Source organism: Streptomyces sp. SID5464, assembly GCF_009862985.1.
Lineage (GTDB): Bacteria > Actinomycetota > Actinomycetes > Streptomycetales > Streptomycetaceae > Streptomyces > Streptomyces chartreusis_D.
Genome location: NZ_WWIQ01000010.1, coordinates 46961 through 150293, shown reverse-complemented (window position 1 = coordinate 150293; position 103333 = coordinate 46961). Strand labels below are relative to the sequence as shown.

The window sequence follows — 103333 nt, the reverse complement described above, 5'->3', positions numbered from 1 at the left end:
CACTTCCCTGCGACCTGATCCAAACGACAGGCCCTAGTCCGCCGACGTGCCGAAGGGGTTGTCGATCAGGTACCGCCACAGGCCGTCAGGTCCGCGTCGGGCCACGTCGGTGGCGGTTCCCTCAAGGCGGACCCGCTCGCCGTCCGGACGGTGGCCGTCGATGGTCCAGTCGACGATGAGCAGGGCGATGTCGTCGGCGACGTACGTGTGCCGTGGGCGGACACTGATGGGCAGCCCCAATGACTGGAACGCGGAGTTGGCGGCTGCGATCTCCTGCCCGGTGACGCATGTGCCGGGACGCGGCACGAAAAGAGCCCGTCGGTCGTAGACACGGGCGAGGGCCTCGGGGCTGCCGGAGTTGAACGCGGCAGCGAAGACCATGGGGTGTTGCGCGGCGTCGCAGGACAGGGCGACAGTGGAGTCATGGTCGTGCCTGGGATTCATGTCGATGCTCATGACGGCAGCCAAGCGTGTCGCGAAGCAGCTCACCAAACGGAAACCCACGACTGGGACACCGACCTCGTTCCGTCCCGGCCCGGGCGCACCTCGCGGCCGCAACCGGACTGCCCCGTCGAGATCGCCCTGGCGGCTGTCGCGGGCCGCTGGACCACCCTGGTCTTGCGGGAGCTGATGCACGCGCCGTATTCCTTCGGCACCCTGCGCGACAGGCTTCCGCTGATCAGCCCCAAGGTTCTGTCCGACCGGCTGCACACGCTCCGCGAACGCGGCCTGATCGCTCAGGAGCGGCTCCCTGGCTTCCCCGCCCGCACCCGCTACACGCTCACTCCGGCCGGACGAGCTCTGCGCCCGCTGCTCATCGAGCTGTACCGCACCGGGGAGCGGCTGTCGCATCTCTCCACCTCACGGCGCGACGCGAGGGATAGGTGATCCGCTGACCCGTCCGGTGACCGGAGCGACGGCGACCGGGTCGTCGAGGGTGTTGGTCTCCGTCGGCGACTTCCCGCGACAAGGAGGCCGCCCGGCTCGCCGGCATCCCGACCGGCCGCCGGATCACCTCGGCCTACGTCGCCCGTGCCCTGCTGGCGGGCGTGGTCGGGGTGCTGGTGATCGGCCGGATGAACGTGGCCGGCCCCTCGGTGGGCCCGGGTTGGGAGCTGACCGCGATCGCCGCGGCCGTGGTCGGCGGGCTGTCGCTCTCCGGCGGCGAGGGCCGGATGACCGGCATCGCGGCCGGCGCCATCCTCTCGACCGGCTCCGCGCCCGGTACTTCGGACGTCTCCGAAGCTGAGGGGCGCAAACTGCCCGCCGACGCCGCAATTTCACCCAACCCCGATAACATGTTCGAACTCGCGATGGTTGCCCCATCGCTTTTCATCCACCCAACCATTCGAACAAATCGGCCAAACAATTGATACCTAGAGCATCGCGGGTGATTTCGCGAATAAGCGGCACAACTTCCCTGGTTGCCTGGCGTCATCGACGTGCGATGCTGTGGATCGCGGCGGGTGCGGTGGCTCTCGGATTCCTCGTCGCACTGGAGATCGCCGCACGCCGCTACGGTCAGCCAGGGCCGATCGCCAACCAGGTGGAGGCCCTGATCTTCGCCCCGAAACCGGGACCGCTGTACAGCGGTATGGCGTTGATGATGGTGGTGCTCACCTGGCGGCAACGGTTCATCGCGGCCGGTGCCGCGATCGGTATCGACGCCGTCTTCCTGCTGGTGCGGTGGGCAGTCGACGCCAAGACGGCCGACGGCCATCTCTTCGGCAACGGCGCGCTGTGGGTGATGCTGGGCTGCGCGGTCATCGCTGTCACGCGCCGCACCGGCCGGGAACGCGTCCTGCTGCTGAAGGGCGTCGGGCTGGGCCTGTTGCTGGTGGCCGCCCGCAAGACCGGCGACACCTGGCTGTTCATCACAGCGAAGACCCGCCCGGGGGTGCTCGACCAGTACGTGGCAACCGCCGATCAGGCGCTGGGCAACCCGTCATGGCTGGCGGGCCGGATCGTCGAGGCCACCGGCCCGATCGGCACCCATGTCCTCGACCTGGTCTACGCCCAGCTCGCGGTGGCCGCGGTCGTCGTCGCGCTCTACCAGCTGCGCAACGTGGCGGTCGAGCGCCGCTTCCCGAGCCATCATCTGGTGCGCACCTTCCTGGTGATCGGCCTTCTCGGGCCGGGCATCTACATGCTCTTCCCGGTGGTCGGACCGGTCTTCGCCTACGGCCCGGGCGCCTCCGGCACCGGCGGCGTGCACTGGGCGGTGGCCAACCTGTGGCCGGACACACCGCCGCCGATCAGCACCCCGCACCCGTTCTCGTACGACGGGATCACCCCCCGCAACTGCATGCCCAGCCTGCACACGGCGTGGGCTGTCGCGATCTTCGTACACACCCGCACAGCGCCACGGATTCTGCGGTTCGCGGGCACGTTCTGGCTGATTGCCACGCTCTGCGCAACCCTGGGATTCGGCTACCACTACGGCGTGGATCTCATCGCCGGCGTGGTGTTCGCACTCACCATCGAGGCAGCGCTGCGCGCGCTCGACCGCGGCTGGGACCGACCGGGGATCCAACTGGTCACCTACGGCGCCACGGTCTTCGCCGCGCTCTTGGTGTCGTACCGCTACCTGCCGATGGAGATGGCCCGGCATCCAGCGGTGTTCGGGCCACTTCTCGTCCTGGCGATGAGCTCGGTGATCTACGGCTACGTGCGGACCACCAGACAATGGCAGCCGACGATCGCACCGACGCGCCCACCGGAACCGCAACCCGAGCCGGCTTGAGCAGCGTTGGTCACCGAGGCCGAGAGCGTGGTGCCGTCGACGAACACCCGCTGATCAGGACCCCGTTGACGGCGCTCCCACCCCGAGGACGTCGAGCATCGCCCGGGTGGCCGGGCTGGGGTTGAAGCGGCTCCACGCCAGGTACTCGATGCGATGCGGCCCGTCGACCACCGGGACCAGCGCCAGTTCGGAGTCGTCGGTGGCCCGCGGCCGGATGAACGCCGACGGCAGCAGCGCGATGCCGAGCCCGCGCGCGATCAGCCGGGTGATCAGCTCCACGACGCCGGCTTCGTACGCCACGTCGCGGACCAGGCCCGCGGCGGCGAACGCCTGATCGGACTGGGCGCGGGCGGGCGTCCCGCTCACGAAGTCCACGAACGTCTCTTCGGCGGTCTCCCGCAGCGTGACCTGGGAAACGCCCGCCAGCCGGTGCCCGGCCGGCACCACCAGCACGTGCTCGTCGTGAGCCAGAACAACGCTCTCCACACCGGAAGGCCGTTCGTTCTCCGGCATGCCGAGGAAGGCGATGTCCAGGTCGCCGTCGCGGACCGCCGCCGCCAGTTCATCGCTGCGCCCGGACCGGAGGGCGACGCGGACGTCCGGGTGCTGGGCACGGTACCGCTGCAGCAGTTCGGGTACGTCGACGGCTGCCGTCGTCACGATCACGCCGACGGCGAGCCGGCCGCGCACCACGCCGGTCGCGGCGGCGGCGTCGGCAGCCGCGCGGTCGGCGGCGGCCAGGCACTCGCGTGCGCCGGCGACGAACGCCGCTCCCGCCGGGGTCAGCTCGACCCGGCGGCTGGACCGGGCGAACAGCTTGACCCCGAGCTCCCGTTCCAGGCCGGCGATCCGGTGACTGAGCGACGACTGCACCACGAAGCAGCGCTCAGCGGCGCGGGTGAAGTTGCGGGTTTCGGCGACGGCGACGACGTAGCGCATCTGCTGGAGATCCACACAGTCATCGTTCTGGTTCATGGCTGCGATGGCAAGCATGTGTTGGACTCATGACCGGCCTGGATCTGAGACTTCATCACATGCATACGTCGACCGAGCGGGCACCGGGCCCGCCGCGGAGCTCGTCCCCACGGCAGGTGGCCACCGTCGCACTGACCGCACTCGCCCCCGCGACCTGGGGCACCACGTACGTCGTCACCACGGAACTGCTCCCAGCCGGGCATCCGCTGTTCGCCGGGATGCTCCGCGCCCTGCCGGGCGGGCTGCTCGCACTGGCGATCACCCGCGTGCTCCCGCGCGGGGACTGGTGGTGGAAGGCCGCCGTCCTCGGCGCGCTCAACATCGGCGCCTTGTACCCCCTCTTGTTCGTGGCGGCCGAACGACTCCCTGGCGGTGTCGCCGCCACCCTCGGTGCCACCCAACCGCTGCTGGTCGCGGGGTTGGCCGTCGCACTGCTCCACGACCGGCCCACGGCCTGGCGACTGACCTGGGGCGTGCTCGGCGTGGTCGGTGTCGGACTCGTCGTACTGGGGCCACAGGCCCGGCTGGACGCCGTCGGCGTCCTCGCCGGCATCGGCGGTACGGCCACCATGGCCGCCGGGATCGTCCTCACCAAGCGGTGGGGCCTTCCCACGGGCGTCGGGCTTCCCAAGGGCGTCGGGCCACTGACCCTGACCGGCTGGCAACTGACGGCGGGCGGCCTGCTCCTGCTCCCGCTCACCCTCGCGATCGAGGGGGCGCCGCCGCGCATCGACGCCCCCGCCGCCGGCGGATACCTGTGGCTCGGCAGCGTGGGCGGGCTGGTCGCGTCCACGCTGTGGTTCCGCGGTGTCGGAAAGCTGCCGGTCGGCGCGTCCGCACCGCTGGTGCTGCTGTCCCCGCTGGTCGCGGCCGTCATCGGCATCGCGCTGGGGGAGTCGCTGAGCCTGCTGCAGACCGTGGGCTTCGTCCTCGCCCTGGCCGCGTTGCTGGCGGCGCAACTCAAGGCCCCGAACCTGCCGGGCCGCGTGGCACGCGCCAGACCGACAGAAACCCGCACCCGAGAAAAGCCGAACACAAGGCGAACCCGAACAAAGGGGATTGATCCGATGAGGACGGGCATGAAGATAGCCGTACTGGGCGCCACCGGGATGGTCGGCAGCCGGGTGACCAATGAGGCAAGTGCACGCGGACACCAGGTGCTCGCCCTGTCCCGGAAACCCGCGAACGAGAACCCGGGGATCCGCAACGTGACGCCGATCGCGGTCGACGCGAACGACTCGCACGCCCTACGCGAGGCGCTCGCAGGCTCCGCCTCCCACGGCGCTGCGGACGCCAGATCGCGGTCGTCGGGGCTGCGCAGGGCGCCGGCGCCGCCGACCACGAGGACGCGGATCCCGAGCTGGTAGCCGACAACCCGGCGTACGTACCCGCCGAGATCAAGCCCGTCGCCGCCGCCGGAATCGCTCAGCTGCGAACCTGCCGGTCCCATGCCGATGCCGACTGCGTCTACCTGAGCCCACCGGCCCTGCTCGAACCCGGCGAACGAACCGGCCGCTATCGGCGCGGCACCGACACGTTGCTCATCAGCGCCGACGGCCGATCCTGGATCAGCGCCGAGGACCTGGCCGTCGCCGTGGTCGACGAACTCGAGACCCCCGGCCCCGACCACCTCGTCACGGTGGTCCACCGAGGCGAACGCCACCCGTCAGCGTGAGCCGGTCTCTCTGGCGCGAATTTACGGAGTGAGGACTCACTCATTGACGGAGTGAGTCCTCACTCCGTACTCTCTCGGTCATGACAGCATCTGAGGAGAAGCAGAGCACCCGCCGCCGCGCCCCCGCCATGTCGCCGGAGCAGCGCCGCGAAATGATCATCCAGACCGCGATCCCGCTGATCGCCGAGTACGGTGCCGCCGTGACGACCGCGAAGATCGCCCGCGCCGCGGGCATCGGCGAGGGCACGATCTTCCGCGTCTTCGCCGACAAGGACGAGCTGCTGCAGGCCTGCATGGCCGAGGCGCTCTCACCCGAGCACGCGGTCCGCGAGCTCGACGCGATCGACCTGTCCCAGCCGCTGCCCGACCGGCTCGCGGAGGCGGCCGAGGCGCTGCAGGCGCACATGTCCAGGATGGGTGCGGTCCTCGGCTCGCTCGGGCATCGCGGCGGCAAGCACCCCGGCACGGTACGCGGCGCGGGCCGCGACGAGTCGACGACCCGTATCCGCGCGGCCCTCGCCGAACTGCTGGAGCCCGAGAAGGCCGCCCTGCGCCGCCCGCCGGAGCAGATCGCGGCCCTCTTCTTCGGGCTGCTCTTCACCCAGCCGCGCACGGAGGACGAGCCCGACCTGACCCCGCAGGAGCTGGTGGAGGTGTTCTTGCACGGGGCGCTCTCGGGGGCCACCAAGTGAGCGCGCGCAGAAGGCGCCTGGGGGTTACGGCCCTGGCCGTCCTGGCCCCCGTCCTGGTGTGGCTGGTCGCGGACCCACTGCTGGGACACCGGCTGCGGATCACCGACGGCGAGCGGACGCTCGGCATCGGCGCCGCGCCCGCAGCGGTCGTCGCACTGCTCGCGTCGCTCTCCGGCTGGGGGCTGCTGGCCGCCCTGGAGCGATCAGGCGTGCGGCGCGCCCGCGCCATCTGGACGGGGCTGGCCGGCGCGGTACTGGCCGTGTCCTTCCTGCCGCTCCTCGGCGACGGCATGGACGGCGGCACCCGGCTCGCCCTCGCCCTGATGCACGTGGCGGTGGCGGCGGTGCTGATCCCGGGGCTGGGCGGCAGGTCACCCGGGGCGGGGACGGGTGCGGGTTTCTCCCCCTCATGCCCGCAGCCCGCCGAGCGCGCCGCCGGGCGCGGCCAGCCGCGTTCCTGGCCGAGGCCCTCGGTGGCGGGCCGGTCATCTCTGATCCGCGCTTCTCGCGGCTCTATGCGCTGGTGCCCGCCCGGATGTCTGCGACGCTGCACCAGGTCGCCGACACGGGCCCCGCCTTGATGATGGCCCCGACACGCTCGTTATCAGGCTGCGACAACAGCGTCCTGAGCTGACCTGCGCACAGCGATGATCCACGCGGTCACTCAGGTTTGGCCGTGATCACCGCTGTCTCTTCCGGCGCCGCGACGCTTACCGTGCCGTCGGCCGTGACGAAGGGCTCCTTACCGGGCTGCCGTGCGCCGATGCATGCGAGGGCGAGCGTGGCGGTCACGGCCAGGACGACAACGGCGGCTCCCGAGAGCAGGAAGGCGTTCTCGACTCCGGCGAGGGTGATGGCGGTCGAGGCCACAAAGGGGGAGATCGCCAGGGCTCCTGCCACCCCGGCCTCCCACAGGCCGAGCGCCTTCGCCAGATGATGGCTCGGTATGCGCTGCTGCACCAGTGCGATCAAGGGAATGTCCGTGAGGGCCGAGGCCAGCCCCGTGGCGGTCAGGAGAACCGCCGCCACAGCATGGGAGGTGACCGTTCCCAGCGGAGCCCGGAAGATCCCGAGCAGGGCCCACGCCAGCACCGCGGCCAGTGCGAGTCTGCGGATGCGCAGACCGGCCAGGAGCAGGGCGCCCACCACTTCGGCGACCCCGGCGACGCCGAGCAGCAGGCCGTACTGGCCGCCCTGTCCCACGACCGCGACCAGCCCGACGGTCAGGAAACCGTTGGTCAGGGCGAGGGCGAGCACGAAGGTCACGATGACCACGAGTACGTCGGGAGCGGCCCGCACGGCCCTGAGCCCGGCGCTGAGATCGGACCACAACCCCGTCTGACCCCCGGTCGGGGCGGGGCGGGTCACGCGGATGGCGGCCACGGCGGCCGCCGAGCCCAGGAAGGTCAGTCCGTTGACCGCCAGCGCCGACTGCGGCGAGCCGAAGGCCAGCAGCGGCGCGAGCATGAGCGGGCCGACGAAGAAGGCGGCCCGGAAGGCGACTTGCAGCAGTCCGTTGGCCTGCTGGAGGCGGTCGTCCGGCACGATCTGCGGGACGATGGCGTTGCGGGCCGGGGCGAACGGGGCGCCGATCAGTGCCAGGAGCGCCGTGGTCGCCACGAGCAGGGGCAGGTTCAGCAGGTCGAGGGAGAGCAGGACCGAAGCCACGGCCACCACGGCGACCCGGGCCAGGTCGGTGGCGATCATCAGCTTCCGGCGGTCGCGGCGGTCGGCGTACGAGGCGACGACGAAGGTGGCCACGAACGCGGGCGCGAACGCGGAGACGCTGACCACGGCGACGGCCGTGGGGTCCTTCGTCAGTGACCAGGCCAGCCAGGCGGTCGCGGCGGTGTACAGGCCGTCGCCGAAGCGTGAGATGCCCTGGCCGGCGAAGAGAAGCAGGAAGTTGCGGTCCTTCAGCAGTGACATGCGGCCACTGTCGGGTCCTGTCGGGGGCCTGATCCACTTATTAGGCAGATGGCTAATCAGTCGTGCTCAGTCACCTCGCCGTCGCCGTCGCCGTGCAGGAAGCTTTCCAGGCTCGGTGTCAGGCCCGCCACCTGTCCGGGCGCGAGCCGGTACAGGACGTAATAGCCCTCGCGGCGGCGCTCCAGCAGGCCCGCGTCCGCCAGCACCCGCAGGTGCTTGGACAGGGCGGCCTCGCTGACGCCGACGAGCGGGGCCAACTCCTGGGTGCTGCGCGGGCGTTCGGCGAGCAGCCGCAGGGCACGCAGCCGGGTGTCGTCGGCGAGCGCGCGGAGTGTGCCGACGAGCCTGGTCGGCGGAATCCTCGGGCGGGCTTCCCGGACGATCGAGGAGACGGGGAAGACGAGCCCGAGGGGCCACGGACCGTCGCAGTTGACGCGTACGTGCGGCCACACATAGGCGCTGGGGGCGAGCACGAGTGTGTCGTCCGGGCCGATGGCGACCTCGTGGTCGTGCGGCCGCTCCAGCCAGAAGCGTTCGGCCTGCGGATCGCTGCGCACCTCCGGCCACAGGCCGCGGAGCATCCCGTACAGGCCGCGCTGCTCGATCTGGTGTCCGGCCTCGCTGACGCCGGCGGCGAGTTCGGGTTCGAGCCGTGCCCATTCCTCCTGGAATGCCTCCCGCCAGTAGCGCTCCAGCATGCTCAGGAACCGTTCGAGCAGCGCGCGGGGGTCGTCGAGGAGCATCGCGGCCATCGCTTCGTCGCTTTCCCGTGCGACTCGCTCCCGCAACAGGCCGCGTACCTCCGGTTCGTCCAGCACCTGCGGATCCCTGCCCTCGCCGCCGCCCGGCCAGGGCGTGAGCAGGGGGACGGCGAACTCCAGGCGGACCAGTTCCGGATCCGCCCCGCGCAAGCCGGCCAGTTCGTCTTCGAAGGCCGCCAGTTGGCCGGTCGGCTGCGGAAAGAGGAACTCGGGGAAGTACGAGCGCACCGCGTAGGAGAACGCCTCGATCTCCCGCTTCAGCGCCGGGGACAGCTTGCGCATCGCACGCACCCAGCCGTGCTGGACGGGGTGATGCTTGGGCTCCACCAGCACATGGAGACTCAGCACGGCTTCCATCGTCGGCGAGTAGGCGAACCCCACCCGCTCCGCACCGTCGGCAGGGACCCGGAACACAATCGTCATGACCCGCCATCCTTGCCTCACGGCATCCGCGACGGGAGCCGCGCCGCGCCGCGTTCTCGGCCTTCGGCCTGCACCGGTGCCCGCCTCCGCGCAGGCGTCGTGACCCTCGAAGGGCGTGCAGGTGTCGACGTAGTGGGCTCCAGCAGCTTTGGCGCGCTGCTTCGGCATCGCGTCGAGCTGCTCCTCCTTCTCGTGCAGGTACGTCACGTCGCCGGGGGACGGGCAGTTCGCGGCCGCACTCGTCGACGTCGGAGGGCAGGATCGCGGGGTAGCCGGCGACGTAGACCTCCGCCTCGGGCGCGCGGCGCTCAACCTCCTTCAGCGCGGCGGAGAGCTTTTCGCCGGCCTGCTTGATCTTGTGCTGCATCTCGTCGGTGCCGCTGTAGCTGACGTACTGCCGCTCGCAGGGGGCGTCCTTGGGGATGCACTTGCTGCTGCCCAGGGCCTGATACGCCACTCCCATGACGCACGGTTTGATCAGCGAGGCGAAGCCGATGTCGTTGCCTCCGATGCCGGCGGTCACCAGCCGGGTCCCCGCGGACGGCGCGGCGAACCTCGGGCTGTTGGTGCCGTCGTCGGTGGACTGGGAGGAGGTGAGGCCAGGGACCTTGGCGCCGCTGCAGCTGAGGTCCTTGAAGACGGCGCCCGTCAGGCTCGGTTCGGCGGCGACCAGGGACTTCCGCGACGAGGTGGTCCTGGCCACCAAGTTCGGCAACGACCTGGCGATCGCCGGGCTGGTCGGCATCTCCCCGGACTACCTGTCGCAGATCGAGCGGGGCCTCAAGGTGCCGTCGCTGCCCATCCTGTGCGCCCTCGCACAGGAATTGGGGTTCCCACGGCCGCACTGCTGTCGGAGCAGCCACCGGTGGAGGAGGAGTCGGCGGACACCGCGGACGCTGCGGTCGGTCGGGCCCTCCTTGGCTACGGCCCAGCCCTCAGCACCGCGCCCGTGCCGGCGGACCAGCTGCAGGACCGGGTTGAAGCTGCATGGCAGAGCTGGCAGACGGCAGGAGACCGCTTCACCAAGGCGGCCGACACCCTGCCCGGGCTCGTCGCCGACGTCGAACACGCCTTACGCGCCGCTCGGACAGGGACGGACCCAACAGAGCGCCGCGCCGTACTCCGAGCGTCGGCGGACTTGTACTGCCTGCTCCGCTCGTATCTGCGCCGCACCGGCCGCGTGGACCTTGCCACTCTGGCTGCCGACCGAGCCATGCGAGCCGCCGAGGACGCCGACGATCCGCTCCGCATCGCCGCCGCTCAGTGGAACCTCGGTCACGTACTGCTTGCTGCGGGCCAGCCCGCCGAGGCGGAGGAACTCGCGCTCCGGGCGGCTGAGCAGATTGCCACCGCGCGGATGCCGGAGGTCGAGAGGGTCGCGATGGGTGGCGCCCTCCAGCTGGTCGCCGTGGTGGGGGCCGCGCGTCGGCGCCAATGGTGGGAAGCGAGGGAGCGGCTCACCCGGTATGCCGCGCCCGCGGCCCGCGTCGTCCCCGACGTGAGCAACATCGGCTGGACGGTGTTCGGGCCCACGAACATTGCGCTGCACGCCTTGAGCATCGAGATGGAAGCGGGAGAAACCGGCGAGGCCCTGCACACCGCGGACGCCATCGACACGAGCGGACTGCCCTCACTGGAGCGCGAGTTCACGTTCGGTCTGGAGGTGGCGGCCTGCCACAGCCAGCGCCGGGACGACGCCGCCGCGCTTCTCGCCCTCCTCGGCTTGGAGGTGACCGCCCCGGAGGACCTGGCCCGGACGCCGCTCGCGCGGCAGCTGGTGCTGACGGTGATGCGCCGAGGCCGGGCCATGCACGCGCGGCAAGCCGAGCAACTGGCGGTGCGCATCGGCCTCGTGTAGGCCGCCGAGCCCGTGGTTCACCCGAACTGTCAGCTCGGGTGGGCGTGACCACACATCCCTAGGGTCGCGCGTATGAGGCGGACCAACTGCGACCGGGGAGGCACGAGCATGACCAGCGACCACAGCCAACGGGCCTCAAGGCCCGTTGAGGCTGCACCCGGACTACTCGTGCACCCCACCACTGACCGCCGACTGGCTTCGGAACACTGGCTTTTGTCGACGCTGCCGGCCCTGCTCCGGCACCGGGCCCGGCTGGAATGGAAACAGCACCACGTGGCGATGATGCCGCTGGGCACGCTCTTCTCGGCCGTACGGATCCCCAGCCGCTTGGTAGTCGCTCTGGCGGGAAGCAGCGAGGCCGATTGCTTGGACGCGTTCCTTGCCGAGGCCCTCGGCGGAGGGCCGGTCATCTCTGATCCGCGCTTCTCGCGGCTCTATGCGCTGGTGCCTGCCCGGATGTCTGCGACGCTGCACCAGGTTGCCGACACGTGGCGGGCCCTGGAGGTGGAATGCCTCGGCCGCGGCAGCTACCTGGGAGTGCCGCGACTGGATGCCGTGCCCCGGGAGCACGCATTCGCCTGCTACTGGTCGGTGCCGATGGACTCAGCGGCGATGCTGTGCAGTCCACTCACGGTCGCCCGGCTGATCGCCGCCGGAAAGCACTGCTTGGCCATGGAGCCTGAGGCGTGACCGACAACGTCTACCCGTCATTCTTCGATGCCCCGTGGGTGGACGCGTTCGTGCACCTGGCAGACCACTGCATCACCTGCGCCACGTGCTCCGCCATGGACGAGGAGGGAACAAACCTCGGTCTCCTCTGCGCGGAAGGCGAACGACTGAACGAGGAGTTCCGGCAGGCTCGGCGCGCCTGACCGGCCCCAACGCTCCCGTCCGCGCCTCCCGCCGAGTCCGCGTCGATGTCAGAAGAACATGTCAAAGGCCCCGGACCATGATCGGTCCGGGGCCTTTTGGCTGGTGCCCCGGCAGGATTCGAACCTGCAACACCCGCTTTAGGAGTGGGATCGGATCCTTGCCAGGGGATGCCTGGCGCTGCCGCGCGGTGCTGTTTCCCCTGGTCAGGACCGCGCGGCGAGCCACTTGATCCGGCTCATGCCGCTCTGTATCGGGCAGTCCGCTCACGCATCGCTCACGCGCTGCCGGCTGCTGAGCAGCGCGTGGGTCAGACCTGGCCGAGGTCGATCTCCACTGGGAAGGGGGCCACTACCTTGAGGACGCCGGTGAACACGTCTCCGTCCCGGTAGGTCTTCGTCGCGGGGTCAAGAACGTAGGTGTACACGAGAGGAACCCCTGTCGCGGCCTGCTCGATCCGCCAGTAGAAGCCGATGCCTGCCTTGGCGTACTGGTCGACCTTCACGATCCGGTCGGTGGTCTCCGAGCCTGGTGACACCACCTCCGCGACCAGCAGTACATGCTCAGGGCGGGTGGGGGTGATGTCGATCGTGTCTGCGCGGTACACGACGACGTCCGGACGGCGATTGGTGAGCGGGACGTCCTGAAGCCGGACGTCGAAGCCAGTGTCGGCGTTCCACTCCGGGCCCGCGGCGGCATCCAGGGCGTTCGCCAGAACGCGGGCCAGCCGGTTGTGCCGCTTGGAGGCACTCGGAGTCACGACGACCATCCCGTCCACGATCTCGATGCCGGAACACTGCTCCTCGGACCAGGACTCGTACTCCTCCGCCGTGATCTGCTCATGCATCCACGCCGGGGCCACCATCTCGGCCGTCATGAAGCACCTCCCGGACACTGTGCTGCGGGTCCGATCCCGCTGAATGCAGCGTACTGTCTGCCGTCCGTCCGGCACGCTTGTCCCGCTCACGCACCCCCCGTCGGCCGCCATCCGACCAGCACGCCCACGGCAAGAGTGAGGAACCGGCACGGTGGCCTCGTCATCAGGGGACCGGAACAGGCCAGCGGCATCACTGACCCAGTGCGGCAGCCGCCGCGGTACCGCTGGCGCGGATACGGCGCGGCGGGGACCTTGCCCCGTTCGGTACGCGTCTGCTGCCCGAGGCGGATCGGGTGATCGCTGAGGCCGCCGCCAGGCTTGTACCGCACTGACGACGCCTCTCGGCGGTGACTATGTGCCCGGCTCGGAGTGCGTGCCGGATGGCGCCGATTCGTTGGGCGCCATTGGGGAGATCAACACCCCGCCTGGCTCATGCAAACCCTGGAGTAGGGGGGCCGAGGACGAATAGAGCGCCTCCCTGGGCAAGAAACCCCAGGTCGGTGACGTAACGCGTTGTCCCCCCAACAGGATTTGAAGCTGCGACACCCACTTTAGAGAAACCCCAGATTGCGTTGGTGGGCGCGGCGGGAGCGACTTGATCAGGCTCGATGGCAATGGGTGTTTCTACGGCGTCCATATGCTTTCTGACCTGCGTGGATGGCGTCCTGGTGAGTCCCAGACGGTTCCTCTCACGGAATCGTGAGCCCGGGCCCCACTGGCCCGCTGGTCAGCCCTGTCGGCCGAGCACATCGCTCAGCCTCGGCGGGGACGGGGCGGGGACGTAGTCCTTGGTGCGACGGAGGACCGGCACTCGGCCTTCGCGGCGGGGGTTCACTTCGCGAGTTGACCACCTGCGCCGATGGCTCCGCAAGCGGGGCATCCACCACCGGATCGCCCGCAAAGGCATCGAGTCCTCGCAGCGGCTGGGCCGCCACCGCTGGGTCGTCGAGAGGACGGTGTCCTGGCTCGCCGGCTGCCGACGGCTGCACCGCCGCTACGAGCGCAAGGCCGAACACTTCCTGGCCTTCGTCGGCATCGCCGCAGCCCTGATCAGCTACCGCAGACTCGCCAACTGAAACGACGTCCTACAGTCCCCAAGCGCGCCGACCGCATCCGCGTCGGCAGTGGTCCAGCCGCTGTCAGGACACGCTCGGCCCCGTCCGAGGCTCGAGGAGAGCGAGGGCGAACTCGAACGCCCGGTCGGCCCGTGCGCGGTCTCCCGAGACGAGAAGGTCGAGCTGAAGTCCCCGTATCTGAGCCAGGAGGAGGGTGGCCAGGGTTGACGCGTCCTCGGGCGCCCACCCGTCCTGCCGGAGCCACCCGGAGATGAAATCGACGAAGTCGTCCATCGACCGCGCGAGCTCTCCGCCGTCGCTGGACTGCCACCCCTTGGCGGCGACCATTTCGAACAGGAGCAGGAACTGCCGCTGCTCCTTCGGCTCGCACAGCCGTCGCCAAGTGACCCTCAGCAGTTGTGCCGTCGACCCGGCTTCCTGGAGTTCCCTGTCGGCGGTCACCTGAGCGAAGAGATCGGTGCGCATCTTCTCCACTACGCACTTGATCAGCTCGTCCTTCGACGAGAAGTGGCGCAGCAGCGTCGCGTGGGTCACCCCCAGCGCCTGGGCCACCGGACGCAGCGACAGGCCGGCGATGCCGTGATCGAGGACGTACTCGGTGGCCGCGGCCAGCAGCTCCGGCCGCCGGTGCTGAAACCGGAGGGTCCGCCCGTCGACGCGCTCGGAACTCATCAGCTGTCGTCCTCCTCCGCTTGCGTGGTCGATTAAGTGTACCAACTGGTTGTCCTAACCGAGTGGTACTGCTACTTTTTCATGCACCGAAGCCGGAAGCCTCCGCATCGGTCGGGACCCCCTGAGGGACGACGATGACTGATCCGGCACGCGCATCAATAGCCGGACCTTCCATCACGACAAGGACACTGATGACTGACACGACAAAGACACTGATGACTGACGACGAGACGGCAGTCCGCGCCGCGAGCACGGCCTTCGCCCAGGCGATGCAGGCGATGGACCCCGAGGCGATGAAGGATCTGTGGGACGACGGCTACGAGCACCTGGTCTACCAGCCGGAGGAGATCGAAGCCGCCCTCACGACGTGGGACGCGATCGTCGACTACTGGCGCCAGCTTCCGGGATTCGTCGACCGGATCGAAGGGCGTGAGTACAGCAGCCACGTCGCTGTGCTCGGCGATGTCGCGCTCGTCTACTGGCGGGGCCACACCAAGGTCGAGTTCAAGGACTCCAGCGAGCCACTCGCCGGCGACTCACGGCTCTCGGCCGCTCTGCGTCGGACTGACGACGGTTGGCGATTCATCCACTGGCACGAGTCGCGCCAGCTCGTCGTCGGGTGAGAGCACGACCATGAGTACGGGAGTTCCGCAGCTGCCACGCGGGGAAGCGGGTTTCGCTGAGCGCCTGCACCGGCTGGTGTTCAACAAGCTGCGGTTCGACCGCGCACCCGACCTCGTCGTCTCGCCACGGCCCGACGACGAGGTCAACGCCTCGGTCCTCGGTGCAGCGGCGTACGGCCGGAAGATCGCCGTCCATTCCTGCGACCACTGGGAGCACTGCTGACCCGGGCGACCGGCCGTCCCCTCAGCGAGTACATGCAGGAAAATCTGTGTGAGCCCCACCGGGCGAAGCGCCGGTACACCGTCGGCCAGGCCGGGCCGAACACCGGGGGCAACTGCCGCCATGTGCACCCCGAGGTGGCCACGAAGATGATCGCCGCCAGGCATTCGCGGTCTCCCGCCCGCCGTCTGCCTCCGCCCTGCAGACGCTTCATCTCCGTCGGCGGGACCACTCGGCGAAACAGCAGCCACAACTCGTCCGGTACCAACCGCTCGACCAGATCCGTCATGCGCGGCTCAACGAGCGATCACGCCAAAGGAAACGACGTCTAAGTCGTCGCGCTGCACGGCTGCCGCAACAACGCTCATCACGCAAGGAAACCCTACGAGGAGTCTGCCATGGTGCAATTCCCCCCTGTTCCCCCGGGTCGCGAATTTTACGCCCCCAACCGTTTCGAAATGAGTCTTGAGGATGTCGAGGTTGAGGGCGAGATCCCGCGGGAAATCAACGGGATCTTCTTTCAGGCCGGCGCCGACGAGCTCGTCCCCGCGGCTGTCGGAGGGGCGCTGTGATGCCATTCGACTATGCCGCCTACGAGGAGGCTTTCAACGCCGGGGACGACGATGCCCTGGTGGAGCGTTACTTCACCGAGGACGCCCGGTTCTCCGGGTCGAGCGTGGACCTGCGTGGCCGTGAGGAGATCCGGGCGTTCCTCCATCAGGCCCATGACGGCATCCGCGAGACGATGCGGCCGCAGGTGGTCACCCGCAGCGGCACGCACGTCGCCGCCGAGATCGACACGGATTTCCAGGCGACCGAGGACCGGCCGGACTTCGTGTTCGGGCCGCTCGCCCGCGGCGAGCTGACCACGGTCAAGTTCTTCGTCACCTACGAGCTCGACCCCGCGGGGGAGAAGATCGCCGCGCTGCGGGCCGCGACCTGGAAGGCCGGACAGGGTGTGAGCCCCGCACCGACCCGGATCACGCCGACCGCCGCCGGACGGCGTGCCTTCCTGGACTACCTCATCTCGCTCAGCACCGCGAACACCGAACGGTTCCCCCTCTTCTACGCCGACGACATCGAGCTGACGCTGCCCTCCGTGGGCGTGCTGCGCGGACCGGACGCCGTGGCCGCGTTCTACAGGAAGATGTTCCAGACCGTCCGAGAGAACGTCACCGCGCACGCGGTGATCATCGACAAGCACGGCATCGCGCTGGAGGCAACCACGCGCATCACGGCCGTAGTGGACGCGCCGGACTTCCCCGTCGGGCCCCTGAGGCAGGGCGAGAGTGTCGAGAACGACTACTTCATCCACTACGGCCTGCATGACGGGCGCATCAACCGCATCGACCTGGCACCCCGCGGCGAGTTGCGGGGACCTTTCGTCGCGGAGTCGGCATGACCGATTACCTGTTCCGCGCACCGCTGTCGACGCCGGAGTCGCGGGCCGGCCACCCGCCGCGACCGCGGGTCGAACGGCGCAAGGGCATGCTCATCGAGCGTGACATCGCCGTCGAGGTCTCACCGGGTCTACACGTCTACGTCGACGTGTACCGGCCGGACAACGAGGAACCCGCGGCCCCCCTGATCAGCTGATCGCCGTACGGCAAGCACAACCCGGCGCCGATCGGGGTCATGCCCGGTGATCGGCGACACCACGCGGCGCGCTCCCACGTTGCCTGTGGAGTCGTGATCAGCGGCGTCGTGCTTGCGGCGGTTGCGGGGCCGGAGCGGCGGCTGCGTGGTGGACCGGAGTGTTGGGGCGCTGTGCTGCGCTGTCGGCCCAAGCAGGGCTCTGGGCTTGTGCTGCGCGGGCTTGTGCACTGGGTGCAGGCTGTGCGCCGAGGCGTTGGATCCGCCAGGTCAGGACCCGTGCGGGGCGGCGGGCATCGTCCAGAGCGCGCTGGTCGGCCGCATGCTGAGGAGCTGCTCCGGGTCGTGGCCGACTGCCTCGGCTTCGGCGAGGACGGCGGTGAGAGCGCCGAAGGCGGAGTCCTCGATGACCTGCTCCGCATGGTCTGGCACCGCCCGGCGTATCTGGCGGATGTGCCGTTCCACGGTCAGCGGTCGGCGCTGTGCAAGGACGGCCAGGGGTGCGGCTGCGGCTTGGTCGTAGGCGGCCTGGAGGTGGAGCAGAGTCTGGTGGGCGGCGGCGACCTGCTGGTCGTGGTGGCGGAGCTGGTGCCAGCGGGCCGCGGCGGTGACGACGAGGATCGCAGCATCCAGGAACATCGCCAGGGCGGCGAACGCCGTCGCTGCTTCTCGGAGTTGGGAGCGCAGGGGCTGGGGTGCGAGGAGGGGGAGGGCGTCGAGGGCTTCGCCGAAGGCGGCGAGGTGGGCTTGGGAGGCTTCGTCGTCGGCTTGGTCGAGGTGATGGGGGATGCGCTCGGTCGTGGCGGTGGCCTGGTGCCATGAGTCGGGCCTGCGTCGGCCAGGCTGGTCGGCGGGCTGCGAGTCGATGTTTTCCAGGCGTTCTTGGATCTTGGGGAAGGACAGGTCCGGAGCGAGTTTGGAGCCGGAGTACCAGATCGGGCCGCCTGCGTCGTCTTCGACGGCGACCTTGTAGCCGCGTACGTCGCCGGAGGGGAAGTACACGATTTCGACGAGCACGCCGTCCAGGTGGTGGAGCAGGTCGACGAACTCCTCCATGCTGGAGGCGGCGGCCACGGCGGTGCGGACGGTGCTGCGCAGTCGTTCAGAGGCGGTCTTGTTCTGACCAGCGCGACGGGCCTTCTCCTGCTCGGCGCGGGTCGGCCGTTTGGCGGCGGTGCGGTCTCCGCGTACGACTTGGAACAGGCCGTATTCCTTCTCGATCGAGGCGAGTTCGCGGTCGGCGGTGAGGTAGTCGTGCCAGTGGCGGGCAGTACGCAGATCCGCCCGGACCTTGGTGGCGGCGATGTGGATGTGGTCGGGGGCGTGGCGGACGGCCACCCAGCGGCAGCCGTCCGGATCACCATCGGGCGAGATGCCGGTGGCGGCGACGACGCGGCGGGCGATGTCGGCCCACTCCTCGTCGCTGAGGTGGCGGTCGGTCTCGGCGGCGCGGATTGAGCAGTGCCACACGTGCTTCTCGGGAGCGCGGCCGAGCCGCCGGGCCTGCTTGACGTGCAGGTCGAGGTCCGCCACGAGGAGCCTCCTGGTGGCGTCAGCGTCCTCGGAGCGGCCGGGGTCGGGGGCGAAGCCGTCCCATGAGGCGACCAGGTGCGGGTCGGTGTGGTCCTTGGCCCTCTTCGTGTCGAACAGGTACCGGATCAAGCCCGCAGTCTCCTTGCCACTGCTGATCTTCGCGATCACCGCGCCACCTTCCTGGAGACAGCCTCGTTCGCGCCTGCCGCGATGTGGCGAACGGTGGCGCCGACTGCGATCAGGGTGGCCTCGGCCTGAGCCAGGAGGGCGGTGTCCACATGGTGTGGATGGCCGCCGGAGTTGAGCTTCTTGGCGATCTGGTTGATGTTGTGGCCGATCTTGGCGACCTCGCCACGGAGGGCGGTCAGCTCGTCGATGTAGTCGTCGAGCGGGGTTCGCTGGCCGGGCAGGGCGAGGTCTCCGTGGACGTGTGCCATGACGACGGCGCCGACGTAGTGGGCGCCGGCGATGTTCAGCGACCGCGCCATGCGGAGGATGTTGGTCTTCTCCTCGACGCTGTAGCGAGCGTCGACTCGCTCCTTGCGCTGGCCGTTCGGGTCGGGCTTGCGCCGACGGGCGACGCGGTGCAGGGCAGCGGCTTCGGCGGCACGCGGCAGCGGAGTCGACGGGCTGTTCCCCCTCCGGCGCCCCCTGGCGCCCGAGCGCCTCCGCCACCCCCGGGGCGGAGGCATCCCCGCTGAGGCCGTCCTTGGACGGTCCAGCGGCATACCTTGCCGGCGCGTGGGTGGCTGTGCTGGTCATTCCCTCTTGCGTAGTGGGGAGTTCACGGCGCGCGTCGTGCATGAGGCGGTTCTCCGTTGGGCGTTGCTGGTGCGGGGTGGTCTCGGTTCGACCAGCTGCGGGTCGGTCACTCGTCCCCACGCTGACCTGCGCGGGGACGAGTGATGGGTGGTCGAGTGGGGGGATCGGCTGTGGGGCTCAGAGGGAGCCAGCGCGGGCCGTGTCGGGTTCGGCCGACTGCGACGAGGCGGCCTCGTCGAGCTCGGTCTGCAGGATGTTCTTGAGCGTTTCCGCGTCGGCCTTGCTGATCGAGAGGCCCTGGCCACGGATTGCTGCTTCGACGTGGCGGCGTGAGGCGCGTCCTCCGCGTCCTGGTTGCGTGGTTCGTGCGATGGCTAGGAGTTCGTCGGACGCAGTGCGGGCCTGCTGATCTTCTGTCTTGGCGGAAGGGTGCGAGGACTCGGGCACATCGGCGGCAACCCGCGCCACGTCGCCTTGACCGGCTACCGCGTCTAGACCGGCTGGCTCCGGCAGACCGGAGTCGTCCTGGGCAAGAGTGGAGGGCTGGGCGCCGACACTGCCGCTGTGGCCGTGATCGGCACAGGAGTGGCCTTCGGGGGTGGGGTCAGCCACGAGCTGGTGGATCTGCCGCATCAGGACGCCGAAGGCCAGCAGGGCCGCAGTCGGGGGAACCGCGGCGACCACGTAGTCGAGGATGGGCACGGTGCTGGTGTTGCCCGTGCCGCTGACCCCGGACCGCAAGGAGTGGGGGAGCGCCTGGGTGGAGACGGGGCGCGTCTTCACCAAGGAGAACGGCGAGATGCTCCACTCCGCCAACGTCACACGGCGGTTCATCGAGCTGTACGAGGAGATCGGCCTCCCACCGGTCCGGCTCCACGACCTCCGCCACGGCGCCGCGACCCTCGACCACGCGGCCGGGGCCGACCTGAAGGACATCCAGGAGATGCTCGGCCACTCCTCGATCACCATCACGGCCGACACGTACACGAGCCTGCTCCCCGAAGCGGACCTGGCGATCGCCGAGGCCGCAGCCCGGCTCGTCCCGCGCGCCCGCGCCACCTCCGAGAACACCGCTCCCGAAGCGGAGCCCGAGCCCGACGACACGGAACATCCCGGCCCGGAGTCCGTGCCGGATGATGCTGATCCGTTGGGAGGAATTCCGGAGATCAACTCTCCGTCCGCTCACGCACCGCTCACGCAAACGGCCCCGGACGAGGAGTCCGAGGCCGAGTAGAAGCCCTCCCTGGGGGAGAATCCCCAGGTCAGAGCGGTAACACGTTGTGCCCCCGGCAGGATTCGAACCTGCGACACCCGCTTTAGGAGAGCGGTGCTCTATCCCCTGAGCTACGAAGGCAGTGGCATCGGACGCAAGCAGCGGCGTGCCTGTGGTCTGGGAGGACCACAGGCGTCAGCGTACCGGATACGGGTCGGGTGGGTGTGGGGGTCAGGTCAGGGGGACGTGGGTGAAGCGGCCGGCGGTGTGGAGGTCCGACTCGATGCGGGTGGCGGTTGAGATCAGTTCGGGGAGCAGGTCCGTCAGGCATGCGCGCAGGGTGTGGCGGCTCGCGTGCATCGCTGTGTTCAGGGCGGCCACGACTCTTCCGGAACGGTCGCGGATCGGGACCGCGAGGGAGCGGAGGCCCTCTTCCAGTTCCTCGTCCACGAGGGCGTAGCCCTGGGAGCGGATCGAGGGCAGGTCGAGTTGCTCGTGGTTCGCGCGGGTGTCTGCCAGTAGGACTCGTCCCAGTGCCGTCGCGTGCGCGGGCAGGCGCGTGCCCAGCGTGATGTTCACGCTCATCACCCGGCCCGTCGTCACCCTGGCCGTGTACTGGATCTCCTCGCCCGGGTCCGAGAGCACCGCCAGTGACGTCGACTCGTGGATGCGGGACGTCAGGTCGGACAGGTGGGGCTGGGCGATTTCGGGGAGGGACGTGCGGGACAGGGGTGGGAAGCCCAGGGAGAGGACCCGGGGGGTCAGGGCGAAGGTGCGCGGGCTCGGGGTGGTCACCAGGCCCAGGTGTTCGTAGGTGATCAGTGCTCGGCGGGCCGTCGCCCGGGCCAGGCCCGTCGCCTGGGCCACCTGCGTGAGGGTCAGCTCCGGCCTGCCCTCGCCGAAGGCCGTGAGGACCGTCAGGCCCCGTGCCAGGGATTCGATGAAGTCGCGGCCCAGCTGTTGCTTGGACGCGCCCGTCCAGAGGGCCAGGTCGGCCGGGGGCGGGCCGGGCTCCGGGGGTGGTGTGCGGTGCAGTACGCGTTCCATCTCCGTCACCGCCGACCGCAACCTCGGCAGCAGGGTGGTGCGTAGGTCGTGTGCGGTGTGCCGGCTCGTGTGGCTGACCACGCTCGCCACGCAGGCGATCTTCCGGCTGTCGCCTGCGTGCGGGGACCGGACCGGTACGGAGACCGCCACCAGGCCCGGTTCGATCAGTTGGTCGTCCAGGGCCCAGCCCTCCGCGGCCGCCTCTTCCGTACGGCCGGCGAAGGCCTCGTCGTCCCGTGCGTCCGCTCCGTACGTGCGCGGCGGTACGGCCGTGAAGGACAGGTCCCTCGGGTCCGCCGCCCTGCGGTCGCGCCAGTGTTGCCAGTCGGTTTCCGTCCACTCCGTCGCGAACAGCGGGCCCGGTGCGGTGCGTTCGGCTGGGAGCAGGTCGCCGATGCGGAAGCTGAGGGACATCGCGCGGCGGCGGGTCGCCTGGTGGATGAAGCGGATGCCGTCGCGGTCGGCGACCGCGAGGGACACCGACTCGTCGAGTTCGTCGGCCAGGGCGTCCGCTCGGGCGGAGAGGAGGGAGGGGAGGCGCAGTGCGGAGAGGTAGGCGTTGCCCAGTTCCATCAGGCGGGGGGCCAGGTGTACGTCCCGGCCGTCCACACGGACGTAGTCCATGCGGGCGAGTGTCGCCGTGATGCGGTCGACCGTGGAGCGGGCGAGGCCGGTGGCTCGTTCGAGGGCGCTGAGGCTCAGGGTGCCGTTCGACTCGGTCAGCTCCCGCAGGACCGCGATGCCGCGGATCAGCGGCGTGACCGCCTCAGTGGGCGGCGACCCCGTCTGCCCGCCGGCCCGTGGTGTCGCCCCGGTCCCGTCGACCGGTGGGACCGCCCCCTGGGCGTCATGCGTGGGCTTCGCTGGCATCGGCTCTCCGGTACGGCGGTCGCGGCACCCGCGGCAGTCGCGGCAGGCCTACCGTAATCCGGAACCGGTCCTGCTACCGCGCGCTGATCTGCCCGGTGCCAACGGCACCCCGTGCCGGCCGCTACCTCCCGCTGCCCGCCGCCACCGACTCCCGCGTCACCCGCACCCGGTGGTCCCCCGACGGTTCCGCCTCCACCACCCTGATCACGACCCCACGCTGCCGGTCCGAGAACGTCTCTCCCGGCACGAACGTCGCGTCGGACAGTTCCGAGTGGACGTTCGGCGCGCGTGTGCAGCCGCCGCTGTCGCGGCGGGAGTCCTGGACGGTGACCGGGCCCATGCCCGTGTCCACCGTGGCGTCGACCTTGTAGATCAGGACGCCCGGGCGGCACACCGCCTCGTCGTTGCCGGCGCGGGTGCGCAGTTCGACGGCGTAGCCGGTGCTGCTGTCCAGGGGTACGACGACCAGCTTGGAGCCGCCCGTGCGGGCCAGCGGCGTCAGGGTGAACTCCGTGGTGCCCGGAGTCGATACGCAGTGCACCTGCGCGGCGTCGAGCCAGCCCAGTTTCCACTTGTGCCAGCCGAGGAGGTCGTTGTTGGCGCCCCAGTCCTCGCTCATGATGTCCCAGTGGCCGACCGCGCCCCCGCCCTCCGCGGTGTACAGGTCGGGCAGGCCGAAGACGTGGCCGTTCTCGTGGGGGAGGACGCGGTAGCCGGTGCGGTCGTAGGAGCCGGAGCCGTCGTCCTGGCGGGAGTAGACGAAGGAGGCGTTGGCCACGGGTATGCCGTCCGCCGTCGGCGCCTCGGGGTTGCCGGCGAAGGTGACCGAGAGGACGGTGTCGAGGGCGGAAGGGCCGGCGTTCGGGGTGACCAGTACGTTCAGCAGGTCGTACGCGCGGAAGTCCACCTTCGGGTCGGCCACGGCCACGAGGTCCTGGACCAGCGCGCGGTAGCCGGGGTCGAAGGGGGCGCCGCGCTCTATGCCGTACTCGCGGAAGGACTTCGGCATCCGCAGCCACTCCGGGATCGGGGTCGCGGGGCGGTAGTCGAGGCGGCCGTAGGAGCTGGTGCGGAACCAGTGCCGGGTCTGCGGGAAGAACTCCCGGTAGCGGTCCAGGGCCTTGCCCTCGCCGGGGGCGTCGGAGAAGTCGATCATCAGGGTGAGGGCGCGGACGGTGCCGGTGGAACGGGCGTAGCCGCCGGTGGTGGGGATGCCCTCGGACATCTGGACCTCGCGGGCGCCGCGGATCAGGCAGGGACCGTGCGCGGAGCTGCGGGACAGGACGATCGGGCCGGCTCCGGCCGTGGTGGCGCCCGGGGCGAGGTGGCCCGTGCCGGCCGAGGTGCTGACCGTGAAGGTCAGGGCGGTCACGCAGGCGAGAGCGGCCAGACGCCGCCGGCGTATCCGGTGGCCGGGCGGCCCCGGGACATCCGACCGGGGGCGCCGGGGCTGCGAGGGCTGCGGCCGCGTGCGAGGGACCTGCATGGAACCTCCCGCGCCACGGCAGCCTCCGGTCTCCGGCTGCGCCCTTGCGATCACCCTGCGTCGCGGGGTGTGCGGACGCGCGTTGGAGGAGACCGATCGTGGGTTTCCCGTGAGTAGCGGCGTGTGGCAGCCGTGTCAGGAGCGGGCCAACCTTGTGAGCCAGGTCACAAACAAAAATCCCGAGCGCGGGAAATACCGGGGACCCGGTCCCCGTTTAGCCATGTGTCCGACTGAAACGGGGAGCCTCTCCCCGGATCGCATCACCGCACACCCAGACCACGGATCACCTAGATCACCCGGACCCACCCAGGAGCACACCGTGCAGACCGCCACCCCCGCACCGCGCAAGGCGCCCCGGCCCCGTGCCGACGCCCTGCGCAACCGGGAGCGGATCGTCACCGCCGCCCGGGAGATGTTCGTCGAGCACGGCCCCGAGGTGCCGCTCGACGAGATCGCCCGCCGGGCCGGCGTCGGCAACGCCACGGTGTACCGCAACTTCCCGGACCGCGACGCCCTCGTGCGCGAGGTCGTCTGCTCCGTGCTGGACCGCACGGGCGCGGCCGGCGAGCGCGCGCTCGCGGAGACCGGGGACGCCTTCGAGGCCCTGGAGCGCTTCGTGCACACCTCCGCCGACGAGCGGATCAGTGCGCTGTGCCCGATGGTCTCGAGCACGTTCGACGAGAACCACCCCGACCTGGAGGCGGCGCGCGAGCGCGTGGAGCGGATCCTCGAGACGGTCATGGACCGCGCCAAGGCGGCCGGCCAGCTCCGCCCCGACGTGGGCGTCGGTGACCTGATGGTCGCCGTGGCCCAGCTCAGCAGGCCCCCGGCCGGCACGGCGTGCTTCAGTGCCGACCGCTTCGTACACCGTCATCTTCAGCTGTTCCTGGACGGACTGCGGGCCCCGGCCCGTTCCGCCCTGCCGGGCGCGGCAGTGACCATGGAGGACCTCCGCCAATCCTGACCGATTAGATCCCGGCGCCACCCCAGTCACCCCACACAGATCTCCACAGATCTCCACCACACAGAACTCGCGGCCACGCCGGTCGTCGAGTCGTCCCTCGACGTCACCTTTTTCCGTCACCTTGTCCCGAAGTGGGTACCCCCATGTCTGAAACAGCCTCAAAGGCTCTCGGCGCTCCGGCGGCCTCGCCGGACGCCGGCCGCTGGAAAGCGCTCGTCTTCATCGCGCTGGCCCAGCTGATGGTCGTCCTGGACGCCACCATCGTGAACATCGCCCTGCCCTCCGCCCAGCAGGACCTGGGCATCTCCGACGGCAACCGGCAGTGGGTCGTCACGGCCTACGCGCTCGCCTTCGGCGGTCTGCTTCTGTTCGGCGGCCGGATAGCCGACCTGTGGGGCCGCAAGAGGGCGTTCGTCCTCGGGCTCGGCGGCTTCGCCGTCGCCTCCGCGCTCGGCGGCGCGGCGACCAACGAGGCGATGATGTTCGGCGCCCGCGCGCTCCAGGGCGTCTTCGGTGCCCTGCTCGCGCCCGCCGCGCTCTCCCTGCTCGCCGTGATGTTCACCGACGCCAAGGAGCGCGCCAAGGCGTTCGGCATCTACGGCGCGATCGCCGGTGGCGGCGGTGCCGTCGGTCTGATCCTGGGCGGCTTCCTCACCGAGTACCTGGACTGGCGCTGGACGTTCTTCGTGAACATCCCGTTCGCCATCGTCGCCGCGGCCGGTGCGTACTTCGTCATCCGTGAGCCGGAGGGCGGCCGCAACCGCTCCCCGCTCGACATCCCGGGCGTCGTCCTGTCCACCCTCGGCCTGGTCGCCCTCGTCTACGGCTTCACCCGCGCCGAGTCCGCGGGCTGGAGCGACTCCGTGACCATCGGCATGTTCGTGGCCTCCGTCGTCCTGCTCGCGACCTTCGTGGTCGTCGAGTCCAGGGTGAAGGCCCCGCTGCTGCCGCTGCGCGTGATCACGGAGCGCAACCGGGGTGGCATCTACCTCTCCCTCGGTCTCGCGATCATCGCGATGTTCGGCCTGTTCCTCTTCCTGACCTACTACCTCCAGATCGTGAAGGGGTACTCGCCGGTCAAGACCGGGTTCGCGTTCCTGCCGATGATCGCGGGCATGATCACGGGTTCCACCCAGATCGGCACCCGCCTGATGACCCGGGTCGCGCCGCGCCTGCTGATGGGCCCCGGCTTCCTGGTCGCAGCCCTCGGCATGCTGCTGCTGACCCGACTGGAGATCGGCTCCTCGTACGCGGCCCTGCTGCTGCCGGCGATGCTGCTGCTCGGCCTCGGCATGGGTACGGCGTTCATGCCGGCCATGTCCCTGGCCACCCAGGGTGTCGAGCCGCGGGACGCCGGTGTCGCCTCCGCGATGGTCAACACCTCGCAGCAGGTGGGCGGCGCGATCGGTACGGCCCTGCTGAACACGATCGCCGCCTCGGCCACCACGTCCTACATCGCGGACCACATCGCCGGGGCCGGCAGCCGGTCCCAGCAGCAGCTGGTCCAGCTGGAGGGCATGGTCGAGGGCTACACGAGCGCCATCTGGTTCGCCGTCGGCATCCTCGTCGTGGCCGCCGCGATCGCCCTGACCTTCGTCAACGCGGGCCGCCCCGGCAGCGCCGCGGTGACCGGCTCCCGTTCCGGCGAGGGCGTGGCGGACGAGGTGCAGGTCCCGGTCGTCGCCCACTGACGGCCGTACCGGGAAAACCCCTTCGGGCCCTCCGTAGGCACGAGGAAGGGGACGCCTCGTACCTACGGATTCCAGGACCTGCCCCGGCTCAGCGGAGCCAGGGCAGGTCCGCACCGGCTTCGGCCGGCTGAAGTCCCTCGGCGATGATCCGCATGATCTCGCCGAGGGACTTCTGCTGTTCCGGGGTGAGCCGGTCGAAGACCGCCTGCCGCACGGCCTCCACATGACCCGGCGCGGTCTGCCGCAGCACCTCGTAACCCTCGTTCGTCAGCACGGCGAACTGGCCCCGCTTGTCGTCGGGGCAGTCCTCGCGGCGCACCCAGCCGTTCTTCTCGAGGCGCGCGACGGCGTGCGAGAGGCGGGAGCGGGTGATCTTCGCCAGCATGGCGAGCTCCGTCATCCGCAGCCGGCGCCGCGGCGCCTCGGCGAGCTTGACCAGGAGGCCGTAGTAGACGTGCGGCATGCCCGCGTCGCGCTGGAGCTGACGGTCGAGGTGGTCGTCGAGGAGGGTGACGCCCTCCATGAACGATCGCCATACGCGCTGTTCCTCGTCGGTGAGCCAGCGCGGTTCCACGGGCTCTGCCACGGAGCCCGGTGCCGGTGCGGATGCGGGTGCCTTCATGTCTTCCACTCTACGTGGCCCCTCCTTGAACTTTAAACAAATGCCCTGTACAGTTTTGTTAGGGAACCATGTTTTGGAAGGAGCCGCAGCATGTCCGCCGCCACCCAGGAGCGCATGCCCGCTCTGTACCTGAGTCACGGTGCCCCGCCACTGGCGGACGACCCGGTCTGGCCCGGTGAACTGGCCGCCTGGTCGGCCGGCCTGCCGCGCCCCCGGGCGATCCTGATGGTCTCCGCCCACTGGGAGGAGGCCCCGCTCGCCATCGGCGCCACCGAGACCGTCCCGCTCGTCTACGACTTCTGGGGCTTCCCCGAGCACTACTACCGGGTGACCTACGAGGCCCCCGGCGCACCGGAGCTCGCCGAGTCGGTACGGAAGCTGCTGCGCGCCCCCGGTGTTCCCGTCCAGGACGTCCCCGACCGCGGCCTCGACCACGGCGCGTACGTCCCGCTGGTCGAGATGTACCCGGAGGCCGACATCCCGGTCCTCCAGGTCTCCATGCCGACGCTCGACCCGGTCCGGCTCATGGAGATCGGCCGCAGGCTCGCCCCGCTGCGGGACGAGGGCGTGCTCATCGTCGGCTCCGGCTTCTTCACCCACAACCTGGCCGCGCTCCGGCAGGGCGGCATCCCCGCCTGGTCGGCGGAGTTCGACGACTGGGGCCGGCGGGCGCTGGAGGCGCGGGACGTGGACGCCCTGCTCGACTTCACCCGCAAGTCCCCCGCGGGGCAGCTCGCCCACCCGCGCACCGAGCACTTCGCCCCGCTGTTCGTGACCCTGGGCGCGGCCGACGCGGCCGGCGAGCTGGACGCGCAGAAGTCGGTGATCGACGGCTTCTGGATGGGGCTGGCGAAACGGTCGGTGCAGTTCGGCTGACCGCCTTTACAGCGGTGTTCGGCTGACCGTCCCTCCAACGGTGTTCGGCTGACCGTCCCTACAGCGGCTTCTCGTACCAGGCCACGTCCCAGTAGCGGCCGAACTTGCGGCCGACCTCCCGGTACGTGCCGACGTACCGGAAGCCGAAGCGCTCGTGCAGCCGGGCCGACGCCTCGTTCGGCTGCGCGATGCCCGCGTAGGCACGGTGCAGGTCCTCCCCGGACAGGGCCTCGAAGAGGGCCTTGTAGAGGAGGGTGCCGATGCCGCGGCGGCCGGCGTCGGGGGCGACGTACACCGTCGTCTCCACGGAGGTCGCGTAGGCGGGCTTCGCCCGGAAGGGGCTGGACGTGGCGTAGCCCAGAATCCGCTGTGAGTCCGGGTTCAGGGCAACCCTCAGACGGTACGGGCCGTCTTCAGGGTGGGAGAGCAGCCAAGGGCGGCGCTCTTCAGGAGTGAAGATCGCGGTATCGAATGTGATCGCCGTCTCACGTACGTAGTGGTTGTAGAGGGCCGTGAGGGCTTCGAGGTCACCCTCGACTCCCGGCCTGACCTGCACCTCTGTAGGTTCCGACGGCACCGCGCCTCCTCGTGGGTCCGACAGGGTACTGCATGATCCGAAAAATTGGGGGACAGGTTGGGAATTCTGTCCTGATTCCAGTCGTTGTTTCCATCGGATGCAGGGCACCCGAGGAGAGTCCGGAGAGTCCCGGAGACGGAGTCCAGCGTCCGAAGGACCACCCGCTGACCTCACATCGCAAGGGAGCACGCATGGCAACCCGTGCCGTCGCCCGTCGTCAGTCCGCCACCGGCGAGACGGCCGACGCGGCAAGCAGTGTTCGCGCCCATGGCGGCGAGATCGCCGATCGCGACCTGGTCGGCATGTACCTCGACGAGATCGCGCGCACACCGCTGCTCGACGCCGCCAAGGAAGTCGAGCTGTCCCAGGTCATCGAAGCGGGTGTGTTCGCGCGGCAGGTCCTCGACGGGTACGAGGAGACCAAGGCGGACGCCACCCGTGAGGAGCTCGAAGCCCTGGTCGCCGACGCGGAGCGGGCCAAGGACGTCTTCATCCGCTCCAACCTCCGCCTGGTCGTCGCCGTCGCCCGCCGCTACCCCCGCAGCGGTCTGCCGCTGCTGGACCTGATCCAGGAGGGCAACGCCGGCCTGGTGCGCGCGGTCGAGAAGTTCGACTACCGCAAGGGCTTCAAGTTCTCCACGTACGCGACGTGGTGGATCCGCCAGGCCATCACCCGCTCCATAGCCGACCAGTCCCGTACGATCCGCCTGCCCGTCCACCTCGTGGAGGAGCTTGGCCGGATCCGGCGGGTGCAGCGCGAGTTCAACCGCGAGCACGGGCGCGACCCGGAGCCCGCGGAGATCGCCGCCGAACTCGGCTCGACGCCGGAGCGCGTCACCGACGTGCTCGACTGGGCCCGCGACCCGGTCTCGCTGAACATGTCGGTGGACGACGAGGGCGAGACCCAGTTCGGCGATCTCCTGGAGGACACCTCGGCGGTGTCGCCCGAGCAGTCGGTGCTCACGCTGCTGCGCAGCGAGGAGCTCGACGACCTCATCGGCCGCCTCGACCAGCGCACGGCCTCGATCATCAAGATGCGCTACGGCATCGAGGACGGCCGGGAGCGCACGCTGACCGAGGTCGGCAAGGAGCACGGCCTGACCCGCGAGCGCATCCGCCAGATCGAGAAGCACGCGCTGCTGGAGCTGAAGAAGCTGGCGCGCAGCACCGGGTTCGACGCGGCGGCGTGACGCCGGAGCCGGTGTTCGCCGGTGCCGGTGTCCGTCGGTGGGCGTCCGGGCGTGCGACCCGTCCCGCGGCCTGTGGGTGTCGCCCATGGGCTGTGGGTGACGCACGGTGTGCGCCCGGGGGCCGCCGCGTACGCCGGGTGGCGAAAGACCGCGCAAACATGGCGATGTAACGCCGCTTCAATCCGCGGGGACCGGGAACAAGACTTCCGGGCCCACCAGTTCGGGCCGGGGCCACGCCCCTGCCCCCCAGAGCCAAGTCCCGTCGCACTCCCCCCGGCGCCGGGACTCTCCCAAGGCCGGGCTTCGGCGTCCCTCCCCCCGGGCGCCGGGGCCCGGCTCTCTGCGTGAGCGGGGAAGTGGAAGGGCGGGGCACCCCGTACCTGAACCACGGGGTGGCCCGCCGGATGGCAGATTGTGTCACATGGGCATAGCCTGCCGGGCGTGAGCAGCACCACCCCGCCCCCTCCTCAGGCCTCGCTGACCGAGCGGCGGAAGGCCGAGACGCGCATGGAGATCGCCCGGGCCGCGGCCGGCCTCTTCGTACGGCACGGCCTGCGCGCCACCCGCGCGGAGGACATCGCCCAGGCCGCCGGCATCGCCCCGCGCACCTTCTACCGGTACTTCGCCACCAAGGAGGAGGCCGTCGCCCCGCTCTACGCGGCCGGCGCCCAGCGCTGGGTGGAGGCGGTACGCGCGGCACCCGCCGACGCGAGCGTGCTCCGGGCCCTGGAGCACGGGGTGCGGCACACCCTCACCCCGGGCGTAGGCGTCTCGGCGTCCTCCTGGGAGTGGGTCCGCACGCTCCTGCGCCTCGCCGAGGCGAACCCGTCCCTGCGCAGGGTGTGGGCGGAGGTGTGCCAGGCGTCCGAGCGGTCGCTGACGGAGGTACTGGCCGCGCGGCTGACGGCCGGTCCTGCGCGGGCTCCCTCGACAGCCGACCCCGATAACGTTGCCATGCCCTCGGACCTGCGCTTCGCCGCCGCCGTGGCGAGCGCGGCCGTACGTGCGGCGGTGGAGGGCTGGGCGGCGGCCGGGGACGTCCCGGCGGACGGGCCGGAGGGACCGGCGGAACTGGCGTTGCGGAACCTGGGGGTGCTGCGGGATTTCCCCTGGGAGAGCCGGCGACTCGACAATGGACGGTCACGCCGTTGAGAGGACCCTACGGTCACTCGGCCGACAGGGCCTTGTCGACGAATCCCGGGCAGTCGCCCGCTGACGTGACGGCTTTCGCGGCGTCGCGAAGAGACACGTCGAACACGGGTATCCCCGCGATGGACACCGCTTCGTCGGGTCCCGCTCTGGTGAGAGCGGCCTCGTACCCCTCGGAACTGGCCTGAGCCGGAGAGGTCCCCTGCTTGAGTTCGTCACCCATCACCTTGGTGAAGACGGTCAGGGCTTCCCGAGAGACGCCGGACGGCTCGAAGTGCGCGGCACACTGCCGGATGGCCCGCAGTTCGCCTTCGAGGTCCTGCTCGGACAGCTTCGGAGGCTTGACGACGGCGAACTTGGCACTGCCCTGCTCCGCACCCTCCTCGTACTTCACCCGAGTGACGTTCTCCTTCTTTCCGAAAGGCACCTGCGACGCCTTCACCACCGCACGGATGGTGATCGTGACCGTCTCCTCCGGCACGATCTCGGTGTCACCCTCCGCGGGGCAGGTCACCCCGGTGCTCCCCGCGGTGATGTCGCAGTCGTTCTCCTCACCTGAATCCCTCATCAGCTGCGCATGCAACACGGGGTGGATGACGCCTCCCTCGGCATCGCCCGAGGCCGAATCGAACTCGTCCTCCACCGTCACACCGGTGACGTCGTCAGCCCCGTGATTGGTGACCTTGACGGTGAAGGACTCGAACTCTCCCGGAGCGACCGTAGCGCTCAAGGGTTTGTTCCTGACCTCCAGCAGGGGCTTGTCCGAGTGCTTGTCGTTGCTCTCCTCGATCTTTGCGAGGAAGTCCTTTCCCGCATCCTTCGCCTTGTCCCGGTCTTCGCGGGATGCCGACCGGTCGTAGGACTTCAGGACAGCGGCGGTCAGCTGCTCCACGTTCTTCCTGAGCTCGGCCTGCTCCTTCGGCGGAAGGGCCCGGGCCCTGAGAATCTGCTGGCTCGTCCCCGACGCACTGATGGCCCTCACAGTCCACTCGCGATAACTCTGCGGCGTCCGCTGGCCTTGAGAGCGAGTCAGCGTTTTGACGTCCTGCTCGGTGTTGCTGCGGGCGAAGTTCCGAGAGGCCTCATCTGCTTCTTGATCCGTGACCAGCCCGAAGCGCTCGCTCATCTCTTCCATGCACTCGGTGAAGACGGCCCGCTCCTCGCGAGACGTCTTGGGATCCTGGATCGTCCCCAGCGTCCTGACTGTCCCGTCCACGAGGCTCGTGTAGGCGGCCCGGTCCTCGGGCGACGTGCCTGGATCCTGGATCACGCCCAGCGTTTCGGTCGCCCTTTCCACGATGTGCGTGTGGGCGACTCGCTGCTCGCGAGGCGTCTTGGGATCCTGGATCATCGCCAGCTCGTCGGTGAGCCGAGACACGATTCTCCTGTAGGCGGCCCGTTCGCCGGGCGGGATGTCCGGATCCCGGCTCATCTTCAGCAACCCGCTCAGCTCGTTCCCGACCTCCTCCTTCACTTCTTCCGGCACCTTCAGCGCTGCCGTGCGCTTCTCCATGAGCGTCGCTTGTTCCGAGGGGTCGGCCGGTGACGTGGGTTGCGACTGAGTGCCGGAGTCCGTCGGTTCGCCGGGGCCGGTCGGCTCGCTCGGCCCGGTCTGCGTGCCGGATCCCGTCGTCTCGGGCTCCGACGGAGTACTGGGCTCGGACGGCGTGCTGGGCTCCGGCGGAGTACTGGGCCCGGTCGGCGTGCTGGGCCCCGACGGAGTACTTGGCCCGGTCGGCGTGCCGGGTTCCGGAGTGTCGGAATCTGGCGTGTCGGGATCCGGCGGCGGTGGGGGAGTCTGGGCCGGGGTCACGGCCGCGGCCTGGCCGAAGGCCCCCGTCGTGGAGACGGCCGCGCCTCCTGTGAGGGAGAGCGCTGCAACCAAGCAGTACGTACAACCCCTGTAACGGCAGACTCGTCGCCGGGCGTTTCTGGCCATGGCGCATCCAAGTTGCACTGTGGAACATGCGGATTTGCCTGTACAAAACACAACAACCACTTACAACCACTTACAACTACTCTGGACCCAATGGGCTCCTCCTGCAACTGGGCGATCAGTCCGCTACACCGACGCCATCAATGCCGCGATGGATACCCTTGTGGAAATCGAGCGCGACTCCACGCCGTACCGATCCTCTTCCCGCGCGATTTCCTTTCTCAATTCTCTCAGGTCGGGAGATTTCTCGAAGTCGATTTTGTAGGACGAGATGGCGTACGAGTAATCAAACTCCTCCGGCGTGCCCTGCCAGAGTACGGTCACGTACCGGGGTTTGCGGGTAATGTTGATGATGTTGTTGTTGTGGCGCACTTTCCCTTCATGGATGATCATACCGCTGCATTCTGCGCAGTAGAATCGCCCCTCCTTCTTTTGCCAGGAGGGGTGTGCCTGCTGTAGTTGCCGGAGATTGATCTTTCCGCGGTCCATTCTCATCGCCACCACGGACAAGGTCGCTTCCAGGAGGTCGTATTCAACGCTCCTGGGGAGCTGTATCACTTTTTCCTTTATGTGGCCCTCTCCCGGATGGAGCCAGTACCCCGGTCCGGCGAATTGTCCGGCGCTTATCGTTTTGCTGCCTGATTCGGAGACATGAAGCTCTGCGTCGGACTCGGTTTCCAGGGCCTTCTTCCAGTCTCTCAGTCCCCCATCGTCCTTCGAGTATTCAGCCGAACGCCCGTAGACCAGATACTTATCGACAAGGATGTAAGCCGGAACCTTTCCGGTGTTTTCCACTTGGAGTGCAAGCGGCACATGGATGAATGGGCGGATGGGATCGGTGTGAGGGGTGCCGAACTTTGCCGTGAGAGTGACATAGAAAGGAGCTGACGTGGGCTGATAGACGGCGGAGTATGCGAAGTTCGTGGCGGCCAGAAGCCCGGACAGGGCAACCCCGGTCGCAAATCTCTTGGGGTGGGGTATGACTCTCCAGACCTGCTCATGGAACAGCCGCCAGAGGGCCCACAGCGACCATGCGAAGAGCAGCACGGATACCGGGAAGTAGAGCGTCGGTTCTCTTTCTTGCAGCCAGGTGAACAGGAAAACGCTCTCCGTGATCAAGGCGATCAGTGCCCCGACCAGTACCAGGGCTCCGGAATACTTGAACTGCCGCTTTCCCTCATGGTCGAGAGCCGCCAGCGCGGCGAGGCCCTGCACCGCGCCGGACAGGATGAAGAGGAATCCCGTGATGCGCTGGGCGAATGTCAGTGCCCCCATGGCGTCCGGTGTTCCCACGACGGTGAGCAGGGCCATGGACAGGATCAGTCCCGCCATCATGAGCGCTGTGGCCGTGCGTCTTCGCCACGTGCGATCGGGCCATATCTCGCTGCCCGCCTCGCGCCAGACGATGACTCTCCGGTCTTCCAGATCGATGCCCTCCGGGCAACCGAGTTGTCGGAGAAGCTTGCGCAGCCCGCTCGGGGACCAGGCGCTGCCCACCACTGTGCCACCCATGCTGACGGCGCGAAGGCCTCTGCTGTCCGGCGGCTCAACGATCACCCTGGGTGTCTTCTCCATGAGGGACAGCCTTGATGCTGAACGGACAACACGCAGCCGGGCTTGCTCCATCCGGCCATCCGGCCATCCGCCTCTTCGACAGTGCGGCCGCACCCGGCAACGGGCGCTTCAGGTCATGCTCCGCCCCCCTCGCCCGCCCTGCTGAGCCGCGCCCCCAACTCCCTCACGGCCGTCACGAGTTCCTCCGGTGTGTGCACCACGAAGTCGCACTCCAGCAGCGCCAGCCGGAACGCCACCCACTGCACCGCGTCCGCCGCGGATCCCCGCAGCCGGCAGCTGCCGTCGTCCAGCGGCTCGGGCGTGCCCAGCCATGCCGGCAGCCGGGCGGCGACGAACTCGGCCGGCGCGGCGAACGTGACCTCGAAGTCGTAGGACTCCTGCTGCCGCTGCATCGACTGCCGCAGGTACTCCGCCGCGTTCCCCGTAGGCAGCTCGCGCGGCACGAACCGCGCCCCCGTGGCGAACGGTTCGCTCACCCGGTCCACGCGGAACGTACGCCAGTCGTCCCGGTCGATGTCGTACGCCACCAGGTACCAGCGGCGGCCCGTGGACACCAACCGGTAGGGCTCCGTCAGGCGCCGCGACTCGGTGCCGTCCGCGGCCCGGTAGGCGAACCGCAGCCGCTCGTGCCCGGCCACCGTGGAGGCCATGACGGTCAGCGTCTCGGGCGCGATGCTCGGCCCGTCCCCGCTGGTCAGCGGTGTCGTCGCGGCCTGGAGCGTGGTCACGCGGTGCCGCAGCCGGCCCGGCAGCACCTGCTCCAGCTTGGCCAGCGCCCGCACCGACGCCTCGTCCAGGCCCTCCACCGCGTGCCCCGCCCCGGCGCGCAGGCCGACCGCGATGGCCACGGCCTCCTCGTCATCGAGCACGAGCGGCGGCATGGCCTTGCCGGCGACCAGCCGGTAGCCGCCGTCGGAGCCCTTGGTCGCCTGCACGGGATAACCCAGTTCGCGCAGCCGGTCGATGTCCCGCCGGACCGTGCGGCGGGAGACCCCGAGCCGGTCGGCGAGTTCGCCGCCGGGCCATTCGCGGGGGGTCTGGAGGAGGGAGAGGAGCGTCAGCAGCCGGGCCGGTGTGTCCGTCGTCATACCGACGAGGATGCCGCACCAGTAGGACACAATCTGACCTAGTGGCCCTCTAGGTTCTACGCATGACCTCCACCGACACCCCTGCCGGCACCGCGGGCGGCACCGACCGCCGCCGCTGGTTCGCCCTCGCGATCGTGATGACCGCGGCTTTCATGGACCTCGTCGACGTGACGATCGTCAACATCGCCATCCCGTCGATCCAGCGGGAATCGGGCGCCTCCTTCAGCCAGATCCAGTGGATCACCGCCGGATACGCCCTGGCCTTCGCCGCCGGGCTGATCACCGGCGGACGGCTCGGTGACATCCACGGCCGCAAGCGGATCTTCCTCGTCGGCATCGGCGGCTTCACCCTCGCCTCCGCGCTGTGCGGCCTCGCGGTGAACCCGGAGATGCTGGTCGCGTCCCGTTTCCTGCAGGGCGGCATGGCGGCCCTGATGGTGCCGCAGGTGCTGTCGATCGTGCACGCGACCTTCCCGGCGCACGAGCGGGGCAAGGTGTTCGGGCTGTTCGGCGCGGTCGTCGGGCTCGGGGCCGTGTCCGGTCCGCTGCTCGGCGCGCTGCTGACCGAGTGGAACCTGTTCGGGTGGGAGTGGCGCTCGATCTTCCTGATCAACCTGCCCGTGGGCGTCGCCGGCCTGGTCCTCGGCAGCCGCTTCATCACCGAGTCCAGGGCACCGCGGGCCCTGAAGCTGGACCTGGTGGGTGTCGCCCTCGTGACGCTGGGCCTGCTGATGCTGCTCTACCCGCTGATCCGCGGCCGGGAGCTGGGCTGGCCGGTGTGGGGGTACGTCTCGATGGCCGGCGCGCTCGTCGTCCTGGCGGCGCTGGTGGCGTACGAGCGGCGCAAGAGCGCACGGGACGGCTCACCGCTGGTCGAGCTGTCGCTGTTCCGGGTCAAGAGCTTCGCGGCCGGGATCGCCGTACAGACCGTCTTCGGGGTCGCGCTCGGCGTGTTCTTCCTGGTGTGGACGCTGTACATGCAGGTCGGTCTGGGCTGGAGCGCGCTGAAGGCCGGGCTGACCGGGGTGCCGTTCTCGATCGCCGTGTCCGTGGCCGCCGGGATGTCGGTGCAGCAGCTGGTCCCGCGTTTCGGACGCAAGGTGCTCCAGGCGGGCGCGCTGGTGATGGCGGCCGGAGTGCTGCTCTACCTCTGGGAGTCCGGGCACTACGGCCTCGGCATCGCGCCCTGGCAGATGGCGTTGCCGCTGGTCGTGATGGGCGTGGGCATGGGCCTGATCGTCGCCCCGCTGACCGACGCGATCCTCTCCGAGGTGCCGCGCGAGCACTCCGGCTCGGCGTCCGGCCTGCTCAACACCGTGCAGCAGATGGGCAACGCGCTGGGCCTGGGCCTGGTGTCGGTCGTCTTCTTCGGCACGATCGGCGACCGTCTGCGCCCGGACCAGGTGGGCCCGGCCTTCGCGGACGCCTTCCGGAACTCGCTGGGCTGGGTGGCCGCGGTGATGGGCCTCATCTTCCTGCTGATGTTCGCCCTGCCGAAGCGCCCGGCGCAGCACGTCGAGGGCGAGCAGGCGGCGCCGGAGAGGAAGGAACCGGTGCTGGTCTCCTGAACGCGCGTACGACAACGGGCTCGGCACCTGGTGCCGAGCCCGTTGTTATTTCCGCTCATGCCCGATTGGGTCCGAACCTGTTTACTTCGCAGAAATCTCGGCGTAGCCTCCCGCTGAAACCACACGTTCGGGCACGAGGCGGAGGCGAACTGACATGTACGCACCGGAGCGGCAGCAGGAGATCCTCCGGCTCGCCCGTGACGGCGGCCGAGTGGATGTCGTGTCGCTGGCCGAGGAGTTCCAGGTGACGGCGGAGACGATCCGCCGGGATCTGAAGGCCCTCGACCGGGCCGGCCTGGTCCGCCGGGTGCACGGCGGGGCCATCCCGGCCGGGCGCCTCGACTTCGAGCCGGACCTCGCCGAGCGCGAGACCACGGCCCCCGACGAGAAGGACCGCATCGCCAAGGCGGCCCTCGCGGAACTGCCGAGCGAGGGCACGATGATCCTCGACGCCGGTACGACCGTGGCCCGGATGGCAGCCGCCCTCCCGCTGGAGGCCGCCCTCACCGTCGTCACGCACAGCCTGCCCATCGCCGCCCGCCTAGCCGATCACCCCGGCATCCAGCTCCACCTCATCGGGGGGCGCGTACGGCACCGCACACGCGCCGCCGTGGACGCCTGGGCGCTGCGGGCGTACGGCGAGATCCGGGCCGACGTGCTGTTCGTGGCCGCCAACGGCTTCTCCGCCGAACACGGCCTGACCACCCCCGACCTCGCCGAGGCCGCCGTGAAGCGCGCGGCCGTGGCCGCCGCCCGCCGCGTGGTGCTGCTCGCCGACTCCTCCAAGCACGGCCAGGAGCACTTCGCCCGCTTCGGCGACCTGAGCGATGTGGACCTGCTGATCACCGACAGCGGGCTGAGCCCCGAAGACGCCGTCGCGATCGAGCGCGGCGGCACGGAAGTAGTGCGCGCATGATCCTCACCGTCACCCCCAACCCGTCCCTGGACCGCACCTACGAGGTGCCGTCCCTCGACCGCGGCGAGGTCATCCGCGCCACCGGCGAGCGGATGGACCCGGGCGGCAAGGGCGTGAACGTCTCGCGCGCGGTCGCGGCGGCCGGCCGGCGCACGGTGGCGGTCCTGCCCCTGGGCGGCGCGCCGGGCGCGCTCGTCGCCGACCTGCTCGACACGCAGGGCATCGAGGTCGCGCCGGTGCCGGTCGCCGGGGCCACCCGCTCCAACATCGCCCTCGCCGAAGCCGACGGCGTCCTGACGAAGATCAACGCGCCGGGCCCGGAACTCTCCGAGGCCGAGCGGGAACTGCTCCTGGAGACCGTGCGGCAGCAGTCCCGCGACGCCTCCTGGATCGCCTGCTGCGGCAGCCTCCCGCGCGGCCTCGCACCCTCCTGGTACGCCGAACTGGTCGCCCGCGCGCACGCCGCCGGTGCCCGGATCGCCCTGGACACCTCCGGGCCCGCGCTGCTCGCGGCCCTGCGCGAGCGGCCGGACGTGGTCAAGCCGAACGCCGAGGAGCTCTCGGAGGCCGTCGGCCGCCCCCTCGCCACCGTCGGCGACGCCGTGAAGGCGGCCGAGGAGCTGCGCGAGATGGGTGCCCGGGCCGTCCTCGCGAGCCTCGGCGCCGACGGGCAGCTGCTGGTCTCCGGCGAGGGCGCCTGGTTCGGCAGCGCCCGCGTGGACGCCGTACGCAGCAACGTGGGTGCCGGTGACTCCTCCCTCGCCGGTTTCCTGATCGCCGGCGGCAGCGGCCCCGACGCCCTCGCCTCCGCGGTCGCCCACGGCGCGGCGGCCGTCCAGCTGCCGGGCAGCGTCATGCCGAAGCCCGGCGACCTGGACCCGGCCTCGGTGACGGTCACGGCCCGGATCCCGGCGGACCGTGCGCTGAAGGAGCCGGTGTCATGACGTACGAAGAGCCGCGCGCACCGGACCGTGACCGGCGAGACGCCCCGTTAGCCGAGGCCCGTACGCCCCTCTGCGTCACCCCCCACCGCATCCCCGTCACCCCCCACCGCACCCCCCGTCCCCTCCCCGCCCACCCGACTGACCGGGCGATACGCGTGCTAAGGAGCCCGCGATGAGCGACATGATCACCGCGGACCTGGTCGATCTCGACCTGTCCGCCGACACCAAGGAAGCGGCGGCGCGTGCCCTCGCCGAGCGCATGGTGGCCCTGGGCCGGGTGACCGACCTGGACGGCTTCCTCGCCGACGTGGCCGCCCGCGAGGCCCAGATGCCGACCGGCCTCGACGGCGGCATCGGCATCCCGCACTGCCGCAGCGAGCACGTCACCGAGCCGACCCTCGCCTTCGGGCGCAGCTCCGACGGCATCGACTTCGGGGCGGCCGACGGCCCCGCCGACCTGATCTTCCTGATCGCCGCGCCGGCCGGCGCCGACGACGCCCATCTGACGATCCTGTCGTCGCTGGCCAGGCAGCTGATGAACACGGAGTTCACCGACGCCCTGCGCGCGGTGGGTGACCCGACGGCCGCCGCCGCGCTGATCCGCGGCGACGAGCCCGGCGAGCCCGCCGAGGCCGGCTCCGAAGACCCCGTGGCGTCGGCGGGAGCGGCCTCTCCCGCCGCCGCCACGGTCACCGACGACGCCCCGGCCGAAGAGCCGTCCGCGGAGCGCCCGTTCCGCATCGTCGCCGTCACCTCCTGCCCCACCGGCATCGCCCACACCTACATGGCGGCCGAGTCGCTGGAGAACGCCGGCCGTGAGGCGGGCGTCGAGGTCACCGTCGAGCCCCAGGGCTCGGCCGGCTTCACGCGGCTCGACCCGGCGGTCATCGCCGCGGCGGACGCCGTGATCTTCGCCCACGACGTGCCCGTACGGGAGAAGGAACGCTTCGCCGGCAAGCCGACCGTCGACGTCGGCGTGAAGGCGGGCATCAACCGCCCCGCGGAACTCATCGCCGAGGTCCGCGAGAAGGCCGCCCGCGGCGAGGTCACCTCCGGGTCCGCCCCGGCCACTCCGGTGGAGCGCTCCGGCGAAGCCGGCGAGGGCTACGGCACCAAGCTGCGCAAGTGGCTGATGTCCGGCGTCAGTTACATGGTGCCGTTCGTCGCGGCGGGCGGTCTGCTGATCGCCCTCGGCTTCGCGATCGGCGGCTACAAGGTCGACAAGGCCCCGTCGGTGATGGACCACTTCCTGTGGACGCAGGCCGACAGCTGGGCGGCCCTGCTCTTCCAGATCGGCGGCGTCGCCTTCGGCTTCCTCGTCCCCGTCCTGGCCGGCTACATCGCCTACGGCATGGCCGACCGGCCCGGTCTCGTCCCCGGCTTCGTCGGCGGCTCGATCGCCCTGACCATCAACGCCGGCTTCCTCGGCGGTCTCGCGGCCGGTCTGATCGCCGGTGGCGTGGTCATCGCGATCCAGAAGGTGAACATCCCGGCGGCGCTGCGCGGCATCATGCCGGTGGTGGTGATCCCGCTGATCTCCTCGGCGATCGTCGGGTTCCTGATGTTCGTCGTCATCGGCAAGCCCATCGCCGAGGCCCAGAAGGGCATGACCGACTGGCTGAACGGCCTGTCCGGCAGCAACGCCATCCTGCTCGGCGCCCTCCTCGGCCTGATGATGTGCTTCGACCTCGGCGGCCCGGTCAACAAGGTCGCCTACACCTTCGCCACGGCCGGTATCGCGGTGTCCAACCCCAGCGACTCCGCGATGAAGATCATGGCGGCGGTCATGGCGGCCGGCATGGTGCCTCCGCTGGCGATGGCCCTCGCCACGACCGTGCGCGGCAAGCTCTTCACGCACACCGAGCGCGAGAACGGCAAGGCCGCCTGGGTGCTCGGCGCCTCCTTCATCTCCGAGGGCGCGATCCCGTTCGCCGCGGCCGACCCGCTGCGCGTCATCCCGGCCTCGATGGCGGGCGGCGCGATCACCGGTGCCCTGTCGATGGCCTTCGGCGCCACGCTGCGCGCCCCGCACGGCGGCATCTTCGTGGTCCCGCTGATCGGCAACCCGCTGCTCTACCTGATCGCCATCGCCGCGGGCGTCTGCGTCACCACGGCCCTGGTGGTCGTCCTGAAGGGCCTGCGCAAGCCGGCCCCGGGCGCCACGGCGGCCTCCGGCGGGGCCGCGGCCCAGACGGCGGAGGCGAAGCAGCCGGTGGCGGCGTGAGGCCCGACGCCTGAGGGCAGGGCCCGGGGTTCGCCCCTTTCGGGGGGTGTGAACCGTTCACGGCACCTGCGAGATAGATCACGAAAATCACGGCCCGGGACCGAAGTCCCGGGCCGTGGTGTCTACTGGGGCGCATGCCCGAGCACGTCTCCCGATGGCCCGAAGGCCACCCTCTCCCCGCCCTCCCGCAGCAGCGGCAGACGGGCCCCCGGTCGGAGTCCGTGGAACTGACCCCCGAGGAGAGAGACGCCTTCGCCGAACTGGCGCGCCAACTCGGCGACAGAGCGGCCTAGCGGACACCCCCTAGGACAGCTGCGCCGCCCGCCGCTCCATCGCCTCGCGCGCCGCCTCCTCGCTGGCGTACACCTCGCACATGTGCCGTCCGTCCGGCGTGGCCGTGTGCTCCACCTCCCAGAGGGAGACCTCCGCGCCGTCGCGCAGCAGGAACGCGTGCTCGTAGAGCGAGAAGCACAGTCCCGCCCGGCCCGCGCGGCACGGGCGGCCGAAGGCCTGCGTGATCTGATGACCGGACGCCGTGGCCAGCAGGGTGGCCGTGTCCGCGCCCGGCCGGTCCGCGTTCTCCGCGCGGCGCAGTAAACGCCGCGCGTGGTCCGCCGAGTCGTCCCCGGCGTACGCGTGCCGGGGTGCGGGGACGGGGGAGAGCTGCACCGTCACCGGCAGCTCGAAGTCGGGCGTGTCCGGCGGCAGCGGCAGACGCGTGGTGGCGGCACGCAGCTCCTCCTCGTCGACGTACACCTCGTGCTGCGGCTCGCTGCCGGGCGCCGTGTTGTGGACGAGCTCCCAGAGCGTGAGCGCCGAGCCGTCGGCGAGCAGCCAGGTGTGCCGGTACGTCTCCCGGTGCAGGCCCGCGCTGTGGTGCGCGGAGTGCAGCGAACCGTCGTGCGCCAGCGCGCAGTCCAGCCGCCTTATCGTCTCGTCCGGCAGCTCGAAGGAGTTCAGGGCGCGGCCGAGGAGTCGCGCGAGGTGCTCCTCCGGAGACTCGGGCGAGTCGTGGGGTTCGTACGCTGCCGTCTCGTACGGAACGCTCAAGGTTTCTCCCGGCGTTGCTGCATGTCACCTTGTGGGTGCATACCGTAGCCCCTCGGTCGGACATCATGTCCGGGAACCGAGAAAACGTACGTCCAGGAAAACGCACGGGCCGCGCGAAAAGTTCCCGCGCGGCCCGGTCGGTCCGTCAAAAACCCCAGTTGGGATGATCGTTCAGCCGCTCACGCGGCGCTGCCCGCGACCCACTGGCTCCATGCCATGTTCCAGCCGTTGAGCCCGTTGTCCGGCGCCACCGTCTTGTCGGGCGAGTTCTTCACGACCACCACGTCCCCGATGAGCGAGTTGTCGTAGAACCACTTGGCGGGTGTGCTGCCGCCGGCGCCCTGGACGTCCGCGAGGCCGACGCAGCCGTGGCTGGTGCCCTGGCGACCGAAGGGCGGATTGCCCTTGTTGTACCAGTAGTTGCCGTGGATGAACGTGCCGGAGGTCGTCAGGCGCATCGCGTGCGGCACGTCCGGGATGTTGTACTCACCGCCGAGTCCGACCGTCCGGCTGTTCATCCGGGTCTGCACGAACTTCTCGGAGATCACCATCTGCCCGTTGTACGTGGTGTGCTGCGGGCTGCCCGCCGAGATCGGGATCGTCTTGACGGTCTTGCCGTCCCGCACGACCGTCATGGTCTGCGTGTTGACGTCGACCGTGGAGACCTGCGAGCGCCCGACGGTGAAGGTGACCGTCTTCTTCTGGACGCCGTAGACGCCGTTCGTGCCCTCGACCCCGTCCAGGTCGATCTTCATCGTGACCTTGGAGCCGGCCTTCCAGTACTCCTCGGGCCGGAAGTCGAGCCGCTGCGAGCCGAACCAGTGCCCGACCACCTGCTGCCCGCTGCTGGACGTGACCGTGATGTGCGACTGCACGTCCTTGCGGTTCGTGATGGCCTTGTCGAAGTTGAACGACACCGGCATGCCCACACCGACCGTGGTGCCGTCGTCCGGCGTGTACGTCCCGATGAAGCTGTTCGCCGAGGTGACCGTCGTGAAGATGGAGTTCGCGGCGGCCGTACGGCCCTTCGTGTCCTTCGCTGTCGCCGATATCTGGTACTTCGTGCCGCGCTCCAGCTGCTCCTTCGGCTTCCAGACCTTGCCGTCGGAGGAGATCGAGCCCGGTACGGCCTGACCGCTGCCCGCCACCGTCATCTTCACGTCGGTCAGCTTGCCGTCGCTGACCTTCACGCCGGTCGAGTTGATGGAGGCGCCGGTCGAACCGTCCTTCGCCGAGATGGCGATCTTCGCGACGGAGGTCTTCGCCGAATCGCTGCCACCCTTGGCGTCGTCCTTGGCGTTGGCGCTGCCACCGCAGGCGGTGAGCGTCAGGGCGCCGACCATCAGGGCGGCACATGCCCCCAGTTTGCGCCGCGCTGCAATGTCCGGCGTTGTCACGGGCTGCTCCCAGTTCGAGTGATGTGCGTGGTCCGCTCCAGTACGTGGGTGAAGAGGGGCCGGGCGGCCGGTCGGGTTCCGTCCGACCGCCATGAGCGACATCACCGTTACAGGCCCGGGACAATGTCCGGCGCCGCTGTGGAGCCGCTGTGCGGCGCCCATCCGCTCAGCGGCCCGCGTACAACTCCCGGTACGACGGCCACGCCCCGCCCGGACCGTCGACCGGCTCCGCGGCGCGCACGGCCCGCACGATCGCCCGGGTCACGACGTCCGCGCCCGCGGCGAGGATCTCGTTGAGGGCGAGCGGGTTCGCGGCGTCCAGGGCGCGGTCTCCGGTCGCCAGCGCGAACACCGTGTCCCCGTCGTTGAGGAGGTGCACCGGCCGCACCGCGCGGGCGATGCCGTCGTGTGCCGTGCCGGCCAGCTTCTGCGCCTGCGCCTTCGACAGGTCCGCGTCCGTGGCGACCACCGCCAGCGTCGTGTTGAGCGGCGGAGGCGCGCTCCTCGCGGCCGTCTCGGCGAGGCGCCGCCGCGCGGCCTCGTGCACCTCCGCCTCCGGGTACTCCACCCGCCCCTGGAACAACTCCCCGTACAGCACCCCCGTCTCCGGATCCAGCACCGACCCCGCCGCGTTGGCCACCACCAGCGCGGCCACCGTGATCCCCGAGCCGAGCACGGTGCTCGCGCCGCCGACGCCGCCCTTCACCACTCCGACCACCGCCCCCGTGCCGGCGCCCACACAGCCCTCGGGCACCGGCGCGCCGAACGCGCTCGCCGCGGCCGCCTCGACCGCCGCGCGGCCGGTGGCCGCGTCCGGCCGGGCCCGGAAGTCGCCACCGCGTCCCAGATCGAAGACACAGGCGGCGGGCACCACCGGCACGACATGCGCCGGGTCCGCCCCGACACGGATCCCGCGCCCCCGTTCCTCCAGCCAGGCCATCACCCCCGAAGCCGAGTCGAGCCCGTACGCGCTGCCGCCGGTCAGCACGATCGCCTCGACCTTCCGCACCACGTTGCGCGGGTCGAGCGCGTCCGTCTCCTTGGTGCCGGGACCCCCGCCCCGCACGTCCACGGCGGCCACGGCCCCGCCCTCCGGGGCCAGCACCACCGTGGTGCCGGTGAGCCAGCCGTCGCCGGCGCGTGTCGCGTGCCCCACCCGCAGGCCGGAGACATCCGTCAGAGCGTCCACCAGAGCGTCAACTGTCATGCCGCCCAGTCTCGTCCAGACCCCGGCCCTCACGGGCGCACCCAGCCGGCCGACGCCGCCGGCCTGCACGCGGGGCTTCGCGGGCGCTGTCGTGGGGCCGGTGTGGTCGGCCCGGAGGGGGGCGGGACTTCGCGGGCGCTTTCACTCGGTCGCCCGTCCGTGGCCGATGCGGCCGGCCGGCCCGGCTCCCGGGGACGCGGGACGAACTCGCGGGCCCCTCACCCGGCCGTCGGCGCTGCCTGCCCGCCGGCCCGGGCGGTCCTGCGCAGGGCCAGGGTCTCTCCCGCCACCACCGACAGCGCGCAGACCACGCCCGCCGCGAGCACCGCCCAGTCGTCGAGGAACGTGCAGCAGATCACCAGCAGTGCCGTCGTCGGCAGCACCAGCTGCTGGGCGATCCCCGACTTGAAGTGGCGCGAGTGCAGGGCCCACAAGGTCAGCAGATACAAGGCCGTCGGCAGGGTCACCGCGGCCGACGCCGCCAGCGTGGAGATGTGCGCCTTGCCGACCGTCTGCTCCACCGCCACCTCCAGCCCGGCCCCGACCGCGGCCGCCGAGGCGAAGACCAGGTAGTGGCCGTAGCCCCAGAGGAACGCCTGCCGGTTGGACCGCAGATGGTCGTGGATGGGGACCACGAAGTAGACCCACCACGCGGCGAAGATGATCAGCAGCCCGCCCGCCGCGATGGGGAGGAGCTCGCCCAGGGCGTCGTTCTCGTCGACGCCCGACTTCACGGCGACCGTGGCCGCGGCGATCGTCTCGCCGAGCACGATGATGGTGAACAGTCCGTACCGCTCGGCGATATGGCGCGGATGCCAGGACGTGGGACGGTCCTTCTCCGCCCACGGCGGCACACACATCTCCAGCAGCGCCATCACCAGGAACCACCAAGGCCGGGCCCCCTCGGGCAGGAACAGCAGCCCCAGCCAGCCGACCTGGCACGCCAGCACGCCACCGGCGTAGCGCAGGGCCGTCGTCCGCTCCGGGCCCTCGCTGGAGCGGGCCGCCCGCAGCCACTGCGCCGCCAGGGCGAGCCGCATGATCAGGTAGCCCAGCCAGACCACGAAGAACTCGTGCTCCTCGAACGCCCGGGAGACCCCCGCCGCGAGGACCAGCACCCCCGCGATCTGCACCAGCGTGACGACCCGGTAGAGCACGTCGTCGTTGTCGTACGCCGAGGCGAACCATGTGAAGTTCATCCACGCCCACCACAGGGCGAAGAACACCATCGCGTAGTCGAGGATCCCCTCGCCCGCATGTCCCTCGGCGACGGAGTGCACCAGCTGGATGCCCGCCTGGGCCACGGCCACGACGAAGCACAGGTCGAAGAAGAGCTCCAGCGGCGAGGCCGTCCGGTGCGCCTCGTCGCGTCCACGGGCCCTGAGGCTGCGCAGCGGCCCCCGGCTGCCGGGCACGCCGGAGGGGACGGGCGCACCGGAGGGGACGGGCGGGGGAGTGGGGCTGGACGTCATGGTTCCCAGCACAACAGAAGGCGCGGGGATTTTCTCCGCGAATTCCTCCGCTTCCTCCGCGACCGTACCCTGGACGCATGAGCACCGCCCCCGACCCCGAGCCGCGCGCGCCGAAGCCCGCGCTGGTCTTCGACGACCCGCTCGACCAGCAGTCCTCCGACGACACCGACCGCGGCTGGGGCGAGCGCTCCGACGCCGGTGGCGGCGCGGCCGACCTCAAGCGCTTCCTCGACGAGAAGCCGCCCCACCACCTCTGAGCCGGCCCTACCGCCGATCGTGCCCGGAGCCGCGCTGTGCGACCAGCGCGTCGCGGATCTCCTTCAGCACCTCCAGCTCGGTCACCTCGATGACCTCCTGGGTGCCCTCCTTGGCCTTGCGGCGGGCCTCCAGCCGGCCCAGGTACTTCGCCATGGGCAGGACCATCAGGAAGTAGACGACCGCCGCGGTGATCACGAAGCTCAGCGTGGCGCCGAGGACGGAGCCCCACAGGATCCGGATGCCCTGCTCGCCCTCGCACGTCGAGCTCAGACACGAGCTGTAGTGGTCGAGGTTCTTGGTCCCGATGGCCCCGACGACGGGGTTGATGATCCCCTTCACCACGGCGTTGACGATGTTGGTGAACGCGGCGCCGATCACCACCGCCACCGCCAGATCGACGACGTTCCCGCGCATCAGGAAGGCCTTGAAGCCCTCCCAGACGCTCGGATCCTTCTTCTCGCTCACCCCGGGGTCTCTCCTCGCACGAGCAGCTTGCGGAACAAAACGCTCCGCAACCTACGTCAACGTTGCGCCGAACGGACCACCTGGGTCCCTCGAACGAGCGACTTGACGCGATCAGGTACGTCACCACAGTGTCACCGCCAACCGCGCGGTGGCGCTCGCACCGGCGAGCCGGGCCGCCGTCGCACGCGGCACCGACAGCACGACCAGCGCCCCTGCGTCGCTCGCGCCCTCCAGCGGCTCCGGCACCTTCGTCACCCTGGCCCCGCGTGCGACCACCCGGGCATCGCCGCCCGACACCGTCTCCTCGGCGGCGATGACGTCGACCCGGTCGCCGGGCCGCAGCAGCCGCACGGTGGCCGCGTCGGCGATCCGGACCGGGGCCGTCACCGCCCCCACGGCACGACGCGTCCGCACGGGCTGCTCCCCGGACACCGCCGTGTGCGCGGGGGGCTGGGCCCGGGGATGCCCACGGGCCCCTTCGGAGCCCCGCGGTCCCGCCGCGACCAGCGCGGTCGCGGTGACCGCGAGTCCCACGGCCAGGGCCCGCCGCCGGTTCCGTACGAGCCGGCCGACCCGGCCGCCGCGCACCCGTACGGGGTCGAACCGCGGCACCTCACGCGCCGCCGGCACCTCGGGGCCGGGCGGGCATGCGGCAACAGACCAAGAAGGCAGGGCGAGGAAAGAGGAAAAGGAGGGAGAGGGAGAGGGAGAAGAGGGAGACGGAGACGGATCGAGGGACATGGGGAACCACCACCTGTGACGAGCGACCGGCTTGCGCTCCCCACGATGGGGCCTCGCGCCACAGCCCGCTCAGGCCTGTGGACCTGCCACCGCCCTGTGGACAACTCCCTCACCCGAACGGCAACTTCCGCCTACCGCAGCTTCCGCTACCGCCTACCGCAGCTTCCGCCTACGGCAACGCGAACCCCGGATCCATCCCGCCCAGCGCATTCACGCACAGACAGCCCCGCTCGTCCTCCCCCGGCAACCCCGCCACCGCGTCGAACAGCACGCCCCGCAGCCGGTCCACATTGGCCGCGAACACCCGCAGCACCTCGTCGTGCGAGACGCCCTCCCCGGTCTCGGCTCCGGCGTCGAGGTCGGTGACCAGGGTCAGGGACGTGTAGCAGAGCTCCAGCTCGCGGGCGAGCGCCGCCTCGGGATGGCCGGTCATACCCACCACCGACCAGCCCTGCGCCTGGTGCCACAACGATTCGGCACGGGTCGAGAAGCGCGGCCCCTCGACGACGACCAGCGTGCCGCCGTCCACCGGCTCCCAGTCCCGCCCGCGCGCCGCCTTCAGCGCGACGGCCCGCCCGGCGGGGCAGTAGGGGTCGGCCAGCGACACGTGCACCACGTTGGGCACCGTGCCGTCGGGCAGCGGAAGCCCGTCGAAGTACGTGTTCGCGCGGGACTTGGTCCGGTCGACCAGCTGGTCCGGCACCAGCAGCGTGCCCGGCCCGTACTCGGGACGCAGTCCGCCGACGGCACAGGGGGCGAGCACCTGGCGCACGCCGACCGACCGCAGCGCCCACAGGTTGGCCCGGTAGTTGATCCGGTGCGGCGGCAGATGGTGGCCCCGTCCGTGCCGGGGCAGGAAGGCGACGCGCCGGCCGGCGACCTCGCCGAGGAAGAGGGAGTCGCTGGGCGGCCCGTACGGGGTGTCGACCTGGACCTCGGTCACGTCGTCGAGGAAGGAGTAGAACCCGGAGCCGCCGATGACGCCGATCCCGGCGTCCCCCTTGTTCGTCACGTTCGCCTTGTTCACCATGCCCGCACCCTAACCGCACGCGGAAACGCCGAGGACCCCGTCGCCGAAAGGCGACAGGGTCCCGTAAGAAACAGGCCTTATGCGGCGGTGGTGCTGCTCGTGGAGCTGCCGGTGCTCGACGACGAGCTCGAACCGGAGCCAGAGCCGGAGCCGGAGTCGGAGGACGACGAGGAGCTCGACGACTTCGACGCCGGGGTGCTGCTCGAGGAGGAGCCGCGGCTGTCGTTCCGGTAGAAGCCGGAGCCCTTGAAGACAATGCCGACCGCCGAGAACACCTTCTTCAGGCGGCCCTTGCAGCTGGGGCACTCGGTGAGGGCGTCGTCGGTGAACTTCTGCACCGCCTCGAGGCCCTCGCCGCACTCGGTGCACTGGTACTGGTAGGTGGGCACTGTCTTCCTCCTGGCACTCTCACTCGATGAGTGCTAACGACGATCCATCTTGACGTATTCCGGCCGTTCAGTCCACTGCCACCGGCACGCGGTGACCCACGCCACGTGCGACGGTGCGGCCCTGGGCGCGTCCCGCCAGCCGGGAACGCAGGGCCAGGAGGGTCGCCAGGGCGAGCACGGTGCCGCCCATCGGCACCAGGAAACCGGCGCCGTCCCGGAAGCGGTCCTCCAGCTGCCCGGCGACCGTGACGGCGGCCGCCTGGCCGAGCGCCACCGCGCCGGTCAGCCAGGTGAAGGCCTCGGTGCGGGCACCGGCCGGGACCAGGCCCTCGACCAGGGTGTAGCCGGTGATCAGGGCGGGCGCGATGCACATGCCGACCAGCAGGCCGAGACCGGCGAGGACCGGCACCGAGTGGGCGGCCCACAGACCCGACGCGGCGAGCGCGAGTGCCGTGTAGCCCACGACGAGGCGCCGCTGCGGGGCCGCCTTCCAGGCGATCGCGCCGCAGACGACGCCGGAGAGCATGTTGCCCGCGGCGAAGACCCCGTAGAGGACGCCGTTGAGGCCCGGTTCGCCGATCGACTCGGTGAACGCGGCCAGCGAGACCTGCATACCGCCGAAGACGGACCCGATGCCCAGGAACGTCACGATCAGCACGCGCACCCCGGGGATCCGCAGCGCGGAAGCGTGCTCCACGCGCGCGTGGCCGCTGCCGCCCCCGACCGAGGGCTGGGTGCTCTTCTGCGCGGCGAACAGCAGACCGCCGATCAGGGTCAGCGAGGCCTCCGTGACCAGGCCGGCGGCCGGGTCGACGGCCGTGCACAGGGCGGTGGCCAGCAGCGGGCCGACCACGAAGGTCAGTTCGTCCGTGACGGACTCGAAGGCCGCCGCGGTGGTCATCAGTGGCGAGTCCTTCAGCTTCACGCCCCAGCGGGCCCGCACCATGGGCCCGACCTGCGGCACCGAGGCACCGGTCGGGACGGCCGCCGCGAACACCGCCCACAGGGGGGCGTCCAGCAGCGCCAGCGACGTCAGCGTCAGCCCGGACAGCGCGTGCAGCAGCACGCCGGGGATCAGCACGGCCCGCTGCCCGTAGCGGTCGGCGAGGCGGCCGCTGTAGGGAGCGAACAGCGCCATGGAGACACCGGTGACGGCCGCGGCGGCGCCCGCCGCTCCGTAGGAGCCGGTGGTGTGCTGCACCAGCAGCACGATGGAGATCGTCAGCATCGCGAACGGCTGGCGTGCCGCGAAGCCGGGGAGCAGGAACGTCCAGGCGCCGCGGGTGCGCAGCAGCCGTCCGTATCCCGGGCGGGCGGAAGCCGTCGAGTTCTTCGAGGTCATCGAGTTCTTCGACGTCTTCGAGGTGACCGTGGACGCCACGGCCCGTGCCTTTCTGCCGCCTGGTAGCGCGGGCCCGCGGACGGGCGGCGCCGAGAGCTGTCCTCTTGCGCGGAACTGCGGTAGATGCCGGGGCCCGGTGAGGAGGGGCGACCCGACCGCCATACGGTCGCGCCAGCTCTGCGTCAGGCAGAGTTGGTTCGATCTGGGTAACGCCTTCATCGTACAGGGATCAAGGGGTGTGTGCCTGTGAAAGTGAGCACCATGGGCCCGTCCACCCCGCAAATCCCAAAAGGTGCGAAACGCCCTTCAGTGGCTCGCCGCGTCCGTCCCCAGCCAGCCGGCCAGCTTGCCGCCGCGCCCCACGGCCCGCAGCCGGCTCTCGGTCGCGTCCCGGACGGGGTCCGTGGCGACGACGAGGAGTTCGTCGCCCCGTTGCAATATCGTCGTCGGCAGCGGCACGAAGGACTCGCCCCCGCGCACGATGAGCGTCACGGCCGCGCCGTGCGGCAGCCGCAGCTCGGCCACCTCCACGCCGTGCATCTTCGACCCGTCGGGGATCGCCACGGACAGCAGATGCCCGCGCAGCCGCTCCAGCGGGGCCGACTCGATGCCGAGGTCGGCGGCCTCCGAACCGTCCCCGAGGCGCAGCTTGCGGCCCAGCCAGGGCAGCGTCGGGCCCTGGACCAGGGTGTAGACGACGACCAGCACGAAGACGATGTTGAAGATCCGGCGGCTGGCGTCGACGCCCTCCACCATCGGGATGGTCGCCAGGATGATGGGCACGGCTCCGCGCAGCCCCGCCCAGGACATCAGGGTCTGCTCCTGCCACGGCACCCGGAACGGCGACAGGCAGACCACCACGCTCAGCGGACGCGCCACCATGGTGAGCACCAGCCCGATGACGAGCGCGGGCACGATGTCGTCGCCCAGCTCGTGCGGGGTGACCAGCAGGCCGAGCAGGACGAACATGCCGATCTGGGCCATCCAGCCGAGCCCGTCGGCGAAGCCGCGCGTGGCCGGCCAGTGCGGCAGCCGCGCGTTGCCCATCACCATCGCGGCGAGGTACACCGCGAGGAATCCGCTGCCGTGGGCCAGCGCACCCGCCGCGTACGCCACCACGGCGATGGCCATGACGGCGATCGGATAGAGGCCGGAGGCCGGCAGCGCCACGTGCCGCAGCCCCCAGGAGCCGAGCCAGCCCACCGCGAGCCCGATGGCCGCGCCGATGGCCAGCTCCAGCAGGATCACGCCCAGCAGCACGTACCAGTGCTCGGCCGGGCCCGCCGTGGACAGCGAGACCACGAGGATGACCACCGGGGCGTCGTTGAAGCCGGACTCCGCCTCCAACGTGCCCGTCACGCGCGCGGGGAGGGGGATTTTCCGCAGCACGGAGAACACGGCCGCCGCGTCGGTCGAGGAGACGACCGCCCCGATGATGAGCGCCTGCCGCCACTCCAGCCCGATCAGGTAGTGCGCGGCCGACGCCGTGACCCCGACGCTCACCGCGACACCGGCCAGCGCCAGTGCGGTGGCGGCCGGCAGGGCCGGCTTGATCTCCTTCCACTTCGTGCCCAGACCGCCCTCGGCCAGGATCACGACCAGGGCCGCGTACCCGATGACCTGGGTCAGTTCGGCGTTGTCGAAGTGGATGTCGCCGATGCCGTCCTGGCCCATGGCGACGCCTATCCCCAGATACACGAGCAGGCTGGGGAGCCCGCTGCGCGAGGAGATCCGTACCGCTGCGACGGCGACGAGCAGGACGAGCGAGCAGACGAGCAGGAGCTGGTTGAGGTGGTGAACAGTCAGCGGCCGAATCCTTCCCTGGCCCGCACGCACACGCGCGTGGGCTCACGTACATCGCACATGAAGCTGTGGCGCATCGCGCCAACTACTTCGTTACCTTACCTAACTCTTGACGATTTCTTGACGCTTGAGAGGGCAAGATCGAACGCCAGTCCGTGCCGGTTCCCGACTCCGCGTCAAGGGGCGCAAGGCCCTGCGCCTATCGTTGCTCCAGCGCTCAGTTAAAAGCACAGCCGAACCTGCCGCTCGCGTTAGGACAGCAAGGACAGCGATGCCCCCCAACACCACCGCCTCCACGGGTCAGCAGCCCGGCAAGTCCGGCAGGAGAAAGGGGCGCAAAGCCCGTCTGATCGTGCTCGTCCTGGTGCTGGCACTGATCGGAGGCCTCGCCTTCGGGGCGTACTGGTCCATCAGCACCGTCCGGGCCTCCTTCCCGCAGACCAAGGGCTCCCTCACGCTCAAGGGCCTCTCGGGACCCGTCGAGGTCAAACGCGACAACTACGGCATTCCGCAGATCTACGCCTCCTCGGACGCGGACCTGTTCATGGCGCAGGGCTACGTCCAGGCGCAGGACCGGTTCTACGAGATGGACGTACGCCGTCACATGGCGGCCGGCCGGCTGTCGGAGATGTTCGGCAAGAGCCAGGTCGACAACGACGAGTTCCTGCGCACCCTCGGCTGGGAGCGGGTCGCCAAGGAGGAGTACGACACCAAGCTGTCGGCCGCCACGAAGAAGTACCTCCAGGCCTACGCCCAGGGGGTCAACGCCTACCTCCAGGGCAAGGACGGCAAGGACATCTCCCTGGAGTACGCGGCGCTGGGCTTCACCAACGACTACAAGCCGCAGAAGTGGACCCCGGTCGACTCGATCTCCTGGCTGAAGGCGATGGCCTGGGACCTGCGCAGCAACATGCAGGACGAGATCGACCGGGCCCTGCTGACCAGCCGCCTCGGCCCCAAGCAGATCGCCGAGCTGTACCCGCAGTACCCGTACAGCCGGAACAAGGCGATCGTCCAGGAGGGCCAGTACGACGAGCTGACGGGGGCGTTCGAACAGGGCGGCACGAGCGGCACCAGCGGCACCGGTACGGGCGGCACGAGCGGAACCGGCGGCACCGCCACCGGCACGGCGGGCACGGCTTCCGGCACCTCGGGCACGGCTTCCGGCACCTCGGGCACGGCTTCCGGCACCTCGGGCACGGCTTCCGGCACCTCGGGCCTGGACAGCCAGCTCACCGGCCTCAGCGACGCCCTGAGCGACCTCCCGCCGGCCGTCGGCGTGAACGGTGACGGCATCGGCTCCAACTCCTGGGTCGTCAGCGGGGAGCACACCATCACCGGCAAGCCGCTGCTGGCCAACGACCCGCACCTGTCGCCCTCGCTGCCGTCCGTCTGGTACCAGATGGGCCTGCACTGCCGCAGCGTCTCCAGCGCGTGCCAGTACGACGTCAGCGGCTACACCTTCGCCGGCATGCCCGGCGTGATAATCGGTCACAACCAGGACATCGCCTGGGGCATGACCAACTCCGGCGTTGACGTCACGGACCTCTACCTGGAGAAGATCACCGGCGACGGCTACCTGTACGACGGCAAGGTCAAGCCCTTCGAGACGCGCGAGGAGACCATCAAGGTCGCCGGCGGCTCGCCCAAGACGATCGTCGTCCGCGAGACCAACAACGGGCCCCTGCTGTCCGACCGTGCCGAAGAGCTCGTGAAGGTCGGCAAGAAGGCCACCGTCGACACCGCCGCACCCGACAGAGGCGACGGCTACGGTGTCGCGCTGCGCTGGACCGCGCTCCAGCCGGGCACCACCATGGACGCCGTCTTCGCCATGGACCGGGCGAAGAACTGGACCGACTTCCGCAAGGCCGCCGCGCTGTTCGACGTGCCCTCGCAGAACCTGATCTACGCGGACACCGAGGACAACATCGGCTACACCCTGCCGGGCAGGATCCCCACGCGCTCCCAGGACGACGACGGCTCCGTCCCGGCGCCCGGCTGGGACCCCAAGTACCGCTGGACCGGCTACATCGAGCAGGACGCGCTGCCGTACGAGTACAACCCGCCGCGCGGCTACATCGTCACCGCCAACCAGGCCGTGATCGACCCGGACAAGTACCCCTACACGCTCACCGAGGACTGGAGCTACGGCACGCGCAGCCAGCGGATCACCGACCTCATCCAGTCGAAGATCAAGAACGGCGGCAAGATCTCCACGGACGACATGCGCCAGATGCAGCTGGACAACAGCAGCGAGATCGCCCGGCTGCTGGTGCCCACGCTGCTGAAGATCGACCCCGGCAGCAAGGACGTGCGCGAGGCGCAGAAGCTGCTGGAGGGCTGGGACTACACCCAGGACACCGACTCGGCGGCCGCGGCCTACTTCAACGCGGTCTGGCGCAACATCCTCAAGCTCGCCTTCGGCAACAAGCTGCCCAAGGAGCTGCGGGTCAAGGGCCAGTGCCTGTGGGTGGAGCCGGTCAACACCACCGGGCCCGCCGACGAGGCGGGGAAGGTGCGCGAGTGCGGTGAGCGCGACCCCGACCAGGCGCAGCCCGACGGCGGGGACCGCTGGTTCGAGGTGGTCCGCAAGCTGATGGACCAGCCGGACAGCGACTGGTGGAAGACGCCCAAGGCGGGCACCCGCCCCGCCGCCGACAACCGCGACCAGCTGTTCAAGCGCGCGATGATCGACGCCCGCTGGGAGCTGACCGCCAAGCTCGGCAAGGACATCGACACCTGGACCTGGGGCCGGCTGCACCGCCTGTTCCTGAAGAACCAGACCCTCGGCACCGAGGGCCCCGGTTTCGTCCAGTACGCCCTCAACCGCGGCCCCTGGGAGCTCAGCGGCGGCGAGGCCACCGTCAACGCGACCGGCTGGAACGCGGCCGGCGGCTACGGCGTGGTGTGGGTGCCGTCCATGCGGATGGTCGTGAACCTCGGCGACCTCGACAAGTCCCGCTGGATCAACCTCAGCGGCGCCTCCGGGCACGCCTACAGCGCCCACTACGTCGACCAGACGGACAAGTGGGCCGACGGAGAACTGCTCCCGTGGTCCTTCTCGGACCGGGCGGTCGAGGACGGCACGACCGACAAGCTGGTGCTCAAGCCGTGAGCCGCTGACACCGGAGACCGGGAACGGCCCGCCACGCGCGCGTGGCGGGCCGTTCCCGCGTCAGGCCTCCCGCCCGAACCGCCGCACCCCCGACGGCGTCACCACCGCGTGCACCGGCCGGTCGTGCGGCTCCTCGGGGACGTGCTCGACCACCTCGGAGTCGTACAACAGCACCACCAGCGCGGGCCGCGCGCCCGCCCGCTCCAGCCGCGCCAGCACCCGGTCGTACGAGCCTCCGCCGCGCCCCAGCCGCATCCCGCGCGTGTCGACCGCCAGCCCCGGCAGCAGCACGGCGTCGGCGGTGGTGACGGCGTCCGGCCCGAGGCGCTCGCCCGCGGGCTCGAAGAGGGCCATCCGGCCGCCGTGTTGGACACGCGCGAGCGAGCCCTCACCCTCGTAGACGCCCCAGTCGAGGTCGTTGTCCGGGAGCAGCACCGGCAGCAGGACGCGCACGCCCCGGGTGCGCAACGCGTCCAGGAGCGCGAGCGTCCCCGGTTCGCTCCCCACGGAGACGTACGCCGCCACCGTGCCGGCCCGCGCCAACTCGGGCAGCTCCAGCGCCCGCCCGGCCAGCGCGGCCGACGTCTCCCGCAGGTCATCCGCCGTCAACCTGTTCCTCATCGTGAGGAAGTCGCGCCGCAAAGTCCGCTTGTCAGGCTCACCCGGACGTCCGATGTGACTCAAAGGTTGCTCCCGTACCGTTGCAATACGCTCATATGAGCGCCTATGAACCGGAGCCGCAGATTCCATGCAAAGGCACCGGATAAGGTGGCGGGCATGACTCAGTCGCACCCTCGGATCAGCAAGGCTGTCATTCCAGCAGCAGGCCTCGGCACCCGGTTCCTGCCGGCCACCAAAGCCACTCCCAAGGAGATGCTGCCGGTCGTCGACAAGCCGGCGATCCAGTACGTGGTCGAGGAGGCCGTCGCCGCGGGTCTCGACGACGTCCTCATGGTGACGGGCCGCAACAAGCGCCCCCTCGAGGACCACTTCGACCGCAACTACGAGCTGGAGTCGGCGCTTCAGAAGAAGGGCGACGCCAGCCGTCTCGCCAAGGTGCAGGAGTCGAGCGACCTCGCGACGATGCACTACGTCCGCCAGGGCGACCCCAAGGGCCTCGGCCACGCCGTGCTGTGCGCCGCCCCGCACGTGGGGCACGAGCCCTTCGCCGTCCTCCTCGGCGACGACCTGATCGACCCCCGCGACCCCCTGCTCCAGCGCATGGTCGAGGTCCAGGAGCAGCGCGGCGGCAGCGTCATCGCGCTCATGGAGGTCGCCCCGGAGCAGATCCACCTCTACGGCTGCGCGGCAGTCGAGACCACCGAGGACAGCGACGTCGTCAAGGTCAGCGGCCTGGTCGAGAAGCCGGACCCGGCCGACGCCCCGTCCAACTACGCGATCATCGGCCGCTACGTCCTCGACCCGCACATCTTCGAGATACTGCGCAAGACCGAGCCGGGCCGCGGCGGCGAGATCCAGCTCACGGACGCCCTCCAGCAGCTCGCCGAAGACGAGAAGATCGGCGGCCCGGTGCACGGCGTCGTCTTCAAGGGCCGCCGCTATGACACCGGTGACCGCGGCGACTACCTGCGTGCCATTGTCCGACTCGCGTGCGAACGTGAAGACCTGGGCCCGGACTTCCGGACCTGGCTTCGCAGTTACGTAGCCGAGGAGATGTAGCACGTTGAGCAGCGCCGCGCCCCGCGTCACCGGCCAGGACCACTTCGGCCCCGACCACCTGTGGTCGGTGGAGGAGCACCTGGAGGACATCCTCGCCACCGTCCGCCCCCTGGAACCCATCGAGCTGCATCTGCTCGACGCCCAGGGCTGCGTCCTCGTCGAGGACGTCACGGTGCCGGTGTCCCTGCCGCCCTTCGACAACAGCTCGATGGACGGCTACGCGGTGCGGGTCGCGGACGTGGCGGGCGCGAGCGAGGAGTTCCCCGCGGCCCTGGAGGTCGTCGGGGACGTCGCCGCCGGCCAGGCCGAGCTGCTCCACGTGGGCCCCGGCCAGGCCGCCCGGATCATGACCGGCGCCCCGCTGCCGCCCGGCGCCGAGGCGGTCGTGCCCGTCGAGTGGACCGACGGCGGGCTCGGCGAGGGCCCGGTGCGCGGCATGCGCGCCCGCAGCCTCGGCCCCGAGGGCGCCACCGGGCACGTGCAGGTGTACCGTCCGGCCGAGGCGCGCGCGCACGTGCGCGCGAAAGGCAGTGACGTGAAGGCCGGCGACCGTGCCCTGGAGGCCGGCACGATCCTCGGCCCGCCCCAGATCGCCCTGCTCGCCGCGATCGGCCGCGGCACGGTCCGCGTCCGCCCGCGCCCGCGCGTGGTGGTGCTCTCCACCGGCAGCGAACTCGTCCAGCCCGACGAGGAGCTGCGCACCGGTCAGATCTACGACTCCAACAGCTTCGCCCTCACCGCCGCCGCCCGCGACGCCGGCGCCATCGCCTACCGCGTGGGCGCCGTCGCCGACGACGCCGAGACCCTGCGCTCCACCATCGAGGACCAGCTGGTCCGCGCCGACCTGGTGGTCACCACCGGCGGCGTGAGCGTCGGGGCGTACGACGTCGTCAAGGAGGCCCTGTCCCACGTCGCCGACGAGGACGAGGCGGGCAGCGGCATCGAGTTCCGCAAGCTCGCCATGCAGCCCGGCAAGCCCCAGGGCTTCGGCTCCATCGGCCCCGACCACACCCCCCTGTTGGCCCTGCCCGGCAACCCGGTGTCGTCGTACGTCTCCTTCGAACTGTTCGTCCGCCCCGCGATCCGCGCCCTGATGGGGCTGGAGGACGTCCACCGGCCGACGGCCCGGGCGACCCTGACCGCCGACAAGGCGCTGACCTCGCCGAAGGGCCGCCGCCAGTTCCTGCGCGGCACGTACGCCGACGGGCGGGTCACCCCGGTCGGCGGCGCCGGGTCCCACCTGATCGCGGCGCTCGCCCACGCCGACGCGCTGATCGTCGTCCCCGAGGACACCGAGTCCGTCGAGCCCGGCACCGAGGTCGAGGTGGTCCTGCTCGGCTGAGAGGCGCTGGTTGGGGGTACCGTGTCGCGCACAGCAGGCCCGGACCGGGAGCGCCACACAGCATGAGCATGCAGGACCCCCCTACGCAGGACCGCCTGACGCACATCGACGAGGCGGGTGCCGCCCGCATGGTCGACGTGTCCGAGAAGGACGTGACCGCCCGCACCGCCCGCGCCAGCGGACGCGTCCTCGTCTCGCCCCGTGTGATCGAACTGCTGCGCGGCGAGGGCGTCCCCAAGGGTGACGCCCTCGCGACCGCGCGGATCGCCGGGATCATGGGCGCCAAACGCACCCCGGATCTGATCCCGCTCTGTCACCCCTTGTCGGTGTCCGGTGTGAAACTGGACCTGTCGGTCGCGGACGACGCGGTGGAGATCCTGGCCACCGTGAAGACGACGGACCGCACGGGCGTCGAGATGGAGGCCCTCACCGCGGTCTCCGTCGCCGCGCTCACCGTGATCGACATGGTCAAGGCGGTCGACAAGGGAGCGGTCATCACGGACGTACGGGTGGAGGAGAAGACGGGCGGCAAGTCGGGCGACTGGAGCCGGGCATGACGTACCGCGCTCTCGTCGTGACCGCTTCCAACCGGGCCGCCGCCGGGATCTACGAGGACAAGGGCGGTCCGTTGATCGCCGACGGCCTGAAAGGCTTCGGCTTCGAGGTCGATGGCCCGCAGGTCGTCCCCGACGGCGACCCCGTGGAGGCGGCTCTGCGCGCCGGTGTCGAGACCGGCTACGACGTCATCGTCACCACCGGTGGCACGGGCATCTCGCCCACCGACCGCACCCCCGAGGCGACCCGCCGCGTGATCGACCACGAGGTGCCGGGCATCGCCGAGGCCATCCGGGCGTTCGGCCGGGAGAAGGTGCCGACGGCGGCGCTCTCCCGGGGCCTGGCCGGAGTGGCGGGCGGCACGCTGATCGTCAACCTGCCCGGCTCCAGCGGCGGCGTGAAGGACGGACTGGCCGTCCTGGAACCGCTGCTGGTCCACGCCGTCGAGCAGCTCCGCGGCGGTGACCACCCCAGACCCGGCAGTGGGGGTGCGAGCTGAACAGCCCATCCTGGCCCGTCGAGCTGGTGGACGGCGACATCGTCCTCAGGCCGATAAAGCTGCGCGACCAGCGGGCGTGGCGCGAGGTCAACCGGCGCAACCGCGACTGGCTGCGCCCCTGGGAGGCGACCATTCCGCCGCCCGCGCCCGGCGGGCCGATGGCGCACCGCCCCACCTTCCGCCAGATGGTCCGCCACCTCAGGTCGGAGGCGAACGCGGGCCGGATGCTGCCCTTCGTGATCGAGTACCAGGGGCGGCTGGTGGGGCAGTTGACCGTGGCCGGAATCACCTGGGGCTCGATGTGTTCGGGGCATGTCGGCTACTGGGTGGACGAAGGGGTGGCCGGCCGCGGGGTGATGCCGACGGCGGTGGCGCTCGTCGTGGACCACTGTTTCCGCACGGTCGGGCTGCACCGCATCGAGGTCTGCATTCGCCCCGAGAACGGGCCCAGCCGCCGGGTCGTGGAGAAACTCGGATTCCGTGAGGAGGGGCTCAGGCCGCGTTATCTCCACATCGACGGGGCCTGGCGCGACCACCTCGTCTTCGCGCTCACGGCGGAAGAGGTGCCGGACGGGTTGCTGAGGCGCTGGCACCGGGCACGATCGCAGAGTAATCCCGGAATCCGGCCGCACCCCGGAAATTGAATACATGTTCGAAATTGATCGACTGGTGACCGTCTCAGGGCATTGAATTCCCGGCCTGGACGGTCCACTGATCGCATCGGTCACAAAAAAAGTTCGAAATATCAGCCAGATCGTGCGACACACCGGCGCAATTGGCAGATGGCCTCATGCAAACCCCTCTACGGTGTGAGGCGTGAGCAGCAGCGGCCTCATCTACGCAGTCATCGTCGGGGCCTGGGCCGCCTACTTGGTGCCGATGTGGCTCCGTAGGCAGGACGAGCTGAACGAGGCCCGTCCGACGGAACGCTTCAGCACCGCCATCCGGCTTCTGTCCGGAAAGGCGGCCATGGAGCGCCGGTACGCCAAGGACCTGCGGGCGCGCTCCACCGACGAGGGGGAGCAGGGCGCCGACGACCTGGACGCCGTCACCGACTCGGTGGACGTCCGGGCCTTCGCCGTGTCCAAGACGCGTCCGCAGACCCAGGTACCCGTACCGTCGCCCGCCCCCGAGCAGCCGGCCCGTCAGGCCCCCGGACCCAGCCCGGCGAGCGCCGAACGCGGACGGGGCCATGTGCCCGCCGCCCGGCGCGGCCCGGCCCCTCGGACGAACAAGGCGAACCAGGCGAACCAGGCGGCCGCAGCGCGGGCCCGGCGCTCGAAGGTGCTCGCGCGCCGTCGGCGCACCACCACCATGCTGTTCCTCGCCTTCACCCTCGGCGCGATCGTCGCCGCGGTCGGGGGCCTCACGTTCCTGTGGGCGCCCGGCGTGCCCGCCGTCATGCTCAGCGTGTACATCGCGTATCTGCGCTCCCAGGAGCGCCGCCGCTTCGCCTACCAGATGGACCGCCGCCGGGCCGAGGTCGCGGCGCAGCGGCTGCGCGAGCGGCAGCGCCAGCCCCGCAGGGGCGCCGCCGACGAGGCTGCCGACGAACCGGAGGAAGGACCCGAGCCGGCGGCCGACCCCGGCCTGTCGGCCCTCGCGGCGGACCGGCGCGCACTCGTCGAGCAGACCGACCACGCCGAGTGGGTCGACCAGCAGCGCGAGCGGCAGCGGCGGCCGGGGCAGGGCGACAGCTGGGAGCCGGTGCCGGTGCCCCTGCCGACCTATGTGACCGCACCCGTCGCACCCCGGGCCACCAGCGACGTGGACCTCGGAGCCCCTGACACCTGGAGCTCCGCGCGGTCGAGCGCCGTCCCCCCGGAGCACGAGGACGCCACGGCCCCCGCCGACAGCGCGGGCCCCGCCGAGGCTGACGCCCGCGGGCAGGAGAGGGCGGACGGCGGCGGGCGCAGTGACGCCCGCCGTGCGGCCTCCGCGCGGCGGGCCCGGGAGCGCGGCCGCACGCCGCTGTTCGACCAGTACGAGGACGGGGACCGGCCCCGGGCCGCCAACGAGTAGCCCCGCGAAGCCGCAGGTGACCGCCCCTCGGCAACGGATTTCCAAGCAGGCGGATCGGGGTGCTAAAGTTTCACTCGTTGCAAGGGCCTGTGGCGCAGTCCGGTAGCGCACCTCGTTCGCATCGAGGGGGCCAGGGGTTCAAATCCCCTCAGGTCCACGCAGCTCAGAGCCCGGTCGGGAAACCGACCGGGCTCTGACGTGTGTTCAGCGCCACCGCTTGCCCAAGCTTGGTCCGGCCGTGGATCTTCTTGGCGATCTCACCCGGATACTGGGGTATCTGGTCGGTGCGCTTGCCGCGGAGGCGCTGTGACACATCTGGTTCCGGGCATCTTCGCAGCCGTCTTCGCGGGCGCGCTGAACCTGTTCTTCGTCCGGGCGGCGTGGCTGCACTGGACCGGCTCCGGCCGGGCGCCCGACCTGCACGTCGGGTACTCCTGGAACCCGTCGGTCGTTGAGGGGCATGAACGCGGCATCGTCCCGCTCGCCGCCTCGTTCGTCTGCATGACGATCGGCATCACCGCCACCGCCGCCTCGGACGGCGCGGGGATGGCCCTGGTTCAGGTCGGTGCGATCTTCGTCCTGGGCTCGCTGCCCTTGCTGGTGCTGCACGTCACGATCGCGTGGTTCAACTGGCCGAAGGTGCTGGTGCCGCCGCACCGGCGGGGCGAGACCGGCTCGGTGACCGAGTGGTGGCGGGACCGCAGGCGGCGCGCGCCGCATGACAAGGGTCACGGGCGGGGCGGCGGCTGAGCCCCCGTCAGTCGGCGGGCCGCAGTCGCTTCGCGAAGCAGCGGCTCGACTCGTAGTGCCGGTAGTAGCCGAACTTGGCGCACGGCTCGTAGCCGCTGGACGTGTACAGGGCTATGGCCTCCGGCTGCTTGAGGCCCGTCTCCAGGACCATGCGGATGCGGCCGGCCTCGCGGGCGTCCTCCTCCAGGGCGGCCAGGATGCGCCGGGCCAGGCCCCGGCCGCGCATCTGCTCGATCACGTACATGCGCTTGACCTCGGCGTCGCCGTCCAGGTTGCCCTCGTCGTTCGCGTCCTGAGCGCGCCAGCCGCCCGAGGCGACGGGCGTGCCGTCCTCGTCGTACGCGATCAGGTAGACGCCGTTCGGCGGGGCGAAGTCCGCGGCGGCCATGACCGTGGCGTCGCCGTCGTCGCCGTAGCGGACGGCGTACTCGGCCTGGACCTGGTCGTTCAGCTTCACGGCGTCGGGGTGGTCGAAGGAGACCCGGCGTATCTGCATGACGGCTACCGTATTCGATCCGGAACTGGACCTCGTCCAGTGTGCCGGTATCGTGCCGGGGTGCTCACTGTGACCTCTGTGAATGTGAATGGGCTGCGTGCCGCCGCGAAGAAGGGCTTCGTGGAGTGGCTCGCGCAGACCGACGCCGACGTCCTGTGCCTCCAGGAGGTGCGGGCCGAGCCGGAGCAGTTGCCGGAGCACGTCCGGCACCCCGAGGGCTGGCATGTGGTGCACGCGCCCGCCGCCGCGAAGGGACGGGCCGGGGTGTCCCTGTACAGCCGGCGTGAGCCCGACCGGGTCCAGGTCGGGTTCGGGTCCGCCGAGTTCGACGGCAGCGGGCGGTACGTGGAGGCGGATCTGCCGGGGGTCACCGTCGCCTCCCTGTATCTGCCCTCGGGTGAGGTCGGGACCGAGCGGCAGGACGAGAAGGAGCGCTTCATGGGTGAGTTCCTCGCCCATCTGAAGGGGCTCCGGGAGCGGGCCGCCGCCGAGGGGCGCGAGGTGCTGGTCTGCGGCGACTGGAACATCGCCCACCAGCAGGCCGACCTGAAGAACTGGCGCGGCAACACCAAGAACTCCGGGTTCCTGCCCGAGGAGCGGGAGTGGCTCGGGCGCGTGCTCGACCCGGCCGACGGCGGGTACGTCGACGTCGTACGCGCCCTGCATCCGGACACGGAGGGCCCGTACTCGTGGTGGTCGTACCGCGGGCGGGCCTTCGACAACGACACCGGCTGGCGGATCGACTACCACGTGGCCACCCCGGGGCTCGCCGGGCGAGCGGTCAAGGGGTTCGTGGAGCGGGCGGCCACACATGCGGAGCGGTGGTCCGACCACGCGCCGGTGACCGTGGTGTACGACCGCTAGGGGGTGTCCTGCGGTCCAGGGCCAGGGACAGTTCCGCCTCCACCACGCTGCGGGCCAGCGGGCGCAGGCGGGGCAGGTCGTCCTCGGAGGCGTGGCGCAGGACCAGGCCGGTGAAGAGTTCGGCCAGGGCGTCGGCGTGGGTGCGGACCTGCTTGGCCGCGCCGAGGACCTCCGCGAGGGGGATGCCCTCGCGGACCAGGGCCGAGGAGACCTCCAGGAGACGGCGGCTGACGTGGACGATCTCGTCGCCGTCGGTGCCGAGGTAGCCGAGTTCCATCGCGGCGGCGAGGTTCTCGGGGGTCGCCTCGCCCGCGAAGTGGTCGGCGAGCTCCTCGGGGGTGAGGTGGACCGGCTCCTCCTCGGTGGGGCCGCCGACGCCGAGCAGGTCGCCGACGTCCCGGCCGTGGTCGAAGGCCTCCGCCAGCTCCGCGATGCCGCTGAGGGTGTGGCCGCGTTCCAGCAGGGCCGTGATCGTGCGCAGCCGGTTCAGGTGGTGGTCGTCGTACCAGGCGATACGGCCTTCCCGGCGGGGTGGCGGGATCAGCTTGCGTTCGCGGTAGAAGCGCAGGGTGCGCACCGTGATCCCGGCCAGGCGGGCCAGCTCTTCCATGCGGTATTCACGCTTCTCGGCCACCTGGGCACCTTAAGGCGTACCGAGGGTAACTTTCCTCGACCGCCCCCTACCCATCAGTACGTCGCTGCCCTACTCTCCCATTGCGCCAGTGTTCACTGGCGTGGTTCTCGTGGTGTGTGGAGGTGTCGGCATGGGCGAACGCGAACACGAACGCGAGCATGTGCGGGTCGCGGTGGTCGGGTCCGGGTTCGGCGGGCTGGGGGCCGCCGTGCGGCTGCGCCGCGAGGGCGTCACCGACTTCGTCGTCCTGGAGCGGGCGAGCAGCGTCGGCGGGACCTGGCGGGACAACAGCTACCCGGGGTGCGCTTGTGACGTTCCGTCGCATCTGTACTCGTTCTCCTTCGCGCCCAACCCCGACTGGCCGCGCACCTTCTCGGGACAGGAGCACATCCGCGCCTACCTGGAGCACGTGACGGACACCTTCCGGCTGCGGCCGCACATCCGCTTCGACTCGGAGGTGAAGCGGATGACGTGGAACGCCGAGCGGCTGTGCTGGGACATCGAGACCAGCAGCGGGAGCCTGTCGGCGGACATCGTCGTCTCCGCCACCGGGCCGCTGTCCGACCCGAAGGTGCCGGACATCCCCGGGCTGGACTCCTTCCCGGGCAAGGTCTTCCACTCGGCCCGCTGGGACCACGACTACGACCTGCGCGGCAAGCGCGTCGCGATGGTGGGGACCGGGGCCTCGGCCATCCAGATCGTGCCGGCCGTCCAGCCCGACGTGTCGCGGCTCACGCTCTTCCAGCGCACCCCGCCGTGGGTGATGCCCCGCGTCGACCGGGCCATCAGCGACGCCGAGCGATGGCTCCACCGGCAGCTGCCCTTCACCTCGCAGCTGCGCCGCGGACTGCTGTGGGGCATCCGGGAGTTGCAGGTCCAGGCGTTCACCAAGCGTCCGAACGAACTCGGCTTCGTCGAGCAGCTGGCCCGGCGCAACATGGCCCGCGCCATCAAGGACCCGGCCCTGCGGGCGAAGCTCACCCCGGACTACCGCATCGGCTGCAAGCGGATCCTGCTGTCCAGCGACTACTACCCGGCGCTCGCACAGCCCAATGTCGACGTGGTCGCGAGCGGGCTCGCCGAGGTCCGCGGATCGACCCTCGTCGCCGCCGACGGCAGCGAGGCCGAGGCGGACGCGATCGTCTTCGGCACCGGGTTCCACGTCACCGACATGCCCATCGCCGAGCGGGTCGTGGGCGCCGACGGACGGACCCTCGCCGAGAGCTGGAAGGGCGGCATGGAGGCCCTGCGCGGCGCCTCGGCCGCCGGCTTCCCCAACTGGATGACGATCATCGGGCCCAACACCGGCCTCGGGAACTCCTCGATGATCCTCATGATCGAGTCGCAGCTGAACTACCTGGCCGACTTCGTCCGCCAAGTCGACGTCCTCGGGGGCCGGGTCGCCCTCGACGCCCGGCCGAGCGCCGTACGCGCCTGGAACCACCGGGTGCAGGAACGCATGAAGCGGACCGTGTGGAACACCGGCGGCTGCACCAGCTGGTACCTCGACGCGAGCGGCCGCAACACCACCATCTGGCCCGGTACGACAGCCGAGTTCCGGCGGGCGACGCGGCGGGTGGACCTCGCGGAGTACGACGTCCTGCGGGCACCGGCCGCCGAGCAGACGGCGAACAAGGCCGAGAAGAAGGCCGGGGTGGACGCGTGAGCCGTCTCCTTCACGTCGACCCCGGCCCCTACGCCCCGCCCGCTCCCGCGCGCGAACTGACCGCCGTTTCCGCCGACGGCGCCCGGCTGCACGTCGAGACGCACGGGCCCGACGGAGCCCCCGCCGTCGTCCTCGCCCACGGCTGGACCTGCTCCACCGCCTTCTGGGCGGCCCAGATCCGCGACCTCGCCGCCGACCACCGGGTCATCGCCTACGACCAGCGCGGCCACGGACGCAGCCCCGCGAGCCCCGCGTGCAGCACCGACGCCCTCGCCGACGACCTGGAAGCCGTACTCGCAGCCACCCTCGCGCCCGGCGAACAGGCCGTGATCGCCGGGCACTCCATGGGCGGCATGACCGTCATGGCGGCCTCCGGGAGAGCCGCCTTCCGCGAGCACGCCGCCGCCGTCCTGCTGTGCAGCACGGGCAGTTCGCAGCTGGTCGCGGCCTCCACCGTCGTAGCCATGCGGCCCGGGCGGCTGCGGACCTGGCTGACCCGGCGGATCCTCGGCTCCCGGGCACCGCTCGGCCCGGTCACGCCCCTGGCCCGCCGGATCCTCAAGTACGGGACCATGGGCCCGGGTTCGGCCCCGCACATGGTCGAGGCGTGCGCCCGCATCGTGCACGCCTGCCCCCGCGAGGTCCGCTACGCCTGGTCGCACGTGCTGGACCTGCTCGACCTGGACCACGGCGTACGGGAGCTTCACGTGCCCACGGCCGTGGTGGTCGGTACGGCGGACCGGCTCACGCCGCCGGTGCACGCCCGGGCCCTGGCCACCGCGCTGCCGCACTGCACCGGGCTCACCGAGCTGCCCGGCATCGGCCACATGACGCCGATCGAGGCGCCCGAGCAGGTCACCGGGAAGATACGTGAACTCGTCCACGCACACATCCAGGCCGTATCCGAGGAGAGCGCATGAGCAGGGTGAGCCTTGAGGGCAAGGTCGCCGTGGTGACCGGGGCGGCGCGCGGCGTCGGGGAGCTGCTGGCCCGCAAGCTCTCCGCACGCGGGGTGAGGGTGGCGCTGGTCGGGCTCGAACCGGACGCGCTCAAGGAGGTCTCCGGGCGGCTGCACAGCGACAGCGACCACTGGCACGCCGACGTCACCGACCACGAGGTGATGGCCCGGGTCGCGCAGGAGGTCAGGGAGCGCTTCGGCCGGGTCGACATCGTCGTCGCCAACGCCGGTGTGGCCACGGGTGGTCCGTTCGTCGACTCCGACCCGGAGTCCTGGCGGCGGGTGATCGAGGTCAACCTGGTCGGCTCGGCGGTGACCGCCCGCGCCTTCCTGCCGCTGCTGCTGGAGAGCCGGGGCTATCTGCTCCAGATCGCGTCCCTCGCGGCGATCACCCCGGCGCCGATGATGACCGCGTACTGTGCGTCCAAGTCCGGCGTGGAGGCGTACGCGCACAGCCTGCGCGCCGAGGTCGGGCACCGGGGCGTGAAGGTCGGCGTCGGGTATCTGTCGTGGACCGACACCGACATGGTGCGCGGGGCCGACCAGGACGACGTCATGCGGGAGTTGAGGCAGCGGCTGCCCTGGCCGTCCAACAAGACGTATCCGCTGGGCCCGGCGGTGGACCGGCTCGTGGCCGGGATCGAGCGGCGTGCCGGTCATGTCTACGGGCAGTGGTGGCTGCGCGGGATGCAGGGCGTGCGCGGATATCTGCCCGGGGTCATCGGGACGGTGGGCCAGCGCGAGATGCGGCGGTTCGCGGACCGGCTGACCGGCATGCGCACGGGCCTCGTCGGGGCGGGCGGAGCAGCCGATGAACAACAGAGGGCTACGCTCCGTAAGTGATCGACATGCGCAGCGTCACGGCACGTGTGAATCTGGTCGAGCCAGATCCCCTCACCCCCAACGGGAGTGAACCCACATGGGTATGAAGGACCAGTTCCAGGAGAAGTCCGAGCAGTGGCAGAACCAGGCCCGCCAGAAGGCGGACCAGGCTCGCGAGCAGGCGCAGGGCCGCGGTCGCCGGCGTGACGAGGACATGGACCCCTCGCAGCCCTCGCAGCGCGAGCGTGAGCGGGAGCGCGAGCAGGAGGAACGCTTCGACCAGGACTACGACGCCTGACGTCGCGTGCTGAAGGGAAGGGGCGCCTCGCGCGGGGCGCCCCTTCCTCACGTCCTGGGCTCTCTCACGGCCTGGGCGGCAGCTTCGGACGGGAGCGGTCCGGTACGTCGCTGTAGGTCGGCGGCGTCGCCGGCGGATCGGTCTCCAGCAGGCCGAGCGCCAGCTCCACCGCGTCGGTCAGCTGGGCGTGGCGGCCCTCCGCCCAGTCCAGCGGGGTGCGCAGGACGTCGATGTCCGGGGCGACGCCCTTGTTCTCCACCGACCAGCCGTAGGCGTCGAACCAGGCCGCGTTCATCGGCACCGTGATGACCGTGCCGTCCCCCAGTTCGTGCCGGCCGGTCATGCCGACCACACCGCCCCAGGTGCGCTGCCCCACCACCGGGCCCAGCTTCAGCAGCTTGAACGCGGCGGTGATCATGTCGCCGTCGGAGGACGTCGCCTCGTCCGCCAGGGCCACCACCGGGCCCCGCGGCGCGTTCGAGGTGTACGACACGGGCTGGGCGTCGCGGGTCAGGTCCCAGCCCAGGACCGTGCGGCTCAGCGTCTCGATGACCAACTCGCTGATGTGACCGCCGGCGTTGCCGCGCACGTCCACGATCAGCGCGGGCCGGGACACCTCCATGCGCAGATCGCGGTTGAACTGCGCCCAGCCCGAACCGCCCATGTCCGGGATGTGCAGATAGCCGCACCGCCCGCCGCTCAGCTCCCGTACCACCGCCCGGCGTTTGGCCACCCAGTCCTGGTAGCGCAGCGGCCGCTCGTCGACGAGCGGGACGACGGCGACCCGCCGGGGCGGGCCCTCGCCCTGTGCCGGGGAGAAGGTCAGCTCCACCGTCGTACCGCCGGCGCCCGCCAGCAGTGGATACGGGCCCGCGTCCGGATCCACCGGGCGGCCGTCGACATGGGTCAGGACCGCGCCCTCGCGGATGCCCGTGCCGGCCAGCGGGGAGCGGGCCTTGGAGTCGGAGGAGTCGCCGGGCAGGATCCGCTTGACCATCCAGCCGCCGTCCCGGCGGACGAAGTTGGCGCCGAGCAGGCCCTGCCGGCGCTGGTAGTGCGGCGGGCCCTCGTTGCGCCGGGCGGCGGTGACGTAGGCGTGGGAGGTGCCCAGCTCGCCCAGCACCTCGCGCAGCAGGTCGGCGAACTCGTCCGGGGAGGCGACGCGTTCGACCAGGGGACGGTACTGGTCCAGCACCCCGTCCCAGTCGATGCCGCACATGCCCGGCTCCCAGAAGTACGCCCGGATCAGCCGCCCGGCCTCCTCGTAGGCCTGCCGCCACTCCGCCGCCGGGTCGACCGCGTGCAGGATGCGCCGGGCGTCGATCCACACCGTCGTGTCCAGGTCGCCGGGCTCGGTCGCCGGCACCGCGCGCAGTTCGCCCTCGTCGACGACGACCAGCCGCGTGCCGTCGCCGCTGACCGCGAAGAAGTCCAGGTGCACGGCGAGTTCGGACTTCTTGGCCTTGGTGATGGCGAAGTGCTCCAGGGTCGGCCGACCGCTGGTGTCGTCCGGGTTGGCGAACGTCTCGCCCAGCGCACCCGAGATCGGCCAGCGCAGCCACACCAGCCCGCCGCCCGCCACGGGGTGCAGCGCCGAGTACTTGGAGGCGGCCACCGGGAACGGCGTGACCCGGCTCTCCAGCCCCTCGACCTCGACGGTCACGGCCCCGTTGTCCCCGTTCCCGTCGTCCTCCACCGGGTCCAGGCCCCCGGCGGCCGGACGGCCCTCCGGGTTCACCGCGAACGGGGAGGGCGTCGCCGAGGACAGCGGGACGAGATACGGACGGCAGCCCAGCGGGAAGGACAGGTCGCCGGTGTGCACGTCGTAGACGGGGTCGAAGCCGCGCCAGGAGAGGAAGGCGAGGTAGCGGCCGTCGCGCGTGAAGACCGGGTTCTCGTCCTCGAAACGGCCGTTGGTGACGTCGACGACGAACCGGTCCTTGATCCGCGCGAGTTTGATCTGCCGCAGCGTCCGGCCGATGCCCGGATGTGACCAGGTCAGCCACGCCCCGTCCGGGGAGAACGCGAGGTCCCGCACGGGCCCGTTGATCGACCGGATCAGCTCGGTGACCTCGCCGTCGGACTCCTCGGCCACGTCCACGAGCAGCAGCCGTCCGTCGTGCGAGGCGACCGCCAGCCGCTCGCCCTCCGGATCGGACACGAGTTCCCGTACCCGGCCCAGCGCGCCCGAGGCCAGCCGCCTCGGCCCGCGGTCGCCGCTCGCCCGGGGCAGGAAGGCGATCTCGATCGCGTCCTCGCCCTCCGCGTCCGTCACATAGGCCACTCGCCCGCTCCCGCCGAGCATCTCCGGCATCCGCACCCGGACGCCAGGGGTGTCGGTGAGGGTGCGGGCCGGCCCGTCCCGGTGGGTGAGCCAGTACAGGCTCCCGCGTACGACGACCGCGCTGGCCCGCCCGGTCTCGTCGACCGAGATCCCGTCGACGTGCTGGGCCGCGGCCACCTGGTACGGGCGCCGCCCCGCGCGCGGCCCGCTCAGCCGTACGTCCAGCCGGCGCGGCTCGGAGTGGGGTGACAGGTCGTCGACCAGCCACAGGTCGCCCGCGCACTGGTACACCACCCGGGTGCCGTCACTGGAGGCGTGCCGGGCGTAGAAGGCGTCGTGGTCGGTGTGCCGGCGCAGGTCGGAGCCGTCGTAGGCGCACGAGTAGAGGTTGCCGACGCCCTCGTGGTCGGAGAGGAAGGCGATCCTGCCACCGACGAACATGGGGGAGTGCAGATGGCCGCCGAGGCCTTCGAGCAGCCGTTCGCCGTGCAGCCACAGCCGGCCCGTGGCCCCGCCCCGGTAGCGCTTCCAGGCGGCCGGTTCGTGCGGCGGGGTGCCGGTGAGGAGGAGCGACTTCCGTTCCCCGTCCAGATCGGCGACCTGGATGTCGGCGACCGGCCCCCAGGGCAGCTTGCGCCCCGGGTCGCCCTCGGGGGCGATCTTGTAGGCCCAGGTGAAGTACGAGAAGGGCTCGCCGTGCGAGGCCACGGCCAGGATCTCGCCGTCCGGGGTCCAGCCGCAGACCCGGGTGTCGGCGCTGCCCCAGTGGCTCACCTGCCGGGCCGGGCCGCCGTCCACCGGCGCGAGATGGACCTCGGGCACCAGGCTGCGCCAGCTCGTGTACGCGAGGTGCCGGCCGTCGGGTGAGAAGCGGGGGTGGCCCACCTTGGTGCGGTCGACGGTGAGCCGCCAGGCGCGTCCGGGGCCGTCGGCCGGTGCGAGCCAGAGGTCGTCCTCGGCCACGAAGCACAGCAGGTCGTCATGGAGGTGCGGCAGACGCAGATAGGTCACCTCTTCATGCTTTGCCGGGGGACGGAGTGCAGCAAGTTCAGGCAAACCGGATACCGTGACCCAGCACACGTACGAAACGGTTTCGTTTTCATAGGGGGTGCGCTACATTCGTGAGTACGAAACCGTGTCGTTCGGAGCAGGAAGGTGAGCGAGATGGCTGAGGTCGCCACCGCGCGTCGCAGTCGGATCACCCCCGAGCGGGAGGCCGAGCTGTACGCGGCCGTGCTCGACCTGCTCCGCGAGGTCGGCTACGACGCCCTCACCATGGACGCCGTGGCCGCCCGCACGCGGTCCAGCAAGGCGACGCTCTACCGCCAGTGGGGCGGCAAGCCGGAGCTGGTGGCGAAGGCGATCCGGCACAACAAGCCGGGCAACATCGCCGACGTCGACACGGGATCCCTGCGGGGCGACCTGCACGCCCTCACCGCCCGTGAGGACGACTGCACCATGCAGCAGAACGCCGCGCTGATGCGGGGCCTGTTCATGGCGGTGCACGGCAACCCGGACCTCCTCCACGCCTTCCGGGAACTGCTCATAGAGCCCGAGATGGAGGAGTTCCACCGGGTGGTGCAACGGGCCGTCGACCGCGGCGAGGTCCAGGCCGGACGCCCGGCGCTGGACTACATCGTGCACATGCTCGTCGGCGCCTTCGCCACCCGCACGCTGATCGACGAACAGCCGCCCACGCAGGCGTTCCTCACCTCGTACATCGATGCCGTGGTCCTCCCCGCCCTCGGCATTCCCGTCGACTGACGATTCCCCAGAGCCAGTCCTCCACCTGACGTCACCGCTCACGTCGTCGGGCTGATCAGCCCTGCCCAGAAACAACCCCACGACCTGACCGGGAGTACGCCCTCGTGGCCACATTCCTCTACAAAATCGGCCGGATGTCGTTCCGGCGGCGGCACTTCGTCGCCCTGATCTGGGTGGCCCTGCTGACCCTCGCCGGTGTCGGCGCGGCCAGTGCCCCCACCGCGGGCAACAGCTCGTTCTCCATCCCCGGCACCGAGGCGCAGAAGGCCTTCGACCTGCTGGAACAGCGCTTCCCCGGCACCAGCGCCGACGGAGCCACCGCACGTGTCGTCTTCAAGGCGCCGAGCGGCGAGAAGATGACCGACCCCGGCAACAAGGCGACCGTCCGGGAGACAGTCAAGGAACTCTCCGACGGCTCCGAGGTCGTCCGCGTCACCGACCCCTACCAGGCGAAGGCCGTCAGCAAGGACGGCACGGTCGCGTACGCGCAGGTGTCGTACAAGGTCTCCGGCATGGAGCTGGAGGACTCCTCGCGCGACGCACTGGAGGACTCCGCGCAGGACGCGCGCAAGGACGGGCTGACGGTCGAGATCGGCGGTGACGCGCTCCAGACGGTCCCGCACACCGGCACCACCGAGATCATCGGCATCGCGGTCGCCGCGGTCGTCCTCGTCATCACCTTCGGCTCGCTGGTCGCGGCCGGTCTGCCGCTGCTGACGGCACTCGTCGGCGTGGGCATCGGCGTCTCCACGATCACGGCGCTGGCCAGTGCGCTGGACCTCGGCTCGACGACCTCCACCCTCGCCATGATGATCGGCCTCGCGGTCGGCATCGACTACGCGCTGTTCATCGTCTCCCGCTACCGGGCCGAACTCGCCGAGGGCCGCGACCGCGAGGAGGCGGCCGGCCGGGCCGTCGGCACGGCCGGCTCCGCGGTGGTCTTCGCGGGCCTCACGGTCGTGATCGCCCTGGTGGGCCTGTCCGTCGTCAACATCCCGATGCTGACGAAGATGGGCGTCGCGGCGGCGGGCACGGTGGCCATCGCGGTGCTGATCGCCCTGACCATGATCCCGGCGCTGCTCGGGTACGCGGGCCCGAGGGTGAAGCCGGCGGGGGAGAAGGGCAAGCTGCTCGGCCGGGCCAAGGCGCGGGACGGGCAGGACAAGCCGGCCAAGCCGAACCTGGGCACGCGCTGGGCGAGCTTCGTCGTCCGCCGCCCGGTCGCGGTGCTGCTGCTCGGCGTGATCGGCCTCGGCGCGGCGGCCGTCCCGGCGGCGAGCCTGGAACTGGGCCTGCCGGACGACGGTTCCCAGCCCACGTCCACCACGCAGCGCCGCGCCTACGACCTCCTCTCCGAGGGCTTCGGGCCGGGCTTCAACGGCCCCCTGATGGTCGTGGTCGACGCGAAGGACAGCGACGACCCGAAGGCGGCCTTCACGCGGGTCGGCGACGAGATCAAGGGCCTCGAGGACGTCGTCACCGTCACGCCGCCGGCGCCCAACAAGGCCGGCGACACGGCGACGATCACGGTCATCCCGGACTCCAAGCCCTCCTCGGTCGCGACGGAGGACCTGGTCCACTCCATCCGGGACAAGGGCGCCGGGATCAAGGCCGACTCCGACGCGAACGTGCTGGTCACGGGCCAGACGGCGATGAACATCGACGTCAGTGAGAAGCTCAACGACGCCCTGATCCCCTATCTGGTCCTGGTGGTCGGCCTGGCCTTCCTCCTGCTGATCGTGGTGTTCCGCTCGATCCTCGTCCCCCTGAAGGCGGCCCTCGGCTTCCTCCTGTCGGTGATGGCGGCCCTCGGCGCGGTGGTCGCGGTCTTCCAGTGGGGCTGGCTGGCGGACCTGATGGGCGTCGAGCAGACCGGCCCGGTCATGTCGATGATGCCGATCTTCATGGTGGGCGTGGTCTTCGGCCTGGCGATGGACTACGAGGTCTTCCTGGTGACCCGGATGCGGGAGGCCTACGTCCACGGCGAGAAGGCCGGCCAGGCCGTCGTGACGGGCTTCCGGCACGGCGCCCGGGTGGTGACGGCCGCGGCGGTCATCATGATGGCGGTCTTCGCCGGCTTCATCGGTTCGTCCGAGTCGATGGTCAAGATGATCGGCTTCGGCCTCGCCATCGCCGTGTTCTTCGACGCGTTCGTCGTCCGCATGGCCATCGTCCCGGCCGTCCTGGCCCTCCTCGGCCGCAAGGCCTGGTGGCTGCCGAAGTGGCTGGACCGGGCACTGCCCAACGTGGACGTCGAGGGCGAGGGCCTGCGCTCGCACACCGACCGCGGCGATCAGGACAGGGAGCTGGTACGCGCCTGAGCGCACCCTGACAGGCCGGCCGGTGAGGGCCCCGTGGGACGGGGAGCCCTCACCGGCTCCTGTCTCAGGCGTGCGGGTGGAGGACGACCTTGGTGTAACCCTCGACCCGCTTGTCGAACTTCTCGTACGCCGTGGGCGCCTGGTCGAGAGGAAGCTCGTGCGAGACGACGAAGCTCGGCTTCGCACGGTCCTCGATGATCAGGTCACGCAGGTGGCGGTTGTACCGCTTGACGTTGCACTGACCGGTGCCCATGCGGAGCCCCTTCTCGAAGAGGCGTCCGACGGAGACCATCAGCATGCCCTGCTTCGCCTGCTCGTCCGGTCCGCCGGGGTCGCGGGGGACGTACAGGCCGGGCACGCCGAGCGCGCCCGTCGGCCGGACCGTCTCGACGAGCGAGTTCAGTACGGTCGCCGGCTCCTCGCGGTCCTCGTTCTGCGCCTGGGCCTGGTAGCCGACCGCGTCGATCCCCTTGTCCGTGCCCCGGCCGCCTTCGGTCTGCTCCTTGATCTGCTCCGCCGGGTTGCCCTGGGTGAAGTCGATCGGCACGGCACCGATCTCCCGCGCCTTCTGCAGCCGCTCCGCCACCCGGTCGACCACGAACACCTTGCTCGCGCCGCGCAGCATCGCCGAGTAGGCGGCCATGAGCCCGACCGGACCGCCGCCGTAGACCGCGACGGTGTCACCGGGACGCACGTCGGCCAGTTCGTTGCCGTGGTAGCCGGTCGGGAAGATGTCGGCGAGAAGGACGAAGTCGGTCTCCTTCTCGGTGCCCTCGGGGAGCTTGAGGCAGTTGAAGTCGGCGTACGGCACGCGCACGTACTCCGCCTGGCCTCCCACATAGGGCCCCATCGCGACATAGCCGTAGGCGCCGCCGGCGAATCCCGGGTTCACGGTCAGGCAGAAGCCCGTGAAACCGGCCGTACAGTTCTTGCAGAATCCGCATGCCACGTTGAAGGGCATGACCACCCGGTCGCCGCGGCTGAGCGAGGTGACCCCCTCTCCTGCCTCCTCGACGACCCCGAGGTTCTCGTGACCGAACACGATCCCCGGTTCCGCGGCGGTACGGCCCTCGTACATGTGCAGGTCCGAGCCGCAGATGGCGGTCGAGGTGACGCGGACGATCACGTCGTTCGGGTGCTGGATCCGTGGGTCCTCCACTTGTTCTATCGCTACCTCGAAGGGGCCTTTGTACACGACAGCCCTCATCGTCACGCACCTCCGTTTTGTGCCGTGGGTCATATACCAGGCTGGTGCATGATGAGACGATTTGCATCTACAGAGGGAAGGAACTATGGCTTTGTCAGGACGTATCGGCACACTGCTCGTGGCGGTCCCCGGCTTGTCCGGCGTCGTCTATCCGGAGGGGACCCGCGTGACCATCCAGGGCACCGGAGGGTCTGTCGACGGTTTCGTCGACGGAGACTGGCTGCCGCTCGCGTGGTGGGAGTTCGCGGATGTCCGGCCGGAGGACGCCACCGGCTGAAACCACCTCGCGTGCCTCGTACACGTACCGCTAGCGTGCCCGCATGACGACGACAGCCGCCACTGACGCCGAGCACTCCGGAGCGCACCCCCGGTTCATCGAAGCCCTGCGGGAGCTCGGCCTGGAGCAGGTCGCTCCGCGCATCCGCCGGTTCCCGGAAGCCACCCGTACCGCCGCCGAGGCCGCCGCCGCGATCGGGTGTGAGCTGAGCCAGATCTGCAAGTCGCTGATCTTTGCCGCGGACGGTGTGCCGGTGCTGGTGCTCATGGACGGGGCGTCGCGGGTCGACGTCGAGCTCGTGCGGAAGGAGCTCGGGGCGGACAAGGTCACCCGGGCCAGGGCCGACGCCGTGCGGGAGACCACCGGGTACGCCATCGGCGGCGTGCCGCCCTTCGGGCACAGGACGAGGACGCGCGTGCTCGCCGACCGGTCCCTGCTGGAGCACGACGTCGTCTGGGCCGCTGCCGGGACGCCGTACACCGTGTTCCCCATGGCGCCCCGCGACCTCGTCGCCCACGCCGGCGGCACCCTCGTGGACGTGCGCGAGCACGCCGCGTGACGCCCCTGGTCACCGCCGCCGTCCTGCTCGCCGCCGTCACGCACGCCGGCTGGAACGCCATCGCCCACAAGATCACCGACAAGCTGGCCGGGTTCGCGCTGATCTCGGGCGGTGGGGTGGTCATCGGGCTGGCCCTGGCGCCCTTCGTGGCCTTCCCGGCGGCCCGGGCATGGCCCTACCTGCTCGGCTCCGCCGCCATACACATCGCCTACTACACGCTGCTCATGAAGTCCTTCCGGCTGGGCGACTTCGGGCAGGCCTATCCCATCGCGCGCGGCACCGCGCCCCTCGTCGTGACCGTGCTGGCCGCCGTCTTCGCGCACGAGGTGCCCGACGGGTGGGCCGCCGCCGGTGTCGCCCTGTCGTGCGCGGGGCTGACCGGCGTCGCCGTGTGGGGACTGCGGGGGCGTCGGCCCGACTGGGCGGCGATCGGGGCGGCCCTGGCGACCGGGCTGACGATCGCGGCGTACACCGTCGTCGACGGACTCGGCGTGCGCGCCTCCGCGTCCCCCCTCGGGTACATCGCCTGGCTGATGGCGGTGCAGGGGGTGGTGGTCCCCGCCTATGCCGTGAGCCGCTGGAGGAGGGAGACCGCCGCCGTGCTGCGGCCCTTCGCCGCGCTCGGGCTCCTCGGGGCCGCCGGATCCGTCACCGCCTACGCCCTCGTCCTGTGGGCCCAGACCAGGGCCGAACTCGCGCCCATCGCCGCCCTGCGCGAGTCGTCGATCATCGTGGGCGCGGCGATCGGGGCCGTGTTCTTCAAGGAGCGGTTCGGCGCGCCGAGAATCGTGGCGGCCGGGCTGCTCGTCGTCGGGATCGGGCTGATGCTGCACACCGGATAGTCCGGGTCAGGCGGGTGCGCATCCCCCTCGTGAGGAGGACCCTGGAACTAGGCGTTCCGGAGGTGATCGACATGATGCACACCAGAGTCGGATGGCACGTCGAGATGGAGTTCCGGGAGGACGACCAGCACACCCAGGCGGTGGCGCTGGTCCGGCTGCCCGACGGCACCGAGGTACGGGCGCGTGGGCACGCGAGCCGGCACCGGACCGACGTCAATCAGCCCAGAGTCGGGGAGGAGATCGCCGGCGCCCGGGCGCTGAACGAGCTCGCCATGCAACTGCTGACCAAGGCGCACGAGGAGATCGACCAGGCGTCCGGGCGGACCTCCCACCCGATTCACGTCTAGTCACCCCTGGAGCCCCAGCGCTCCCCGCACCGCCCGCACCAGCCCCTGAGCCCTAGGATCCGCCGTCACCGTCTTGCGGAAGCCGTTGGTGACGTAGCCGAACGCGATCCCGGTCTCCGGGTCGGCGAAGCCGAGGGCGCCGCCGCGGCCCGGGTGGCCGAAGGAGCCCGGTGCGAGGAAGGGGGAGGCGCTGCCGTGCAGCATGTAGCCGAGGCCGAAGCGGGTGCCGACCACCAGGACGCGGTCGGGGCCCGCCGACTCCTCGGCCCGGGCCAGTGCGACCGTCTCCGGCGTGAACAGGCGTGAGCCACCGGCGCTGTCGCCGATCAGCGAGGCGTAGAAGCCGGCCAGTCCGTCCGCCGTCGCGATGGCGTTGGTCGCGGGGAGGGCCGCCGCGCGGTAGGCCGGGTCGTTCTGGTCCGGGAACGGGGTGATCGCCGCGAAGGCCCGGCGGGTCAGGGAGGCCGGGTCCTCGTAGGCCTCGGTGACCGAGCGCTTCGGGCGGGTGCGCAGGCCGCCGGTCGGCTCGGGTCCCTCGACGCGGCCCACGCGTCCGACCCGGGAGGCCTCCGCGTCCGGCAGGCCCAGCCAGAGGTCCAGGCCCAGCGGGCCGGTGATCTGTGCGGCGAGCCATGCGCCGGTGCCCTGCCCGGTCACGCGTCGCACCAGTTCGTCGAGGAGCCAGCCGTAGGTGAGCGCGTGGTAGCCGTGGGCGGTGCCGGGTTCCCAGGCGGGGGCCTGGGCGGCTACCGCCTCCGGGCCCCGCAGCGGGTCGAGGGCCTGCTCGGGGGTGAGGGGCCGGTCGAGCACGGGGAGTCCGGCCCGGTGGCTCAGGACGTGCCGGACCAGCACCCGCTCCTTGCCCCGCGCCTTGAACTCCGGCCAGTAGTGGCCCACCGGCGCGTCCAGGTCCAGCTGCCCGCGCTGGTGCAGCAGCAGGAGTACGGCGGCGGCGACGCCCTTCGTCGCCGAGCGCACGACCTGAGCCGTGCCGCGCTCCCACGGGTCCGTGCCGTCGACGTCCTTCGTGCCGGCCCACAGGTCGACGACCCGCTGCCCGTTCCGGTGGACGGCGACCGCCGCGCCCCGCTCCCCGAGCGTGGCGAAGTTCCGTGCGAACGCGTCCCTGACCGGTTCGAAGCCCTCGGCCACTGTGCCGTGCACGTCCACGTCCGTACTCCTCGTATCGCTGCGGTGCTCTCCTTGCTCTCCTTCAGCCAAGCAGGATGGTCACGTCGATGTTCCCGCGGGTCGCGTTCGAGTACGGGCAGACCTCGTGGGCCGCGTCCACCAGCTTGGTCGCGAGGTCCGGGTCGAGGACGGGGAGCGAGACGCTCAGGGCGACCGCGAGGCCGTAGCCGCGCTGCTTGTTGGGGCCGATGCCGACCTTCGCGGCGACCGTGGAGCCGGTCAGGCCGTAGCCCTCGCGGTTGCCGACCAGGATCAGCGCGTTGTGGAAGCAGGAGCTGTAGCCGGCCGCGAAGAGCTGTTCCGGGTTGGTGCCGTTGCCGTCGCCGCCGAGCTGCGGGGGCATCGCGACCTTGAGGTCGAGTTGCCCGTCCTGGCTGGTCACATAGCCCTCGCGGCCGCCGTGGGCGGTGGCCTCGGCCACGTACATGATCTTCGTCGGGCGGGTGTCGACGGCGGGGCCGTCAGTCATGCTGTCCTCCCCCGGGAAACAGTGCGCACAAACACATCGTGCACAAGGTACTGACCAGTAACCGGTCTGCCGCCACCAGGGGGTGGGCAACCGGGGGTAACCGTCCCTAAAGGCTTTCCGCCAGCCGCCACAGCTCCTCGCGGAGCCGTGCGACCTCCGTGCCGTCGAACCCCGTCGCCGCCAGCAGCGCGCCCGGCACGCTCGCCGCCCGCTCCCGGAGTTCCTCGCCGCGCCCGGTCACCGCCACCAGCACCGACCTCTCGTCCCGCGCCGACCGTGCACGCCGTACGAGTCCCGCCGACTCCAGCCGCTTCAGCAGCGGCGACACCGTGCCGTAGTCGAGCCGCAACGCGGCCGCCAGCTCCTTGACCGTGGTCTCCCCGCGCTCCCAGAGGACCAGCAGGACGAGGTACTGCGGGTAGGTGAGGCCGAGTTCCTCGAGGAGCGGGCGGTACGCCGCCGTCACCGCGCGCTGGGCGGCGTACAGCGCGAAGCACAGCTGCCGGTCCAGCAGCAGCGGGCTCTCGGTCTCCTCGTTCGTCACGCGCCCATTGTCACGGACGTGCCGGAGCGGCCGGCACGGCACGCGGATCGAAACCGAACGGCAGCTCCAGCCGGTGGGCGCGCATCAGTTCCTCGTCGGAGAGGAGTTCGCCGGTCGGGCCGTCCGCCGCGATCACGCCCTCGCTGAGGATCAGGGAGCGCGGGCACAGCTCCAGGGCGTACGGCAGGTCGTGCGTGACCATCAGCACGGTCACGTCGAGGGAGCGGAGGATGTCGGCCAGTTCGCGGCGGGAGGCGGGGTCGAGGTTGGAGGAGGGCTCGTCGAGGACGAGGATCTCCGGCTCCATGGCGAGGACGGTCGCGACGGCCACCCGGCGGCGCTGGCCGAAGGAGAGGTGGTGCGGCGGGCGGTCCTTGAACTCGGCCATGCCGACCCGCTCCAGCGCCCGGTCCACGCGCTGCTCCAGCTCCGGCCCCTTGAGCCCGGCCGCCGCCGGCCCGAACGCCACGTCCTCCCGGACGGTCGGCATGAAGAGCTGGTCGTCCGGGTCCTGGAAGACGATGCCGACCCGGCGCCGGATCTCCGCCATGTGCTGCCTGCCGACGCGCAGTCCGGCCACCCTCACCGTGCCGGTGCCGCCGGTCAGGATGCCGTTGAGGTGGAGCACCAGGGTCGTCTTGCCGGCGCCGTTCGGGCCGAGCAGCGCGACCCGCTCGCCGCGCGCGATGGAGAAGTCGACGCCGAAGAGGGCCTGGTGCCCGTCGGGGTAGGCGAAGGCCAGACCGGCCACGTCCAGGGAAGGGGTCACATCAGTCACAGGGCCCATCCCAGCAGACAGACGACGAGGGCGGCACAGGGCAGGGCGAGGGCGTACGTCCACTGCGCCCGGGACGCGGTCACCTCGTCGATGACCGGCATGGAGCCGGCGTACCCGCGGCTGACCATGGCCAGGTGCACGCGCTCGCCGCGCTCGTAGGAGCGGATGAACAGGGCGCCCGCGGACTTGGCCAGGACGCCCCAGTGCCGGACGCCCTTCGCCTCGAAGCCGCGTGACTCCCGGGCGATCCGCATGCGCCGCATCTCGTCCGTGATGACGTCGCCGTAGCGGATCATGAAGGACGCGATCTGCACGAGGAGCGGCGGGAGCTTGAGGCGCTGCAGACCGAGGAGGAGTTCGCGCAGCTCGGTGGTGGCGGCGAGCAGGACGGAGGCGGCGACGCCGAGCGTGCCCTTGGCGAGCACGTTCCAGGCGCCCCACAGGCCGCCCACGCTCAGGGACAGGCCGAGGACGTCGACCCGCTCGCCCTCCGCCACGAACGGCATCAGCACGGCGAACGCCACGAACGGCACCTCGATCAGCAGCCGCCGCAGCAGGAACCCGGCGGGCACCCGCGCAACGTACGCCACGACCCCGAGCAGCACGGCGTACAGCCCGAAGGCCCACATCGCCTCCCGCGGCGTCGACACCACGACCACCACGAAGGCGAACACGGCGGCGAGCTTGGTGTGCGGCGGCAGACCGTGCACGGGCGAGTGCCCGTGCCGGTACAGCTTGTGCGCGTGCCCGGCTCCCATGTCAGACGCTCGTGGTGCTCGTCGAGCCCGACGTGTCCGTGGCGCCCGACGTGTTCGACGGGGAGGCGTCGGCGTCACGGCGGCGGCGGACGGCCCAGAAGACCGCGCTGCCCGCGACGACCGTGACACCCACGCCGATGACCCCCGCCAGCCCCCCGGACAGGCGGGCGTCGGAGACGTCCTTGACGCCGTAGTCGGCGAGCGGGGAGTCCGCGACGGCGTGCTCCTCGGTCTTCCTGTCGATGCCGTGATCGGCGGCGACCTTCTCCAGACCGTCGGGGTCGGCGGAGGCGTAGAAGCTGACGAATCCGGCCAGGACCAGGGAGGCGACCAGACCGGCGGCCCACACCGTGCGGTGCGAGGTCCGCACGGCCACGGGCTCGGGCTCGACGCCGGGGGCGTCTACCAGCTCGCCGTTCACCCGCAGCTTGAGCTTCTGGGTGAGGCCGCGCGCCCCGTACACCAGGTCCGGGCGTACGGCGATCACCGCGCCGACGGTCAGCGCGGTGATCACGGCCTCGCCGATGCCGATCAGGACGTGCACGCCGATCATGGCGGTGGCGACCTTGCCGATCGACACGTCGGTGGTGCCGCCGATCGCGTACATCAGCGTGAAGGCCAGGGCGGCGGCCGGGACGGAGACCAGGGCGGCGACGAACGAGGCCACGGTGACCGACCGGCGGGTGCGGGGCAGCAGCTTCACCAGGCCGCGGAAGAGGGCGTAGGCGACGACCGTGGTGACGATCGCCATGTTGGTGATGTTCACGCCGAGCGCGGTCAGACCGCCGTCCGCGAAGAGGATGCCCTGCATGAGCAGGACGACGGAGACGCACAGGACCCCTGTGTAGGGGCCCACGAGTATCGCCGCCAGCGCACCGCCGAGCAGATGGCCGCTGGTCCCCGCCGCGACGGGGAAGTTCAGCATCTGCACGGCGAAGATGAACGCCGCGACGAGTCCGGCCAGCGGCGCGGTGCGCTCGTCGAGTTCCCGGCGCGCACCGCGCAGGCTCACGGCGATGGCGCCCGCGGCGATCACACCGGTGGCGGCGGAGGTGGGCGCGTTGATGAATCCGTCGGGTACATGCACCGTTCGATGATGTGGCTTGATGCGAACGATTTGCAAGAGCGTGATGCTCGTTTTACCTCACGTGCGATATCTCCGGCCTCCGGAAGCGCAATCCGGAAAATATGCGACATTGGAGAGGGAGTGGACACACAGTCTCCGCACAGGTGGCGCACGGTGAAGGGGCCGTCCGATGTCCGTAGTCGAGCAGTACGCGCGAGCTCACATCGTCACGGACGCGGCCGTCCCGCTGGTCGATGAGCTGGAGGCGATTCCGGTCAGGCTGCGGTACGACCCCGACCGGGATCCCCGGTCGGTGCGCATCACACTGCCGGGTGCCGGAGCGCGCGAGTGGACCTTCGACCGCCGGCTGCTGGAGGAGGGGCTGCGGGCCCCCACGGGCAGCGGTGAGGTACGCGTGTGGCCGTGCGGGCGGGTGCAGGCCGTCGTGGAGTTCCACTCCGCTCAGGGCGTGTCGGTGGTGCAGTTCGAGCGGCAGGCGCTGCTGCGGTTCCTGCGGCGGACGTACACGGCCGCCGCGGAACCGGTCACGCACTGAGCCGGGGCCCGGGCTTCGAGCCCTGAGGCTCAGCCGCCCATCTTCAGCAGCGCCGCCACGATCGGGCCGGCCGTCGAACCACCGTGCCCGCCCTGCTGGACCACACCCGCCGCCGCCAGGTCGCCCCGGTAGGCGGTGAACCAGCCGTTCGGCTTCTTCTGGCCGTCGACCTCGGCGGACCCGGTCTTCGCGCCGACGTCGCCGCTCACCCCGGCCATCGCCTCCGCGGCCGTGCCGTACGCCGCCGTGTAGGACATCAGCTCACGCAGCTGGGACAGCGTGCCGGCCGACATCGTGCGCGAGGCCGTCGCGAGCTTGCGGCCGTCCACGTCCGGGGAGACCAGGTACGGCTGGCGGAAGGTGCCGGACTTGACCGTCGCCGACACCGACGCCATGTTCAGCGGGTTCATCCGGACGCCGCCCTGCCCGATCAGCGAGGCGGCCATCTGGGCCGCCGACTGCACGGGCACCGCGCCGTCGAAGGACGGCACACCGATCGCCCAGTTGTTCATCCCCAGGCCGAAGACCTGCTGGGCCTGCTTGGTCAGGTCGTCGTCCTTCAGCTTCGGCGCCTGGCTGATGAAGGCCGTGTTGCAGGAGCGGGCGAAGCTCGCCTTGAACGTGCCGTCCTTGATCTCGAACTTGTCGTCGTTCTGGAACTTCCAGTGCCCGTACGTGAAGTACTTCGGGCACGGGTGCTTCTTGTCCGCCGAGGCCAGGCCCTTCTCGATCAGCAGCGACGAGGTGATGACCTTCATCGTGGAGCCGGGGGCGAGGGAGCCCTGGAAGGCGGTGTTGAAGCCGGGCGAGGCGTTGGCGGCGGCCAGGATCTCGCCGGTCGACACCCGCACCACGGCCACCGACGACCGGGCCTTCTTCGCGACCTGCTTCTCGGCCGCCGCCTGGAGGGCCGGGTCCAGCGTGGTCTTCACCGTGCCCGGCGTGCCCTTGCTCAGCTCCAGCAGGGTCTTGTCGGACAGGTCGTCCGACTTGGCCGACTTCCCGCGCACGACCCGCAGCTCGATGCCGGCCTTGCCGCCGGCCTCCTTGCCGTACTTCTCGCGCAGCCCGTCCAGGACCGGGCCGAGCGAGGCGTACTTCTCCTTGGTCAGTTCGCCGCCGTCCCGGTCGAGCGCCTTGACCGGGGGCGTGCCCGCCTCGCCGGTGACCAGCCTGTCGCCGTCCTTCAGGTCGGGGTGGACGACCGCCGCGTGCCAGTCGACCAGCGGCTTGCCGTCGCTCGTGCGGCGGACGACGGTCAGCGCGCTGTCGTACGCCAGCGGCTTGTCGGTGTTCTTGTACGACACCGTGGCCTTGACGGAGAACGGCACCTCGTCACCCGTGGGCGTGCCCGGGGTGAGGGTGACGTCCTTGATGCGGGCGTCCTTGGTGTAGCCGGTGAGCAGGGAGGTGGCCGCCGCCGAGTCGTCGGTGGCCGCGGCGGCCTCGGCGACCTTCCCCGACTGCCAGGCGGTGAGGAAGGCCCGGGCGGTGGTGGTGACCTCGGTCGCCGACAGGGGCCCGGTCTTCACCTTGGGCTTCTGGTCGGCGGAGGCCGCCCGGGTGCCGTCGTCGGCCGCCGCGCCGCCGCCGTACAGGGCGTAGGCGCCGAACCCGGCGCCGCCCACGACCACGGCGATCATCCCGCCGATCACGGCGGGCCTCGTCTTCCGTCGCTCGGCGACGCGCCTTCTGTTGCCCACTGCTGTTCGTTCCTCCACGAATCCCCAGGGTCCCCGTTGCCCTCGGCTGTCCCAACGACGGCCCCCACCCTAGAGTCCCGTTCCGTGGAGGTGAGATCAGCCACCCGTTCGTAGCACGGCTGCGACAATCGGCCCGGCCGCGTCGCCGCCGTGGCCGCCCTCCTCGGTCATGGCCGCCGCCGCGACGTCGCCCCGGAACCCGGTGAACCAGCTGTTGGACTTGGCGTTGCCGTCGACCTCGGCGGAACCGGTCTTGGCGCCGATGTCGCCGCCGAGTCCCCGCATGGCCTCCATGGCGGTGCCCTGGGTGGCGGTGAGCCGCATCATCTGCTTCAGCTGGGCGGCGGTGCTCGCCTTCAGACCCTCGGCCCGGGCCAGCTCACGGTCGTCCAGCTTCGGCGAGACGAGATAGGGCTGGCGGAAGGTGCCGGTCATCGCGGTCGCGGTCACCGAGGCCATGTTCAGCGGGCTCATCTGGACCTGGCCCTGCCCGATGGCACCGGCCGCCCGGTCCGGGCCGCTGACCGCGGGGACGCTGCCGTCGAACGAGACGATGCCGGTCTTCCAGTTGTCCTGCCCGAGCCCGAAGTGCCGCTCGGCCTCCTGGGTCAGCGAGGCGTCCGTGAGCGGCTTCTCGTCGATGAGCTTGATGAAGGCGGTGTTGCAGGACCGCATGAAGCTGTTGGCGAGGGTGGCGTTCTCGTTGGGCTTCATGCCCTTCAGGTTGTTGAAGGTCTGGCTCTGCCACGTCGCCGTGGGCGGGCAGGGTGCCGGGCCGTTCATCGAGGTCACGCCGTTGTCGATGAGCATCGCGGCAGTGATGATCTTCATGGTGGAGCCGGGTGCCGCCCGGCCCTCGAAGGCCGCGTTGAAGCCGTCCGTACGGTTGTTCGCCACGGCCAGCACCTCACCGGTGCTCGGCTGGACGGCCACCACCGAGGACTGGGCGAACCGCTTGACCGCCTTCTCGGCCGCCGCCTGCGCGCTCGGGCTGATCGTGGTGGTGAGCTTGCGGGGCTTGCCCTCGGCGAGGGTCAGCAGCGGGGTGTCTGGAGCACCGTCGCCGTCGTGCCGGACGACCAGCTCGATGCCGGGGGTGCCGCCGGCCTGCTCCCCGTACTTGTCGCGCAGGGCGTCCAGGACCGGGCCGAGGGAGGGGTACTTCTCCTTCGTCAGCTCGGAGCCGTCACGGCCGACCGCCTCGATGGGCGGGTTGGCCGACTGCTCCGTGACGAGGGTGTCGTCCTTCTTCAACTGGGGGTGCACGACGGACGGCTGCCAGTCGACCAGCGCCCGCCCGCTGGTGAGGCCGCGCACGACCGTCAGCTTGCTGCTGTAGCTCAGCGGCTTCGACTTCCCGTCGTAGGCCACCTTCGCCTTCACCGTGTAGGGCACGGTGGTGCCGGTCGCCGTGCCCGGCGTGATCTTCACGTCGGTGATGTGGGCGTCGTCCCCGAAGGCGGTCAGCAGCTGCTCGGCGGCCGCGTCGTTGTTCGTGTACGACGCCGCTGTCGCGGCCGAGCCCTCCTCCCAGGCCGCGAAGAACTTGGCCGTGGTCTCCTTGACCTCGTCCTCGCCGGGCGGCCCCGACTTCTTCTCCGTGGCCACCCCGCTCGTGCCGCCCCCGTCACCGTTCAGCGCGCTCACGATGTTGTAGGCCCCGTACCCGGCCCCGCCCACCATCACCGCGAACACGCCGCCTATGACGGCGGCCTTGACCCCCTTGCCCATGAGGCGGTCCCCTCCCCGTTGAGCTTCACACGCTCCTTTGAACGTGTTCAGAAAGCTCGATCCGGGAGCACTCTATGCGCAAGCGGTTACTGCCGACACGGGCGTTTCGATTTTTGACCGAACGTAGATCACGCCGGGATCCGGCGTCGCCCGGCTCCGCCCCGGCACCGTCACGCGTCGTCCTCCAGCACGAAGCGCAGGTACCGCTCCGCGGAACGCCGGACCGCTGCGGCGCCGTCGGCGCTGACCACGCGCTTCCAGAACGCCCCGTAGACGCGCTCGAAGGCGAAGGGCTCGACCAGCGCGAGCGCGCGGCGGATGGTGCTCGGCCGCTCCGGAATGAAGTTGGGGATGCTGTACATGAAGCTGACCCAGCGCCGGTCCATCACCACCATGAAGATGTCCCCGCTGAACAGCGCGCCCCGCCCCTCCGGGTCGTCCGCCCAGTGCAGCACCGTGCCCCCGGCGAAGTGCGTGCCGGCGTTGATCAGTGTCATGCCGGGCGCGATCGGGTGCGTGTCGCCCGTCCAGTACTCGATGACCGGATCGGGCCGCCCGACCCAGTCACGGTCCGCGGCATGGACGTACACCGGAGCGTCGAAGACCCGGCCCCACTCGGTCATCACGCCGTAGAAGTGCGGATGGCTGACGGCGATCGCGCTGATCCCGCCCGACTCCTCGATCCCGGCGGCGAGATCGTCGTCGAGGTAGCCCACGCAGTCCCACAGCACGTTGCCGGACTCCGAGCGGATCAGCAGCGCACGCTGGCCCACCCCCACCGACGGAGCCGCACCGACTCCCAGCACACCGGGCCCCTCCTCGTCGAGCTGCCCGCGACGGCCGTCGGCGCGCAGGTCGGCCAGTGTGGTCCACTGCTGCCCCTCCCAGCCGACGTACTGCCGCTCGTCCAGGCAGATCGGGCAGTCATCGCGCGGTGCTCCGTACTGCACACCGCAGGTACGGCAGATCGGCAGCCGCAAGCCCGTGACCGGCGTGACCCGCTTCGAAGACGACACCAGGCCCCGTCCTTTCAGGAACGCTCATCGGTGAGACAAGGGCAGTCAGACCCAGGTGTCCAGCCACATCCGCGCCCGCCAGTCGTCGATGGGAATGGCGGTGCCCGTGTACAGCGGCCAGAAATAGATGAAGTTCCACGTGATCAGCAGGACGAGGACGCCCGCGGCCGTCGCGCCGACGACGCGGCGGGTGTCGGTGGAGCGGGGTGGGCCGATGACCGCGCCGAGGAGCATGGCCACCGCCAGGCACAGGAACGGCAGGAAGACGATGGCGTAGAAGAAGAAGATCGTGCGCTCCTGGTACATGAACCAGGGCAGGTAGCCGGCCGCGATGCCGCAGGCGATGGCGCCCGCGCGCCAGTCGCGGCGCAGCAGCCAGCGCCACAGCACGTACAGGACCGCGAAGCAGGCGACCCACCACAGCAGCGGGGTGCCGAGCGCCAGGACTTCGCGGGCGCACTTCTCGCCGGCGTCCGCGGGGCAGCCGTCCTTGCCGGGCGCGGGGGACTCGTAGAAGTACGACACCGGGCGGCCGAGGACCAGCCAGCTCCACGGGTTGGACTGGTAGGTGTGCGGCGAGGACAGGCCGACGTGGAACTCGTACACCTGGTGCTCGTAGTGCCACAGGCTGCGCAGCCAGTCGGGCAGGAAGGTCCAGTTGCCGCCCTTGCCGTCGGTCGCGGCCCAGTTGCGGAAGTAGCCGCCCGAACCGTCGGTGGCGGAGAGGATCCAGCCGGTCCAGGACAGCAGGTAGGTGCCGATCGCGACCGGGACCGTGGCGAGGAACGCCAGGCCCGTGTCCCGCCTGAACACCGTCGCGTACGGGTGCCGGGCGCCGGCCACCCGGCGCGAGCCGACGTCCCACAGGACCGTCATCAGGCAGAACGCGGCCAGGATGTAGAGGCCGTTCCACTTCGTGGCGAAGGCCAGGCCCAGCATCAGGCCGGCCGCCCAGCGCCAGGGGCGCCAGCCCAGACGGGCCGTCTCGGCGACGTGCCGGTCGGGCCGGACCCGGCCGTCGGCGTCCACCGGGAGCGCCGCGGCGAGTTTCCCGCGGGCCCGGTCCCGGTCGATGAGCAGACAGCCGAACGCGGCCAGCACGAAGAACATCAGCACGCCGTCGAGCAGCGCCGTGCGGCTCATCACGAAGTGCAGGCCGTCCACCGCCATCAGCGCGCCCGCCAGGCACCCGAGGAAGGTGGAGCGGAACAGCCGGCGGCCGATCCGGCACAGCAGCAGCACCGACAGCGTGCCGAGCAGCGCCGTCATGAACCGCCAGCCGAACGGGTCGAAACCGAACAGCAGCTCGCCCAGCCCGATGACGTACTTGCCGACCGGCGGGTGCACGACGTACGCCGCGTCCGTCGGGATGGTGACGTGCCCGCCGGACGAGAGGACCAGGTCGTTGGCGTTCTTGTCCCAGTTGACCTCGAAACCGCGGTGGACGAGCGCCCACGCGTCCTTGGCGTAGTACGTCTCGTCGAATATCACCGCCTTGGGGTTGCCCAGGTTCCAGAACCGCAGCACGCCCGCGAGCAGCGTGACGAGCAGCGGGCCGATCCAGCCCGACCAGCGCACCAGCCGCCCCGCGAGCGTGTGCGGGATGCCGAGCGCGGCCCACAGGCGCGGGCCGGGCTCGGTGTACGGCGGCACCAGCCGGTCACGGACGTCACCGGCGTCGCTTCGTGGCTGCTGGTAGCCGAAGCGGCGCAGCCGCTGCTGCCAGGACGGCCGCTGCTCGTGCGGCGCCTGGCCCTGCCGGGTGTCCGTGGAGGACGCGGTACTGGTCACCGCGCCATCGTAGGGAACCGTGCTGTGTGAGTCCCGTGCATGGCCGGTATGCGTCCCCATCCTCCGCCCCTGGGAGGCGTGTGCGTCCCCGGCCCCTGGGAGGATGGAGGGCGTGACCGGAACCCTCGTACTCGCAGGCACCCCCATCGGCGACATCGCGGACGCCCCGCCCCGGCTCGCCGAGGAACTGGCCGGAGCCGATGTCGTCGCCGCCGAGGACACGCGGCGGCTGCGGCGGCTGACCCAGGCGCTCGGCGTCACGCCCAAGGGGCGGGTGGTGTCGTACTTCGAGGGCAACGAGTCCGCGCGGACGCCGGAACTGGTCGAGGAACTGGTGGGCGGGGCGCGTGTGCTGCTCGTCACGGACGCCGGGATGCCGTCGGTGTCGGACCCCGGGTACCGGCTGGTCGCCGCCGCCGTGGAGCGGGACGTCCGGGTCACCGCCGTGCCCGGGCCGTCCGCCGTGCTCACCGCGCTCGCACTGTCGGGGCTGCCCGTCGACCGGTTCTGCTTCGAGGGCTTCCTGCCGCGTAAGGCGGGGGAGCGACTGGGGCGGCTGCGGGAGGTGGCCGGGGAGCGGCGCACCCTCGTCTACTTCGAGGCTCCGCACCGGCTCGACGACACGCTCGCGGCGATGGCCGAGGTGTTCGGGGCCGAGCGGCGGGCCGCGGTGTGCCGGGAGCTGACCAAGACGTACGAGGAGGTCCGGCGGGGCGGGCTGGAGGAGCTCGCCGCGTGGGCGGCCGAGGGCGTGCGCGGGGAGATCACCGTCGTGGTGGAGGGGGCGCCCGAGAAGGGGCCTGAGGAGATCGGGCCGGAGGAACTGGTCCGGCGGGTCCGGGTGCGGGAGGAGGCGGGGGAGCGGCGCAAGGAGGCCATTGCCGCGGTGGCGGTCGAGGCCGGGGTGCCGAAGAGGGTTGTGTTCGATGCCGTGGTTGCCGCGAAGAACGCCGCGGGGTAACCGGGTTCGGGGCGGGGGGGCTGGAGTGTTTTGCGGGGTGCGGGTTGTGTGTGGTTGGGCGCGCAGTTCCCCGCGCCCCTGGGTTGGATACAAACCCCCTCTGAGCAGGGCGCATGTCGTTTGAGCGTGCGCCCCATGGGTGGGCAAAGGTGACGAGGGTCAGGGGCAAGGAACGCCCAAATCGGCGCCAATAGTCGACAGGTCTGCTGCCATCGGTCCGGCTGAGGAGTCCACTGGGTGCGGGGGCGGAATCGTCCTCACGCCACAGCGGAACAGGAGCTGGCATGAGCGAGATCACAGGGCAGACCGGGCTCCGCGCCGGTGCGAACGCTGTCGTCAACGAGTCGTACTCCTTCGCGTGCATGCGCTGCGGGTACGGCTGGGAGCAGTCGTACGAGATAGAGCACCACACGGACGCCGCAGGGCACGAGTTCGTCCTCTACGTGGCGGACGGCCAGGTCGTGCCCTCCCCGTTGAGCAAGCCCACGTGCCAGAACTGCGACGGACACGTCGTGCGGATCATGCGGCCCGGGCGGGTCGAGTCGGCGCGCAACGCGGCGCACCGGCCCCACCGCGTGCCGCCGCAGGCCGGCCCCGTTCAGGCCCCGGCGGCGGACGCCGAGGCCGCGGGCACGGGTGAGCAGGAGAAGAGCGAGCACCACCACTGGCACCTGTCGGACCTGCTGCACCCCTTCCAGCGCAAGGCGAGCTGACCCGTCCGGCTCCCCTTGTCAACGCCCTCCCCGGTCCTCCCCCATCGGGGAGGGCGTACCCCTTTCGTAGGATCGGGGCATGCCTTCGAACGACTCCGGCAAGCACGCCGCGCCCCCGCTCCCGGACCCCCTCCGGGTGCCGGTCGCCGACTCCCACACCCATCTGGACATGCAGTCCGGCACGGTCGAGGAGGCGCTGGCGAAGGCGGCGTCGGTCGGAGTGACGACCGTCGTGCAGGTCGGCTGCGACCTCAACGGCTCCCGCTGGGCGGCCGAGACGGCGGCGGCGTACGACGCCGTCCACGCGACGGTCGCCCTGCACCCGAACGAGGCGCCCCGGATCGTCCACGGCGACCCCGACGGCTGGTCGCGGCAGGGCGCGCGCGAGCCCGGCGGCCGGGCCGCCCTGGACGACGCGCTCGCCGAGATCGACCGGCTGGCCGCGCTGGAGCAGGTCAAGGGCGTCGGTGAGACGGGCCTCGACTACTTCCGCACCGGGCCGGAGGGCAAGGAGGCGCAGGAGAGGTCCTTCCGCGCCCACATCGAGATCGCGAAGCGGCACGGCAAGGCCCTGGTCATCCACGACCGCGACGCCCACGCCGACGTCCTGCGCGTCCTGAAGGAGGAGGGCGCCCCCGAGCGGACCGTCTTCCACTGCTACTCCGGCGACGCCGAGATGGCGGAGATCTGCGCGAGCGCGGGCTACTTCATGTCCTTCGCCGGCAACGTCACCTTCAAGAACGCCCAGAACCTGCGGGACGCGGTGGCGGTGGCCCCGCTGGAGCTGCTGCTGGTGGAGACGGACGCGCCGTTCCTCACACCGGTGCCGTACCGCGGGCGGCCCAACGCCCCGTACCTGGTGCCGATCACGGTGCAGGCCATGGCCGAGGTGCGCGGCATCGACGAGGACACGCTGGCGACGGCTCTCGCGGAGAACACGGCGCGCGCCTTCGGCTACTGACCTTGCCGCCGGCCTCACCGTACGACTGTGCGTAGTCGCGTCGCTTTGGAGAGTGACGGCCGCTCCGCTAGGTTCTGGGGGCCCGATCCGGACCCCTCTGGACCCCCTCCGGCCCCTGGAGCGTGTCGGCGTGAGCAACTCCCAGTACGAGACCTACGAGGCGTACGAGGCGTACGAGACATACGGCCCGGCCTACGCGGATCCGGTGTACGGCCGTTTCGACGCGCCGCCCGCCGCTCTGCACAGCGCCGAGACGCTGGTGTACGGGACGACGCCCCTGGCTCCCGTCGGCTACCAGGACACCTACCGGCCCGCCTACGAGGTCCCGCCCCTGCCCGGACTGCCCCGGCAGGGCATCCGCGACGGTGATCCGGCACCACCCGCGACGGGCGCGCGCACCTCGCGCGCACAAGCCCGCGCCGAAGCCCGCGCCGCGACGCGCACCGGCTCGCACCGGCGGTCCCCGCGCCGGCGCAAGGCGCGGTACGTCGAGCGGCCGGGCGACGGTTCCATGCGGCGGCTGCTCCCGCAGGCCCTGGTCGTCGCCTTCCTGGCGGGCGGCACCACGGCGTTCGTCGCCAAGGACAAGGCGATCGAGCTGAACGTCGACGGAAAGGTCCGCACGCTGCACACCTTCGCCGACGACGTCACCGAGCTGCTGGCGGACGAGGGCGTCGACCTCGGCGCCCACGACGTGGTGGCACCCGGCCCCGGCACGGAGATCACCAGCGGCGACGAGGTCGCCGTGCACTACGGCCGCCCCGTGCGGCTCACCCTCGACGGACAGCGGCGTGAGGTGTGGACGACGGCACACACCGTGGCGGGGGCGCTCCGGCAGCTGGGGGTACGACAGGAGGGCGCGTACGTGTCCACCTCGCGCTCCCGGCGCATCGGGCGGGAAGGGCTCGCACTGGACGTGCGGACCGAGCGCATGGTCACGATCATGGCGGACGGCCGGGCCCGCACCGTCCGCACCAACGCGGCGACCGTGCGGGAGGCCGTCGAGGAGGCCGGGATCACCCTGCGCGGCCAGGACACCACGTCGGTCCCCCAGGGGAGCTTCCCGCGCGACGGGCAGACCGTCACGGTGCTGCGGATCACCGGCGGCAAGGAGGTCCGCGAGGAGCCGATCCCGTTCCAGGTGCGGCGGACCGACGACCCCACCCTGTTCCGCGGCACGGAGGTCGTCGAGGAGGTGGGCCGGCCCGGCCTGCGCCGGGTCACCTACTCCCTGCGCACCGTCAACGGGGTCAAGCAGAAGCCGCGCCGGATCAGATCCGAGGTGGTGCGCGAACCGCGCCCGCAGCTGGTGAAGGTCGGCACCAAGCCGCTACCGGCGTCCGTGCAGGGCGCCGACCACCTCGACTGGCAGGGCCTCGCGGCCTGCGAGTCCGGCGGCCGCCCCGACGCGGTCGACTCCTCGGGCACCTACGGCGGCCTGTACCAGTTCGACACCCACACCTGGCAGGCCCTCGGCGGCAAGGGCCGCCCCCAGGACGCCCCGGCGGCGGAACAGACGTACCGCGCGAAGAAACTGTACGTACGGCGGGGGGCGAGCCCGTGGCCGCACTGCGGGGGGCGCCTGCACGGGTGACTCAGCTGCGGCCCCCACGCCGAGCGACCACGAAACCCGCCCCCGCAAACCCCCCGTACCCTTGTCCCCGTGACCAGCCCCACCCCCGACGCCCTCCTGGGCCCCGCCGACGTCCGCGAACTCGCGACAGCCCTCGGCGTACGCCCCACCAAACAGCGCGGCCAGAACTTCGTGATCGACGCGAACACCGTCCGCCGCATCGTCCGCACCGCACAGGTCCACCCCGACGACGTGGTCGTCGAGGTGGGCCCGGGCCTCGGGTCACTGACGCTCGCTCTGCTGGAGGTCGCCGACCGCGTCACGGCCGTCGAGATAGACGACGTGCTCGCCGCCGCCCTGCCCGCGACCATCACGGCCCGCATGCCCGACCGCGCCGACCGCTTCGCCCTCGTCCACTCCGACGCGATGCACGTCACGGAGCTGCCCGGCCCCGCCCCCACCGCGCTGGTCGCCAACCTCCCCTACAACGTGGCCGTCCCGGTGCTGCTGCACATGCTCGACACCTTCCCGAGCATCGAACGCACCCTGGTCATGGTCCAGTCGGAGGTCGCCGACCGCCTCGCCGCCCCGCCCGGCTCGAAGGTGTACGGCGTCCCGTCGGTCAAGGCCAACTGGTACGCCGAGGTCAAGCGGGCCGGCGCCATCGGGCGGAACGTCTTCTGGCCGGCGCCCAACGTCGACAGCGGCCTGGTCTCCCTCGTCCGCCGGGCCGAGCCGCTGAAGACGACGGCATCGAGGCGCGAGGTGTTCGCCGTCGTCGACGCCGCCTTCGCCCAGCGCCGCAAGACGCTGCGGGCCGCGCTCGCCGGCTGGGCCGGGTCCGCCGCCGCCGCGGAGGCGGCCCTCGTCGCCGCCGGGGTCTCACCGCAGGCGCGGGGCGAGTCGCTGACCGTGGAGGAGTTCGCGCGGATCGCCGAGCACAAGCAGAGCCAGCATCAGGAGGAGTCCGCGTGAGCGTCACGGTCCGGGTCCCCGCCAAGGTCAACGTCCAGCTGGCGGTCGGCGCCGCCCGCCCCGACGGCTTCCACCCCCTGGCCAACGTCTTCCTCGCGGTCGGCCTCTACGACGAGGTCACCGTCACCCCGGCCGACGAGCTCCGCCTCACCTGCGAGGGCCCGGACGCCGGCCAGGTCCCCCTGGACCGTACGAACCTGGCCGCGCGGGCGGCCGAAGCGCTCGCCGAGCGGTACGGCCGGACGCCCGACGTCCACATCCACATCGCCAAGGACATCCCCGTCGCCGGCGGCATGGCGGGCGGCAGCGCGGACGGCGCCGGCGCGCTGGTCGCCTGTGAGGCGCTGTGGGAGACCGGCGCCTCCCGGGACGAACTGCTCGACATCTGCGCCGAGTTGGGCAGCGACGTGCCCTTCAGCCTGGTCGGCGGGGCGGCGCTGGGCATCGGGCGGGGCGAGCAGCTGACGCCCCTGGAGGTCGGCGGCACCTTCCACTGGGTGTTCGCGATGGCCGGCCGCGGCCTGTCCACCCCGGCTGTGTTCCGGGAGTTCGACCGGCTCGGCGAGGGCACGGACATCCCCGAGCCCGTCGCCTCTCAGGAACTCCTCGCCGCCCTGGCGAAGGGTGACCCGGACGCGCTCGCCGCCGCCGTCTCCAACGACCTCCAGCCCGCCGCCCTCTCCCTCTTCCCGGAACTCGCCGGCACCCTGGCCACCGGTCGCGCCGCCGGTGCCCTCGCGGCTCTCGTCTCGGGCTCCGGCCCGACCACCGCGTTCCTGGTCCGCGACCCGGAGTCGGCCGCCGCGGTGGGGCAGGCCCTGCTGGCGTCCGGGACGTGCCGGACGGTACGTACGGCGTCGGGCCCGGCACCCGGGGCGACCATCGCCGGGCGATGATCACGTGCCCCGGCCGCGGCCGGGCGCCTGGGCTCCCCCAGTCGTTTCAAGAGGGGGGCACAAGCGTGCGGGAACTGGTCGCGGCCGTACGGCGCCGCGACGTGGAGGAGGTCACGGCGCTGCTGGAGTCCGGCGCCGGCCCCGGCACCCTCGCGGACGGCCTCCCGGTCCTCTGCCTGGCCGTGGCGGCGTACGACCGGCCCGTCGCCGAGGCGCTGCTCCAGGCCGGCGCCGACCCACTGCGCAGGCTGCCCGACGGGAGCACCCCGCTGACGCGGGCGGTGGACGGCGGGTCCCACCTGCTGACCTCCGCGCTCGCCACCAGCCGGATCCCGCTCCCGGCACCGGCGCGCGCCGAACTGCTGGCCAGGGCCCGGCGATGGGCCGAGGCGGGCACGGAGGCGGAACTGCGCCGCATCACCGGCCACACCGGGCCGGTCGAGCGGATCCGGGTCGAGGACGACGAGGTCGGCTGGTGGTCCGAGCAGCTCACGCTCGGCGGGACGACCGTGCGCGACGAGCACCGGGCGGTGCTCACCTCCACGGAGGAGCGCTACGGGATCCGTGCGCCCTTCGACGAGCTGGTGGACCGGGCCCTCGCCCACCCCGACCGGAACCACGTCGTCTGGTCGGTCGTGGTCTTCACGCTCGGCCGCCGGCTGGACGAGGAGACCTGGCAGTGGACAAGGGACCTGCTCAACCACCCCGACCGGCTGTACCGCCTGCTCGCCGCCGACATCCTGCTGTTCCTGATCCTCGGGGACTTCGTCACGGGACGCGACCCCTTCCGGAACCGGGGCAGGGAGCTCGTGCCCTGGGCCGAACTGGAGGAGGATCCGGAGGTGCTGGCGGTCATCCTCCAGGCGATGACCCACGACAGCGCCCCGGAGATCGAGGCAGTCGGCCTGTCACACCTCGCCCACCCGGACCCCCGGGTGCGCGCCCTGGTGCCGGACGCCCTGGGCCACTCCGAGGACGGCCGGTCCCGGGTCAGCCCCCAGAGCCTCACCGCCGTGCTCACCCTGGCCCGCGACGAGGACCCCGGCGTACGCGAGGCGGCGTGCCGCTGGCTCGGCCACTACCGGGGGAATGAGCCCGAGGCAGGGGACGCGCTGGTCGCGCTCACCCACGACGAGCGGCAGCAGATCCGCATCTGCGCCGTGTCCGGCCTGGCGTACCGCGACGATCCGCGCTGTGTGGAGGCCGAGCACCGGATCGGCCCCGTCGACGCGGAGCTGCCGTTCGACGAGAGGCTGCTGGACGTGTGGCGCTACCAGCGCCGCCAGGAGGCGACCGAGCGCTCCTGAGCACCCCGGTCGGAGCACACCGCCGCCCGACTACCCTGGAGGGTCGATCCATCCCCCTCGTCAGGAGAGAAATGGCCGTCAACCTGGTCAATGTCGAGAACGTCAGCAAGGTGTACGGCACCCGCGCCCTGCTCGACGGCGTCTCCCTCGGCGTCTCCGAAGGGGACCGCATCGGCGTCGTCGGCCGCAACGGCGACGGCAAGACCACGCTGATCCGCATGCTCGCCAGGCTGGAGGAGGCCGACACCGGGCGCGTGACGCACTCCGGCGGACTGCGCATCGGCGTGCTCACGCAGCACGACTCCCTCGACCCCGAGGCCACCGTCCGCCACGAGGTCATCGGCGACATGGCCGACCACGAGTGGGCCGGCGTCGCCAAGGTCAGGGACGTGCTGACCGGCCTGTTCGGCGGGCTCGACCTGCCGGGGTTCCCCAAGGGGCTCGACACCGTCATCGGACCGCTGTCCGGCGGTGAGCGGCGCCGCATCGCGCTCGCCAAGCTCCTCATCGAGGAGCAGGACCTGCTCGTCCTCGACGAGCCCACCAACCACCTCGACGTCGAGGGCATCGCCTGGCTCGCCCGGCATCTCCAGAACCGCAGGTCCGCGCTGGTCTGCGTGACCCACGACCGCTGGTTCCTGGACCAGGTGTGCACACGCATGTGGGACGTCCAGCGCGGAGACGTCTACGAGTACGAGGGCGGCTACTCCGACTACGTCTTCGCCCGGGCCGAGCGCGAGCGCATCGCCGCCACCGAGGAGGTCAAGCGGCAGAACCTCGTCCGCAAGGAGCTGGCCTGGCTGCGGCGCGGGGCGCCCGCCCGGACGTCCAAGCCGCGCTTCCGCGTCGAGGCCGCCAACGAGCTCATCAAGGACGTACCGCCGCCCCGGGACAGCAGCGAACTGATGCGGTTCGCGTCCACGCGGCTCGGCAAGACCGTCTTCGACCTGGAGGACATCACCGTCCAGGCCGGTCCCAAGGTCCTCCTCAAGCACGTCACCTGGCAGCTCGGACCCGGCGACCGGATCGGTCTCGTCGGCGTCAACGGCGCCGGGAAGACGTCCCTGCTGCGGGCCATGGCCGAGGCGGCCCGGACCGACGGCGAGGCCCAGCCCGCGGGTGGGCGCGTCCGTGTCGGCAAGACCGTGAAGCTGGCCTACCTCTCCCAGGAGGTCGCCGAACTCGACCCGAACACACGCGTGCTGGAGGCCGTGCAACAGGTGCGCGAGCGCGTCGACCTGGGCAAGGGGCGCGAGATGACGGCCGGGCAGCTGTGCGAGACGTTCGGCTTCACCAAGGAGAAGCAGTGGACGCCGGTCGGCGACCTGTCCGGCGGTGAGCGGCGGCGGCTCCAGCTGCTGCGGCTCCTCATGGACGAGCCCAACGTCCTCTTCCTCGACGAGCCCACCAACGACCTCGACATCGAGACGCTGACGCAGCTGGAGGACGTGCTCGACGGCTGGCCCGGCTCGATGATCGTCATCTCCCACGACCGGTTCTTCATCGAGCGCACCACCGACCGGGTGTTCGCCCTGCTCGGTGACGGCACCCTGCGGATGCTGCCGCGCGGCATCGACGAGTACCTGGAGCGGCGGCAGCGCATGGAGGAGGCCGCGGCCGCCGCGACGCCCGCCGCGGCGCCGCAGACCGCCGCCCCGGAGAAGAGCGCCGCCGACCAGCGCGCAGCCAAGAAGGAACTGCAGAAGATCGAGCGGCAGCTCGACAAGGTCTCCGAGAAGGAGACCAAGCTCCACGCCCAGATCGCCGAAAACGCCACGGACTTCTCGAAGGTCGCCGAACTGGACGCCGAGCTGCGCGAGTTGGCCGGTCAGCGCGAGGAGCTGGAACTGCGCTGGCTGGAACTCGCCGAGGACGCGTGAAGGGTGCGTGAAGGCGCATAACAACGGCATCACAGGCCGGTCCTCCCTTGGGAACAGGGGGTGATACGGCCCCGTGGCCTGTCGGCACCGGGTGATAGAAAGAGCCGTCTTAGAACTTCATGAAGCGACTCTGAGCCCATTGCGTACCTCAGGGCGTGGCTAAAAATCAGTGATCGAACGGGGGAGCCGCTGATGACTCAGCCGCCCAGTCAGCCACCGCACGGTGGCTTCGGAGCACCGCAGAACCAGCCGCCGCAGGGCGGTGGCTTCGGGGCACCGCAGACCCCGCCGCCGCCCCAGGGCCCGCCCCAGGCGCCACCGCCCCCGCAGGGGCCGCCGCAGCCCGGATACGGCTATCCCCAGCAGCCCCCGCAGCAGCCCGGGCCGTACGGGCAGCCGGGACCGTACAACTCCGGCCCCTACGGCCAGCCGCAGCCGCCGGGTCCGTACGGCCAGCCCGGCTACGGCTACCCGCAGCAGCCGCAGTACCCCGGCGCGCCCGGCACCCCGCCCGGGGGTGGCTCGGGCAACCCCTTCAAGGGCAAGCCCGCCCTGATCATAGGCGCCGCCGTGGCAGCGCTGCTCGTCGTCGGCGGCACCGTGTGGGCCGTCACCGGCGGAGACAGCGGCAAGGGCAAGAAGAAGCCGGTCGCCCAGCAGACCGACGACGCCAAGTCCGGTGCCTCCGCCCCGGTCAACCCCGGTGACGGCAGCGGCGACGGCGGCGAGGACCCGGAGAACCTCAACGAGGGCCGCCAGGCGGGCGAGGCGAAGGTCCTCTGGTACAAGGAGTCGCCCGACGCGCCCGGTTCCGGCGCCGACGCCCCCGGCATGTGGATCACCGACAAGACGGCGGTGAAGGCGGCGTACAAGCAGCTCTTCGCCTACAACGTCGGTGACGGCAAGCCGACCTGGGACGCCATCACCTTCCCGCAGAAGATCTGTGCGACCACCCCGCAGAAGACGTCCGACGACAAGATCGTCGTCGCGTACATGAGCGGCAGCAGCGACCGCGCCAAGTGCAACCAGCTGCAGGAGATCGACCTCGACACGGGCGAGAAGGGCTGGAAGCAGCAGGTCGCCGACGGCGCCCTGTTCGACTCCACGCTCTCCGTCGAACTGTCCATCACCGGCAAGACGCTGATGGTGGGCCGCTCCCAGTCCGGCACGGCCTACGACGTCACCAACGGCGACAAGCTCTTCGACAAGAAGAAGTACGGCAGCGCCTGCTTCCCCTCCGCGTTCGCCGGCGGCGAGAAGCTGATCGCCGTCTCCTCCTGCGGTGCCGGCACCGCGAAGGAGCACGACGAGGTGCAGGAGCTCGACCCGCGCACCGGCGACGTCAAGTGGACCCAGCCGTTCGACAAGGGCTGGCGGGTCGCGCGCACCTACTCGGTCAGCCCGCTGGTCGTCTACAGCACCAACGAGGACAAGAAGGCCTGGAACATCTCCACCTTCACCTCCGGCGGCAAGTTCCGCTCGCAGGTCGGCTTCGACGAGGACTTCGCCCCCGAGTGCGGCTGGGCCATCCTCGAACGCGACCTCCAGGGCTGCCAGGGCGTCGCCGTCGACGACACCACGCTCTACCTCCCCACGGAGGCGACCAGCGGCGCCAACGAGATCGTCGCGGTCAACCTCGCCGACGGCAAGGAGAAGTGGCGGGTGAAGTCCCCGGCCGACGAGTCGATGCTGCCGATGAAGGTCGAGGGCGGCAAGCTCATCGCCTATGTGGAGCCGTCGTACGACGCGGGCGGCCAGGTCGTGTCCATCCCGACCGGCGGCAGCGGCCACAAGCCGGTCAAGCTGCTCCAGAACCCGCAGAACGCGGCGGACATCGAGAACGGCTTCTTCTCCAGGGACACCGACTGGGTCGACGGGCGCTTCTACATCTCGACGACGCGGCTGAGCGGAAACGACGACACGAAGGAGAAGTTGATGCTCGCCTACGGCAAGTGACTCTTCCCCCTTCGGTCCTGCCTTCGTCTTCGTCGTCCGTCCCCTTCCGCGAGGTACTCACGCCATGACCCAGCCGCCGCCTCCGCCGCCCCAGCAGCCCCCGCCCGGGGGAGGCTTCGGGCCGCCCCAGGGCCGGCCCCCGCAGCCGGGGTACGGCTACCCGCAGGCTCCGCAGACGCCTCCGCCGGCGGCTCCGCAGACGCCGCCCCCGCCGCCCGCGCAGCAGCCTCAGCCGGGGTACGGCTATCCCGGCCAGCAGCCCGGATACGGCCAGCCCGGATACGGGCAGCCGCCGCAGGCGCCGTACGGGCAGCCGGGCCAGCCGGGATACGGGCAGCCCGGTTACGGCTATCCGCAGCCGACCATGCCGCTCCAGCCGCAGCCCGGACAGCCGGGCGGGGGCAGGAAGTTCAACGCGCAGCTGGCCATCATCGTGGCCGCGGTCGTGGCGATCGCCCTGATCGTCGGCGGCGGTGTCTGGTACTCCTCGTCCCAGGACGGCGGCAAGAAGGACGACACGGCCGGCTCCGGCGGCGGCACCGGCGGCACGGACGACAACAACGGCGGCACCAGCTCCGGCGGCAAGGAGAAGGCCCCGGCCGACCCCAGTGCCAAGGTCCTCTTCCAGGTCCCGATGCCCGAGGTGAAGAACGACAGCACGGTCGTCGTCTCCGGTTCGTGGCTCACCGACAAGACGTACGCCAAGAGCGGCATCGCCCAGATCGTCGGCTACGACCGCGACAAGGGCAGCAAGCAGTGGACGATCCCGCTGGACGGCCCGGTCTGCCAGGTCAGCCGCCATGTCACCGACGACAACAAGACGGCGATCCTCTACCAGCCCGCGATGCCGACCAAGGCCGACCCGTCGCACGGGTGCAGCCAGCTCGCCGTGATCGATCTCGACGCCGGCAAGAGGCTGTGGACGAAGACCGTCAAGACCGGTGACCAGCTGATCAACTTCGACAACGTCACGATCAGCGGCGACACGGTCGCCGTCGGCAGCACCAGCGGCGGCGCCGCCTTCGACCTGTCCGGCAAGCTCCTGTGGAGCCCGAAGCCGACCGACTCCTGCTACGACGCCGGGTACGGCGGCGGCGACAAGCTGGTCGCGGTGCGCAAGTGCGGCACGTACGAGCAACGGCAGCTGCACATCCAGACCATCGACCCGGCGTCCGGGAAGGTGATCTCGGAGTACAAGATGGCCCAGGGCATCGAGTACGCGAGCATCGTGTCGACCAACCCGCTCGTCGTGGCCGCCGACGTCGGCGACTCCGCGGGCGACGGCAGCGGCATCTCCGACTTCTTCTCCATCGACAACAAGACCGGCAAGCTGCGCACGCGCATCTCCGCGCCGGGCGAGCAGTTCGCGGCCCGCTGCGAGGGCATCACCCGCATCGAGTACTGCAACCAGCTGGCCGTCGGCAACGACCGGCTGTACCTGCCGACCGAGGAGCACGACGGCACCGGCGAGTACAGCCAGACCAACGAGATCGTCGCCTTCGACCTCGCCACCGGCAAGCAGACCGGGCAGCGGGCCGACGCGGGCGACGGCTACACGATCTCGCCGCTGCGCATGGACGGCGGCAACCTGATCGCGTACAAGCGGCCGCCGTACGACAAGGGCGGGCAGATCGTGAGCATCGACGGGGGCAGCTTCAAGCAGACGAAGCTGCTGGAGAACCCGGCGACGGACACGGTGCGGGACGTGGAGACGAGCATGTCGCCGGAGTACTCCGAGCTCCTGTACGGCGACGGGCACCTGTTCATGTCCAAGGTGTACGCGAGCAAGCGGACCAGCAGCACGAGTGAGAAGGAGTACCTCGCGGTCGCCTTCGGAACGAGCTGATCGATCGGTGTCCGCTTGGTGATCGACTGAGTGCCGGTACGGTCCCGTCCCTGTTCAGGGGCGGGACCGTTCGCGTTTGGCTCAGTCAACCTCGAATGAGAGGAATTTCGGCGATCCGGGGCGATTCTCGCCGGTAGGGGGAGCGCAACGTCGAACAAGCGTGTAGCTTCCGGGGGCATGAAGGCGGGGGAGCCGGGGGGCTTCCATCTGGGGGGACCGGGGTGACTGGGGGGTTGCTCGATGGGAGTGCGGCTCATGGTGGTCGACGACCACCGACTGCTGGCCGAGGCGTTGGCCTCGGCGCTGAAGCTGCGGGGGCACCGGGTGCTGGCCGCGGCGGCGCCGGCCGCGGGGGCGGCGGAGCTGGTGATCACACGGGCGCCGGAGGTGTGCCTGCTGGGGACGGCCACGCCGGCGGAGCCGGGGATCTTCGACCCGGTGGTGCGGATCAAGCGGGAGCGTCCGCAGGTCGCGGTCCTGGTCCTGGGGCCGGTGCCGAGTCCGCGCGGTATCGCGGCCGCCTTCGCCGCGGGGGCGTCGGGGTACGTACGTCACGATGAGCGCATAGAGGGTGTCGAGCGGGCGATCATGAAGGCCCGGGCGGGGGAGGCGGCGGTGGCGCCGCAGCTGCTGCAAGGCGCGTTCAGCGAGTTGCTCAACCCGGCGGCCCAACCGGACGACGAGGGCCAGCGGTTGCTGTCGATGCTCACGCCGCGGGAGGTGGAGGTCCTGGTCCGCGTCGCGGACGGCGAGGACACCCGCCTGATCGCGGCGGGCATGGGCATCGCCCCCTCCACGGCCCGCACGCACGTCCAACGGGTCCTGATGAAACTGGGAGTGGGCTCCCGCCTGGAGGCAGCGGCCCTGGCGGCTCGCACGGGGTTGCTGGACCGCGCGGGCCCACTCACCCGCCCCCCGGCCCCGGAACCGGAGCCGTAGTCAGCGCGCTCGCCCCCCCCGCTGCGGCCAGTCGTGCCTCCCCCAAGCT

General features: G+C 70.9%; 96 protein-coding genes, 2 tRNA genes and 5 pseudogenes. 60 read left to right on the top strand and 43 right to left on the bottom strand.

Annotated elements, in window-relative coordinates; all coding sequences use genetic code 11:
- Positions 1 to 33: 33 nt before the first annotated feature.
- Positions 34 to 456, bottom strand: coding sequence for a nuclear transport factor 2 family protein (locus GTY47_RS10710; RefSeq protein WP_029180870.1), 423 nt, complete (start codon positions 454 to 456; stop codon positions 34 to 36).
- Between the two features lie 120 nt (positions 457 to 576).
- On the opposite strand from GTY47_RS10710, the gene GTY47_RS40760 reads away from it, so the two are divergent.
- The 3 genes from GTY47_RS40760 to GTY47_RS10695 all read left to right on the top strand — a co-directional run bounded on the left by GTY47_RS40760 (position 577) and on the right by GTY47_RS10695 (position 2743).
- Positions 577 to 888 (top strand): helix-turn-helix domain-containing protein, encoded by a 312-nt coding sequence (locus GTY47_RS40760; protein ID WP_267880834.1) that lies wholly within the window; start codon positions 577 to 579, stop codon positions 886 to 888.
- A 104-nt stretch (positions 889 to 992) separates the two neighbouring features.
- Positions 993 to 1373, top strand: coding sequence for a hypothetical protein (locus GTY47_RS10700; protein ID WP_324604440.1), 381 nt, complete (start codon positions 993 to 995; stop codon positions 1371 to 1373).
- A 74-nt stretch (positions 1374 to 1447) separates the two neighbouring features.
- Positions 1448 to 2743, top strand: a complete 1296-nt coding sequence (locus GTY47_RS10695; protein WP_010035503.1) for a phosphatase PAP2 family protein — start codon at positions 1448 to 1450, stop codon at positions 2741 to 2743.
- Positions 2744 to 2797: 54 nt separating this feature from the next.
- Here GTY47_RS10695 and GTY47_RS10690 read toward each other — a convergent pair whose 3' ends face one another.
- Complete coding sequence (locus tag GTY47_RS10690) at positions 2798 to 3697, bottom strand: LysR family transcriptional regulator (protein ID WP_010035501.1); 900 nt, start codon at positions 3695 to 3697, stop codon at positions 2798 to 2800.
- Positions 3698 to 3777: 80 nt separating this feature from the next.
- Here GTY47_RS10690 and GTY47_RS10685 point away from each other — a divergent pair.
- The 4 genes and pseudogenes from GTY47_RS10685 to GTY47_RS40755 form a co-directional block, all read left to right on the top strand.
- Positions 3778 to 4680 (top strand): annotated as a pseudogene (locus GTY47_RS10685) (EamA family transporter); the annotation flags it as partial.
- A gap of 117 nt (positions 4681 to 4797) precedes the next feature.
- Positions 4798 to 5393 (top strand): annotated as a pseudogene (locus GTY47_RS10680) (NAD(P)H-binding protein).
- 80 nt (positions 5394 to 5473) lie between these two features.
- Positions 5474 to 6085 (top strand): TetR/AcrR family transcriptional regulator, encoded by a 612-nt coding sequence (locus GTY47_RS10675; protein ID WP_029180868.1) that lies wholly within the window; start codon positions 5474 to 5476, stop codon positions 6083 to 6085.
- Positions 6082 to 6666 carry a DUF6069 family protein gene (locus tag GTY47_RS40755; RefSeq protein ID WP_010035494.1) on the top strand — a complete coding sequence of 195 codons (585 nt, stop codon included), beginning with the start codon at positions 6082 to 6084 and terminating at the stop codon, positions 6664 to 6666. Before GTY47_RS10675 ends, GTY47_RS40755 begins: the two co-directional genes overlap by 4 nt.
- Before the next feature lie 79 nt (positions 6667 to 6745).
- Here GTY47_RS40755 and GTY47_RS10665 read toward each other — a convergent pair whose 3' ends face one another.
- Positions 6746 to 8014 (bottom strand): MFS transporter, encoded by a 1269-nt coding sequence (locus tag GTY47_RS10665; RefSeq protein WP_010035489.1) that lies wholly within the window; start codon positions 8012 to 8014, stop codon positions 6746 to 6748.
- Positions 8015 to 8070: 56 nt separating this feature from the next.
- On the bottom strand, positions 8071 to 9198 hold the full coding sequence (locus tag GTY47_RS10660; protein ID WP_010035487.1) for a DUF5937 family protein: 1128 nt from the start codon (positions 9196 to 9198) through the stop codon (positions 8071 to 8073).
- Positions 9199 to 10063: 865 nt separating this feature from the next.
- On the opposite strand from GTY47_RS10660, the gene GTY47_RS10655 reads away from it, so the two are divergent.
- The 3 genes from GTY47_RS10655 to GTY47_RS10645 all read left to right on the top strand — a co-directional run bounded on the left by GTY47_RS10655 (position 10064) and on the right by GTY47_RS10645 (position 11928).
- The gene (locus tag GTY47_RS10655) at positions 10064 to 11056 is read left to right on the top strand and encodes a hypothetical protein (protein ID WP_010035485.1); all 993 of its coding nucleotides are present in this window, start codon (positions 10064 to 10066) and stop codon (positions 11054 to 11056) included.
- Between the two features lie 108 nt (positions 11057 to 11164).
- Positions 11165 to 11746 carry a hypothetical protein gene (locus tag GTY47_RS10650; RefSeq protein WP_029180867.1) on the top strand — a complete coding sequence of 194 codons (582 nt, stop codon included), beginning with the start codon at positions 11165 to 11167 and terminating at the stop codon, positions 11744 to 11746.
- Positions 11743 to 11928, top strand: coding sequence for a hypothetical protein (locus tag GTY47_RS10645; protein ID WP_010035482.1), 186 nt, complete (start codon positions 11743 to 11745; stop codon positions 11926 to 11928). Before GTY47_RS10650 ends, GTY47_RS10645 begins: the two co-directional genes overlap by 4 nt.
- 308 nt (positions 11929 to 12236) lie before the next feature.
- On the opposite strand, the gene GTY47_RS10640 is transcribed toward GTY47_RS10645, so the two are convergent.
- Positions 12237 to 12803, bottom strand: a complete 567-nt coding sequence (locus GTY47_RS10640) for a Uma2 family endonuclease (protein ID WP_029180866.1) — start codon at positions 12801 to 12803, stop codon at positions 12237 to 12239.
- A gap of 854 nt (positions 12804 to 13657) precedes the next feature.
- On the opposite strand from GTY47_RS10640, the pseudogene GTY47_RS10635 reads away from it, so the two are divergent.
- Positions 13658 to 13879, top strand: a pseudogene (locus GTY47_RS10635) (transposase); the annotation flags it as partial.
- A gap of 63 nt (positions 13880 to 13942) precedes the next feature.
- Here the strand turns inward: GTY47_RS10635 and GTY47_RS10630 are convergent.
- A complete protein-coding gene (locus GTY47_RS10630; RefSeq protein WP_010035477.1) occupies positions 13943 to 14551 on the bottom strand; it encodes a TetR/AcrR family transcriptional regulator in 609 nt (202 codons plus the stop codon).
- A 215-nt stretch (positions 14552 to 14766) separates the two neighbouring features.
- Here GTY47_RS10630 and GTY47_RS10625 point away from each other — a divergent pair, with 215 nt between their 5' ends.
- Positions 14767 to 15174: a nuclear transport factor 2 family protein gene (locus GTY47_RS10625; RefSeq protein ID WP_010035475.1), complete on the top strand. Its 408-nt coding sequence runs from the start codon at positions 14767 to 14769 to the stop codon at positions 15172 to 15174.
- A 10-nt stretch (positions 15175 to 15184) separates the two neighbouring features.
- On the top strand, positions 15185 to 15397 hold the full coding sequence (locus GTY47_RS10620) for a hypothetical protein (RefSeq protein ID WP_010035471.1): 213 nt from the start codon (positions 15185 to 15187) through the stop codon (positions 15395 to 15397).
- Between the two features lie 64 nt (positions 15398 to 15461).
- Here GTY47_RS10620 and GTY47_RS41825 read toward each other — a convergent pair.
- Positions 15462 to 15683: pseudogene (locus GTY47_RS41825) on the bottom strand (transposase); the annotation flags it as partial.
- A gap of 109 nt (positions 15684 to 15792) precedes the next feature.
- On the opposite strand from GTY47_RS41825, the gene GTY47_RS40175 reads away from it, so the two are divergent.
- From GTY47_RS40175 to GTY47_RS10605, 3 genes are read left to right on the top strand one after another with little or no spacing between them, the layout of a single operon-like run.
- Complete coding sequence (locus GTY47_RS40175) at positions 15793 to 15966, top strand: dioxygenase (protein ID WP_010035465.1); 174 nt, start codon at positions 15793 to 15795, stop codon at positions 15964 to 15966.
- On the top strand, positions 15966 to 16796 hold the full coding sequence (locus GTY47_RS10610; RefSeq protein ID WP_010035462.1) for a nuclear transport factor 2 family protein: 831 nt from the start codon (positions 15966 to 15968) through the stop codon (positions 16794 to 16796). Before GTY47_RS40175 ends, GTY47_RS10610 begins: the two co-directional genes overlap by 1 nt.
- Positions 16793 to 16990 (top strand): hypothetical protein, encoded by a 198-nt coding sequence (locus GTY47_RS10605; protein ID WP_010035461.1) that lies wholly within the window; start codon positions 16793 to 16795, stop codon positions 16988 to 16990. The genes GTY47_RS10610 and GTY47_RS10605 overlap by 4 nt, the downstream gene beginning before the upstream one ends.
- A gap of 97 nt (positions 16991 to 17087) precedes the next feature.
- Here the strand turns inward: GTY47_RS10605 and GTY47_RS10600 are convergent.
- From GTY47_RS10600 to GTY47_RS10590, 3 genes and pseudogenes are all read right to left on the bottom strand, one after another.
- Positions 17088 to 18688 (bottom strand): annotated as a pseudogene (locus GTY47_RS10600) (mobilization protein).
- Positions 18685 to 19212, bottom strand: coding sequence for a plasmid mobilization relaxosome protein MobC (gene mobC / locus GTY47_RS10595; protein WP_231911164.1), 528 nt, complete (start codon positions 19210 to 19212; stop codon positions 18685 to 18687). The pseudogene GTY47_RS10600 and the gene mobC overlap by 4 nt, the downstream one beginning before the upstream one ends.
- A 247-nt stretch (positions 19213 to 19459) precedes the next feature.
- Positions 19460 to 19984, bottom strand: coding sequence for a hypothetical protein (locus tag GTY47_RS10590; protein WP_102514851.1), 525 nt, complete (start codon positions 19982 to 19984; stop codon positions 19460 to 19462).
- 1 nt (position 19985) lies between these two features.
- Here GTY47_RS10590 and GTY47_RS10585 point away from each other — a divergent pair, with 1 nt between their 5' ends.
- Positions 19986 to 20516: a tyrosine-type recombinase/integrase gene (locus tag GTY47_RS10585; protein WP_231911165.1), complete on the top strand. Its 531-nt coding sequence runs from the start codon at positions 19986 to 19988 to the stop codon at positions 20514 to 20516.
- A 47-nt stretch (positions 20517 to 20563) separates the two neighbouring features.
- Here the strand turns inward: GTY47_RS10585 and GTY47_RS10580 are convergent.
- From GTY47_RS10580 to GTY47_RS10570, 3 genes are all read right to left on the bottom strand, one after another.
- A tRNA-Arg gene (locus GTY47_RS10580) sits at positions 20564 to 20636 on the bottom strand.
- 90 nt (positions 20637 to 20726) lie between these two features.
- A complete protein-coding gene (locus GTY47_RS10575) occupies positions 20727 to 22412 on the bottom strand; it encodes an IclR family transcriptional regulator C-terminal domain-containing protein (protein WP_010035449.1) in 1686 nt (561 codons plus the stop codon).
- 121 nt (positions 22413 to 22533) lie between these two features.
- Entirely contained in the window at positions 22534 to 23802 is a 1269-nt protein-coding gene (locus GTY47_RS10570) for a M6 family metalloprotease domain-containing protein (RefSeq protein WP_202458151.1), read from the bottom strand.
- A gap of 415 nt (positions 23803 to 24217) precedes the next feature.
- On the opposite strand from GTY47_RS10570, the gene GTY47_RS10565 reads away from it, so the two are divergent.
- Together GTY47_RS10565 and GTY47_RS10560 are read left to right on the top strand one after the other, a co-directional pair.
- A complete protein-coding gene (locus GTY47_RS10565; RefSeq protein ID WP_010035445.1) occupies positions 24218 to 24862 on the top strand; it encodes a TetR/AcrR family transcriptional regulator in 645 nt (214 codons plus the stop codon).
- Positions 24863 to 25005: 143 nt separating this feature from the next.
- Positions 25006 to 26553, top strand: coding sequence for an MFS transporter (locus GTY47_RS10560; RefSeq protein ID WP_010035443.1), 1548 nt, complete (start codon positions 25006 to 25008; stop codon positions 26551 to 26553).
- A gap of 88 nt (positions 26554 to 26641) precedes the next feature.
- Here the strand turns inward: GTY47_RS10560 and GTY47_RS10555 are convergent, their stop codons facing one another.
- On the bottom strand, positions 26642 to 27175 hold the full coding sequence (locus GTY47_RS10555; protein ID WP_010035440.1) for a MarR family transcriptional regulator: 534 nt from the start codon (positions 27173 to 27175) through the stop codon (positions 26642 to 26644).
- 90 nt (positions 27176 to 27265) lie between these two features.
- On the opposite strand from GTY47_RS10555, the gene GTY47_RS10550 reads away from it, so the two are divergent.
- On the top strand, positions 27266 to 28051 hold the full coding sequence (locus GTY47_RS10550) for a class III extradiol ring-cleavage dioxygenase (protein ID WP_010035437.1): 786 nt from the start codon (positions 27266 to 27268) through the stop codon (positions 28049 to 28051).
- Positions 28052 to 28109: 58 nt separating this feature from the next.
- On the opposite strand, the gene GTY47_RS10545 is transcribed toward GTY47_RS10550, so the two are convergent.
- Positions 28110 to 28628: a GNAT family N-acetyltransferase gene (locus GTY47_RS10545; protein ID WP_029180863.1), complete on the bottom strand. Its 519-nt coding sequence runs from the start codon at positions 28626 to 28628 to the stop codon at positions 28110 to 28112.
- Positions 28629 to 28819: 191 nt separating this feature from the next.
- Between GTY47_RS10545 and GTY47_RS10540 the strand changes: the two genes are divergently transcribed.
- A complete protein-coding gene (locus GTY47_RS10540; RefSeq protein ID WP_010035431.1) occupies positions 28820 to 29818 on the top strand; it encodes a sigma-70 family RNA polymerase sigma factor in 999 nt (332 codons plus the stop codon).
- 441 nt (positions 29819 to 30259) lie between these two features.
- Positions 30260 to 30970, top strand: a complete 711-nt coding sequence (locus GTY47_RS10535) for a TetR family transcriptional regulator (RefSeq protein WP_040902636.1) — start codon at positions 30260 to 30262, stop codon at positions 30968 to 30970.
- A 13-nt stretch (positions 30971 to 30983) separates the two neighbouring features.
- Here the strand turns inward: GTY47_RS10535 and GTY47_RS10530 are convergent, their stop codons facing one another.
- The 3 genes from GTY47_RS10530 to GTY47_RS10520 form a co-directional block, all read right to left on the bottom strand.
- A complete protein-coding gene (locus tag GTY47_RS10530) occupies positions 30984 to 32480 on the bottom strand; it encodes a DUF11 domain-containing protein (protein WP_029180862.1) in 1497 nt (498 codons plus the stop codon).
- A 549-nt stretch (positions 32481 to 33029) separates the two neighbouring features.
- Positions 33030 to 34478 carry a DUF1109 domain-containing protein gene (locus tag GTY47_RS10525; protein WP_010035423.1) on the bottom strand — a complete coding sequence of 483 codons (1449 nt, stop codon included), beginning with the start codon at positions 34476 to 34478 and terminating at the stop codon, positions 33030 to 33032.
- A 113-nt stretch (positions 34479 to 34591) separates the two neighbouring features.
- Positions 34592 to 35566: a YafY family protein gene (locus GTY47_RS10520; RefSeq protein ID WP_040902692.1), complete on the bottom strand. Its 975-nt coding sequence runs from the start codon at positions 35564 to 35566 to the stop codon at positions 34592 to 34594.
- Between the two features lie 62 nt (positions 35567 to 35628).
- On the opposite strand from GTY47_RS10520, the gene GTY47_RS10515 reads away from it, so the two are divergent.
- The 5 genes from GTY47_RS10515 to GTY47_RS40170 all read left to right on the top strand — a co-directional run bounded on the left by GTY47_RS10515 (position 35629) and on the right by GTY47_RS40170 (position 41511).
- Positions 35629 to 37134: an MFS transporter gene (locus GTY47_RS10515; protein WP_010035417.1), complete on the top strand. Its 1506-nt coding sequence runs from the start codon at positions 35629 to 35631 to the stop codon at positions 37132 to 37134.
- A gap of 154 nt (positions 37135 to 37288) precedes the next feature.
- Complete coding sequence (locus GTY47_RS10510; protein ID WP_010035414.1) at positions 37289 to 38050, top strand: DeoR/GlpR family DNA-binding transcription regulator; 762 nt, start codon at positions 37289 to 37291, stop codon at positions 38048 to 38050.
- Positions 38047 to 38994, top strand: a complete 948-nt coding sequence (gene pfkB / locus GTY47_RS10505) for a 1-phosphofructokinase (RefSeq protein WP_010035411.1) — start codon at positions 38047 to 38049, stop codon at positions 38992 to 38994. Before GTY47_RS10510 ends, pfkB begins: the two co-directional genes overlap by 4 nt.
- Positions 38995 to 39166: 172 nt before the next feature.
- Positions 39167 to 41218 carry a fructose-specific PTS transporter subunit EIIC gene (locus tag GTY47_RS10500; RefSeq protein WP_010035409.1) on the top strand — a complete coding sequence of 684 codons (2052 nt, stop codon included), beginning with the start codon at positions 39167 to 39169 and terminating at the stop codon, positions 41216 to 41218.
- Positions 41219 to 41352: 134 nt separating this feature from the next.
- Positions 41353 to 41511, top strand: coding sequence for a hypothetical protein (locus GTY47_RS40170; protein ID WP_158688388.1), 159 nt, complete (start codon positions 41353 to 41355; stop codon positions 41509 to 41511).
- 10 nt (positions 41512 to 41521) lie between these two features.
- On the opposite strand, the gene GTY47_RS10495 is transcribed toward GTY47_RS40170, so the two are convergent.
- The 4 genes from GTY47_RS10495 to GTY47_RS10480 form a co-directional block, all read right to left on the bottom strand.
- The gene (locus GTY47_RS10495; RefSeq protein ID WP_010035407.1) at positions 41522 to 42268 is read right to left on the bottom strand and encodes a DUF6227 family protein; all 747 of its coding nucleotides are present in this window, start codon (positions 42266 to 42268) and stop codon (positions 41522 to 41524) included.
- A 179-nt stretch (positions 42269 to 42447) separates the two neighbouring features.
- Positions 42448 to 43665, bottom strand: coding sequence for an Ig-like domain-containing protein (locus tag GTY47_RS10490; protein WP_029180860.1), 1218 nt, complete (start codon positions 43663 to 43665; stop codon positions 42448 to 42450).
- Positions 43666 to 43831: 166 nt separating this feature from the next.
- Positions 43832 to 44872: a P1 family peptidase gene (locus tag GTY47_RS10485; protein WP_040902691.1), complete on the bottom strand. Its 1041-nt coding sequence runs from the start codon at positions 44870 to 44872 to the stop codon at positions 43832 to 43834.
- A gap of 218 nt (positions 44873 to 45090) precedes the next feature.
- Complete coding sequence (locus GTY47_RS10480) at positions 45091 to 46344, bottom strand: low temperature requirement protein A (protein ID WP_040902690.1); 1254 nt, start codon at positions 46342 to 46344, stop codon at positions 45091 to 45093.
- Between the two features lie 77 nt (positions 46345 to 46421).
- Here GTY47_RS10480 and GTY47_RS10475 point away from each other — a divergent pair, with 77 nt between their 5' ends.
- The gene (locus GTY47_RS10475) at positions 46422 to 46601 is read left to right on the top strand and encodes a hypothetical protein (RefSeq protein WP_010035397.1); all 180 of its coding nucleotides are present in this window, start codon (positions 46422 to 46424) and stop codon (positions 46599 to 46601) included.
- 7 nt (positions 46602 to 46608) lie between these two features.
- Here the strand turns inward: GTY47_RS10475 and mscL are convergent, their stop codons facing one another.
- The 6 genes from mscL to GTY47_RS10445 form a co-directional block, all read right to left on the bottom strand.
- Positions 46609 to 47067: a large conductance mechanosensitive channel protein MscL gene (gene mscL / locus GTY47_RS10470; protein WP_010035395.1), complete on the bottom strand. Its 459-nt coding sequence runs from the start codon at positions 47065 to 47067 to the stop codon at positions 46609 to 46611.
- A 120-nt stretch (positions 47068 to 47187) separates the two neighbouring features.
- Positions 47188 to 47679 (bottom strand): hypothetical protein, encoded by a 492-nt coding sequence (locus GTY47_RS10465; protein WP_029180858.1) that lies wholly within the window; start codon positions 47677 to 47679, stop codon positions 47188 to 47190.
- A 298-nt stretch (positions 47680 to 47977) separates the two neighbouring features.
- A complete protein-coding gene (locus tag GTY47_RS10460; RefSeq protein WP_010035387.1) occupies positions 47978 to 48838 on the bottom strand; it encodes an S-methyl-5'-thioadenosine phosphorylase in 861 nt (286 codons plus the stop codon).
- Between the two features lie 77 nt (positions 48839 to 48915).
- Positions 48916 to 49227 carry an FmdB family zinc ribbon protein gene (locus GTY47_RS10455; protein ID WP_029180856.1) on the bottom strand — a complete coding sequence of 104 codons (312 nt, stop codon included), beginning with the start codon at positions 49225 to 49227 and terminating at the stop codon, positions 48916 to 48918.
- Between the two features lie 67 nt (positions 49228 to 49294).
- Positions 49295 to 50569, bottom strand: coding sequence for an MFS transporter (locus GTY47_RS10450; RefSeq protein ID WP_086012480.1), 1275 nt, complete (start codon positions 50567 to 50569; stop codon positions 49295 to 49297).
- 306 nt (positions 50570 to 50875) lie between these two features.
- Positions 50876 to 52405 (bottom strand): potassium/proton antiporter, encoded by a 1530-nt coding sequence (locus GTY47_RS10445; protein ID WP_010035379.1) that lies wholly within the window; start codon positions 52403 to 52405, stop codon positions 50876 to 50878.
- Positions 52406 to 52643: 238 nt separating this feature from the next.
- Between GTY47_RS10445 and GTY47_RS10440 the strand changes: the two genes are divergently transcribed.
- A complete protein-coding gene (locus GTY47_RS10440) occupies positions 52644 to 55487 on the top strand; it encodes a penicillin acylase family protein (RefSeq protein WP_010035376.1) in 2844 nt (947 codons plus the stop codon).
- A gap of 60 nt (positions 55488 to 55547) precedes the next feature.
- Here the strand turns inward: GTY47_RS10440 and GTY47_RS10435 are convergent, their stop codons facing one another.
- Positions 55548 to 56171: a 5-formyltetrahydrofolate cyclo-ligase gene (locus tag GTY47_RS10435; RefSeq protein ID WP_029180855.1), complete on the bottom strand. Its 624-nt coding sequence runs from the start codon at positions 56169 to 56171 to the stop codon at positions 55548 to 55550.
- A gap of 93 nt (positions 56172 to 56264) precedes the next feature.
- Between GTY47_RS10435 and galU the strand changes: the two genes are divergently transcribed.
- From galU to GTY47_RS40165, 8 genes are all read left to right on the top strand, one after another.
- Positions 56265 to 57167 carry a UTP--glucose-1-phosphate uridylyltransferase GalU gene (galU, locus tag GTY47_RS10430; protein ID WP_010035372.1) on the top strand — a complete coding sequence of 301 codons (903 nt, stop codon included), beginning with the start codon at positions 56265 to 56267 and terminating at the stop codon, positions 57165 to 57167.
- A 4-nt stretch (positions 57168 to 57171) separates the two neighbouring features.
- Positions 57172 to 58509, top strand: a complete 1338-nt coding sequence (glp, locus tag GTY47_RS10425) for a gephyrin-like molybdotransferase Glp (RefSeq protein WP_010035369.1) — start codon at positions 57172 to 57174, stop codon at positions 58507 to 58509.
- Positions 58510 to 58571: 62 nt separating this feature from the next.
- Positions 58572 to 59066: a cyclic pyranopterin monophosphate synthase MoaC gene (gene moaC, locus GTY47_RS10420; protein ID WP_029180854.1), complete on the top strand. Its 495-nt coding sequence runs from the start codon at positions 58572 to 58574 to the stop codon at positions 59064 to 59066.
- Entirely contained in the window at positions 59063 to 59563 is a 501-nt protein-coding gene (locus tag GTY47_RS10415) for a MogA/MoaB family molybdenum cofactor biosynthesis protein (protein WP_010035362.1), read from the top strand. Before moaC ends, GTY47_RS10415 begins: the two co-directional genes overlap by 4 nt.
- Positions 59564 to 59586: 23 nt before the next feature.
- A complete protein-coding gene (locus GTY47_RS10410; protein ID WP_231911251.1) occupies positions 59587 to 60207 on the top strand; it encodes a GNAT family protein in 621 nt (206 codons plus the stop codon).
- 172 nt (positions 60208 to 60379) lie between these two features.
- Positions 60380 to 61585, top strand: coding sequence for a gephyrin-like molybdotransferase receptor GlpR (gene glpR, locus GTY47_RS10405; protein WP_010035357.1), 1206 nt, complete (start codon positions 60380 to 60382; stop codon positions 61583 to 61585).
- Positions 61586 to 61668: 83 nt separating this feature from the next.
- Positions 61669 to 61742, top strand: a tRNA-Ala gene (locus GTY47_RS10400).
- Between the two features lie 149 nt (positions 61743 to 61891).
- Positions 61892 to 62335, top strand: a complete 444-nt coding sequence (locus GTY47_RS40165; RefSeq protein ID WP_010035356.1) for a hypothetical protein — start codon at positions 61892 to 61894, stop codon at positions 62333 to 62335.
- Between the two features lie 7 nt (positions 62336 to 62342).
- Here the strand turns inward: GTY47_RS40165 and GTY47_RS10395 are convergent, their stop codons facing one another.
- The gene (locus GTY47_RS10395; protein WP_010035355.1) at positions 62343 to 62831 is read right to left on the bottom strand and encodes a GNAT family N-acetyltransferase; all 489 of its coding nucleotides are present in this window, start codon (positions 62829 to 62831) and stop codon (positions 62343 to 62345) included.
- A 60-nt stretch (positions 62832 to 62891) separates the two neighbouring features.
- On the opposite strand from GTY47_RS10395, the gene GTY47_RS10390 reads away from it, so the two are divergent.
- Positions 62892 to 63695, top strand: coding sequence for an exodeoxyribonuclease III (locus tag GTY47_RS10390; protein WP_029180852.1), 804 nt, complete (start codon positions 62892 to 62894; stop codon positions 63693 to 63695).
- Here the strand turns inward: GTY47_RS10390 and GTY47_RS10385 are convergent.
- The gene (locus GTY47_RS10385) at positions 63613 to 64329 is read right to left on the bottom strand and encodes a MerR family transcriptional regulator (protein WP_231911167.1); all 717 of its coding nucleotides are present in this window, start codon (positions 64327 to 64329) and stop codon (positions 63613 to 63615) included. The two genes, GTY47_RS10390 and GTY47_RS10385, sit on opposite strands and share 83 nt — an antisense overlap.
- A 130-nt stretch (positions 64330 to 64459) precedes the next feature.
- On the opposite strand from GTY47_RS10385, the gene GTY47_RS10380 reads away from it, so the two are divergent.
- The 4 genes from GTY47_RS10380 to GTY47_RS10365 all read left to right on the top strand — a co-directional run bounded on the left by GTY47_RS10380 (position 64460) and on the right by GTY47_RS10365 (position 68073).
- Positions 64460 to 65995 (top strand): NAD(P)/FAD-dependent oxidoreductase, encoded by a 1536-nt coding sequence (locus GTY47_RS10380; protein ID WP_010035340.1) that lies wholly within the window; start codon positions 64460 to 64462, stop codon positions 65993 to 65995.
- Complete coding sequence (locus GTY47_RS10375; protein ID WP_010035337.1) at positions 65992 to 66915, top strand: alpha/beta hydrolase; 924 nt, start codon at positions 65992 to 65994, stop codon at positions 66913 to 66915. Before GTY47_RS10380 ends, GTY47_RS10375 begins: the two co-directional genes overlap by 4 nt.
- Complete coding sequence (locus tag GTY47_RS10370; protein ID WP_010035333.1) at positions 66912 to 67796, top strand: SDR family oxidoreductase; 885 nt, start codon at positions 66912 to 66914, stop codon at positions 67794 to 67796. Before GTY47_RS10375 ends, GTY47_RS10370 begins: the two co-directional genes overlap by 4 nt.
- 76 nt (positions 67797 to 67872) lie before the next feature.
- The gene (locus GTY47_RS10365) at positions 67873 to 68073 is read left to right on the top strand and encodes a hypothetical protein (RefSeq protein ID WP_010035329.1); all 201 of its coding nucleotides are present in this window, start codon (positions 67873 to 67875) and stop codon (positions 68071 to 68073) included.
- A gap of 64 nt (positions 68074 to 68137) precedes the next feature.
- Here the strand turns inward: GTY47_RS10365 and GTY47_RS10360 are convergent, their stop codons facing one another.
- Entirely contained in the window at positions 68138 to 71368 is a 3231-nt protein-coding gene (locus GTY47_RS10360) for a S41 family peptidase (RefSeq protein ID WP_010035326.1), read from the bottom strand.
- A gap of 153 nt (positions 71369 to 71521) precedes the next feature.
- On the opposite strand from GTY47_RS10360, the gene GTY47_RS10355 reads away from it, so the two are divergent.
- Positions 71522 to 72121, top strand: coding sequence for a TetR/AcrR family transcriptional regulator (locus GTY47_RS10355; protein WP_010035323.1), 600 nt, complete (start codon positions 71522 to 71524; stop codon positions 72119 to 72121).
- Positions 72122 to 72225: 104 nt separating this feature from the next.
- Positions 72226 to 74442, top strand: coding sequence for an MMPL family transporter (locus tag GTY47_RS10350; protein ID WP_010035320.1), 2217 nt, complete (start codon positions 72226 to 72228; stop codon positions 74440 to 74442).
- A 64-nt stretch (positions 74443 to 74506) separates the two neighbouring features.
- Here GTY47_RS10350 and GTY47_RS10345 read toward each other — a convergent pair whose 3' ends face one another.
- Complete coding sequence (locus GTY47_RS10345) at positions 74507 to 75649, bottom strand: glutathione-independent formaldehyde dehydrogenase (RefSeq protein WP_010035318.1); 1143 nt, start codon at positions 75647 to 75649, stop codon at positions 74507 to 74509.
- A gap of 91 nt (positions 75650 to 75740) precedes the next feature.
- On the opposite strand from GTY47_RS10345, the gene GTY47_RS10340 reads away from it, so the two are divergent.
- From GTY47_RS10340 to GTY47_RS10325, 4 genes are all read left to right on the top strand, one after another.
- Entirely contained in the window at positions 75741 to 75926 is a 186-nt protein-coding gene (locus GTY47_RS10340; RefSeq protein ID WP_010035316.1) for a hypothetical protein, read from the top strand.
- Positions 75927 to 75969: 43 nt separating this feature from the next.
- Complete coding sequence (locus GTY47_RS10335; RefSeq protein ID WP_010035313.1) at positions 75970 to 76485, top strand: YbaK/EbsC family protein; 516 nt, start codon at positions 75970 to 75972, stop codon at positions 76483 to 76485.
- A complete protein-coding gene (locus tag GTY47_RS10330) occupies positions 76482 to 77327 on the top strand; it encodes an EamA family transporter (RefSeq protein WP_010035307.1) in 846 nt (281 codons plus the stop codon). Before GTY47_RS10335 ends, GTY47_RS10330 begins: the two co-directional genes overlap by 4 nt.
- A gap of 71 nt (positions 77328 to 77398) precedes the next feature.
- The gene (locus tag GTY47_RS10325) at positions 77399 to 77674 is read left to right on the top strand and encodes a DUF1876 domain-containing protein (protein WP_010035305.1); all 276 of its coding nucleotides are present in this window, start codon (positions 77399 to 77401) and stop codon (positions 77672 to 77674) included.
- On the opposite strand, the gene GTY47_RS10320 is transcribed toward GTY47_RS10325, so the two are convergent.
- The 6 genes from GTY47_RS10320 to GTY47_RS10295 form a co-directional block, all read right to left on the bottom strand.
- Positions 77675 to 78844, bottom strand: coding sequence for a serine hydrolase domain-containing protein (locus GTY47_RS10320; protein ID WP_010035297.1), 1170 nt, complete (start codon positions 78842 to 78844; stop codon positions 77675 to 77677). It abuts the gene before it with no gap.
- Positions 78845 to 78887: 43 nt separating this feature from the next.
- Entirely contained in the window at positions 78888 to 79334 is a 447-nt protein-coding gene (locus tag GTY47_RS10315) for an organic hydroperoxide resistance protein (RefSeq protein WP_010035295.1), read from the bottom strand.
- A gap of 106 nt (positions 79335 to 79440) precedes the next feature.
- The gene (locus tag GTY47_RS10310; protein ID WP_029180851.1) at positions 79441 to 79878 is read right to left on the bottom strand and encodes a MarR family transcriptional regulator; all 438 of its coding nucleotides are present in this window, start codon (positions 79876 to 79878) and stop codon (positions 79441 to 79443) included.
- Positions 79879 to 79888: 10 nt separating this feature from the next.
- Positions 79889 to 80665 (bottom strand): ABC transporter ATP-binding protein, encoded by a 777-nt coding sequence (locus GTY47_RS10305; protein ID WP_040902630.1) that lies wholly within the window; start codon positions 80663 to 80665, stop codon positions 79889 to 79891.
- The gene (gene cbiQ, locus GTY47_RS10300; RefSeq protein WP_010035288.1) at positions 80653 to 81414 is read right to left on the bottom strand and encodes a cobalt ECF transporter T component CbiQ; all 762 of its coding nucleotides are present in this window, start codon (positions 81412 to 81414) and stop codon (positions 80653 to 80655) included. Before cbiQ ends, GTY47_RS10305 begins: the two co-directional genes overlap by 13 nt.
- 1 nt (position 81415) lies before the next feature.
- Complete coding sequence (locus GTY47_RS10295; protein ID WP_010035286.1) at positions 81416 to 82501, bottom strand: energy-coupling factor ABC transporter permease; 1086 nt, start codon at positions 82499 to 82501, stop codon at positions 81416 to 81418.
- 169 nt (positions 82502 to 82670) lie between these two features.
- Between GTY47_RS10295 and GTY47_RS10290 the strand changes: the two genes are divergently transcribed.
- Positions 82671 to 83036, top strand: coding sequence for an SsgA family sporulation/cell division regulator (locus GTY47_RS10290; RefSeq protein ID WP_010035284.1), 366 nt, complete (start codon positions 82671 to 82673; stop codon positions 83034 to 83036).
- Between the two features lie 29 nt (positions 83037 to 83065).
- On the opposite strand, the gene GTY47_RS10285 is transcribed toward GTY47_RS10290, so the two are convergent.
- The 4 genes from GTY47_RS10285 to GTY47_RS10270 form a co-directional block, all read right to left on the bottom strand.
- A complete protein-coding gene (locus GTY47_RS10285; RefSeq protein WP_029180849.1) occupies positions 83066 to 84739 on the bottom strand; it encodes a penicillin-binding transpeptidase domain-containing protein in 1674 nt (557 codons plus the stop codon).
- A 96-nt stretch (positions 84740 to 84835) separates the two neighbouring features.
- On the bottom strand, positions 84836 to 86470 hold the full coding sequence (locus tag GTY47_RS10280; RefSeq protein WP_010035278.1) for a penicillin-binding transpeptidase domain-containing protein: 1635 nt from the start codon (positions 86468 to 86470) through the stop codon (positions 84836 to 84838).
- A gap of 170 nt (positions 86471 to 86640) precedes the next feature.
- Entirely contained in the window at positions 86641 to 87486 is an 846-nt protein-coding gene (locus tag GTY47_RS10275; RefSeq protein ID WP_010035277.1) for a hypothetical protein, read from the bottom strand.
- A 45-nt stretch (positions 87487 to 87531) separates the two neighbouring features.
- Positions 87532 to 89277, bottom strand: coding sequence for a phospholipid carrier-dependent glycosyltransferase (locus GTY47_RS10270; protein ID WP_010035275.1), 1746 nt, complete (start codon positions 89275 to 89277; stop codon positions 87532 to 87534).
- Positions 89278 to 89389: 112 nt separating this feature from the next.
- Here GTY47_RS10270 and rsmI point away from each other — a divergent pair, with 112 nt between their 5' ends.
- The 11 genes from rsmI (at position 89390) to GTY47_RS10215 (ending at position 103284) form a co-directional block, all read left to right on the top strand.
- Positions 89390 to 90238, top strand: a complete 849-nt coding sequence (gene rsmI, locus GTY47_RS10265; protein ID WP_010035273.1) for a 16S rRNA (cytidine(1402)-2'-O)-methyltransferase — start codon at positions 89390 to 89392, stop codon at positions 90236 to 90238.
- A 284-nt stretch (positions 90239 to 90522) separates the two neighbouring features.
- Positions 90523 to 90951 (top strand): hypothetical protein, encoded by a 429-nt coding sequence (locus tag GTY47_RS10260; protein ID WP_010035264.1) that lies wholly within the window; start codon positions 90523 to 90525, stop codon positions 90949 to 90951.
- Positions 90952 to 91030: 79 nt separating this feature from the next.
- Positions 91031 to 91912 carry a TatD family hydrolase gene (locus GTY47_RS10255; RefSeq protein WP_010035263.1) on the top strand — a complete coding sequence of 294 codons (882 nt, stop codon included), beginning with the start codon at positions 91031 to 91033 and terminating at the stop codon, positions 91910 to 91912.
- A 130-nt stretch (positions 91913 to 92042) separates the two neighbouring features.
- Entirely contained in the window at positions 92043 to 93506 is a 1464-nt protein-coding gene (locus tag GTY47_RS10250) for a resuscitation-promoting factor (RefSeq protein WP_010035262.1), read from the top strand.
- 69 nt (positions 93507 to 93575) lie between these two features.
- Positions 93576 to 94460, top strand: coding sequence for a 16S rRNA (adenine(1518)-N(6)/adenine(1519)-N(6))-dimethyltransferase RsmA (gene rsmA / locus GTY47_RS10245; RefSeq protein ID WP_010035261.1), 885 nt, complete (start codon positions 93576 to 93578; stop codon positions 94458 to 94460).
- A complete protein-coding gene (locus tag GTY47_RS10240) occupies positions 94457 to 95356 on the top strand; it encodes a 4-(cytidine 5'-diphospho)-2-C-methyl-D-erythritol kinase (RefSeq protein WP_010035260.1) in 900 nt (299 codons plus the stop codon). The genes rsmA and GTY47_RS10240 overlap by 4 nt, the downstream gene beginning before the upstream one ends.
- A 65-nt stretch (positions 95357 to 95421) precedes the next feature.
- Complete coding sequence (locus tag GTY47_RS10235) at positions 95422 to 96663, top strand: HEAT repeat domain-containing protein (protein ID WP_010035258.1); 1242 nt, start codon at positions 95422 to 95424, stop codon at positions 96661 to 96663.
- 71 nt (positions 96664 to 96734) lie between these two features.
- Positions 96735 to 98543 (top strand): ABC-F family ATP-binding cassette domain-containing protein, encoded by a 1809-nt coding sequence (locus GTY47_RS10230; RefSeq protein WP_010035256.1) that lies wholly within the window; start codon positions 96735 to 96737, stop codon positions 98541 to 98543.
- A gap of 192 nt (positions 98544 to 98735) precedes the next feature.
- Positions 98736 to 100499, top strand: a complete 1764-nt coding sequence (locus GTY47_RS10225) for a PQQ-binding-like beta-propeller repeat protein (RefSeq protein WP_010035249.1) — start codon at positions 98736 to 98738, stop codon at positions 100497 to 100499.
- Positions 100500 to 100563: 64 nt separating this feature from the next.
- On the top strand, positions 100564 to 102345 hold the full coding sequence (locus tag GTY47_RS10220; protein WP_078602753.1) for a PQQ-binding-like beta-propeller repeat protein: 1782 nt from the start codon (positions 100564 to 100566) through the stop codon (positions 102343 to 102345).
- 240 nt (positions 102346 to 102585) lie between these two features.
- Positions 102586 to 103284 carry a response regulator transcription factor gene (locus GTY47_RS10215; protein WP_029180848.1) on the top strand — a complete coding sequence of 233 codons (699 nt, stop codon included), beginning with the start codon at positions 102586 to 102588 and terminating at the stop codon, positions 103282 to 103284.
- Positions 103285 to 103333: the final 49 nt, after the last annotated feature.

Excerpts from the sequence above, each read along its gene's own strand:
- GTY47_RS10710 (WP_029180870.1), bottom strand. The coding sequence starts at position 456 with ATGAGCATCGACATGAATCCCAGGCACGACCATGACTCCACTGTCGCC.
- GTY47_RS10695 (WP_010035503.1), top strand. The coding sequence starts at position 1,448 with ATGCTGTGGATCGCGGCGGGTGCGGTGGCTCTCGGATTCCTCGTCGCA.
- GTY47_RS10675 (WP_029180868.1), top strand. The coding sequence starts at position 5,474 with ATGACAGCATCTGAGGAGAAGCAGAGCACCCGCCGCCGCGCCCCCGCC.
- GTY47_RS10665 (WP_010035489.1), bottom strand. The coding sequence starts at position 8,014 with ATGTCACTGCTGAAGGACCGCAACTTCCTGCTTCTCTTCGCCGGCCAG.
- GTY47_RS10660 (WP_010035487.1), bottom strand. The coding sequence starts at position 9,198 with ATGACGATTGTGTTCCGGGTCCCTGCCGACGGTGCGGAGCGGGTGGGG.
- GTY47_RS10650 (WP_029180867.1), top strand. The coding sequence starts at position 11,165 with ATGACCAGCGACCACAGCCAACGGGCCTCAAGGCCCGTTGAGGCTGCA.
- GTY47_RS10640 (WP_029180866.1), bottom strand. The coding sequence starts at position 12,803 with ATGACGGCCGAGATGGTGGCCCCGGCGTGGATGCATGAGCAGATCACG.
- GTY47_RS10630 (WP_010035477.1), bottom strand. The coding sequence starts at position 14,551 with ATGAGTTCCGAGCGCGTCGACGGGCGGACCCTCCGGTTTCAGCACCGG.
- GTY47_RS10625 (WP_010035475.1), top strand. The coding sequence starts at position 14,767 with ATGACTGACGACGAGACGGCAGTCCGCGCCGCGAGCACGGCCTTCGCC.
- GTY47_RS10620 (WP_010035471.1), top strand. The coding sequence starts at position 15,185 with ATGAGTACGGGAGTTCCGCAGCTGCCACGCGGGGAAGCGGGTTTCGCT.
- GTY47_RS40175 (WP_010035465.1), top strand. The coding sequence starts at position 15,793 with ATGGTGCAATTCCCCCCTGTTCCCCCGGGTCGCGAATTTTACGCCCCC.
- GTY47_RS10610 (WP_010035462.1), top strand. The coding sequence starts at position 15,966 with ATGCCATTCGACTATGCCGCCTACGAGGAGGCTTTCAACGCCGGGGAC.
- GTY47_RS10605 (WP_010035461.1), top strand. The coding sequence starts at position 16,793 with ATGACCGATTACCTGTTCCGCGCACCGCTGTCGACGCCGGAGTCGCGG.
- mobC (WP_231911164.1), bottom strand. The coding sequence starts at position 19,212 with ATGCCTCCGCCCCGGGGGTGGCGGAGGCGCTCGGGCGCCAGGGGGCGC.
- GTY47_RS10575 (WP_010035449.1), bottom strand. The coding sequence starts at position 22,412 with ATGCCAGCGAAGCCCACGCATGACGCCCAGGGGGCGGTCCCACCGGTC.
- GTY47_RS10560 (WP_010035443.1), top strand. The coding sequence starts at position 25,006 with ATGTCTGAAACAGCCTCAAAGGCTCTCGGCGCTCCGGCGGCCTCGCCG.
- GTY47_RS10555 (WP_010035440.1), bottom strand. The coding sequence starts at position 27,175 with ATGAAGGCACCCGCATCCGCACCGGCACCGGGCTCCGTGGCAGAGCCC.
- GTY47_RS10550 (WP_010035437.1), top strand. The coding sequence starts at position 27,266 with ATGTCCGCCGCCACCCAGGAGCGCATGCCCGCTCTGTACCTGAGTCAC.
- GTY47_RS10540 (WP_010035431.1), top strand. The coding sequence starts at position 28,820 with ATGGCAACCCGTGCCGTCGCCCGTCGTCAGTCCGCCACCGGCGAGACG.
- GTY47_RS10530 (WP_029180862.1), bottom strand. The coding sequence starts at position 32,480 with ATGGAGAAGCGCACGGCAGCGCTGAAGGTGCCGGAAGAAGTGAAGGAG.
- GTY47_RS10525 (WP_010035423.1), bottom strand. The coding sequence starts at position 34,478 with ATGGAGAAGACACCCAGGGTGATCGTTGAGCCGCCGGACAGCAGAGGC.
- GTY47_RS10520 (WP_040902692.1), bottom strand. The coding sequence starts at position 35,566 with ATGACGACGGACACACCGGCCCGGCTGCTGACGCTCCTCTCCCTCCTC.
- GTY47_RS10515 (WP_010035417.1), top strand. The coding sequence starts at position 35,629 with ATGACCTCCACCGACACCCCTGCCGGCACCGCGGGCGGCACCGACCGC.
- GTY47_RS10510 (WP_010035414.1), top strand. The coding sequence starts at position 37,289 with ATGTACGCACCGGAGCGGCAGCAGGAGATCCTCCGGCTCGCCCGTGAC.
- pfkB (WP_010035411.1), top strand. The coding sequence starts at position 38,047 with ATGATCCTCACCGTCACCCCCAACCCGTCCCTGGACCGCACCTACGAG.
- GTY47_RS10500 (WP_010035409.1), top strand. The coding sequence starts at position 39,167 with ATGAGCGACATGATCACCGCGGACCTGGTCGATCTCGACCTGTCCGCC.
- GTY47_RS40170 (WP_158688388.1), top strand. The coding sequence starts at position 41,353 with ATGCCCGAGCACGTCTCCCGATGGCCCGAAGGCCACCCTCTCCCCGCC.
- GTY47_RS10485 (WP_040902691.1), bottom strand. The coding sequence starts at position 44,872 with ATGACAGTTGACGCTCTGGTGGACGCTCTGACGGATGTCTCCGGCCTG.
- GTY47_RS10480 (WP_040902690.1), bottom strand. The coding sequence starts at position 46,344 with ATGACGTCCAGCCCCACTCCCCCGCCCGTCCCCTCCGGTGCGCCCGTC.
- GTY47_RS10475 (WP_010035397.1), top strand. The coding sequence starts at position 46,422 with ATGAGCACCGCCCCCGACCCCGAGCCGCGCGCGCCGAAGCCCGCGCTG.
- GTY47_RS10460 (WP_010035387.1), bottom strand. The coding sequence starts at position 48,838 with ATGGTGAACAAGGCGAACGTGACGAACAAGGGGGACGCCGGGATCGGC.
- GTY47_RS10450 (WP_086012480.1), bottom strand. The coding sequence starts at position 50,569 with ATGACCTCGAAGAACTCGACGGCTTCCGCCCGCCCGGGATACGGACGG.
- GTY47_RS10440 (WP_010035376.1), top strand. The coding sequence starts at position 52,644 with ATGCCCCCCAACACCACCGCCTCCACGGGTCAGCAGCCCGGCAAGTCC.
- galU (WP_010035372.1), top strand. The coding sequence starts at position 56,265 with ATGACTCAGTCGCACCCTCGGATCAGCAAGGCTGTCATTCCAGCAGCA.
- moaC (WP_029180854.1), top strand. The coding sequence starts at position 58,572 with ATGAGCATGCAGGACCCCCCTACGCAGGACCGCCTGACGCACATCGAC.
- GTY47_RS10415 (WP_010035362.1), top strand. The coding sequence starts at position 59,063 with ATGACGTACCGCGCTCTCGTCGTGACCGCTTCCAACCGGGCCGCCGCC.
- GTY47_RS10395 (WP_010035355.1), bottom strand. The coding sequence starts at position 62,831 with ATGCAGATACGCCGGGTCTCCTTCGACCACCCCGACGCCGTGAAGCTG.
- GTY47_RS10380 (WP_010035340.1), top strand. The coding sequence starts at position 64,460 with ATGGGCGAACGCGAACACGAACGCGAGCATGTGCGGGTCGCGGTGGTC.
- GTY47_RS10370 (WP_010035333.1), top strand. The coding sequence starts at position 66,912 with ATGAGCAGGGTGAGCCTTGAGGGCAAGGTCGCCGTGGTGACCGGGGCG.
- GTY47_RS10365 (WP_010035329.1), top strand. The coding sequence starts at position 67,873 with ATGGGTATGAAGGACCAGTTCCAGGAGAAGTCCGAGCAGTGGCAGAAC.
- GTY47_RS10355 (WP_010035323.1), top strand. The coding sequence starts at position 71,522 with ATGGCTGAGGTCGCCACCGCGCGTCGCAGTCGGATCACCCCCGAGCGG.
- GTY47_RS10345 (WP_010035318.1), bottom strand. The coding sequence starts at position 75,649 with ATGAGGGCTGTCGTGTACAAAGGCCCCTTCGAGGTAGCGATAGAACAA.
- GTY47_RS10335 (WP_010035313.1), top strand. The coding sequence starts at position 75,970 with ATGACGACGACAGCCGCCACTGACGCCGAGCACTCCGGAGCGCACCCC.
- GTY47_RS10325 (WP_010035305.1), top strand. The coding sequence starts at position 77,399 with ATGATGCACACCAGAGTCGGATGGCACGTCGAGATGGAGTTCCGGGAG.
- GTY47_RS10315 (WP_010035295.1), bottom strand. The coding sequence starts at position 79,334 with ATGACTGACGGCCCCGCCGTCGACACCCGCCCGACGAAGATCATGTAC.
- GTY47_RS10305 (WP_040902630.1), bottom strand. The coding sequence starts at position 80,665 with ATGGGCCCTGTGACTGATGTGACCCCTTCCCTGGACGTGGCCGGTCTG.
- cbiQ (WP_010035288.1), bottom strand. The coding sequence starts at position 81,414 with ATGGGAGCCGGGCACGCGCACAAGCTGTACCGGCACGGGCACTCGCCC.
- GTY47_RS10290 (WP_010035284.1), top strand. The coding sequence starts at position 82,671 with ATGTCCGTAGTCGAGCAGTACGCGCGAGCTCACATCGTCACGGACGCG.
- GTY47_RS10280 (WP_010035278.1), bottom strand. The coding sequence starts at position 86,470 with ATGGGCAAGGGGGTCAAGGCCGCCGTCATAGGCGGCGTGTTCGCGGTG.
- GTY47_RS10260 (WP_010035264.1), top strand. The coding sequence starts at position 90,523 with ATGAGCGAGATCACAGGGCAGACCGGGCTCCGCGCCGGTGCGAACGCT.
- GTY47_RS10255 (WP_010035263.1), top strand. The coding sequence starts at position 91,031 with ATGCCTTCGAACGACTCCGGCAAGCACGCCGCGCCCCCGCTCCCGGAC.
- GTY47_RS10230 (WP_010035256.1), top strand. The coding sequence starts at position 96,735 with ATGGCCGTCAACCTGGTCAATGTCGAGAACGTCAGCAAGGTGTACGGC.
- GTY47_RS10225 (WP_010035249.1), top strand. The coding sequence starts at position 98,736 with ATGACTCAGCCGCCCAGTCAGCCACCGCACGGTGGCTTCGGAGCACCG.
- GTY47_RS10220 (WP_078602753.1), top strand. The coding sequence starts at position 100,564 with ATGACCCAGCCGCCGCCTCCGCCGCCCCAGCAGCCCCCGCCCGGGGGA.
- GTY47_RS10215 (WP_029180848.1), top strand. The coding sequence starts at position 102,586 with ATGGGAGTGCGGCTCATGGTGGTCGACGACCACCGACTGCTGGCCGAG.